Source organism: Pseudoalteromonas sp. DL-6 (genome assembly GCF_004328665.1).
Taxonomy (GTDB): domain Bacteria; phylum Pseudomonadota; class Gammaproteobacteria; order Enterobacterales; family Alteromonadaceae; genus Pseudoalteromonas.
The window spans coordinates 403,699-519,041 of sequence record NZ_CP019771.1 but is presented as its reverse complement, the minus strand read 5'-3'; the positions used below and the strand labels follow the sequence as shown (position 1 = coordinate 519,041).

Below are 115,343 nucleotides of genomic sequence, written 5' to 3'. Positions count from 1 at the left end.
AATAGTGTTCTTGGATTTTAATAAGCATAATTTTTGTCAAAATATAACCTGTTTCTCGACATTTTTTGAAACCAGTAACTCAAAAAGGAGTTTAAAAAGTGGATAGCTTGTTTAAAGGATTAACCCTTGATAAGGGTATTGTTAATGCATTAAAAGAGAATAAAATAACTAATATTTCACGACCTCAGTCAGAATTTGGGTTGAGAAAATACAGAGCAAGAGTAGATCTTGCAGATAATGAGGTCTTTACCTATTTGGGAAGCTTAATTTACATTCACTTGGAATGCGGTGATATTGTTGCTTTCCGAGCTAATGATGTTAAAAACTCTATTGTTACTTGGTTCGATGTGAAAGACGGTGTCAAAGAACACGTTCATGGTCAAAGTACAGGTGACGAAATGCAATACGATGACCCTAAGTACTCTGATAAAGAGCGTTTTCAAGGTATAATTAACGAGAAAATACTCTCTATAAAAGTGTTCACGCGAAAACAGCCAGAAAATATAAAAAATTTTATAGACTCCGACGAGATAGCAATTCTTTTTGAATCTGCTAAATCAAACATGTTATTGGCATTTCGTGGAAACTTTAAATATAAAACTGTCATGCCGGTATTAAAATTGGAAGAAGCCCCTGAAGGGTTTTTCGATGGTACTGAGATTATTGAGTTATAAAAAACGTATAAGCTGAGAGTTAAGTTAGTAATGTCTAATAACAAAGAGGTGTTTTTATTATTTCCCCCATGGAAGCTTTTACGTAGGTTTTTATTAGTAACAATTATCTTACTTTTGGGAACGGTTTATTCCGGAATGACATTGTTAACACAGTACTTTAATACAAGTCCTGAGTGGCTGTTGGGCATTTTGTTTTCCGTTGGAATTATGTTTTGCCTTTTAAACTTTAAAGTTAGTCAAGGCTCTTTTCTATGTGCAAAGATATTGAAATACTATGCTCTATTTTTAGCTTTGATTTGCTTACCATCATTTATAATTTTAGAGGGAAGTGGTTATCATATAGCTACGGTTACTAATATAGCCTTTATGCTGCTGTCTTTTTATCTAATTAAAGGAAATAAATACCAAGGCTTAATTAAATATCAATATAACTTTTTTAAGGATATAAAAGACGCTCGGGCCGCTGTTGAAAAAGAGATGGCTAAAGGAAATAAAAGGAAGAAAAAGTAAGGCAGTATAGCTTTGCTTACTTAATTGAAATAAAAAGGAGCTATAAACGCCAAAGTTAAGGCGCTATAGAATTATTATGGAACAACAACACCAACAAACACTAACCAACCTTGTATACGATATTTACGAGGATCCAACCAAAATTGAAGAGCATCAAGAGCTTATTCAACCACTATTGAGCGATTTAGTTGCAACTGCCCCTGCGGGTTTTGAAGGCATGGCGACGATGATCAATACTCATATTTCAAACGGGTTTAAGTTTAAAAACCCTAAAATACAAAAGTTTGAGCTTGAGTCGGGCTTATTAAAGCTTAAAACCTACCTTCAAAAAATAAACCTTTAATTAGTTTCGAAATTGCCAATACTCTAGGCGCAGTGTGTTGGCTGTAATCAAGGATGATAAATGACTCTTATAAACACCTGCATTTTAATGCTGTTTTTACAGCCATTATTTGTTTATTTAGCACTTTTTAAACAGTCAAAATACAGCGTTGAGCCCAAAAGTTCGTTAGATAATGAAGATTCAATGTTTTTATTTATTGCCCCTGGCTTATCGGTTTTTTATCTTGATCAGTTTTGGGTCGCGCTGCTTTATTTAGGTAGTGTGTGCTTGTTGGGTGTATTGCTAGCTAAAATTGTAGAAAGTAAGGCAAACAAGCAATTGACCAGAGACGATTCAATAGGGTTTATGGTCGCCAGTTTTATCTTTTTTGGAATGATAAAGTTAATTATTGTTGCGGCTGCGTATTTTTTTACCGATGACGCTTCAAGCGCGATAACAGAAGATTTAAGCCCAGCTAAAGAGCCCTCATTGACGATTAGCCAAATGTTTAGTGTGGATTATTTTTATAGCCAGTTTAAACCTACGGTTTATTTTTTAGCATTAATGGTAGTGACCTTAGTACTCAAGATTATTGAGTACAAGTTTTCTTTGAAGGAGGCGCTTTCAGGCATACTTATTATGCTAAGCGCTATATTAGTCGGTATTTCACCACTATTTGGAGAAGCTTATATATTAGGCTTAATTGCTAACTTTTTTATTTTTTTTATAGTGTGCTCTACATGTATTGAAATAGACAAAATAGGGGATGCATCGGGTGGCGCTATTGCTATTTTATATGGCTATATATTAATGATGGGACTTGGGTTTAGCATTATATGTAAGCTGGTTTATGAATTGTTTTTTTAGGGAATGATTTATTGCTTGTTTTTTGCTCTAAATGCTTGCAGTGCGCTTTGTACCCAATTAGAATAAATTTTAGTTGAAATGGGCAATTTCATTAACGCTGATAGTTAAGAGTTTAAAACGTCATTAAATAGCAATACGACACGTGTATTTTGAGTTTAATAGTTGGGAGCTTGTATATTCTGTTATCACGTTTTAAAGCTCACATTTTGGTAATTATATCTATTGCTATTATTTTTACTACAACACAGGCTTATGCAGATATATTTGGTTTTTTTAATAAGCAGGATTTTGTTTTATCGGCTCCGATGAAGGGGCAATTATTAGATAAAGGGCAGCCTGTTGTAAATACTAAGGTTGTACGTGCTCTTACTTATGGTGATGAATATAAAGATGAAGCAATAACCGATCATAATGGTTTTTTTACCTTCACAGAAAAATCTATAAAAACGAGTAAGCCTGCAAACATGTTTGATAATGAATCACTGGTTCAGCATGTTTATTTAGAAAATGGTACACCTGAGGGCGTTGTTCTTTGGTATACAGCTGTGTCTATGCATGAGGGGAGTGATACCCTAAAAAACTTACTCGCTGACTTAGAGTGTAATATTGCCAAAGACCCACAAACATACGACATACCTATAGAAGAAGCGCCAGAGCACTTCTTTACGATATATGGTGCATGCATCTGATTTATTGGAGATTATATTTTTGATGGAGCGGTTTAAGTTACCATTACTCATTGCAGTTGTGGCTATTCTAATTTTATTTACTACAACACAGGTTTTTGCAAATATGTTTGGTTTTTTTAGTAAGGAAGATTTCGTGTTATCAGCTCCAGTTGAAGGGCGTTTGCTTTTTGATGAGCAACCTGTTGCTGGTAAAAAGGTATTTCGTAGACTAAATTATGGCGATGAATATATTGATGAAGTAACAACAAGTAGTGATGGTCGTTTTTCTTTCCTTAAAAAAGTTATCAAAACATCAAAGCCATCAAACATGTTCGACAACGAATCTGTTATACAACACATATACACATTAGATGAGAATGCAAAGGAAGTTACTATTTGGGCAGTTAGGCTATTTCCTTACGAGCATAAAGATACGCTAACCGAATACTTAAGTAATTTGGTTTGTGATATCGCAAATGAGCCAGAAACATTTGATATAGCTGCTAAAAATGATAAACAGCATACATTTGCAGTTTTTACCACCTGTAAGCTCTAACGTTTAAAGCCAATAAAAGGATTTAAAATGAATACGTTAACACCTACTCAGGCAGTCCAATTAGCATCACTTGCTTATGATGCTATAGAATTAAAAAATACAAAACTATTAAATGGGCTATTGCATGCATCCTTAAGAGATCAGTTTGATTTTTCTATCAATAATAGATCCATACAAGGTGTGTCAGGCGGGTTTTTCTCTCATTTATTTGGTTTAAGTACTGGGTTTGGCCTTGTTGCACACGGTAAAAATTCATTTCAAGGTGATTCAGTTATCACTATTCGCGGCACGGCTTCACTTAGAGATGGTCTAACAGATGCACACTTTGGTTTAAGCGGTGGCTCTAACGGCAGTATGGTACATGCTGGGTTTAATAAAACCTTTTATAGTATGAAACCTGCACTTCAAGTATTTGTAGCAGCTAACATTCGAGACAAAATAACCGGCTGTGTGCATATTGTTGGCCACAGTTTAGGCGGGGCACTGGCTACGCTTTCAGCCGATTGGATAAAAGCAGAGTATTCGTTACCCGTTAAATTATATACTTTTGGCTCGCCAAGAGTGGGGCTTGATAATTTTTCACGCGCTGCTACATCACGTATTGATAAAATATACCGCTGTACACACAGCGCTGATCCGGTTACAAAAGTGCCTTTATGGCCATTTTCACATGCGCCCTACAATGGCCAAGAAATTCGCCTTGATAACGGTCAGGGTCTTAAAGGCGCAGCTCACAAGTTAAGTGGTACGCCAGGCTATGTTAATACCGCAAACAGTAATGACTGGGGCAATTTAACTGTAAAAGCAAACCACTTCTTAAGCACACCGGTACGTTTAAAGTTTGAAGACAGAAACCAAGCTTCATTTAGTTCACACTGGGCAGATAAACTGGGCGCTGCGTTAGTTACCTTATTAAAAGATTCGGGTTATTACAGTGCAGTTGCAGCACAAGCTGCTACAGGTACAGGTTTAACTTTTTACGATATGCTCGCGCGAACGCTGGATAAAATAGCCAAAGCGTCAGCTTCATTTGCAACACAAACCTTAGGTTTACTCGGGCACATGTTAGTGTTTGCTGGCAAAGTTATTAGTAAAGCCGTAGAGCTGACTTACAGTTTTATTAAATCGGTATTTGACTCAACTCTAGGGGCATTATATCGCGCTGCCCGAGAAGGCTTAAATGGTCTAGATTAAGGTTTTATAAGCCTTAATCTCGCTCTAACAAAATGGCACCACTTTGGGTTCCACCTAAGTGGTCGTCTTTGTTATAAATAGGGCACTTACTCATTGATAAACACCCACAGCCAATACAGCCATCAACCCGTTCACGTAAACGTTGCATATAAGCAATACGCTCATCAAGTTTCTCTTGCCATTGCTTTGAAAGTGCAGACCAGTCTTTTTGTGTTGGTGTACGCTGCTCTGGTAACGTTGCCAGAGTTTGTTTAATTTCTTCTAGCGTGATCCCCATCGCTTGTGCTGCTTTTATAACTGCTACTCGCCTTAGTACATCTGGTTTAAAGCGTCGTTGATTGCCACTGTTTCGCCAACTGCGTATTAGTCCTTTATTTTCGTAAAAGTGCAGTGTAGATACCTTAACGCCACTGCGCTTAGCGACAAAGCCCACGGTTAAGTTGGCTTCAGTGAGCTTTTTTTGTTGTACGGTCATCGGTATGCGTCCTGTTTGCAAAAATATGGTTATTGCTTATTGACCTTAACTTAACTTGAGGTTTTAAACTTTGCTCCATCATAAAAAAAGGAGTGATACAAATGCAAGGTAAATCAACGAAAACCACAGCTGTAATTTTTTCAAGTGCGCGTAAATCAGGTAACACCAGTACACAAGTCAACAATTATATAGCTAAGGAAAGCGGGCAAGGCTTTTGCATAGATGACTTTGTTATCACGCCTTATCGCTATGACAAAAACTACCCTGAAGATGATTTTTACACTCTGTTTGAACAGTTACTTACCTTTGAGCATTGGGTAATTGCGTCACTTATTTATTGGTATAACACCACGCCACAAATGAAAGCGTTTATGGATAGAGTTACTGATTACATGGATGATGAGGCGTTACAACCGAAGCTTAGAACTTTACGACAAAAACAGTTTTCACTGCTGTCTAATGCTAGGTCTGCTTCTGCGCCGGATGCATTTATCGATATGTTTAAACATACATTCAATTATTTAGGGATGACGTTTATAGCGCACTCACATGTTCAGGCTAGTTAATTGCTTTAAATAGCGTTAGGGTAGGCTAAGCCAACAATAAAATGGAAACTTATGAAAACATCACTTTTAGGTCTTAGCCTTCTTTTAACTAGCTTTAGTAGTTTGGCAGCAGAGCCTGTGCCTGTTATTAAAGACTTTGGTTATTTTTATAATGTGCCCGAGCATAAATCTGATTTAAGCCAAGCGCAGTTTAAAATTGCCTTTGATTTAGGAGATGGCGCTGAAAAAGGCGCGCAAAATAATCATATTAATTCGTTAGCGCGCTTTATCAATATGCATGTGGCTCACGGCGTAAAACCAGAAAACATCCAGCTGGCGCTAGTGGTACACGGTGGAGCCAGTGTTGATGTACTGCAAAACAGCGTTTATAAAGCACGGTTTGAAAAAGATAATAAAACCGAATCTTTAATTAAACAGCTACTTGCTAATAACACCCAGGTATATGTGTGCGGGCAGTCGGCAACTCATATGAAAGTTTCAGCTGAGCAGCTTATTCCTGGAGTGAAAATGGCGCTTTCAGCGATGACCGCGCATGCCCAGTTACAGCAAAAAGGCTATACGCTGAACCCATTTTAAACATGAATATTCTTTGTTTTGGCGACTCCAATACCTTTGGTACATCACCCGTTGATGGGAAAAGGCTTGCTGAGTGTGAGCGATGGCCAAGTATGCTGGCAGAGCTCTTGGGTTCAGATCGCCTTGTAATTGAAGCGGGGCAACCGAATAGAACCCTAGTGAACAATCCGCCTTTTGATGGTGATAAGTCAGGGATTAAATATTTAAAACCTTATCTTGAAGTGCACACCGTTGATATTGTTATTATTCAACTCGGTACTAATGATTTAAAAGCACGTTTTGCACTGTCTGCTATCGATATTGGCAAAGCGCTTGAGAAGTTGGTTTTAGCCATTAAAGCGTTTTATCACGACAAAGCACAGCCAAAAATAATCATATTGAGCCCGCCCAAGGTTTATGAAGTGGGAAGTTATAAAAGCATTTACGCAGGTGCAGGTAAAAAAGCTGAACAATTATCTCTTGAGTTCAAAGCCATGGCTTATCGTCACAAGTGTGAATTTTTAGATTGTTATCCGCTGATACAACCTTGCAAGAAAGAGGGCATACACTTACCTGTTAGTGAGCATAGAGAGCTTGCTAATAGTCTTAAAGATGTAGTAAGAACCAGTATTTAGCCGTATTTTGCTAATATGAATTAGTAATATGGAGTATTGTATTTTGTGTCTAATTTAGGTAATGTGACATAAACGTTTCAGGGATGAAATTTATGTTAAATAAGAAATTTGCTTTTATTAAAACAACGTTTAAATCTTCTGCTTATGCAGCTAGCTACACTACTGTTTTAAGTACTTTAAACGCATTATTTAATGATATTAAAATGGATGACGCGCTTCCTAAAGCTGGGCAACGTGACAATGTTGAGTTGTTCCTCATTGATGGTGCTGATAAAGATTGGCATTCATTGCTTCCTGCCGAATTAATTTGTTTAGCTAAGCAACATAAGGTGATTTTATTTAACGTTGAGCCAAATGCTGTATGTGAGAAAAACTTATTATTGAATCACTTTAATGGTGTTTTTTATAGCTCAGATGTTGCAGAGGATATTTTTAAAGCGCTTGTAAGAGTAACTGCTGGTGAACTATGGTTTACTCGTAAGGTGATTTCTAACGCGTTCAAAGAGATATTAAATGCAGCTTCATCTAATAATTTATTGCACGATGACATAGTACTCAGTAAAGCGGATTACGAAAACCTAACCAAGCGTGAAAAGACAGTGATTCATTTAATTGCTCAAGGTGCGAGTAACGATAAAATAGCGAATAAACTCAATATTAGTGATCATACAGTGAAAACCCATCTTTATAGTGCGTTTAAAAAGACTCAATCGCGTAATCGTATAGAGCTTGCAAATTGGGCGCAGCGCTATATTTCGGTATTACTTCCATTAGAAAGTTAAATAAAAAGGCTATATGTATAGCCTTTTATTTTTAAGCTTGTTTTTTAGCCCAAAGGCCTCGGTCTATGCCTTTAGTAATTAAATCAGTAAGCGCTTTTTCTATGGCTTGTGTTACGCAAATACTCATCGGCTCGTTATCACTAAACCCTGCTTCAGCTTCGGCTAAACGTTTATAACTCACATATCTAAAAAAACCTGCTCGCATTTCTTGGCTCAATACTTTTTTGCTAGTGGCTACTGACAATAGTACTTGGCCAGTTCTTACATCAACTGCACGCAAATAAATTGAAATTGCATCTTCTCTATATAGTTCTGAGGCACCAATACCAAAGTATTCCATCCCTAATCCGCCAGTTTTTACATTGGTATCGTAGCTAATAATGCCACCTTCTAAAATAATCTTAGCGGTGGTTAATGGCGGTAGCTCGCCTTGACTAGGATTAGTTGCTTGTGCCGCTCTAATAATTTTTCGCTCAGTCAAAATATTTTGCAAACCCTCACGTTCAACCGGCGTAAACCAGTCAGACTCATGTAATGCTTGCACTAGAATAGAGTTTGCACCTTGAGTGACGGCCGTTGAAAACGAGCTAACATTAGTCTGTGGTTTATATTGACCGGTTTGATCGCGAAATGAATAAACCGAAACTGGAATGCTACCCGCAGGTTTAGGTAAGCTTTTTAAATCAGAAAAAACATCTGTTGGCTCTAACGCTACCGCACTTTGTTTTGAGGGTGGAATTAAGTTACCCATAGTCGAGCAGCCACTAAGGCATAGAGCGATTGTTATTATTATAAATTTATACATTATCCAAACCTCGGAACTTCAATGATCACCACAGAGTCATCAATTATGTTTGTTATTTTTACAGTGATTGTGTCGGTTGTGCTGGTGATTACTTCTATTTGGTAATCGCCACTCATAAATATTGAATCTTGGTTAAAAATACTGTCTTCAATATTTTCGCCAAAGGCCATATCGGTTATTTCTCTAACCATACGGTTTAAATATGTTCGCTCTAACGAGTCTTGAAATTGCTCTGCATATCCTTTTTCGACAACCGGTGCTCTATGTTTATTTTGTGCTTGTGCTTTACTAAGTAACATATTGGCATTGAGTGGATTGCCGCCAAAGCTTGGGTTAATAGGGGTGTAAATAATTTCGGTTGCGGAGACCGAAAAGCTTAAAATTGTTATTATTATTAATGCTATTTTTTTCATTATTACCATCCATTTAATGCCATATCAGGAGAGGAGACTTTCATATTGGAGCGCGCCATGGCGTCTATAACGGTATAAACAGCTTGTTCTACACGTTCATCAAGTGGCTCTAGTCTTCGTCCTAAGTATGTTGCATAAACAATTTGATTATTCATTATTAAGGTTAATTTAGTGCCTGCTTTTGGAATAACGGTTTCTTTAATCTCTATATTAAACCCAGCGGTAGAGGGGAGATCTCGCCAGTAATTAGAAAATTCATAATAAAACTGATGACCAAAGCGACTAATACTACGATCGAGTAATAAACCATCTATCTCTAGGTCATCAGCAGCCGTTACCACTGGTGAACAAAAGAGTAAAAGGGCAAGTAAGTAGGTGTGTTTTGTTTTTATCATAAAGAAAAAAGGGAGAATTAACCTCCCTCTCATTTATCAATTACATTTGTGTAATTGTTGTTGTGTTGCCATCACCCAATTGAGTAACAGAAACAGTGCTATTAAAACCAATAACAGCGCCTTCAACAATATTATCATTACCAGTTTGAGTAACATTAAATGCTACATTTTCACCACCGAGTAAAAATGCTGAATCATCAGTCCCAATAACCCAGTTTCCAATACCTTCTTGCGAAATATCAATGCTATGACCATTTCCTTCAACCATCATATCCACAAGGTTGATGTCGCCATTTTGAGCAATATCAATTTGGTTTGAGTTACTGTCTAAAATACCAGCAAGAGTAACGATGGCCTCGTTTTGATTACCAGTTTGGTTAATATCGATATCATTATTGTTAGACGTTAATGCCATATTAGGGTAAGAAGACTGAACTAAAATTGCATTCTCATCACCGGCTTGAGTTAAGTTAACGTCATTGTCTGAGCCATTAAAGTTAGCTAAATGCGCTGAATTTAAGTTTCCTATTTGGTTAATATCAAACTCGTTATTTGAGCCTAATACACCCATATATGCTTCGTTAGATGCACCATTTTGGTTTGCTTTTAACTCATTATTGTCACCAATAAGCTCGGCTGTAACCAGGTTCTCAGTATCAACTTGAGTAATTTCAACTTCATTACCTTGACCTTCGAACAACGCAGAATCGGCAACGTTATCAGTACCTTCTTGGTCAATATCAATGGTGTTTTCACTGCCGACTACATCAGTGAAGGCAACCGCATTCGTATCGCCTTCTTGCTCAATTAGTATTTCATTAACATCACCTGAAATACTATTAAAAGCGACCGCATTTCTGTCACCTTCCTGCACAACATCAATTTCGTTATCATTGCCTTGTAGCGAAGTGACTTTAAATGTGTTCCAGAAGCCTGTTTGACCAAGGTATATTAAATTATCATCACCGGTTAGCATTGATACTTCGGCTTCATTCCACTCACCGCTTTGAAAAGCAGTAATTTCATTGGCGTTACCGCGCATATCCATGTTGTAGAACCAGTGTCCACCAGCGCCTTGCTCTACTTCAACGTAGTTATCATCGCCAGTTATAATATTAATGGCTTCGTTGTTAACCAAAAAGCCTTGACCGCTTTGACTCACAAACACAGTGTTATTATCGCCTGTAACCTCTGTTAGCGCTCCATTTGCAACGCCATCTTGGAAATAGACTTGCTCGTTATTATCGCCAACGGTTGTTACTTTAGTGTAATTGCCAAACTGTAATTGGGTGACTTCATTTGTATTGTTTTCACCAACAGTTTCTATAATCATGGTATTACTGTCACCGTCTTGCTTAAGCGCTGCGGTATTATTATTCAGTACTTGCTCTAAGGTAATTGAGTTTGAATCGCTTTGGATTGAAACTTGTGCGCTTAATGGTGAGGTCGATACATTTTTATCTGCTGTGTTTGCGTGAACTGCAAAGCTTGATCCCATTGCGATTGCAATAGCACAGCTCAGAATTGACTTATTTAGTCTCATTATTATTCTCCTTGAAATACAAAATTAAACACCTTGATTATTTATTGAGTTTTAATAAGGTGCTTCTCGTTACAGCATGCCGTGCTGTGATAATGTGTGATTAACTTTTTTGTTCTTAAACGTAAGGTGCGGTTTTAATCATGAATGTAGATTCAGGCTTTTTATGCTTAATAAGTAAATTTACCGTTACCTAATTCATAACTGCTCAATCACTGTATTCTTCAATGAACTTATTTTGAATCACCTTTTTTAATGGTATTTAAACTTCTTTAATTTCAAGTGCTTGAATTATTTTTTGAGATCTAAATTAAATTCACGCTAAAATCCAGTAAAAAATAATGAGTTAATGGTCTGTTAAAAATAATGATTTTCACTCATTAAAATAGATGTATTTAATGTTTTTATTACTGTATTTCTAGTTAAAAATAATGATTTTGTACCTTATTTTGTTTTTTTACTTGAGTTAGTCGCTGTTTAACCGTTTTCTAAATGCTTGCCACGTGATTTTTTAAATTCTTAGACGTAAATTTTCCACTTAGTAAAGCTAAGTTAACTTAATTACGGATAACATGATGAAAACAAAATTATCTATTATTACACTCGCACTTTTACCTTGTTTAGCTGCGGCTAAATTACCTGATGTTAATAGTACAACTCAAAAAGTTACCGCGAGCAATGACTCGATTATTGTTAAATACAAAAAGAATGCTTCGCCAGAAATGCGTAAGCAAGCTCGCTCATTAGTAAGAGCTAAGATCTCTGATTTAAACAGCGATGAAGTTGATGATAACTTCACCTCTTTGTTTTCAGGTCGTCTTGCTAAATTTAAAGTATCTGGAATGAGTGCCAAAGAAGCTATTGAGCGCTTAAAATCTCATCAAGCCATTGAGTATGTTGAGCCTGACTATCGTGTGAGCATTGCAGCAACACCAAACGATCCTCGCTTTGAAGATTTATGGGGCTTAAATAATGAAGGCCAAACTGGTGGCACTGCTGATGCAGATATTGATGCACCAGAAGCATGGTCAATTTCAACTGGTAGCCGTGATGTTGTTGTAGGTGTTATTGATACCGGTGTAGATTATAGTCATCCTGATTTAGCTGCGAATGTGTGGGTAAATAGCGGTGAAATTGCTGGCGATGGTATCGATAATGATGGTAACGGTTATGTTGATGACGTGCACGGTATTAACGCGATTACCGATGCTGGCGACCCAATGGATGACGAAGGCCACGGTACACATGTATCAGGTACAATTGGTGCCAGTGGTAACAATGGTGTGGGAATTGTAGGTGTAAACCATGATGTATCTATTGCAGGTTGTAAGTTTTTAGCTGCAGATGGTACAGGTTCTACATCTGGCGCTATTAAATGTATTGACTACATGGTAGGCCTTAAAAACTCAGGTGTTAACCTTCGTGTATTAAACAATAGCTGGGGCGGTGGTGGTTATAGCCAAGCACTTGCTGATGCCATTACTGCCAGTGAAGAAGCTGATATTTTATTTGTAGCTGCTGCTGGTAATGATGCGGTAGACAACGATGTAAACCCTCATTACCCATCTAATTATGAAAATGATAATGTATTATCTATTGCAAGCACAGATAGTCGCGACAATATGTCTGGTTTTTCACAATGGGGTTTAACCAGTGTTGATATGGGCGCGCCAGGTAGTGCGATTTTATCAACCATTCCTGGTGGCGGCTATGCAAGTTACTCTGGTACATCAATGGCAACGCCACATGTAGCCGGTGCTGCTGCACTTGTACTGTCAGTTAATCCTGATTTAACAACACTAGAGCTTAAAGAATTACTAATGTCTAGTGGTGATGCTAATGCGGCATTAAATGGTAAAACGGTTGCAGGTACACGCCTAAATGTAAACCAAGCACTGATTGATGCTGATCCAACTCCTGGGTTTAAATTATCTGTATCGCCTGTTTCTCAGCAAGCAACTGTAGGTGATACAGTCACTTATACCTTTACGATTGGTTCAATTGCACAATGGGATGGCGACGTTTCACTGGCTTTGGCTGCTGATCTTGCTGATGCATCACTAAGCGCAACTACTGCTCGTCCAGGCGATGAAGTTGTACTTACAGTGGCAACTAATAGCGAAACTCAGTGGGGGAATTATGACTTTACTGTAACCGCGACAACAGACGAGCAAGTTAAAGAGCAAACAGTAAGCTTAATGTTGCAACCTGCTGGTTTGAATGACTTTACTTACACTAGTGATGAAAGTGTTGCGATTCCAGATAATTCTCCGGAAGGTGCAAGCTCTGTCATAACAGTAGCCGATGATTTAACTATTTTTGGTACCACTGCTGATGTAGACATTTCGCATACTTGGTCAGGTGATTTAGTACTTACACTTATTTCAGCGCAAGGTAATGAAGTGACACTGCAAAGCAATGAAGGCGGCAGTGCAGACGATATTGTTAAAGCATTTACCTCAAGTGCATTTAACGGGGAAGTTGCAACAGGTGATTGGACACTTCATGTTGAAGATACTGCAGGCTCAGATACCGGCACAATAAATGGTTGGTCACTTACATTTAGTGCTATTGGTGAAGTAAGCCCACAACCGCCTCGCGCTGGTTTTGATGTTGATACGCAAGGCCTTACAGCCACATTTGTAGATACAAGTCGTGATGCAAATGATGATATTTCACAGTGGAGCTGGGACTTTGGTGACGGTGCAACTTCAACTGATGCAAACCCTGTTCATGCCTACGCTGAATCAGGTAGTTATGAAGTTGAACTAACTGTAACAGATAGTGAAAACAACTCAGATACATTCACACAAACAGTGGTTGTAAGTGATGTTGAAATTGAGTTGAGTCTAAAACGCGCTAATAAGTCACGTCTTGATACTATGCGTGTAGAGTTAAACTGGGAAGAAGTGGGTGCTGAGTCACTTAGCTTATACCGAAATGGTGAACTAGTAGACACCGTATCAGACAATGGTCGTTACCGTGATTACGTTCGTAACGCAACATTACCTGCATACGACTATCAGTTATGTGTATCTGAAAACGTATGTTCGAATATTATTACGGTTTCATTTAATTAAACAGAACATACATTCCTAATGTAAACCAAGCCCAGTTTTACTGGGCTTTTTTTGTGCTTAATTGGGAGGTGTCATTCATTTGAGCTTGGTTTGTGAATGGATTTTTGTAAGCATAAATAACTAGTCTTATATTATTAATTAGTCAATTAATACTTTTTTTGTTCATTAATTGCACTTTATTTACTTGATATTTACTTTGTTCATGCTAGTTTCATAAATAGAAACTGACAATAGCATTTCTTAACACACTAAGCGGAGGAGCAAATGAGCTCACGGAAAATAATAAAAAATGCCTTCAAATTAAGTGCCTTACCTCTAAGTGCATTTAGTTTAAATGTATACGCATCAACTGATTGCAGTACATTAACGGCATGGGAGTTAGGGCAAACTCATACAGCAGGAAGCCAAGTTAAGGCACAAAATAATGCCTATGAAGCCAAGTGGTGGACACAAGCCAATCCTTTGGAGAATGCAGGTCAATATCAAGATTGGTTACTTTTGGGTGTGTGTGACAGCGCTGTCAATGATAATCAATCACCTATAATTACCGAGTTTACACCTGAAAATGGTTCTTTATTTAGCGATAAAGACAGCGTTGTCATTTTTGCGCAAGCAACTGATTCAGATGGCTCGGTTGCAAGTGTAGAGTTTTTTATCGACGGCATTTCCATCGCGGTTGATAACACTGCGCCGTTTAGTGTTAACTGGCAAGCTATTGCGGGCGAACATCAAATTAGTGCTGTAGCAACAGACGATAAAGGTGCGAACTCTGCTGAAGTTGTTAATACGCTAAGCGTTAGTGATTCAGTGGTTGTTGATCCAACTAATCAAGCACCTGTGGCATCTATTTCATTTAGCATACTGCCTGAGCAACTTATTGTTGGGTCACAAGTGGAGTTTATACTTTCAGGTACCGACAGTGATGGCCAAGTAACAGCGCTAAGCTTTGCTGAAAATGGGGTAGATATTCACCAATCAAGCTCATCAGCGAGCAGTTTTGCATGGCAAGCAACGGCACTCGGTCAGACAACTTTCACTCTAACGGTGACAGATAACGAGGGAGCGACCTCTCAAACAACAAAAGTATTAACGGTTGTTGAAGAAAATACCGGCCCTGTTACTAGCACCGATTGTCGTCCACAAGGTTTATATCAAACACCCGGTGTAAATACACCTTACTGCACGATTTATGATGCAGAGGGTCGTGAGATAATGGGAGCTGACCACCCGCGTCGTGTTATTGGTTACTTTACTAGCTGGCGCAATGGCGCAAATGGTCAACCTAGCTATTTAGTGAACGATATTCCGTGGGATAAAATCACCCACATCAACTATGCATTTGCCCATGTTGATGCAAACAACAAAGTATCTATTGGCGATCCTACTTCAGTAAATAACCCTGCCACTAATATGGAATGGCCGGGCGTAGTTGGCGCTGAAATGGACCCTGAGTTTAACTACAAAGGCCACTTTAATCTGTTAAACAAATACAAAAAACAACACCCAGATGTAAAAACACTCATATCTGTAGGTGGTTGGGCTGAAACAGGCGGTTATTTTGATGAAACGGGCCGTGTTGCAAGCGGTGGTTTTTACACTATGACTACCAATGCTGATGGTTCAATCAACCATGCTGGTATTAATGCATTTGCAAAAAGTACCGTTGAGTTTATTGAAAAATATGGATTTGACGGCGTTGATATTGATTACGAATACCCATCTTCAATGAACGACTCAGGTCACCCCGATGATTTTCCTATATCCAACGCGCGCCGTGCAGGATTGAATGCCTCATACCAAGTGCTAATGAAAAAAGTACGTGAAGAGCTAGATCGTGCAGGTGAAGCCGCGGGTAAGCACTATTTACTCACTATTGCGTCTCCATCTTCTGGTTATTTATTACGAGGTATGGAAACCTTTCAAGCGGTTCAATACCTTGATTATGTGAATATCATGTCTTATGACTTGCATGGCGCATGGAACTCGCACGTAGGTCACAACGCTGCATTGTTTGATACTGGTCTTGATTCAGAGCTTACGCAGTGGAATGTATATGGCACCAAAGAGTTTGAAGGCATTGGGTACTTAAATACCGATTGGGCAGTGCGCTATTTCCGTGGTGCGATGTCAGCGGGTCGAATCAATATTGGTTTACCTTATTACACCCGTGGTTTTAAAGATGTATCAGGCGGAACAAATGGTTTATGGGGCCAAGCGGCATTGCCTAACCAAGCTGATTGCGCAACGGGTACCGGTGTGGGTGAAAAAAACAAGTGTGGTAATGGTGCATTAGGTATTGATAACCTTTGGCATGATAAGAACGACGCAGGCCAAGAAATGCCTGCGGGTTCAAACCCATTATGGCATGTTAAAAATCTTGAAAACGGCATTGTTGGCTCGTATTTAGGCGTGTATGGCTTAACACCTGATACAGACGCTGATGATCGCTTAACCGGAACTTATACCCGTCATTATGACAGCGTTGCCGTTGCACCTTGGTTATGGAACGCAGATAAAAAAGTATTCCTATCGATAGAAGATGAAGAGTCGATGGCAACTAAAGTTGATTACGTTATCAACAATGGCCTTGGCGGTATAATGTTCTGGGAGCTGGCTGGTGACTTTGATTACGATGCAGCGAAAGGCGAATACTTCATGGGGTCAACGCTTACTTCACTTGCATACAATAAGTTTAATCAAAGTGGCGTTGCATATGATGTTCACGGTGGTAATCCCAACTTTAACACTCCTGCAGAAGCGGTTGATGTGGTTTTTGAGGCAAAAGACTTCCCTGTTGGTGATGAAAACTATCCAATCAGTCCTACATTTGCGTTTACTAATAATTCAAACCTTGATTTAAGTGGTGCAAAGATCTCATTTGATGTGCCTGTATCCACTTCCGCTATTTTTAAATCTAACTGGAATGCACAAGAAAAACTGGGCATGGCAGTAGAAGTAAATGGCTCGAACGCAGCGGGTAATAATATTGGCGGTTTTGAGAACGAGTTCCACCGTTTCTCAATCACATTAAACAATGAGTGGGGTGGTCAACCAAAAGACTTTAGCGCTGGTGCAACTGTGAATGCACAAGTGATGTACTACATGCCAATCACTGGGCCTAGCAACTTTACCATTGAAAAAGATGGAAAAACTTATGCATTCAAAGCTGAATACTCAATGCTACCAGATGCAACACCGGGTGATGGCACGGGCAATCCAGATAACGGTGGCGGTGACCCTGTAGGTACGTGTGAAGGAGTTGATATAGCCACGATTCCTGTTTATCCAAACTTCCCTCAAACAGACTGGGCGGGCAACCCAAGTCATGCTGCTGGCGGCGATCTAATGGTGCATAACAACGCAGTTTATAAAGCCAAGTGGTGGACAACCTCTGAGCCGGGTGTAACAGCAGATTGGACCTTAAGTTGTAGCCTGTAATTTACAAAACAATGAGGGGTAGGCCTGAGCTTGCCCCATGTATTGAGTCTAATAAAGGATAAAATAATGGCATCAATTAAATTTAACACGATTACGCTATCTGCAATTACTAGTGGTTTACTACTCAGTACACTAGCACCGCAAGTGCAAGCACATGGTTATATGGATAGCCCTAAAGCGCGCCAAGCAATTTGTCAAGTTGATGGCGGATACTGGTGGCCTGAAGACGGCACAAATATTCCTAACCTTGCGTGTCGAGCCGCATATTTAGAATCGGGCACGGTGCAGTTTGTACAAGCGATTGAATTTTCCGTTAATACTCCTGACTATTTAAATCAAACCGCAGTTGAGGCCAGTGTACCAAACGGCACTTTATGTGCTGGTGGCGATACAGCCAAACGGGGTATGGATTTACCATCACCACATTGGCAGCGCGGTGATGTAATGCCTAACTCTAATGGTGATATACAAATCCGTTATTTAGCTGCAACACCACATAATCCCAGCTTTTGGCAGTTTTATTTAACTAAGCCAACTTTTAATACCGCTACAGATATATTGACCTGGCAAGACTTAGAGCTAGTTCAAGAGCATCAAAATGTTGAAGTAGTAAAAGACACCGATGGTGAACGTTATTATCAAATGAGTGTGGCTATTCCACAAGGGCGCAACGGCGATGCAATTTTGTATAGCCGCTGGCAACGAAACGATGTCGTGGGAGAAGGATTTTATAACTGTAGTGACATTAACATTGTAAACGACGCTGCACCAACCGATCCTAATGCGTGGGCAAGCCTTGGTTACTTTGTACGCCAAGGGCAAAATGCCATTGCTGGTGACACTGTATGGGCTCGTTTATTTGACGAAACAGGTCAAGAGGTGATTAATCAACAGCTTAAAATTAATGCTGACAATCAAGCAAATTGGCAACAAGCATTGGCTGAACAGCTTAACCTTGATTACGCGCATTTAGTGCAAATTGGTGTGCAAAATCAAGAGGGAGATGTTGTATTTAACAACGCAGATGTACTAACTAACCAAGTATATGGCAACAACCCAAATTACACCTATACATTAAGCGTGCAGGGCGCTCCCAGTAATACAGCGCCTATTGTGAGTAAGCCAGAAAACCTAGTAGTTGATGAAAACACCATCACGTCTGTGCATTTACATGCGTTTGATGATGAGCAAAGTGCGTTAATTTATACTTGGTCAGTACCGGCACCACTGAGTTTTACCGGTGGCGATGCCAATATCAACTTACTCTCACCTGAAGTTTCAACACCTACAGATTATACCGTTTCGGTCTCTGTTTCTGATGGCCAATTAACGACCCAAACCGAATTTATTGTCACCGTTAATGACAGCGTTATCAATGATCCTGTTATCGCTCCATGGAGCTCAACAGAGGTTTATCAAGCAACAGATAAAGCGAGCTTTCAAGGCCGTATTTACTTAGCTAAATGGTGGAATCAAGGTCAGCAGCCAGATAGTTCAAGTGCGTGGCAGCCTGTTGACGAGCCTAATACGCCAGCAGCATGGAATATTAATAAAGCCTATCAAGCGGGCGCAAAAATAACCTATCAAGGACAGCGCTATAGCGCCAAGTGGTGGACTCAAGGCGATACGCCAGGACAAGCCAATGTATGGAAAAAACTGTAACTAAAAGCCTAAGTTTTGTAGTTCAAACTTACTAAACCAAAATAATCACATTAAAAATAGATAAGAGAGAAATATGAATATTAAAAAATTAACCGCAGCTATGGGTGTTGCACTATTTGCCGGTTCTGTATCGGCAGCGCCTTCTACACCAAGCATTAATTGGGAACCGCAGCAATATTCGTTTGTTGAGGTAGATCTTGAGGGAAACGGCTCTTATAAGCAGCTAGTTACCCGTGTTGAGCAAGTTAATATCAACATTGAGTGGAGTGCATGGAGTGGTGATGGTGGCGATAGCTACAAAGTGTACTTTGATGACATGCTAGTCAATGAAGGCACGCTTGCTGCTGGTTCTAAAAGTGGCACTATCACATTCCCTTATGATAAAGCGGGCCGCCATACAATGTATGTTGAGCTATGTGAAGGTGGCACAACGTGTGCTCGCAGTGCAGGCAAACCAATTGTAATTGCTGACACCGACGGCGGACACCTAGCACCATTACCTATGGATGTTGACCCAAATAACCGTGACATTGGTATCAAACAAGGTTTAGTTACAGGCGCTTACTTTGTTGAGTGGGGAATTTATGGCCGTGATTATGATGTAACGAATATGCCAGCACAAAATCTGAGTCATATTTTGTATGGCTTTATTCCAATTTGTGGTGAAAACGCATCGTTATCGGGTGGTCCTAAGCGTGCGCTTGATACTGCCTGCGCCGGCTCTGCAGATTACGAAGTGGTTATTCACGACCCATGGGCAGCAGTACAAAAAGCACTGCCAGGGGTTGATGCAAAAGATCCTATCCGTGGTACTTACTCTCAGCTAATGGCGCTTAAACAGCGTTACCCAGATATTAAAATTTTACCATCTGTAGGTGGTTGGACGTTATCAGACCCATTCGGTGGCTTTACCAATAAAGCTAACCGCGACACCTTTGTTGCCTCAATGGAAGAATTTTTAAGAACATGGAAATTCTATGATGGTGTAGATATTGACTGGGAATTCCCAGGTGGTGACGGCCCCAACCCAGACATTGGCGATCCAATCAACGATGGCCCAGCCTATGTGGCGCTAATGCAAGAGCTACGCGCTATGCTTGATAAACTTGAAGCAGAAACGGGCCGTACTTACGAGTTAACCTCAGCCATTGGTGCAGGTTACGATAAAATTGAAGATGTAGATTACCAAGCCGCAAGCCAGTATATGGATTACATTTTTGCCATGACCTATGACTTTTATGGCGCATGGAGTAACGTAACCGGACACCAAACAGCACTTTACTGTGGCGAACATATGAGTGTTGGTCAATGTAATGGTACCGGGCTTGATGAAAATGGCGAACCTCGTAAAGGCCCTGCTTATACCACCGATAATGCAGTGCAGCTGTTACTTGCGCAAAATGTACCATCGAAAAAAATCGTCGTGGGCACAGCTATGTATGGCCGTGGTTGGGAAGGTGTTTACCCGCAAAATGCAGCAATTGATGGTAACCCAATGACCGCCCCTGGTAATGGCCCGTTAAAAGGCTCTACGGCACAAGGCGTATGGGAAGATGGGGTTATTGATTACAAAGGCGTTAAAGCAAATATGATTGGTGCGGCGGGCACCGGTATTAATGGTTTTGAAGTGGGTTATGATGAGCAAGCGCAAGCCGCTTATGTATGGAATCGTGCAACCGGTAAACTAATTACTTATGATAGCCGTAAGTCAGTACTGGCTAAGGGCGCGTATGTTAATCAGTATAATTTAGGTGGTTTATTTGCATGGGAAATAGATGCTGATAATGGTGATATTCTAAATGCTATGCATGATGGTTTAGGAGGGGTAGTTGCTCCGCCAACAAATAAAAAGCCAGTTGTTTCTGTGTCTTCATCAGTGTCTGTTAATTCAGGTGAGAGTATCACAGTAACAGCTTCTGCAACCGATGCCGATAACGATCCACTTAGCTTTAGCTGGAGTGCTGATAACGCACTTGTAGTATCTGGACAAAATAGCGCATCATTAGTCATTACAGCGCCAACAGTGACTGCAGATACACAGTATGTGGCAACCGTTGCGGTATCAGATGGTGAGGCAACCGTTAATCGTGATGTTGTTGTTAATGTTATTGCGCCAACATCAGGTGGTGAAAACACAGCTCCTAGCGTTGATGCTATCGCTAATATCAGCGTTGAAGAAGGCGCATCAACATCAGTTGCTGTTGTGGCAAGCGATGCTCAAAACGATGCAGTTACATATACGTGGACAGTACCAGCTGGTTTAACGTTAGTGGGTAGTGGTTCAAATGTAACTATTGAGGCTGGCGCAGTTGATGCAGATACAGATTTCACAGTGTCTGTTGCAGTTAGTGATGGCGCATTAACCACAACGCAAAGCTTTAGCGTAACAGTTACAAACGTTGATACTACAAATCCACCTACAGGAAGCTGGGATGCGAGTGTTGCATACGTTGGTGGTGATGTCGTTACTTATAACGGCGTTGAATATAAAGCAAAGTGGTGGACTCAAGGCGAGCGTCCTGATTTAGGTGGTGCATGGGAAGCAACAACACAACCTACAGATGGTACGGGTGTCGCAGTTTGGCAGCCAACGGCTATTTATAACAGTGGTGATGAAGTTTCTTATCAAGGTAATAAGTACCAAGCTAAATGGTGGACTCAAGGGAACGAACCTGGTTCAACCGATGTATGGTTAGCACTTTAATTTTAACCTGAGAATTTGGGTTTTAAAAAACCATATAAATTAAAAAAGCAGCTTTCGAGCTGCTTTTTTGTTAACGACTATTACGAGGGATTAAAACAACGCTTTAGAGCTAATTATTAAGCCGTTTACATCAGCATATACCCAATCACCAGTATTAATTGTGGTGTTTAACATATTAACCGGGTGATCTTTAGCGCCTAAGCCGCGCTTAGTGGTGCAGCGCGGGGTTGCGCCTAGCGCCATTACAGGTAAATCAAGTGTGGCAAGAATTTCAATATCGCGACAGCAACCATTAATAACTATGCCCTGCCAGCCATTTTTTAATGCGCGCTCTGCAATCATATCGCCAATAAAGGCAAAACGCTTACTGGCAAAACCATCAACAACTAACACTTTGCCGTCACCATTTTCATGCAATATGTTACCAGCAAACGAGTTATCGTCAGGGCAGGTGACGGTCACTACTTGACCATAAAAGTGAGTTTTATTACCAAAGTGCTGCAAGCCACTATCAGCAACTTGCACATTATCGCGATGTTCATCATATAAATCGGGCGTAGTAAACGGTGTCATTGAGGGCATCCTTGTTTTTGGCAAGCCATGTAGGGCAAAGACCGTAAGTTTTAAAGTAGTAATAATGTTTATCGTAGGCTAATTAACAACTCAGGTGTAGCTAATGTTGTCGATTAGCGTATAGATTTTAGTCGCAATATAAGCATTTTTAGTGTTTTTTAATCCTGTTTTTATGAGTAACTAATGCTGTTACCTAGTTTTATCTTTTCGAAAGAATTTAATTTGGCGATCGCATTAGCCAAACGTCTCATTGTTGGCTACTTTTTCATATGCTACGTTCAATTGTTATTTTAAAAAGTGGGGCGGCAAAATAGCCCTCTATAAACACATACAAAAAGAGAAGCGTGCTTTATGATCATCTTTTTTATCTGCCTGACTATTTTAATATTAGGCTATAAGTTTTATAGCCCGTTTGTTGCAAAACAAGCGGGTTTAGATTCAACCGTTGACACACCGCAAAAGCGTTTTAGCGAAGGTGTTGACTACGTTGCTATTCACCCCGTTCGTGCATTTTTAATTCAGTTTTTGAATATTGCAGGAGTAGGCCCCATATTTGGCCCTATTTTGGGCGCGTTATATGGCCCCGTAGCGTTAGTGTGGATTGTACTGGGTAACGTTTTAGGCGGTGCAGTACATGACTTCTTTTCTGGCGTTATGAGCATTAAAGAAGATGGTAAAAGTTTACCTGAAATTGCAGGCCATTATTACAACGTTGTATTTAAAGGCTTTATGCTTATATTTACCGCTATGTTGTTATTTTTTGTTGGCGTCGTATTTATTATGAGCCCTGCGGGCTTATTGAGTAACTTAGATGCATTTGAAGGCACCATTTTTGCTAGCAATACATTTTGGGTTCTGGCTATTTTAGCGTATTACTTTTTAGCCACGTTATTACCAATCGATAAAATCATCACTAAGTTTTACCCTATTTTTGGTTTGTTAATGATTGTAATGACAGTAGCTATTGCGATATCACTGTTAATTAATGCACCCCATTTACCTGTGGCTGGCGACTTTTTAGCATACTTTGAGGCCGATCATGCTCACGACTTTTTAGCACCAAATCCTGATGGACTGCCCACTTGGCCGTTGCTATTTATAACCATTACCTGTGGTGCTATTAGTGGTTTTCACTCTACGCAGGCACCTATTATTGCCCGTTGTTTAACTAATGAAAAATATGTACGCCCAGTTTATTACGGCGCGATGATGTGTGAAGGTATTGTAGGTTGTGTTTGGGCACTTGCTGGTATTGCAGCCTTCCCAGAAGGGTACGCGGGTTTAAAATCGATGCTTGATTTAGGCGGTCCTGGCTTAGTGGTTAACCATATCGCAAATAGCTACTTAGGTGTATTTGGCGGTATCATGGCTATTATTGCTGTTGCTGTTTTCCCTATCACGTCAGGTGATACGGCGTTCCGCTCTCTGCGCTTAACGGTGGTTGATGCGTTTAGTATTCCGCAAAGTTTACGCAATCGTTTGTTGTTAGCACTGCCAATTTTAACCATTGCTTACTTTATGACTAAGCTCGACTTCTCTGTTATTTGGCGTTATTTTGCGTTTTCAAATATGCTGCTTTCTACCAGTGTGTTGTGGCTTGCAACCAAGTACCTATTTGACCGTGGTACATTCCACTGGATCACGAGTATACCCGCCGTGATCGCAACCGCAGTGACCTTATCTTACATTATGACTGCGGCAATTGGGTTAAACTTATCAAGTGATTTAGGTAAGCCAATTGGAGTAGTAGTGGCGGTTATAGGTTTTATTGTATTAGCCTTTGTGCATTCAAAACATAAAGTGCGTCCAGCTTAAACCACATAGCTACTAATGTAAAAAGCGAGCTTTATTTAAGCTCGCTTTTTTTATATAAGCATTTAAAAAGTGGCTTGTTCGAAGTAGCTAATATCATCTAGGGTTTTACTAATAATCATCGCACCCTCTAATAAGCTCACTGTTTGTATTGCCGCGCGAGCAGGGTTTTCTTCACCATTCGCAGCGTGTGCTTGGGTTAACCACGCTAGATTTTTATTAAAAAACCGCTGAACTTCAACCCGCACTTTATCAGGGAGACTGTCGCTTTCTGCGCCGAGCAAGCCACATAAGCACATTTTTTTGTCTATCACGAGAGCATTTCTAAATAACTGAGTATAAATATCAATAGGATTTTTACCATTGGCTTTTAGGGCGTCAGGATCGCCAAGTACCAACATAAAAGCGTTGGTGTATTGATGCGCAAGCTCTGCACCTAAATCAGCTTTGGTTGGAAAGTGATAATGTACACTGGCACTTTTTATACCTATTTCAGTAGCAAGTTCTCTAAAGCTAAAGTTGCTATATCCACCCAGTCGCACTTTATTTTCTGCGGCTTGTAGCAGGGCTGCTTTTTTACTCATTTTGATATTTCCTTGCTGTTATCTGAAAAAATTATCAACCAGTAGGTAGTTATTTTCAAGCTCTTTTATTTTTAGTTTGCAAACACTAAGCGCTTGCTATAAATTACCTATCAGTAGGTAGGCTTGATTTGCTTATATTAACTTAAAATATAAGAGATAATTATGAAAATTTATGACGTAGAAAATTTCCCTAACCCATTACGGGTTCGTATTGCACTTGCTGAAAAAAATGCGACTGATAAAGTAGAGTTTGTTGCTGTTGATTTATTAAATGGGGAGCACCGCAGTGAGGCTTTCTTGGCAAAGAATCCGTTGGCAGGTGTACCTGTACTAGAGCTTGATGATGGTACTTTTATTGCCGAGTGCACTGCAATTACACAATACATTGATACCGCTTTTGCAGGCCCTTCATTAACTGGTGTTGAGGCAAAAGAACGCGCGGTAATTAATATGATGCAAAAACGTGCTGAGTCGATGGTACTTGATGCAATTGCCACTTACTTTCATCATGCTACTGATGGATTAGGACCTGAACTTGAAACCTATCAAAATGTTGCATGGGGTGAAAAGCAAGCTGAAAAAGCACAGCAAGGCTTGGTTTATTTTAATAGCGTATTAGCAAATTCAACTTATGTGGCAGGTGAACAATTTAGTGTTGCAGATATTACCTTATACGCAGGACTTGTGTTTGCAGGCTTTGCACAAATTGCTATTCCTACTGAACTCACGCACTTAATTGCATGGCAACAAAAGGTCGCTCAGCGTCCAAGTATTGCTGCTAAAAATTAATAATTTGGAGCCAACTATGAAAATTGCTGCCGACTTTAGTCAACGTGTCGTAGTACATAGCGAGTCACTTGAATGGATAGCTTCGCCCATGGCAGGTGTTGATAGACGTCCACTTGACAGAGTGGGCGACGAAGTTGCTCGTGCCACTAGTATTGTACGCTATGCGCCAAACAGCCACTTTAGCCCACATACACATACCGGCGGTGAAGAGTTTTTAGTACTTGATGGGGTATTTCAAGATGAACATGGTGACTTCCCACAAGGTACCTATATTCGTAATCCTCCACAATCAAAGCATACTCCTGGCTCAAAAGACGGTTGTATTATATTTGTAAAACTATGGCAGTTTCAGCCTGAAGATCGCCAGCACGTGCGCATTCACACACAGCAGATGCAAGGGCATAAAAGCCCCGAGTTTAATGACCTAAATGTCATTCCGTTATATCAAGATACGTATGAAACAGTGAGTATTGTACAGTTTAACGCAAATCAATCTTTAACGCTCACGGTGAGTGGTGGCGCTGAGTTGTTGGTTTTGGATGGCACTTTACAAGAGCATAACGACACACTTGAAAAACACAGCTGGCTTAGAGTTCCTGTTAATAGCCAAATAAACGCCACCGCGGGTAACAATGGCGCAAGAGTATGGATAAAAACCGGCTATTTAAACGATGTAAAAAACCAAGTTAATCGGCTAAAAAAACATAATTAGCTCAAAAAATAAATCTGCATTAAGTGACTTTTTTGATCTGCTTCAAGTAAAAGCTTTTAACTATTGCCTATAATTTAAGCTCTTTTCATTCAAGGGTTGAGTTATGGTTAATTTAACACATGGTTTGTCGATTGGTATTGAGCGCTCAGGCAGTGAGTTTTTCTTAACACTTAAGGCAATTGGTACCTTAACTCACAAAGACTATGAAGTGATCACCCCGATGATCGATTCAGCGTTAGGCGAAGTTAAACATCCTATTGTTAATGTACTCATAGATGGCACCGAGTTAGATGGTTGGGAGCTTCGTGCTGCTTGGGACGATTTAAAACTTGGCTTAAAGCACAACAAAGAGTTTAAAAAAATAGCGATTTACGGCAATAAAGAGTGGCAATCAACCATAGCTAAGTTAGGCAGTTGGTTTATGTCGGGTGAAATACAATACTTTGAAAATGCTACTGCCGCTTTAGAATGGCTAAAAACCAGTAATTTAGACGCTTAGTAAAAAAAGGCCAACAGAGGCCTTTTTTGTAAGTACCTTAGTTTATTTTGACAGTGTTTGCTGCGTGGGTAGCGCAGGAAAAGCGCCTTTAGCTAAACATGCTTTTGAGCCACAGCGAAGACCAAAGTGAAGCGCCTGTTTTACTATTGACTCATCATTTAGCTTATCGGTGAGTGGCATTGCATTATCGCTGTGGTTTAGGTAATACAGTACGCCTGCAATAAAAGCATCACCGGCGCTGGTGGTATCTACAGCGGTAATTGTTGGGGCTGCTTCACTGAGTGTAAAAGCGCTATGGTAAGCAGTCGCTGGTGCTGGACCATCGGTTAAAAACACCAGCGTGACGCCTAAATCAAGCAGGGATTTTAAGTAGATATCAGCTGATTGTTGGCGTTGCGTTGCTAAAAAGTTTAACTCATCACGTGAGAGCTTAACAATATCGCAATAGGCGAAACACGCCTGAACGCTTTGCTCAATCTCATTGCTACTTTGCCATAAGCTGTAGCGTAAATTCACATCAAAGCTGACGAGTTTGTGGTTGTTTTTAGCCAGCTTTAAAGCGTACTCAGTGGTTTGTGCAATTGCCGAATTAGTAAGGGTGTTTGAACAAAAGTGTAGGGTACTCAATTCATCCCAATTAATACGATTTAAATGCTCACTCGTTAACAGTAAATCGGCTGTTTGATGACGATAAAAGTTAAAGCTGCGTTCGCCGCTTTCATCTAAGCTGACAATAACCATAGCCGTTTGCGCGCCTTCTATGGTAAATAAATACTCAGTACCTACGTTATATTGCTCAAGCGCATTAGTTAATTGTTTAGCAAAATAGTCATCTCCCATACCGCCACAAAACGCAGCATTGCCGCCGAGTTTTGCGTAACCTACTGCCACATTAGCTGGAGCACCTCCTGCAATGGGTAAATAAGCACTGTTTTGAGAGTCTTGAGGCAGCATATCAATAAGCAGCTCACCAAGGCTAAGTAATTTGGTCATAGTGTAAATCCTAAAAAACCTAGCATGGCTAGGTCACAATTCGAGGGAGAATTATTAAAACTAATTAGTGTAACAATCGCTGAACAAACAAAGCTTCAGCAATTGTTACACTAAAAATGGTTAGTTAAACGCGTATTTAAACGTCAATGACGTTGTACGGCCATTAATAGCACGTGCGCGTATGATGTTGTTATCAGGTATTGAGCCTTCTTCTGCTTCAGTAATACCTACTGTATCGAATAGGTTATTTACGTTTAGTGCAATATTAAGGTTTTCTGATAAATCGTAGCTTACAAAGCCATTTACTTGAGTGTAACCATCAAATTTAAGATCGTTATTATCTTGAGCATAGGCATCAGTAGTACCAATAAAGCTAAGGCCTGCAGAGCCTTTTTCATAAGTGTAACGTGCCATTAATGAGTAAATTAAATCAGCTTGGCGACGAGGCGTATTACCAACCACTTCAGGGGTAAGTGCATCTTTTGCAATTTCAGCGTCTGTCCACGTTAAATTACCACGAAAATCCCATGCATCAATAAAGTAGGTTGATTCAACCTCAATCCCTTTTGCTTCATATTCGCGGTCAAAAAAGGTTTGTGATGTCGCTTCAAAGTTTTGCTCTTCAGTTTCAGCATAAAATGCCGTGGCAAAAACTGACAGTGAATCAAAGCGCTTTTTAATACCAAACTCATACTGGTTTACTTCATCAACGGCATCTTCATCGGCTACTGAGCCATCGGCGCGAACTTTACCAAATAAAAGTCGGTCAGCATTGGCGCGACCGCCTTTACTCAATCGTGCAAACGTTGCAAGGCTTGAGTCAATTTGGTAATTGGCACCAATTGAATATGATGCGTAATCCCAGTCGTAATTAACAGGGCTGGCATTTGCAAGGTCAATACCTGCAACATTTTGTTCAGGAACAGAAATCACACCGTCGCGATTCATATCAACGGTTGAGGTAACCGCGCCTGCATAGTTACCACGCGCTTCACCGCTGTCATAACGAGCACTAGCATCGATACTTACGTCACCCACCTTAGTTGAAAATGCAATATAGGGTGCACGAGTGTCGTATTCTGTGTCGTAATCACGTTGACAACAGTTACCCCAAAAAGGCGTGCCATAAGCGTATAAGCCATTTTCAGAGAATTCAGTCCCATCGGCGGCTGTTACATTTAATAGCGCAGCGTTATCACCTTTAAGCTCCATTAGGTAGGAATTCCATAACCACGACATGGCAATATTTTGGGTTGACGCATAATAGCCAAAAGTAACGCTAGTATCATCGCTTAGCGATTTAGTCAGTTTGAAGTCGTTAACAATCGAGTCAAAGTCGTTCATGGTTACATCAAACGTATGAATGCGCATGGCTAAATCATCGTTAAATGCAGCACCAGTGGTTGCATTACTAAGCGTTGCACCCACACCACCAATGCTTTGCGCTATAGCTGATGCATCACCAACTTCAGCGGGGATCAACGAATTAAAATTACCGCTTACAGATGATTTACGAAAACGGTTTTCAATACGCCAATCGTTGTCTAAATCAAATGCAGCCTCAAAACCGATTGAGTCAACTTGCGGATTCATACCATCGCGAATATCGCCATTGCTTATTTGATTTTCGCCGTTTAAGCGCACTGTTTTAGTAAATAATGCCGAATGTGGGGTATCTGATTGTGCGTCAAACCCAGGGATTGAGTCACCATTTGCATACATTGGCATAGGTAAGTAACCCACACTTTTATCATCTAAATGTTTGTAATAAAGGCGCACGTAACCATTTTCAAAATCTTTGGTTAGATTGGCTTTAATTTGCCCACCTTTATTTGAGGTATAGCCTGTTTCGCGCGGGCCTTCACCTTGACGCACAAAACCACCAACATGAAAGCGTACAGTGTCATTTAAATATGTGCCATATTCAAAGTCAGTTCGAATAGTATCGTAATCTAGACCAAGTGTAGTTGATACGCTGCCCGATTCGTTTTCGCCATTTTTTGAAATGAAATTAATTATGCCACCCGGTGCATTACTGGCTGCGGTAGAGGCTGAACCACCGCGAATAGATTCAATAGTTTGCACTGTATTATCTAAGCGCATAAAAATATCAGCATTACCAAATGCAATGTCGCCATATTGTAAAACAGGCAAGCCATCTTCTTGGAGCTGTAAAAATTTAGCACCACCAGAGGCAACTGGTAAACCACGTACTGCAATGTTGGCGTTACCTTCACCGCCGGTTGATTCTGAACGAACCCCGGGAATAATTCTAAATGCCTCTGCAGTAGAGCGAGGCGTAGACACCTCAACTTGCTCAAGCGACACACTGCTCACAGAAGAACTTGACGCCATTATCGTTGTGCGGCGGGGTACACCGGTAACAACAATTGTTTCTAGTCCTTTGTTGGCTTGCGCTTGTGTATTTTGCTCTTGTTGTTGTGCATTAACGCCTTGGCTAACGGCGAGCGCTAAAGCACTGATCAGATATAAAGGTGTGTTGTGTGTTGTCATGTGAACGCCTCGTTTTAAACCCGAAGGAAAGTTGTTATTTTTACTTAATCGATTAAGTAAAAATAACAAAGTTTTTACAATAAGCAAATTGTTTTGTTAATTATTTGCTGTTTTTTTATTCAAGCATTGATTTTTATAATGTTTTTTATAGCATTAGCGTTGTTTGTTTATTCAGCGACTAAGTTACTTTGCTCTAATGCAGTTGCTGATGGGTCACGGAAGTAATTAAATAACATAGCCAAAAATAATATGACTGCAAAACCCGTTGCTAAATAAAACCCGTAGCGCACGTGTCCAAAGTAATCGCTGATCATACCCATAAATAAAGGTGCTAAGGCGGCTGACAGTGCAGTAAAAAATAATATAACACCGGCTACTGCGCCGTGTTGATGAACAGGAAAACACGATATTCCTTTAGAATTTAAAGTAGGGTAAACCATCGACATAAATAAACCTGAAAGAGGTAATAAAGCCACTGCCCAGTCAACGCCGCCATAAAGAGTGCCAACGTAACACAGCGCAATACCAAAGCTTAAGTAAGCCATAACCCCTTGCCAACTAAACCTATTAAGTAACCATACCGCAATAAAACGCCCTGCAGCACGCAACACAAAAAAGATTGTTAGTGCGTAAGTGGCGAGCAGCGGCCATGAGCCGGTGTAATCTTTTAGTAGGGTAGGCATCCACACGTATATGGCGACTTCGGTGGCAACATATAAAGCAATTGCAAGAGAAAAACCCAGTGCATAAGGGTTTTTAACCATTTTCATGGTCGTTTTTAGTGAGGCTGGTTTGCCTGTACTTTTTACTACCGCAGGATAATCGGCACGCCAAGCAAGCAATGCCAAAATTAAACACATAATGCCAGCAATAATATAAAGGTAAGTCCAACTTACATTTTGAACCAGCAGCACGCCAACTAAAGCAGGGCCAACAATAGCACCAATGCCAAAAAAACCTTCTACTTTATTCATGGTTTTGGTGTGTTCTTCGTTGCTATTAGAAATATCGCCTAAAAGCGCCAGTGCACCGGTTTTAAATAAACCAATGGCCAGGCCAATACAGCACAGTAAAAAAACAAAAAATATAAAGCTGCTGCTAATAGCAAACAAAAAACAACTTGCAGAGAATATTAATAAACCAAGCATAATCGTTTTTTTACGGCCAAGGCTATCGGCTAAAAAGCCTAGAAATAATCCACTTATTGCAATCATGGCCATAGGCGCATAATGAAACGCACTGGCTTGGGTCATGCTTAAACCAAAATCGCTTATGAGTTCGGGAATAATCATGCCAACGGCGTCAGAGGTCATGGCAAACATAAAAAACATCATGTATGTGAGCCAACGAATTTGTTGCAACGGATCGCTGCTTACGTGTGTGTGTGATTTTGTCATTTGCTTTTCCTCGTTAAATGCTTGGTAACACACATTAAGTTGTCAGTAACTTATTGTAGTATTAATCGAGCCACGATATTTGTATGTAAAATATTTAAAAATTACTTGTAAATTCTTACTTGCTAGTTAAAGATATATCTTAATCGATTAAGTTTCAACTTGGTAATCACACATGATGAAGAATAAAGTTCAATTGATCACATACGCTGATCGAATCACCGGTAAAGATATAAACGCATTAACAGCACTTCTAAAGGGTCCACTTAAAGACGTTTTTGCAGGGGTACACTTATTACCATTTTATAACCCAATAGATGGTAGCGATGCAGGTTTTGACCCAATTGATCATAGTGAAGTTGATGCCCGAATAGGAACTTGGTCAGATATTCAAGCACTTGGAAAAGATCATGATTTAATGGCCGACTTAATAGTAAACCATGTATCGGCGCAATCGTTTCAATTTCAAGATGTGCTTGCCAAAGGCAAAGGGTCTGAATTTTGGGATTTATTTTTAACTAAAGAAGATGTATTCCCTAATGGCATGAGCGACCAAGAACAACAAGCCATTTACCGTCCGCGTCCTGGAAGCTGTTTTACACCAATGAAATGCGGTGATGGTCAAACGTATGATTTTTGGACTACCTTTACCGACAATCAAATTGATATAAACGTAAAAGTAGAAGCTGGTATTGCTTATTTAAATAACGTACTTACTAAATTTTCTGCTAACAACGTAAACATTATTCGTTTAGATGCAGCGGGTTACGCCATTAAGCAAGCAGGTACAAACTGTTTTATGCTGGATGAAACCTTTGCGTATTTAGATAAACTCTCAAAGCAGGCAAATGATTTAGGCATGGAGACCATTGCTGAAATTCATAGCCATTATCAAACTCAAGTTGCCGTAGCTAAGCGCGTAAACATGGTGTACGACTTTGCCCTGCCTCCGCTTATTTTACATAGCTTATTTAATAATGACGTAGACGCACTGCTTAAATGGTTACAAATTTCACCGCGTAACTGTTTAACTGTACTAGACACCCATGATGGCATTGGCATTATTGATGCGGGTCCAATGGGCGATAAGCCAGGGCTGTTAAACGCATCTCAAATAGATAACCTAGTAGAAACCATGCATGCCAATAGCAATAACCAGAGCCGTAAAGCAACAGGTGCTGCTGCAAGTAACGTCGACCTATATCAAGTTAATTGTACGTATTACGATGCACTGGGCGCAAATGATTTTGATTACTTGTTATCTCGCGCCATTCAATTTTTTGCACCGGGTGTACCACAAGTGTATTACGGTGGTTTATTTGCTTGCAAAAATGATATGGAGCTTTTGGCGAGCACGAACGTTGGTCGTGATATTAATCGCCCTTATTTAGATGCCGCTAAAATAGATGAAGCGCTAAATAAGCCGGTTGTAAAAGGGTTAATAGCGTTAATTAATATACGTAATGAGCATCCTGCATTTGCTGGTGAATTTACTGCTCAAGGTGGCGGGAGTGTATGTTGTTTAATGTGGAAGCTTGAGCAACAATCAATTTCTCTAAGCGTTGACTTTGCTAGCCGTACTGCACTTATTACGCAGGTTAATGGCGCTCAAGAAGACACTTTAAACTTACAAAGCTTATTAGTTTAAATAGCTTTATTTGTTGAAAAGCAAAAAGCCAAGCAATTTAAGCTTGGCTTTTTTATCTGCGTTACTAACAGCGCTCAGCTACTTGCACCAATATTTAGTGTATAACCTACTTCGTGTTGTTTTTCTTCTTTAGAAATAAATAAGTTTGCGGCTATAACGCCCTTTTCTTGGCTATTTTGATGAATCGTTGTAAGGCGAGGCACAAAACGGGCGGCTTCTTCTATGCCATCAAATCCAACAATACGTAATTGTTCTGGTATTTTTATGTCTTGTTCTATGGCTTCTCGCATGGTGGCGAGTGCTATTAAATCACTCATACATATAATCACATCAGGACGTGGAGAGGCGTTTAATACTTCTTTTGCGGCTATGCTGGCAAAGCGTTCGCTACTTTCAGGAATATTCCAAATGCGGTCGTCGGCTACCGTTACATTCGCTTCATTTAACGCACGCTGATAACCCCGTAAGCGTTGGTGAGAAATAGATTGACCCGTTTCAAACTCATGATGTTCGTATACTCGGCACAATACATTTTCATCGAGTAATCTCAAGCCTAATATTGCCACATTATCAGTTTTACTGTGCAGAACATGTTTGGCTATTTCGTAACTGGCTTGTTCGTTGTTTATATTAATTGAGGCGTTGCGGGCAATATCAAAATCCACAGTGACCACATGTTTTTGTACCGTTTTTAGTTGCTCTACTAGTGCTTTATTGCGCGGGCGTCCATAACAAATAAAGCCATCAACAAAATCAACAACATTATTAAGGTTGTCGCTATTGCCTGAAAACAATAAAACATTAATGTTATTTTTTTCAAGCACTGAGGTTACACCACGCATAAAGCTACTCGCGACAGGGTCTGATACCATATATTCCACGCTATCTGGCAGCACTAAAGCAACAATATTAAATGTGCCACTTCGCAAAGATTGCGCTGCTTTATTAGGGCCATAATAACCGAGCTCTTTACAAGCTTTAAGTATGGCTTCGCGGCGTTTAGCAGAGAGTTGATCTGGGCGATTAAACGCATTTGATACCGTAGCATTAGACACACCTAATTCTTTGGCAATACTCTTTAATGTCCAGCGGGTGGGTTTACTCATCGGCGACTCTTAACTACTTAGCAGGGAATTAGTAAATTAACATATTAGGCTGTTTAATATAACAAAAACTGTTGTGTTGCGTTAATGTCGACACGCTTTAGGGGCAATACCAAAGGTTTGCTTAAACAAGCGGCTAAAATGGCTGGCGCTATTAAAACCAAGGTCATAGCACACTTTACTTATAGCTTGGCCTTCTAATAAAAGCGTACGGGCTTTTTTAAGCCTAAGCTGTTGCTGCCAAAGCGCAGGGCTCGTACCAAAAGCAAGTTTAAATTGCTGGTAAAACTTACTACGGCTCATACAGGTTATTTTGCACAAGGTGTCTATGTCGAGTGAGTCATTTAAATGCTCTTCGATATAATGCAGTGCATCACTCACGTTACTTTTTAGGCGCAGTTTATCGCAGTTTGCCAGTAATAAATCACGGCTTTGTTGTTGCAGTAAACGGGTGACCAACTCGTTTAACGATAAATCAATTAAGTAGTGCCGCTCAGCGCCTTGCTCACTAAATAAATGTACCATGCGCTCTAATAACTGCTGTGTTTGCGTATTATGTTGGGTGTGCACTAAATTAGGGCTGTATTCAAACAAGGTATCACTAGCAAAGTTTTGCTGCATATTAAGTGCATTAGCCACATTGGTTATTTTATCTGTGCTAATTTCAATCGCTAAACAGGTGGTAGGTGAGTTGATAGTTGCCTGTGGAAAATCAATCAGCACCCCTTGCTCAGGCGCTAACACAAACGATTCGTGGGGCAAAAACGCTTTATGATACTGACTACTCTCAACATGCATAATTTTTTTGCCACTGAGCATGGCACAAAACAGTAATTCGTTTGAATGCAGCGCCACTTTTTGCGCGCTTTTATAAGTATCGTAAATACTCAGTTCGGAGTTATCGGCAGCAAAGCTCACTTTGTTTTCAATAAGCACATCAAGTTGTTGGCGTTTTTTATTTAACTGCGACGAATACATAATCAGCCTTTTTAATGATTAAATCGTTTGGACTCACAGGCAATTTTTTTGGACTGCTAATCAAGTTTTTAAGCGCTTAATAGTCTAATGTCAATCAATACCGATTAAATATAAAGCAACTTGCTACATTACTCTAACAAGTTGCTGATATTTCGGCTTAGACTTTTAGCTAACAACAACAAGAGAACACACATATGATTTACGCAAATCCAGGCTCAGCAGATGCACTCATCACATTTAAACAGCAGTATGGTAACTATATTGGCGGCGAATGGGTTGAACCCGTTAATGGCCAATACTTTGAGAATATTAGCCCTGTAAATGGCAAAGTGTTTTGTAAAATTCCTCGCTCTGATAAAGACGATATTAATTTAGCACTTGATAAAGCGCATGCCGTAAAAACGCAGTGGGGCACCACCTCAGTTACCGAGCGTAGCAATATTTTATTAAAAATTGCCGATCGCATTGAACAAAACCTAGAGCTACTCGCAGTGGCCGAAACATGGGATAACGGTAAAGCAATTCGCGAAACCCTCGCGGCGGATATTCCACTTGCTGCGGATCACTTTCGTTACTTTGCCGGTTGCTTGCGTGCTCAAGAGGGCAGCATTGGTGAGATAGACGAAACCACGGTGGCGTATCATTTTCATGAGCCATTAGGGGTTGTAGGGCAAATCATTCCGTGGAACTTTCCAATTTTAATGGCTGCATGGAAACTAGCGCCTGCACTTGCAGCAGGTAACTGTGTGGTACTTAAACCTGCTGAGCAAACACCCGCATCAATATTAGTGTTAATGGAAATTATTGGTGATTTACTGCCCGGCGGCGTGCTAAACGTAGTAAATGGCTTTGGTAAAGAAGCTGGCGAAGCACTGGCAACCAATACGCGTATAGCTAAAATTGCCTTTACAGGCTCAACCCCTGTGGGCTCACATATTTTAAAATGTGCAGCCGATAACATTATTCCTTCAACGGTAGAGCTTGGCGGGAAATCACCTAATATCTTCTTTAGCGATGTTATGGAAAAAGACGACTCGTACCTAGATAAAGCAATTGAGGGCGCCATTCTTGCCTACTTTAACCAAGGTGAAGTATGTACTTGTCCATCACGCTTGTTCATTCAAGAAGATATTTATGAGCAATTTATAGAACGTATTTTACAACGTACTAAGCAAATTAAACGCGGTAACCCGCTAGACAGCGAAACCATGGTAGGCGCGCAAGCCTCTAAAGCACAGTTTGATAAGATTTTAAGTTACATTGATATTGGCAAACAAGAGGGTGCTGAAGTACTTAGTGGTGGCCATGTTGAGCAACTTAGCGATGAGCTAAATGGTGGCTATTACATTCAACCTACTTTATTAAAAGGCACTAACGATATGCGCGTGTTCCAAGAAGAAATTTTTGGCCCCGTTATTTCAATGTCGACCTTTAAAGATGAAGCCGAAGCACTCGAATTGGCTAACAGCTCTGAATTTGGTTTAGGCGCAGGGGTATGGAGCCGTAATATGAACCGCGCTTATCACTTTGGTCGCAAAATAGAAGCCGGCCGTGTATGGACCAACTGTTACCATATGTACCCAGCACACGCTGCGTTTGGCGGTTATAAAAAGTCTGGTATAGGTCGCGAAACGCACAAACTCGCGCTCGATCATTACCAACAAACTAAAAACTTATTAGTAAGTTACAGCGAAGATCCCCTTGGCTTCTTTTAATAACGCGTTTTAGTTTAAACAAACAACCTATAAGTAATGAAAGCGCTGCGTTATTGCAGCGCTTTGTTTATAGAAATTTAATTTAGAAATTTGTCGACTCTAATGTCCTTATCGATTGTACCAAGATGAAAACTCAGTTACTGTTCCTGTTATAGTTACTTTTTATTATCTTTCTGCTATGGCTAAAGCGTTTATTCTAACTCATTATTTGGGCTTATAAATCAAGGAAGGCTCATGAATATAAACCACACTAAATTCCGTTTTATTTTACTAAAAGGTGTTCTAGGCTGGGGAGTTCCTACAGCTTTTTTATTTCAATTAATTATGTACTTTACAGGTGAGCAAGATTTTTTTGATGGAATCATTTCATCTTTAATAATATTTCCTTTAGTAGGCATATTATTTGGATACTTTTTGTGGCATTCGAAATATAAAAAAGAGCGAAATAACTGAGATAACAACCTTAATCACTTGGTTTGTTGAAATTTTTTAGCTGTGATAACAAGAAGGTTTGAGTGAAAATTTGTGAAACCCAAAGGTTGCTTATTCGGCCATTTTCAATTGATGATGTGCCGGCATTAAGTAAAATTCTTAGTGACGATGAGGTGATGAGATACTCAATTCGTGGTGTGTGCGATGAAGCTGCAACTGGTGAGTTTATAAAGTGGTGTATACAATGTTACGATTCATATGGTTTGGGGCCATGGGCATTAATAGATAAAAGCAGCGATTTATTGATTGGATTTTGTGGTATTTCCCCACAAAGTATCGCGGGTAACGAAGAGCCTAATTTAGGATATCGATTAGCGGTCGATTTTTGGAATAAAGGCTTAGCCTGCGAAGCGGCTAAAGGTGTTTTAAAGTATGTGTTTACGCAAACTACTCATCAATCCGTCGTTGTTATTATTGAACCTGAGCATATTGCGTCATTAAAAGTAGCAAAGAAAATTGGCTTTACAGACTACAGTAATCATGAATTTCACGGTCGTGCCGTACAGTTATACCGATTAACTAAGGCGCAGTGGAGTAACTCATTTTTTTAAATAATGCTATGTAGGTAGTAAAGCTCAAAATAGTTAACGTTTACTTGTCAAAAAGAAAATTTTTAATGCATATAGATTCTCATCTAGTACAACTTGAAAAAAACAACCGAAAGTTATTTAGTGGATTTCATTATTTGGGACTTACGTTAGCGATGGCTGTAATTGTTTTATTGTTAATGTTTTATTTCAGCCCATTGATAGGGCTTGCTTGCTCAGGTTTTGCTGCTTTCTTTTTAAACTTTTTCTATTCACAGTATACCTTTAGAAAACTCAACGCCCGCATAACACTACTGCAAACCAAAATTGAACAAACCTCTAAGTAAGCTGTTGCTCTAAATTTAAAGCCAGTTCATTTTAAATCTTGCTCATTGCTAGCTGCTTTTAATGTTGCTAAGTTACTGCTGTAAAAATAATTTGCTAATACCTATTTGATTTAATGTATTTTTAGTTCTACCAAATGAGTTTACAGTAATTATATAGCCTAATTTAAAATGGATTTTCATGAACATAAAAACAAAAATAGTTAGCCGTACTTTATTGAGCGCTTTATTGATTACGCCTACCTTGAGCATGGCCAAATTATCGGCTTCTCCTCAAACCCCAGAGCAATGGCGCATTGTTACTGAGCGTGATATTGAAGCTGCTTACAGCATATCGGCAAAAAATCACCCTGGCATGTTTGATGTTAACAACCCAGCCTTTCCTGAGCTATTAAAGCAAGCAAAAGCAGAAGCATTTGCACTGTCTGCTAAAGCGAGCGGGCCACAGGTTCATGTTGCGGCAATAGCGCGTTTTAGTACTGTGCTACAAGATGGTCATGCTGGTGTGTTTTCACGTGTTGAACGACCTGCTCGTCGCTGGCCTGGTTTTCGTGCAGTTTGGCGGGGTGATGCACTAAAAGTGTATTACAGTGAAACAGATAATATAAATAAAGGCGACGTGATAACTGGCTGCGATGGGCAAAGTACAGAGACGTTAATGCGACAAAGAGTGTTTAAGTTTCATGGACAGGTTACACAGCCTGGGCATTGGTGGCAGCAAGGTTGGCGGTTACTTGTTGATGAGGGCAACCCATTTTTAACACCTCTAAAAGAATGTCAATTTGTTAAAGCCAATGGACAATCCTACAGTAAAACCCTTGATTGGTCTGTTCAGCCACAGAGCGTAACTAAGCATTTAACACATGCCTATAATGGGGATGAGCTTGCAACCGACTTAACATGGCCTGCGCAAAACATAGCTTGGATTGCTATGCCTAGTTTTGCAAATAACGATAAGCAAACTAAGGATTACAATAACCTGTATAAAAAAGTGACTGTTCAACGTTCTAAGTTACTCAGTGCAAAAACGGTGGTTTTAGATCTTCGTCATAACCAAGGTGGCTCGTCGTATTGGAGCTTAACGCTTGCAAAAGCGTTGTGGGGTGAGCAAGTTGTTGAACAAAAAATGGATAGCTACTCACAAAATAGCCGGGTTTGGTGGAGAGCGTCAAAAGACAATACTAACTATGTAAAATCGTTAATTGATGTGGTAAAAGATCAACCTGAAGTTCATGAATTGATTAAAGAAATAGCAGCAGGTATGGCGCAGTCACTTGAAAACAATAAGCCATTTTACATCGAAGAAAAGCAAAGTAAATCAAACCTAAGCGAAAGTACGGTACCAGTGAGTGACTTTAAAACACAGGTTCTTGTTATTGTACCGCCACAGTGTGCAAGTGCGTGTCTTGATGCCATTGATGTATTTAAGCAATTTACAAATACTCAGTTATTTGGCGCGCCAAGTAGTGCTGACTCATTGTATATGGATGTTCGATTAGCCGAGTTACCCTCAGGGTTAGGTAAAGTGATCATCCCTAACAAAGTATATGTTAATAGAGCAAGAGGAAAGGGCGATTACTACAAACCCAACATTGCCTATAACGATATTGATTGGACAACCGACAAGTTATTAGAAAAAATTAAACATTTATAAAAAAAGCCGCTCAATGAGCGGCTTTGAATTTTCAATTATAGGGGGTAATCAAAACTGTGTTTGGGCAATGCATTAATTGCCCATAGAGTATCTAACGCCAAAGGCATAACGAGGACCGTATTGAGCCGCGCTTAAGAACTGGCTTTCGAAACGGCTAAATGAACGCTCGGTTTCGTTAGTTAAGTTCACACCTTCAAAGAATACCGTTGTGCTTTCGTTAACTTCGTAGTTAACACTAATATCCCACTGCAAGTACTCTTCAGCATATTGTGGCGGAGCCGTAGCACCTGAATCTGGTAAGCCTTGTGCAATTAAGTACTCATCACGCCATGCACCGGTAATTTTTACCGATAAGCCATCTTTTTCATAGAAGCCTTGTAGGTTTGCAGAGTCACTTAAACCAGCTAATACCGCTTGAGAGGCAAGGTAATAGTTATCGTACTCTACATCGCCATCAACAACGGTGGCATTAAAGCCCGCACCAAAGCCTGAGTCACCAAACAAGTGTTGAACAGCAAACTCCATTCCGTTTACTTTACGTGAACCCACATTCTCAGGTGAATTAATCGTCCATTCAATCAGCGGATCGGTTGCTGGGTCTGGTAATATACGGTTGTTTTCACCAATGCCTACGCCATTAGCTACAATTTCATTGTAAATTGCAGTGTCAGTTGCTTGATCGCCACGGCCTTCTATGGCGGCTACTGCGTTGTTCCAACGCTGACCTAAATACACATCATGTAAACCTTCGAAGGTGGTTTTAACCTGGGTGTTGTCAATCCAGTTATCCACGTCTTTCCAGAATAAACCAACTGCAGCGTAACTGCCTTCGCTGTAATAGTACTCAAGACTTAAGTCAAAGTTTGTTGACTTAAATGGTTCTAGGTTTGGATTACCACGGCTACCACTTCTTGAGTTTAATTTAGGAGATGGAGTTAAAGCTAAGTTACCTAACATATCGCCAAGAGTTGGTCTGGTGATTGTTTGACCCCATGATGCGCGGGTTACTAAGTCATCAGTAAGATCCACTTTAATATCAATCATAGGCAGTAGTAAGTCGTACTGACCTTCATAGTCTACTTCAACTAATTCGCCACCAGCGGCAAATTGAGTTAACCACTCTGCACCGCCAGCCCAATAAACTTGTTCAGCTACCCGGCTTTTAGCTGGGCTGACGATATCGGTTTCTTCATAACGAAGACCTAAATTAACAAAAACTTCGTAGTCGCTAACGTCAAATACCCAGTTGCTAGAGAGATACACACTAATGGTTTCTTCTTCAACTTCGTTAGTTGGGAAGCGGTCAAAGCTACCAATGCGGTAGTAGTCACTGCCAATAACGTCTTCGGTTAAATAAGCACTTTGACGAGCAAATGCTTCATCAAGGTCATAAGTATAAGCATAACCTGGCGCTACGCCGTTAGGGCCAAATGAAAACTCGTCAAGGAATCCACTTAAATCAACTCTTTCGAACATCGCATCCGGGAAAATTTCAGCGAATGTACCGTTGTTAAAGCCAGGTGCATTGGCATTATTAGAACCACCCCAACCACTAAGTGTTTGTTTGGTATAAGCTGCGCCAAATTTTACAGTTTCAAGGCCAATATCTGTGTAAGTAAATAATTTACCATCTAATTGAACTTGAGATACTTCTGACTCACCCGGCGTTCGAGTGAAAATGCTAAAGTTAGAGCCAATTTGATTAGGATTCACTTCTTGTGTGCCGTTGTTCCAATTTATATTGAAACCGGGCACATCGCCTTCGCGGAAAAAGTATTCTTTAGTCGAGAGATCGGCTGAGCCCAAAATAATACGGGCATTAGAGTTTAAGCCTGGATCTTTACCGTTATCTGTAGTGGTTTTTGAAGTATGCGCATCAAAATTAAAACTTAGGTTTTCTGTTGCTAACCACTCAACATTAATACCGGTTGCTTTTGAGTCTACTTCTGAAGTTTCACGAAAAGCTGTGAATGACGCGTCATCACCTGCTGAATTATAATAAATAGCGGTGCCGTTTTCATCTAGCTCATAGGCATTACCATTGCCGCCAAATGAGCCGTTCCAAATACCCCACGATAACGAATTATTACCTGTTGTAGCATTTGATATCGTGTGGTCTAAGGTAAACGTTAAGTTGTCTGTTGGTGCAAACTGAAAAGTGGCTTGAGCATTTAAACGTTCACGCTGAATGTCATCTTTTGCAAAGCTGACTTCTTGCGGGAAGAAGGCTGCTGATACATATTCACCACTCTCCCCAGCATTAGGATCAAAAAACTGTTTAGCTGGATTGCCATCGGCATCCATTGGGCGGTTGTCGATTATGTTTTCAGCATCCACTGATAAATCAGGATTGACTAACCAAGAGCGAACATTTGCAGCTTGGCGCTGAAAATCACGACGGTGGTATGAAAAGTTTGCTGAAAAACCAAACATTTCGTCTGCGAAAGTATTACTGTAAATACCTGCTATTTCAGGAGTAACTTTATCACCTTCTTCTACTGAGGTGTCGTGTATGCCTTTTGCCATTACAGAAAAACGTTGACCCGGCTTTTGCAGCGGTTTAGCAGTAACAATATTAACCGTTGCGCCTAAACCACCCGTAGGGGTGTCGGCACGGGCTGTTTTCATAACTTCTAATGAACTAACACCTTCAGATGATAAGTTTTCAAAGTTAAATGAGCGGGTAAAACCGGTGCCTGCCATTTGACGGCCGTTAAGTGTTACAAGGTTAAATGATGGGCCAAAACCACGTACGGTAATTTGGCTACCTTCACCGTTTGAACGACTCACCGATACGCCGGTTATACGCTGTAGTGATTCTGCTAAGTTAGTATCTGGGAATTTACCCATTTCTTCAGCAGAAATGGCATCAACCACGCCTGATGCATCGCGTTTTACATCCATTGAACGAATGAGTGAGCCACGAATACCTTTTACTTCAATAACTTCTAGTTCAGGTTCGGCAGTATTTTCTTGCGCTGCGTATGCGAAGTTAAATGTGCTTGCAGCGATGATAAGTGACACAGAAGCCGCTAGTGGGCTTTTTTTAAACTTATTTGTGTTCATAATTGCTCTGCTTTTACTTAATTTTTTACGGTAAGTAGGTACTTATAATTTAGTACCTACCACTGAATTAGGGATTACGGATTAGCGATAACTACGTTGTCTATACGGTAAACAGCGCCTTCACCTGTGCCCCACGCTGGGAACATCATCAGTACATTAATATCACTAATATCTAAACCGGCAGCAAACAGTGACTGTAATGTAAATGTGTAGGTTTGCCATTGACCATTAACGGGTACTTCTCCCTCAACACTTTGTGCTAAAGGAAGCTCTACCGCTGTTGCTGCGCCTGTTGACTCAATTTTAAATTTCCATTCAGCGTCAGGACTATTTGGCGGCGTTACCACTTTCATTTCAAATTGTACAACGCCATTGGCTAATATTGCTGAAGCATCAAAAGAAGTACCGTCGTCCGCTAAAAAGCCCATTACCGTTGGTGCAGAGCCAATTACAAATTCTGCTACAATGCCGTGATCAGCATCGTCAGTTTCTTCAGTCGGGGTAGAGCCACCACAACAATCCCAAATCTTCCACATATCTGCGGCAGTATCTTGGAAAATCGTGATTTCATCGCCTGCTGATGCACTAGGATCGTACATCTTAGCGTTATCAACACGGTAAACCGCACCTTCACCTGTGCCCCATGCTGGGAATATCATTACTACATCAATGGCACTGACATCTAAACCTGCACTGGCTAGATCTTCAAATGTGAAGGTGTATGTTTGCCATTCACCTACTACTGGCACTTCACCAACGTCTGTCAGTGGAACTTCTACTGCAGTATCACCTTCATTAGATTCTATTTTCATTATCCAAGTTGCATCAGGGTTGTTTGGGTTTGACATTACTTTTACGTCAAACTGCAGAACACCGCTGCTTAAAATAGGCGTGGCATCGAATGGAGTGCCGCTTCCGTTTGCAGATGTACGAGTGTTGAAGCCCATAACCGTTGGTGCTTCACCTATGCTGAATTCAGCTGTTAAACCATGTTCTGCATCATCCATTACTTCTGTTGGAGTAGAGCCACCACAACAATCCCACATTGGCCAATCAAGGTTTTGCCCATCGGTAAACAAGTCTACCTGTGGAGGCTCAGGTAAATCACCTTCAATTGCTACGTTGGTAATTAAGTACTCGGCACCTTCACCGGTCTGCCATGCTGGGAATACCATTAGTACATCAATAGCACTTAAATCTAAGTCTTTTTCTTGCAGCATTGATAGTGGGAAGGTGTAAGTTTGCCATTGGCCAGTAACAGGGGCTAAGCCTTCATTGCTTTCAGTTAAGGCTACATCGCCGGTATTAGGGCCACCATCTCCAGCTTCAGCTTTCAATAGCCATGTAGTATCTGATGTTGGAGGAGTAACTACTTTCATATCAAAAGTTAAACGACCGTTATATTCAAGTAGGGGTGATGCGTCAAATGGTGATGATGTTCCTGCAAAATCATCAGGGAAGTGACCGCCACGAGTAGAGAAACCTAATACAGTGCCGTTATTGTCATTAATATTAAATTTAATAACGTCGCCTTTATCAGCGTCAGTAATTGTTTCAGGTGTTGTTCCACCACAACAATCCCAAGCAATCCAGTTAGCATTTAGACTACCATCAAACACATCCAGATTTTCTGCAGGGGCTTCACTTGGTGGCGGTGGTGGTAAAGGTGCCTCACCTTCCACAAGTGCATCGTCTAAGCTATCGTAACCAGGGCGAACTGTTTCACAGCCTTTACCGGTGGCCGGATCTGAGGCACATTCATAAACACGAACGTAATCAATTTCAAAACTTTGACCTTCTGCAAATGCAGTTTCGTCAATGCCTAAATTATTTACATTTTCTGGCCAGTCGCCGCCAACAGCATGATTTAATATAAGATAAAAATCTTTATCAAATGGGGCATTATCCCAGTGAGTAGTAAGTTCGCCACTGCCTTGTTCGAAGTATTCAGCAAACCAGCCTTTATGTTTTAGGCCAACTGCTTCATCTTTAGAATTATAACGAATTTCAGAGCGACGTTGTGTGGCGTATAAGTAGCCATCTACGTACCAGCGTATTTCGCCTTCTTGCCATTCTATTGCATAAGTATGGAAATCGTCAGCGGGGTTCATTCCCTCAGGCAGGGCATAAGCTTTGCCTGAGCTTGAGTTATTTGGCCATTCACGGCCATAGTGAAGTGTACCGTAAACATTTGCTTCAACAGTGCCATCTTCTGCGACTGTTTTTAGATTAACTGCTTCTAAAATATCAATTTCGCCAGAGCGTGGCCAGGTACCATATTCTTCATCGGTTGGCATCATCCAAAATGCAGGCCAACTTCCTTGACCAGCAGGTAGTTTGGCACGCATTTCAAAGCGGCCATAAGTAAAATCGGCGTTGTAACGGGTATTTAAACGTGCTGACGTGTATGGTTTTTCTGCGCCTTCTTCAGCAGGTAAGGCGACTATGTTTAGTACACCGTCTTTAATAAAGGCGTTTTGTTCACTGTCGGTGTAACATTGTTTTTCGTTGTTACCACCGCCAGCGCAGTTTAATTCAAAGTTCCACTTGTTAGCATCAATGCTTGTGCTGTCAAATTCATCATTCCATACCATACGCCAGTCTGAGACTGGTTCAGTAGGATTTACTTTTTCAATATCGGTGGTAGTAGTCGCTGCGTCACCACCACAACCCGCCAAAGATGCTAATGAAATAGCAGCTAAAATGCGAGTAATGCGTGTTGTTTCAATGTTCATAACTGAACCCCGTTCAACTGATTATTGTCAGAATATAGTGTATTTGTTGATTTTGTCATTTTTGTAAGCGCTTACATTTTTTCTGTGTGGTAAATGTAAGCGCTTACAAATAATATGGGGGATTTCTAATTGGGTCAAGAATTTGTTTAAATAATTTACAATTGATTTACTTTAAATGAACTGCTTTTGTTAATGTAACGGGTCAAACGCTCAGATAATGTTATAAATTAAGCTAAATTTTTTGCTTAGTTTAGCTTATTGCTACTTTTTAAATGGTAACGTTAACAAATGCCACAAGGATGCGTTTTGTTTTGGATCGGGATATTGGGCTAGGCCGATGTTTATCTCGTTGTCTGATAATGTGGCGCTGGTTTTGTAGCTGCCAAAAAGTCGATCCCACCAAGTTACACTAAAGCCAAAGTTACTGTTTGTTTCTTCGGGGTTTTGGCTGTGATGTATGCGGTGCAGCACTTGAGTGATAAGGATGAGGCGCAGTGGTTTTTCTATTGCGTTTGGCAAGCGAATATTCGCATGATTAAACAGTGCTAACCCATTGAGTGCAATTTCAAATATTAATACTGCAATAGCAGGTACACCCAAAGCGGTAACGGCAATCAATTTTATAAGTATGCTGAGTACAATTTCAATAGGATGAAATCGCAGACCGGTACTGGTATCAATATGTGCATCAGCGTGGTGTACGCGGTGCAAACGCCACAAAATAGGCACCTGATGAAAAAGCCGATGCTGCCAGTAAATAATTAAATCAAGCAAAAGTAAGCTGAGTATCACTACAATGAGTGGTGAGACATTGAGTTGATTAAATAGCCCAATTCCATGCTGCTGATAATAAACAGCAACCGCGGTTAGGCCAACCGGTACGGTTAGGCGTGAGAGCAGGGTAGAGGTAAGGGTTAATCCAAAATTAGCCAACCAACGTGACCTATTTTTAATTATTGATTGGCGTGCAGGTTTTCGCCATTCAAGCAGCATCATTATTGCCAGTACGCTGAAAAAAAAGCCGAGTCGCCAATACATTTCATGACTCATGGTTTACCTCGTGGAATGCGGTTTCTTGCTGTTTTAAGGTATAGTAACCTCCATATATACGAGTAAAAATAGTTATCGCGCAGGCAATGGCAAATAAAACAGCAAGAATTGAAAAATACTGCGGCCAAATACAAAAGGCAATAAACAAGGCAATGGTTTCAGTGCCTTCAGTTAGGCCATTTAAGTAGTAAAAACTTTTGTATTTAAATTGCGGTTTATCGAGTTTAAATTTTTCGGCGGCAATCGCAAACGCTAAAAAACTCGACCCTGTGCCTATAAAAGTCACAAGCAATAATGACCCCGCCAATGCATTTTGCTCAGGGCTACTTAAAATAAACGCAAAAGGAATAAGCGCATAAAATAAAAAATCCAGAGTAATGTCTAAATATCCCCCTGCGCTTGAACTGCTCTGAGCGTAACGCGCGAGCGCGCCATCAAGACCATCAAAAATGCGATTAATACAAATTACGATTAATGCGCCGTACCAATATTCAAAAATAATCAGTGGAACGGCTAGCAAGCCAATTAAAAAACCTATTAAGGTTAATTGATCGGCACTCACTCCTTTTTTGTGCAGCTGTTTTACGCACGGAATAAGCACCGGTTTTATAAGTGGGGTAATAAATTTATCTAACATTTATATCACTTTGTACGTTTAGATTGATGATTTTGCCATTTGTGGCTATTGCGTCACTTTCATCATGGGTGACCATAATGGCGGGTAACTGATATTCCCTAATTTGTGAAAACACCAGCTGACGGGTTTCAATACGTAATTGCTGATCAAGCTTACTAAAGGGTTCATCGAGTAAAATCGCTTTGGGTTTACTCAGTAATAGTCGTAATAAAGCAACACGGGCTTGCTGCCCACCAGAGAGAGTGTCTGGATGGCGCTTGGCCATGCCTTTTAGCCCAACGTGTGTAAGTGCTTCATCTATTTGCTGTTGGCGTTGTTTTTTATCCATTTTTGGCATGGCAAAGCTAATATTACCGCCAACAGATAGATGCGAGAATAGTAATGGGTCTTGATATAGCACAGCAACATGGCGTAAATGGCTAGGCAAGGAACTAATATTAGTATCATTTAGCCACACCTCGCCAGTTGCATTAAAACCCGGAGGTAATGCGCCAGTAAGCCAATTTAATAAGCTAGATTTACCGCTCCCTGATGGCCCCATAATAGTAAGAATTTCACCACCTTTAACCTGTTCATTCAAGCTCAGTAACAACTCGTTTTGACGATAAAGCTGACAATTTTTAATTTGTAATGATGGCTGCATTAAACGCCCTTTAGTATATTGAAATTATAGCTGCTTGTTATTAAAAACATACCGAGGTAATCCCCACGCTAGTATAAAGCCGAGTAGGGGTAAGCCCATTTGTAGTATTGCATACACAGCACTGGTGCGCCTACTCGCACCATTTGCCAGCGTTACGGCTTCGGTGGTTATGGTGGCTATTCGGCCACCACCGGCTAACAGGGTTGATAAGTACTGGCCAAAGCTTATTGCTAGCCCCAGCGCCATTGCAATTAATATAGGCGCAAATAACTGTGGCAATTTAACCTGGAAAAACACCTTCCATGGGCTGGCACCTAGGCTTGCAGCAACACGCGCAAATCTTGGGTCTAAACGCCTGTAACTATCCGCAATAGATAAAAAAACATAGGGTAAAACAAACAGCAAATGTACAAATATCACATTAAAAAAAGCATGCTGACTATTTAGCAATTGCTGTAGCCACACAATACCAAATAAAAAAGCAATACTGGGCACCAACAATGGCAGGTATATAATTATCTGTGCCCACTTCGACAAAGGTTTAGCTGTTATTTGTTCTGCTTCTAAGCATAACAGTACCAAAATAGTGGCAAAACCCGTGCTAACAAACCCAATAACAAAAGTATTAAACAAAGGAGTGTGTATGTGTGTAAAAGCATTTTCAAAGTGCAGTAATACCAAACTGGAGGGTAGGGTATCCGGAAAACGCCAATAGCCAGCCACTGACCACAGTACTAACCCAATTAACGCAGCTGCAATAAAGGCTAAAATTACGCAAGTAAAGACATAAGTAAAAGTACGAACAAGTTGGTGAGCATAATGGCGTCGGCCGTTGATGAGTGACTGACTAAAAACTATAGCAATGACTTTTTCAAGTAATAGCCAAATTAGCAGTAGCCCAACAGTGATCGCTAATTGTAACAGAGCACCCGCCGAGGCCTTTATGCGCAGGGTTAAATCAACATCATTAAACCAATGCATAATAGCAACGGCTAAAGTCGGGGGGGTATTTGGCCCAAGTATGAGTGGCATTTCAACGCTGGCACTGGCATAAGCAAGTACTGCAAAAATGGGTAAACGTAACAGTGGGTATAAATTGGGTAGCACCACCTTAAAAAAAGCCACCATAGGGTAATAACCTAAATTAACCGCAATTTGATGCTGCTTTCGTAGCTTTTTGCCAAGTTCAGGCTGCGCTAAAATACCCAATGCAATGAGCAATAAAAAAGGCAGCTCTTTAAGTACAAGCCCAATAATAATGCTCCAGCCAAAAGTATCATATGGTAATGAGCCCTCAGGTGCCAATTGCCAGCCCGTTAACCAAGGCGAAAACAAGCGAGTGAATAATCCCGATGGTGCGATTAAAAAACTGACCGCAATCGCCGCTGCAGCGTGGGGAATAACCAGTGTGGGACTCAATAGATGTTCAATTCGTTTTAGCCATACACTATTAAAAAATGCAGCCAGCATAATAATCATGAGTGCAAACGCTATTAATGTACTAATTAGTCCGGTACGTATACTCAAGCCTATCATTTGTGAAAGCCCCGGCGTATCCCATAAAGCATTAAACCCAGCCAAACTCATGTTGGTTTTATTCAAGGCAGGCGCCCAGCCAAAGGCAGGCAACATTACTCCAATTAGGCCGCCCAATACAGGTATTGTTAACAGTGCCAGCAAACAGTAAGGGGTTATTTTGACTAGGCGTGAGAATAAATCAGCTGTATGGAGTACTTTACTCATTGGCTTGTTCCATAACGAGCTTCCCAGCTAGTGTTAATCGCCTCTACCCAGCTTGGGTGTGGCTCACTGAGTGTGCGTTTAATACTATTAAGAGGTAGTGCGCTAGGATGCGGCTTCACGGCCTTAAATAATGCCTGCTGCTCTGCGGTTAAGCTCGTTTGAATTAATACCGTTTTGTCACCCCATATAGCGGGTTTTTGTTTATGCGCTTGCGCTGCGGGGCTTAATAAAAAGTTAGCCACTAATTGCGCACTTTGTGCATGGCTTGCATTATAAGGAATAGCGACAAAGTGAGTATTACTTAAGCTGCCATCTTGCATTGCGTAGCTACGTATACTTTTTGGTAAATCATAACGCTTTACCGCAGCCGGTACTTCTGGTGCCGAAAACGTAAAGCCAATACTAAGCTCTGTATCGTCTATTAAACGGCGCATTTGTACGCCGCTTTGCATAAAGTACTCGCCATTACGCCAAAGATTAGGGTGCAATTTATTTAAAAATGCCCACAAAGAGTCAAGCACTTGGGCTGTGTTTTCATCACTAACTGGTTGATTTAATTTTGCTTGTAGCATTGCATCGCTATGTTGGTGTAATACCACTAATGCATACTTTAAAAAGCTCATTCCTAAAAAGTCAGGGGGTTTGGGGTAACTAAATCGTCCTGGGTTTGCTTTACTCCAGCTTAATAACTCATTAAGGGTTTGAGGTGGAGCGCTCGTTGCTAGCGTATCGTAATAAAAAGTCAGTGAGGCTTGCCCCCAGGGGGCTTCCATTCCCTGAGTGGGTAAACCAAAATCAAACAGCACGCTGGGATTGTTTTCTGGATTGGTGTAAATAAAATTAGGCAATTTATCAGCCCAGTCTTTTAGTAAAAGCCCGTGCTTACTCATAGCAGCAAAGTTAGCCCCATTGATCCAAATTAAATCGACACTGCCTTGGGTATGATTATTTGCTGATTTTTCAGCAAGCACGCGGCTTACTGCTTCACTGGTATCACTGAGTTTTACATGTACTAAGTTAATGTTATATTTAGCTTTTACTTGCTGCGCAGCCCACTGAATATAGGCATTTATTTGCGCATCGCCGCCCCACGCATAAAAATACACCGATTGGTTTTTGCCTTGGTTTTGGATTTTTTGCCAAACAGTATTACTCGCATCATTAGCAAATACACTAAAAGCGGTGAGTAGGCACATAAAAATGGCGATACTAAAAAAACACCTTTGCAAGCACACTGTAAAAGCCTTAACGACGCGCATTTAAATCCCAGTTATAGTCTAAAAAGTCTATTTTCATGTCGCCGCTTGTTAATTTTTGTTGTTGGGCAGGCCCTAAATTGAGCGCATCAACATATAGTAATAAAAACTGTGATAATGAATTAGCCCCTCCAAACCCTTTGGTAAAATCACCTTTATACCACTTGAATATAGAAGACAGCTTTAGGATGTTGCCTTGTAGTTTATTGCGTGACGTATCAGATAAAAAACGCACTGTTTGTTGGTGTAATTGGGCCTCTAGTTTTTTTGCGGTGTAGGCTTCCTCTCGAAGAGCAGGGCAGCCAATGCTGGCGCAATTTACCGCAAAATGAATACGTGGATCGTTGTACTTACCGCTACCTCTGATTAAGTCATGCTCTATGTTATCTAAGCTACGAGTTTTACCCAGCAGAAAAATAAACTCTTTGCTCCACGGTGAGCTAAAAAAACTGCCTAAATCTTTAATTGATTTAAGATCTGGGTATTTTGTTAATATTAGCTCAACAGTAAAAGCGTTATACGCATTAATTAAAAACGCCAGCTGCTTAGGTTTTTCCCATGTATCAAACTCATTTTGCGTAACAGCCGATAACGAATCTAAATAGGTTTTAAGTCCTTTGCGCTTAGCTTTTATTGCTGTGTAATCAACCTCTGTGCTGTGGCCATGATTAATAGCTACAACATGATTGTTTAATAATGCATTCCAGCTGTCATGCATGTTTTGAGCTTTGCTTGCAAACGATGTTGCAAGCAAAGCAGAACCTAACAATAGCGCTTTTAAAGGTGTTTTAAACATATTAGCCTCTGCGCCAGGCGTGGTATTTTTCCAGCATGTTTAGTACTTTTTCAGGTGCGTGAGCGCGTTTCCACTCACCTGCTGCGTATTTATTGCCTTCGGCCCATGTTGGGTAGCTATGAATGGTGCCTAATATTTTGTTAAGCCCTAAACCGTGTTTCATTGCTAGTACAAATTCAGCAATTAAATCGCCAGCGTGCTCAGAAACCACAGTAACACCGAGTATTTTGTCTTTACCTTTAGGGGTGATCACTTTAATAAAACCATTGTTAGCGCTTTCGGTGATGGCGCGGTCTAGCTCTTCAAATTCAAAGCGGGTGATTTCATAGTCTATGCCTTTTTCAATCGCTTCTTGTTCATTTATGCCCACCCGTGCTACTTCTGGGTCAATAAATGTGGTCCAAGGAATAACACGGTAATCTACTTTAAACTTTTTAAACTGACCAAATAAGCCATTTACTGCAGCGTACCAACCCTGATGAGCGGCTACATGAGTAAACTGATACGGACCTACAATATCGCCTGCGGCAAAAATATTAGGGTAGAGTGTTTCTAAGTAGTCGTTAGTTACTATGGTGCGGCTCGTTTCTATGCCGAGCGTTTCAAGGCCATAACCTTCCAACCGTGCGCTTCGCCCTACGGCGCAAAGTAGTTCGTCGTATTCAATATCGATTTCATTGTCGTTGTGTTTTACCACAATGAATTTTTTACCGTTGCGTGCTTCACAGCGCAGTGCTTGGTGTGAGGTTAAAATGTTTACGCCGCTTTGTGTTAACGCTTCGTGAGCAAATTTAGACACCTCTAAGTCTTCTTTGATCATAATGCGTTCAGCCATTTCAATTTGCGTAACGTTTGAACCTAAACGCGCAAAGCTTTGTGCCAATTCGCTACCAATTGGCCCACCGCCAAGTACAACAAGCTTTTTAGGTGCATCGTCAAGCTTAGCAAATTTGCTCCATAACGTATCACTGGTTACATAGCCGGTTTCTTCAATCCCAGGTAGTGGCGGTACAAATGGGCGTGCGCCAGTGGCAATAACAAGCGTGCGCGCGGTAAGTGTTTGCGTGCCGCCATCATTTAATTTAATTTCCACCGTCCACGGGTCGATAAGTTTGGCGTAGCCTTTTATTACTTCTACGCCTAAGTTTGTGTAGCGCTCAACACTGTCGTGTGGGGCAATATCGGCAACCACTTGCTGCACTCGTGCCATTACTTTTTTAAACGAAAACTGCGGTGTCGTGTTTTGTAGCCCATATTTTTCAGCTTGGCGCATTTGCTGGGCTACTTTTGCACTTTTAATAATGGCTTTGCTAGGTACACAGCCAGTATTTAAGCAGTCGCCGCCCATTTCTCCGGCTTCAATTAAGGTAACTTTAGCTTTTACGGCAGCAGCAATATAGCTGGTGACTAAGCCGCCTGCGCCCGCACCAATAACAATCATGTTGCGGTCGAATGTTTTAGGTTTAGTGTAGTTTTTATAAACACGGCGCTTTTTTATTGCATTTATTAGGCTTTTTGCAATTAACGGGAATACCCCTAATAACGCAAACGACAAAATTAAATCCAGCGATAAAATACCCGATAAGCTATCTATTTGTGCTAATTGGGTACCAGCGTTCACAAATACAAAGGTACCCGCCAGCATCCCGATTTGGCTTACCCAGTAAAAAGTCCATGACTTAATAGCGGTTAAACCCATTAATAAATTAATTAAGAAGAACGGAAAAACAGGCACTAAGCGCAGCGTAAATAAGTAAAATGCGCCTTCCTTTTCAACCCCAGTATCTATAGCGGCTAAACGTTCAGGAAAGCGTTTTTTTATGGTATCGCGCAATAAATAACGTGACACTAAAAATGCCAACGTAGCACCAATGCTTGAGGCAAACGAGGCAACTAATAACCCTTGAGCCAAACCAAATAATGCACCAGCGGCTAGCGTTAAAATAGCTGCACCAGGCAGTGAAAGCGCGGTCACTAATATATAAAGTAAAAAGAACCCCCCGATCACCAAAAACGGTGATTGAGCTTTGTACTGATCAAATTGCGCCATTGACCCTTTTAACCCGTCAAGGGTAAGGAGCTGGTTTAGGTCATAAAAAAAGAATAAGCCGACACCTATCGCCGCCAGTAATAACAAACTTAGTTTTTTTAACATGTTATCTCTCAAACGGTTTAAAAGTTATGGGTAAGTGTGAGCTTAGCGTTAATTGGTAATTCTGGGAACGCAAGTGTCGCGCCAAAATAGCCACCTTCAAATACAGGACGCCAGTTTTGCTGATCGGTAATATTATTTACATCGAGTCTTAATTTAGTCGCTGAGGTAAACGCATAGCTGGTATTAACATTTAAGGTATGCTGATCGCGAATGTATACGGTAGCCAAAAAATCTAAAGGGTAGCTTTTAGTATACAGGGCAGAAAATCCAGCTTGCCACTGAGAGGTAATTGTATAGTTAGCGTTTAAACTTAATGATTGCTCTGGGATCCCTTGAACTTGACGGTTTGAGGGCGCAAAAGCAGTGTAACTTGGTGCACCTATGCTGTTACCCGCAATAATGTCGGGGCGCGAATTATCAAACGCATCGGCTATTTGCGCTGAATCTTGGCCTGTCGCAGAGTTGTCATAACGGGCATCAATGTAACTGTAGCCTGCGCTTACCCAGTAAGGGTAAGCATCATAAAATACTTGGCTTTCGAAACCAGTTGTACGAATGCCGGTATTGCTACCATCGCGATTACGTAAGCTGCGGCGTTGGCTAAATACAGCAGCATCTGCATACCAGTCGCTTTGTGTTGGCGCATATTTCACCCCAAACTCGACTAAAGTATTTTCCGTAGCAAAATTTTGTGCACTAATTGTATTATCACCACCTAACGTATTACCGCCAGCCATGCTGTTAGAGGTGGCTTCGTTATAGCTTGCTGCCGCATAAGTGGTTAAATCGTCATTTACTGAGTAATTAACGCTCAACTGCGCTGATTGCAGTGTATCGTTAATGCTATCACTAGCCGCTATTTGCCCTTGAGGCGCAATGGGGTCGTGTGCTTCTACATCATAATAATCAACACGATAACCAGCACTAGTACGTATGCTGTCAGTCCACTGTGAGTCTTGTTGAATGGCAATGCCGGTTTGCCATGAGCGTGAGTCTGTAGTGTCTGATAAATTAAAATCACCACTGCCATCATTGTTAATATCGTACTGGCCACCAGGCGATACATATACATCAGGACGCAGCTCTACCAAACGTGCCTTTTGGGCATCAGTTAATGGAATGCGGCGGTTTGAAAGTGGGCCGGTTAAATCAATAGGTGTGTCGGCTTCAGTAGTAAATTGGCTGTAACCCAATACTTTATTGTAGCGAACATCAACGGCGAATAAGGTTTGCTGCTCATTGCTCCATTGATACGTAAGTTCAGTGCGGTTTTGTGCGGTATCGGCGCCATCAATTATTTCAACAAAACTATTTTGTGCTATTTCTTCGCGCTGCAAATGCTGAAAGTAACTAATGTTTTTAATCGACATCACATCAGACAGTGCGCGCTTATAAATACTATGAACTAAATAAGTGGTCGCTTGATTGAGATTATCAGGGTCGGTAAGCACACGGCTGGTATCTATTTTGACTTGTCCTGTAGGCGATATAATAGACCCTGCGCTAGGAACTGTGCTGCCATTCGCTTGTAACCCTTGACCAGTAATATAAAGATTATGATCGATAAGCGCTTGGGTAGGGCGGTTTATACCAGCGTTATCGGTAAATTCTGTTTGGTACAGTTCAAAGTTAATGTCCCAACTGCTTTTGTCATCCGGTAAAATTTTTAATGCCGCAAACAAGCTATCACTTTGTGTGGCTGAGTAGTCATAATAACTGCCCTGATCAATATGCTCATAGCTAACACGTAAGCCAATTTTATCCTCAACAATCGGTGCGTTGTAATCTACTTGGGCGCTATACTTATCCCAACTTCCTGCAGACACTTTCACATTGCCTTTACGCTGATCAGTTGAGGCTGTTTTAGAGTGTAAGTTTACAAAGCCACCGTTACGTTGGCTTGAACCAAACAATACAGGTGGTGCACCTTTAACTACGTCTATCTGTTCTATCGCATTAAACGACAACGGCACACCAAAACCATTATTACCTGCTTGACGTCGAGTACCATCTTGAAATAACTCACCTAACTGGCCGCGGATAGTCGGTAAGCTTGGTGCACCAAAACCACTGGCCGCGTATGTATTAGGACTTACAGCGAGCACATCGTGCAATGTTGTTATGTTAAGTTGCTCAATTAAGTCTTTAGAAATAGGGGTCACTGAGCGGGCTATGTCTTGCAAGGCCAGGTTGTCGCCAAAAGGGCCATTTACTGTGGTGTTTTTAATAGAGAGGTTTTTAGATTTAAGCGCTTGCCCTGCCACCTCAATTCGCTCAATGGGGTCTGGGCTTTTTGTTACTGTAGCCTGAGCTGCTAAAGCTACATTTAATAGTGGGGCGAGGGTTAAAGCTAAATACGTGTATTTCAAATCGTGTTTCTCTATTGTTTTATGTTGATGTACACAAAAGACCAAGACAGGTACAAATATCTTTCAATCAATTGCTAATGTTTTTATTTTTTTATCTTAGCGGTTAAATAATAGTGCTTTTATTGTAAAGAGTTTAATTTATTTGAAAATAAAAAAACGATTATACGGTCTTACTTGCCAATTAGTTTATTTATATCTTTTTTAAGGAAATTTTATGACAGATTCAATCAATACTGATGTACAAACTCGTTTGCAATGGTCGCTTTTATCGCTGCGCTTAGGGGTTTTCATAGTTATGGTAATGTGGACACTGGATAAATTTGTAAATCCGGGGCATAGCGCTCGTATTTTTGAGCATTTTTACGGGATCAGTGGCTCTACCGATACGATTGCTTATATTTTAGGTACATTGCAATTATCGCTAGTGATAGCGTTTTTAGTCGGTTTTAAAAAACGTATTACTTACGGTGCTATTTTTATAATGCATGGACTATCAACGCTGTCTTCTTACAACCAGTACATTGATGGCTTTAATAATTTACTGTTTTTTGCAGCATGGCCGATGTGGGCTGCGTGTTTTGCGCTTTATTTATTACGTGATCAAGACGTAAAATTTACCGTTAAATAATAAAGCAAAAAAAATGGTTATAAGCGTTAGCCTATAACCAATAAAGTACACAGGGAGTGTAGGAAGTTCTGTTGCACACAGTAAGCGCTTAGCAAGCCATTTACTGTGTGTGACTAAAAGCACTTATTGGCGCTTTAAGTTGCTTTAACAAATACGTACAATAACAAAAGCAAAGCGAATGCCAATTTTTAAATTGTTGAATTTAAATGTTATTTTTATTTTTTGAATTATGGTTTTGCATAATGCAGGTAAATTTTTCTATATTGCAACGGTAAAAGTTACCTACTTTGCAATATGAAAAAATGGCACTGTTTTAGAATCCGATTCGACTAAAAGCAGCGCTGATTTAAAAATCAGCGGCTACTTCAAATTCTAATCGTTCATGACTAATAGGATGGGTAAAAGCTAAATACTCGGCATGCAAATGCAGTCGTTCTGCCTTTTTACCGTAGTGAGTGTCGCCCACAATGGGTGTATTTAACCCTAAGTGGTGGGCACAGTGAACACGCAACTGATGAGTACGTCCTGTTTTTGGGTAGAGTTGTAAGCGGGTGGTATTATTTTTACGTTCCAGTACCTGCCATGTTGTTAATGACGGCTTACCCGTTTTATAACACACCATTTGCCGTGGCTTATCATCAAAATCAAGCACTAAAGGTAACTCTATAGTGCCACTCTCAGCAGCAATATTGCCCGCCACTAAAGCAACATAACGTTTTTCCACACTACGCCCTATAAACTGTTTTTGCAGTGCTTTATGCACCCGTTTATTTAGCGCAATCATTAACAGCCCAGAAGTCGACATGTCTAATCGGTGCACAATAAGTGGCCCCGAAGCGTGTGGGAACTGAGTTTTAATTCGCATATATACCGAATCGTCAATATTAATGCCTGGCACAGATAAAAATTCAGCAGGTTTGTTTACTACTAACAAATCATCGTCTTGATAAACAATCGTTAGGTCCTTTCCCTGCGCGGGGTTGACCAATAGCGGGTTATCTTCAACATTTAACCCCTCCAGCATATGCCCTAAAATAGGCTGGCATTTGCTATAACACGATGGGTAATAATGTAAATGATGCCTAATCGCTGATTTTGGCGGTGCGCCCCACCAAAATTCGGCCATAGCCAGCGGCTTTAAATTATGTTTATAGGCATATTGTAATAATTTTGGTGCGGCACAATCTCCCGCGCCAGAAGGTGGTGTGTGCTCGGGCAGCTTAGCAAAAATGGCGTTTAAATCGGTCACTTCGCCGTTTGCATTTAAAAACTGGTATTGAGCGAATAGCTTTTTTTGTAAGTTTTTAGAGAGTACTTTACGGCGTTTTTTTAATCCGTTAATTTCATCATCTATTGTGAGTTGTGCTTGTTCAAGCGCTGTAATGCGTGTTTGCCACTGTTGCTTTAATGCTTGTAGTTGTTTTTTCTCAACAATGCTCTGCCCAGCTAATTGGTTCTTCAGTTTTTCAAACTCATCATTATTGAGTTGTTCGCCGGCGGCTTGCCGTTGCTGTTTTCGCTGTTTTCGAGTTACTTGCATCGCTTGCTGCTTGGCGATAAGTTGTTGCTCATAGTGTTGGCGAGCAGTCACTAACTGTTGCTCAATTTGTTGATAATTATCACTGTTTTGCAAGGCTGTAATTTGCGCATTAATATCGTTAATCACTTGGCTCTGCTGACTAAATTCTGCATCGTCTATATGTTTAAGTGCCACATTTGGCGCAAAATGCAGTTGCTCATCTATCCCCACTATTTGCCCCGAATAGGCGCTAATAAAGCCTAGCTGTTGCGACTTATCTTGAACAACCAATACGCCAAACATTTTACCGGCATCAATATCATCTGTATCTAAAATAGCCTTATCTAGCTTTTTTAATTGTTGTTGTAATTGTTTTGCAGCGGCAACGGCCAGCGGATGAGGTTTATAATAAAAGGGAAACGTAAACTGCTCAGGCAGTGCAAGGTTATCTATATTTTCATTAAAAGTGGTAAAGCAGCTAGCAGGGTTTGACATGGCAATGGTGTGATTAGCAGTTATCAGAATAATTAGTCAGAGTGTAACATAAGCAGCGCTTTGCCACTAAGCATGCCTGGCATTACAAACAAAAAGGCCAACATATTTATGTTGGCCTTTGCTATTAAGCTTATACTTATTTGTTAGCGTCTTTCACTGCTTTTAATTTAGCGGCATGGTCAATTTCAAATGCAGGCATGTCTTTTTTGCCTTCCATTAGGTAGTTGTCCATCCAGCGCATTAAACGCAAGCTGTAATCGTATTGTGCTGCTACTTTACGGTTACCATGGCCTTCGCCAGGGTAGTAAACAAGGCGAACATCTTTACCTTGCACTTTCATGTAACGGTAAAGCTCCATAGATTGTGCAGGGTGAACGCGAGGATCGTCTTTACCATGCATAATAAGCAGTGGCGTTTCAGATTGACCTGCCCAGTAAATAGGGCTGCGCTCTAAGTACCATTGCCATTTGTCCCATGGGTATGAACGCGCATGAACTAGGTTCATTTCGTTTGAAATATCAGTAGTACCAAATTTAGATAGCTGATTAGTTACACCCACAAACATAACGCTGGCAGCAAAGTGCTCGGTTAGCTTTGTTGCGCCCCACGCTGATGCATAACCGCCGTATGAGCCACCGGTAATACCAACACGTTTAGTATCAACTAATCCCATATCAACAAGGTGATTTTTAAAATCAACTAAGTCGTCAAACTCTTTACCTGCGTAATCGTTTTGACCTAGTTTAGAGTAATCTACGCCTTTACCTGTTGAACCACGGTAGTTAGGGTAAAATACCGCGTAACCACGGGCAGCACCCATTTGACCAGGGCGCGAGTAGTTAGTTACCCAGCCGTTTTTATCATGGCTTTCAGGGCCACCGTGTACCGACATAATTAGTGGGTAGCGTGTGCCTTTTTCATAATCGAGTGGGTAAACTAGTACACCATCAAGTTCTACACCGTCACGCGCTTTAAGGGTAATTGTTTCTTGTTTAGCAAAGCGTTTGTCGTTTAACCAGCTGTTTGAATCAGTTAAACGTGTTGCTTTGTTACTGCGCACGATAAAGACTTCGTTAGGGTGTTTTGCTGTGTTACCACGAAGTGCGAGTGTTTTATCTGAATCAGAAACACTTAGCTGTGAGGCAATAAATTTGCCTTCTTTTACGAGCTTCTTGTATTTGTTAGAGCCAGTTTTAATGCTCGCAACAAAACTTTCAGTGCCTACATTGGCAATAAAGTTAAGGGTGTTACGTTTGTGCGACCATTCAAAGTCGACAACGTGGCCCATAAAGTTAGGTAACCATTCTGTGATTTCTGCAGTTTTAGTATCGGCAATAAATAAACGACCTGTAGCAGGGTCGTGCTTATCTTCTGCACCTAAAATAGCAATGTATTTACCATCATGCGACAGCTCAGCATCGCCTAATTTACCTTCAGTTTTAAATGACAAGGTAACTTTATTGCTAGCAATATCAAATAAATGCCACATTGATTTTGTGTATCTGTCGTCAATTAAAGCTGTAGGTTGAGTCTTAACCAGTAGCTTTTCACCATCAGCAGCCCAATTAACGTCACTTACGTAGTTATCAACATTGAGTGCAGTTGGAGTAAGTGGCTTGTCGGCTTTAGCTAAATCTACAATAAAAAGCTGCTTGTTTTTAAGGCCTTGCTCGTACACTTCTGCTTTAAAGCCAAGCTTTTTTAGTTCTTTTTCTGACTTATCAGCAGCTGGCATTGCTAAAATGGCAACTTGCTTGTTATCAGGGCTTAACTGATAGCTTGAAATAGATGTGCCTTTTAATGACATAACCGCTTGTGCTTGGCCGCCATCAACAGGTATTTGGTAAAGCGAAGTATATTTGTCGTCTTTTAATTTCGCTAAAAAGTAAATTGTTTTGCTGTCGTTTGACCATTGTAGGCTTTTAATATTAACCGAGCCGGTAATAAAAGGACGTTCAACACCTTCATCATCAACAACGTAAAGCTCACTGTAATTACTGCCATTTTCGTCAACGTAAAGCGTGCGAGGTAACGAACGAGTAAATGCAACAGTGTCGCCATCGGGGCTAACGCTTGTTTGTATTACCGATTTTACTTTTGGAATGTCTTCAACAGTGATTGCTGATTGCGCAAATGCAAGTGAGCTTGAAAGCCCAATTGCTATCGCTAAGCTAGTTTTTAGCATTGTTATTTCCTTTGCTTTATTAGATTTCAGCCATTATAGCAAGGTGTTCCCAATATACTAAAAAATGCGATTAATCCTCAAAAGAGGGCGTTTAATGAAGGCAATAATGCTATGGCGCGGTGTGAAACCGCGCTTAATGTTATAGACTTTTTTTAGGAGGAAGTGCTACGTTAGCAAAAATAAGTCCGGCCACCAGCGACATAAAGATTAAAAACGTTTGTTGACCAATGTGCTCTGCATAAACAAAATCTTGCCCTTCAATCAGTGAGTTCAAACCAATATACGTTTTGCTACCAGGTACTAATACAATTAGGCCTTGCATAGCCACAATAGAGGCCGGGGCATTGGCAACACGATTAAATAAGTTACTAAACACACCTACAGAGAATGCGCCCACAAAGGTACCCAGTGTGTAATCTAAGTACATGGCAGAGCCAATACTAGTGCCATAGGCAATAAAGCCAGAGGCTATAGACCAGGCTGCGTGTTTAAACTTGGTTCTAAATATCACAATTAAGCTGCTACAGAGTAAGAATATGGCTAACCATGCAGTCCACTTTGGTAACGGCTCAGGTTGTACGAAATCGGTTTGACCAAATAAGGCAAAGCCAATAGCAATACCAATAAAAGCCCCAAAATAGAGCTTAAACAGCAACATAAACGAGTCCATCACGCGTGCTGTGCCCGAGACTAAATGCCGGGCTGCCAGTTCAGCTAAGCCAAGTGCAAGGGCTAAACCGGGTATAAACACAATAATGGCAGAAAGCACAATTAACCGAATATTAATGTGTGCATCTAAATGAACGCTAATAGCACAAGCAAGAATGGCCGACACTATCGCCACTAGTGGCTCAAGCATGTGAGCCACACGTTTCGAACGGGCCGACCACAATACAAATAAGTAAACAATAAAGGTTAATAAACCAGACCAAATAACATCATTCCAACTGGTGCCCATTAGCATTGCAAATGCACCGCCAGAGGTGGCAAAAGCGATACCGGTTATGATTTTGTTATAAGGGTTTGGCGCCTCAAAAATGATATCAAGTTGCTGATCAACCTCTTGCAACGTGAGTTCACCATTGAGCATTTTATTAACTAGGTCATCGGTATCCGCAAGTGAACCTAAATCGTGATCGCCTGGGTCAACCCGGGCAACATGGGTATATTCATCTTCATGACCATCCGTCCAAATAACAAAGGTAACCGACGTTGGAGACATAACAAACGAGGATTTAAGACCTAAATAAGTCGCCACTTCCATTAAGTGGGCTTCTAAGCGATAGGCAGGTGTACCGTATTTATGGAGCATCTTGCCCAATTTAACGATAAATTTGCGTTTTTCAGTAAACGTTGCGGTTTTCAAATTTGTTTTGAACCAACTATTAAATAACTAAGCTAAAAATATAGGCAATAATGCTAAAATTGCCCAAGTTTATTTGCGGCGATTTTAAACACAAATCGCCGCCTGTCTAGTGATTTTTAATGTTATTTTTTATTTTTTTCTGCTATCCACTGCGACATATATTGTGTGCTGCGCATGGTATGGTGTTTGAGCATTTGGCCTGTGAAATTTTTCATCCGGTGAGCATCTAAATTACTGCTTATTGAGTCGATTTTTTCAATTAATTGAGCACTTAACTGCACTTTGTCATACAGGGTATTAAGTAGAAGGTTTCCAGCGGCTTGCGCTTCGCTAAATTTAGCCTCGTTGTTGTATAAAGAGACGGCGGCATCTGCAAAAGCTTGCGCATCTGCTGTTACCACACCTGGCCACGGTAATGTGTTGTGCATACCTTCGCTGCCAATAGGCGTGGTGATGCTTGGGGTTTGCATGATCATGGCTTCTAATAGTTTACCTTTAATACCCGCCCCAAAACGTAAAGGGGCTAAGCAAATACGTGCGCTTTGCATTACTTCATATGCGTCATCGGCCCAGCCTTTAATTAAAAAGCCGGTTTTAGGATTATTAAGTGCGGTGGCTTTTGGTGGCGGGTATGAACCATAAATATGCAGTTCTGCCTGTGGCAGTTGTTTACGGATAAGCGGCCAAATTTTTTGTAAATAAAGCACCGCATCCCAGTTTGGGGCATGTCTGAAATTACCAATGGTCATAAAGTGTTGGCGTTGTTGATACGATTTAGTTTGCTCAGGTAAGGCGCTTAAATCAACCATAAATGGTAAATGATGCAACACACTAGGCTCAACATTAAACACTTCATTGAGTAGCTCCATCTCATAGCTTGAGATAATTAAGCTGAGATCGCAGCGTAAAATCGCGGCTATTTCACGTTTAGCTATGTCTGATAGTAAATCGCTGTGGTTAAATTCACGCTCACCTTTATGCGCTTCATGGCGAGCATTGCGAAGGCATTGTAGATCTTCGGTATCTAAAATTTTAAGCGCATTAGGGCAATGCTTATCTACGCGCCAGCCAAACTGCTCTTCCATCATAAAACGGTCAAACATCACTAAATCGGGATTGTAAGCTTTTATATAGTCATCAAAGCTATCACAGTTTAGGGCAATACTTTGGCTAGTGATACCAAAGTCGGTAAGGTTAACCATGTGATCGGTAGGTTGTGCAGGCGTGGCAAATTCAACATCCCAGTTTTGCGCTTTAAATGCATTAAGTAACGACATCATATGCGTACCTGCAGCAGACGAATTGGGCTCTGGCCATACATAGCCAATTACCAGCACTTTTTTCATTGGCTAGATTCTCTAATTATTTGATGGAAAAACAGACTCAAACACAGTGGTATATTTTTAAAAGCTGTAACGGTATTTAAAAAGCAGAGTATGATTTCGAAAAACTAAAATGCTGCAAATTAATGGACATAAACAACCAATTTTAGCGTTGAGTAAATAGGCGTGTATTTTAGCGTATTCAGGCTACTTAAGTCATTACTTAGCTTAACACTTTATGAATGGTGCAAAACGTGTTTATATATCCGGTAATATTCAAAAATAAAAAGGATAAAACATGAATGCTTTTAGGCTGTTAATTGCCTTTGTTGGCTGTATTGTTTTGCTACCTGCAAGCTATGCAGAGCAAGGATATCAAACTCCTTCCCCAGAACTGGCTGCATTAGTCGATGCTAAGTTAGCCCCTACTAGCTCTTTATCAAACGATGGCCAGTGGTTGGCTTTGTTTGAACGTAAAAGAGTGGTCTCGTTAGATGAGCTTGCAAAAGAAGAACTTAAATTAGCGGGTATTAAGTTAAACCCTGCTAACTTTTCTCGCTCACGGGTAAGTGCAAAGTACAGTGCTTTAGAGCTTAAGCATGTACAAAGTGGTACGGTGGTTAACGTAAATAACTTGCCGCAGGGTATTATTCGTTCCCCTCGTTGGTCTGCAAATAGCGAGTACTTAGCGTTTATTGTGGAACAGCCAGAAAATGCACGACTTTGGATTTACAATGTTAAAAGTAAACAAGCAAAGCAGTTAAGTGAGTATCCACTTAATTCTACTTTAACAAGTACCCCTTATGAGTGGTTACCCGATAGCACAGCGATTGTGGCTAATTTAGCGGTTAACTTAGACAAACCAAGATTAACCAATGATACTCAAAGCACAGTACCGGTTATTCAACAAAGTACCGGTGAAAAAGCCCCAGCGCGCACTTATCAAAACTTATTAACTAGTCCGTTTGATGAAGCGCAATTTAAGTTTTACGGACAAGGGCAGCTAGCCTATATCACCTTAGATGGTAAAGCGCAGAAGATTGGCGACGCCGGTTTATTTAAATCGTTTTCAATCTCTCCTGATTCTACTAATTTATTGGTTGCTACAATAGACGAGCCATTTTCGTATCAAGTACCTTACAGCCGCTTTGCAACCACATGGGAAATATGGGGGATGCGTGGTTTTGCATTAGTCGAGCTGGCAAAGCAACCCCTTGCCGACAACATTCCACAAGGGTATGACAGTGTTCGCACTGGACGGCGTAATTTTGAGTGGCGTGCCGATCAGGGCGCAGAGGTTATTTGGGCCGAAGCGCAAGATGGCGGCGATATGAAAACTGAGGTTGAGCACCATGACTACCTTTATAGTTTACGTGCACCGTTTAAACGCGAACCTAAATTATTTGCAAAGGTAGAGCGCCGTTTTGCGGGTATAGAGTGGGGTAATGACAACATTGCCATGCTAAGTGATTGGCGCTTTAGTGACAGACAAGTACGTACTTATGTTATTCAACCCCGTAATGCCGATAGCAACCGTGTGCTGTTTTCAGAGCGTAGTTACAATGATGCTTACAAAGATCCTGGCAGTACCATATATGAGCGTAACGATTTAGGTTCGCGTGTTATAAAAGTGGTAGGCGGACGTTACATTTACCTTCGTGGTGATGGTGCATCTGAGCAAGGGAATATTCCATTTTTAGATCAATACGATGTAAAAACAAACAGCACTAAACGACTATGGCAATCGGCTGCACCTTACTATGAGCGGGTGCGTGCTTTATTAGACGATGAAGGTAAACGTATTATTACTATTCGTGAATCTAAAACGCAGCAGCCTAACTTTTTTATTCGTGATTTAGATAGAGATACGTTAACGCAACTGACTCAGTTTGAGCATCCGTATCCAGCATTTAAAGGGGTGACTAAAGAGCAATTACGTTACACCCGCGATGACGGTGTTGAACTATCGGGTACGCTTTATTTACCGCCAGGGTATGATAAAACACAAGGGCCTTTACCTGTATTGATGTGGGCATACCCACTTGAATATAAAGATAAAGCGGTTGCCTCACAGGTGCGCGAATCAGAATACGAATTTACCTACATTGGTTATTGGGGGCCAATGCCTTATTTAGCTAAAGGAATTGCAGTATTTGACGATCCTAAAATGCCGATTGTAGGTGTTGATGGCAGTGAGCCAAATGATCACTTTAGAAAACAGCTGGTTTCTAGCGCCAAAGCAGCGGTTGATGTACTGGTTGAAAAGGGCATTGCCGATAAAGACAATATTGCCATTGCAGGGCACTCTTACGGTGCATTCATGGTGGCTAACTTATTAGCGCATAGCGACTTATTTAAGGCTGGTATTGCCCGCAGTGGTGCGTATAACCGCACATTAACACCGTTTGGTTTTCAGGGTGAAGAGCGTGACTTTTGGCAAGCACAAAGTGTGTATGCAAACATGTCACCGTTTTTCCATGCTGAAAAAATTAACGAACCAATGTTAATGATCCACGGTCAAGAGGACCCTAATTCGGGCACTTTCCCGATGCAAAGTGAGCGTATGTACGCAGCGCTTAAAGGCCTAGGTAAAGAAGCGCGGTTAGTGATGCTTCCTTACGAAGCCCATGGCTACCGAGCCCGTAAAAGTCTATTACATGTGCTATGGGAGCAAGAGCAGTGGCTTGATAAGTATTTGCTTTTAGATAAAGAAGCAGATACTGAAACCACCGAAACGGTTGCAGACGTAAACGTAAATTAATGTGCTAAGAGTTTCGAGCTCGAGGTTCGGGTTTCGAGGTGCGGCAGCGCGAAATACTGCGCTGCTAACTCGGGCTAAGCTCGTTGCCCTTAACCCGACCCTCGATGCTGTTATTTCTAATTTACCGATAGCTATTTTTCCTTTACCCTTTCATTCAAAATTAACACTACTTTTTTAACCTATTGCGAGCTTTAAATGATTGATGTAGCTGCACTTGCGGTATTTATTCCTACCTTCTTTTTTGTGTCTATTACGCCGGGTATGTGCATGACACTGGCCATGACTTTAGGTATGAGTATAGGTGTGCGCCGAACTTTATGGATGATGATTGGCGAGCTATTAGGTGTCGCCAGTGTTGCGGTAGCCGCAGTGTTAGGTGTTGCCAGTGTAATGCTTAATTACCCCAGCGCATTTGATATTTTAAAATGGCTAGGTGGCGCTTATTTAATCTACATTGGCATTAATATGTGGCGTGCAAAAGGAAAAATGTCGGTTGATACGCATAACACAACAGCCGTGAGCCGATATTCATTATTTTCACAGGGGTTTGTAACCGCCATTGCCAATCCAAAGGGATGGGCGTTTATGATTTCCTTATTACCTCCTTTTATTAACGTGCAATACAGTGTTGCGCCGCAATTAGCGGTGCTGGTGGCCATTATTTTACTCTCAGAGTTTATCTGTATGATGATTTATGCAACAGGTGGCAAAAGCCTGCGGCTATTTTTAACCAAAGGCAATAATATTAAGTGGATGAATCGTATTGCGGGGAGTTTAATGGTGCTAGTGGGAGTTTGGTTAGCTTTGGGTTAAAAAAGAGCCCGAGGCTCTTTTTTTATTTGGCGCATATAAAACTGCTAACCTTTTAATCTGAGTATGCGTGACTTTACAGCGCTTTTAAAAAAGGCGCAGTACGGCTTTTTGTAGATTGCGCGACCTCGTTTGGTTTACCTTGTGCAACTATTGCCCCGCCTTCATCGCCGGCTCCTGGACCAATATCAATAACCCAATCACTGTTACTAGCAACTTGCATATCGTGCTCAACCATAATGACGGTGTTGCCAGCATCAACTAAGCCATTTAACTGCGCCATTAGCATATCTACATCTTTTGGGTGTAGGCCTGTGGTTGGTTCATCTAAAATATAAAGTGTATCCCCGCGCTGAGTACGCTGTAGTTCAGTGGCAAGTTTAATACGTTGGGCTTCGCCGCCCGAAAGCTCAGTAGCAGGTTGGCCTAAACGTAAATAGCCAAGACTTACTTGTAGCAGCGCATTTAGCGCGCGCAAAATAATAGGTTCGTCGGCAAAAAATGTATGCGCTGATTCAACGGTTAAATTAAGCACATCGGCAATAGTTTTATCTTTATAGGTAATGTCGAGTGTTTTTTGGTTGTAACGCTTGGCGTTACATACAGGACAAGGCGAATACACGCTAGGCAAAAATAACAGCTCCACGCTTACAAAGCCTACGCCTTCGCAATTTTCGCATCGACCCTTTTTAACGTTAAACGAAAAGCGACCGGCATCGTACTTACGCGCTTTTGCCTCTTTGGTATTGGCAAACAGTTTACGTACGTGATCAAATAAGCCCGTGTAAGTTGCAAGGTTTGAACGAGGTGTGCGGCCAATGGCTTTTTGATCAACCGTTACCAGGCGCTTTATGTGTTCAATGCCGTGAGTTATTTGCCCGCCAGTTGTTATATCGAGCTCTTGCTCGAGTAGCTCGGCTTCATCTGTAGGTATTTGTGGCTGCGATTTTTGCCCTAGTGCATCGTAAACCAATTCAACAAGCGCTTGGCTTACTAAGCTTGATTTACCTGAGCCTGATACCCCTGTAACACTTGTAATAACCCCAAGCGGAAATTCTACATTAAGTTTTTGTAAGTTATTACGCTCAACATTTTTAAGCGTTAGCCATGCTTTTGCTGGGCGTTGTTTACTTTGTATTTGAGCTTGCTGAGATTCGTCATTTTTAAATAAATACTGGCTCGTGTGTGAGTTACTAATTTGCTTTAAGCCTGCAACAGGGCCGCTATAAACAATATTACCGCCACGGGAGCCCGCATTTGGTCCTACATCAACCACCCAATCGGCATGGCGAATAACACTTACGTCGTGCTCAACCACAAACACTGAGTTACCAGCGGCAATTAGCTCATCTAGTGCGGCTAATAAGGCTTGTGTATCGGCAGGGTGTAAGCCTGCTGAGGGTTCGTCTAGCACATACACTACACCAAATAATTTTGATCGAATTTGCGTTGCAAGCCTTAAGCGTTGTAATTCACCAGGCGATAACGATGGGGTGGTTCGTTCAAGCGATAAATACCCTAAACCAAGTTTGGTGAGTGCTTCAACGCGTTTAAGAATGTCGCCTGCTATACGCTTTGCAACTATGGCTTTTTCGGGGTTTGCAGCGTTACTTTTAGCGGGATTATTAGCAGCAAACCTTAGCTTATCTGCCAGCTCATTGAGTGTTAGCTGCGAAATTTCGCCTATATCAAGACCAGCTACTTTAACCGATAACGACTCTTTTTTGAGTTTTTTTCCTTCGCACTGCGGGCACTGTGATATTTGCATATACTGCGATACGCGCTTTTTAGTACGTGGGCTTTGAGTGCTCGTAAAAGACTGTAAAACAAAACGTTTAGCACTTGTAAATGTACCCATGTAGCTAGGGCTTTCTTCATTTTTAATTGCCTCTTGTGTTTGCTCAAGTGTGTACTCAGGAAACACGGGCACTGTAGGTGTTTCGTCGGTAAATAAAATCCAATCACGGGCTTTTTTAGGCAGGGTATTCCACGGTTTATTAATATCGTAGCCTAAAGAAGTAAGAATACGGCTTAGGTTTTTACCTTGCCAAGCCGGCGGCCATGCTGCAATGGCGCGCTCTTTAATTGATTTAGTGGGATCGGGCACTAGCAGCTCTTCGGTTACGTTAAAAACGCGGCCAATACCATGGCACTCTGTGCAGGCGCCTTGAGGCGTATTGGGCGAAAACGCATCGGCGTACAGTATGCCTTGCCCTTTGGGGTATTCGCCTGCGCGTGAGTAAAGCATTCGCAGCGCGTTAGATATAGTGGTTACACTACCCACCGATGAACGTACCGAGGGTGCACCACGCTGTTGTTGTAATGCTACCGCTGGTGGCAGTCCTTCAATTGAATCTACATCAGGCTCGTCTACCTGATCAATTAATCTGCGTGCATAAGGTGAAACCGAGTCAAGATAACGATGTTGCGATTCGGCAAATAATGTTCCAAAGGCGAGCGATGATTTACCCGAGCCCGATATACCGGTAAACACCACAAGTGAATTACGAGGCAGGTTTACATCCACATCTTTTAAGTTATGAACACGTGCGCCTCTTACTTGAATGCTGTGCTCTGGGTTTAATAAGGCCGATTGTACATTATTAACCTCATGTGACTTTTTAGGTGTGGTTGCCATGTAATATATACTCCTGTGTAATAATCCTGTGTTTATTAATGTTCTATAAAGTATTAATAATAATGCAGTCTTACTGAATGAGCGCTTAGCTATATGCTAGTTTTGCGTTTACATAACAGAAAAACTGCTAGTATAAACTTTAACCAAAGACAATAATATTAATTGACTGAAGCGTATTGCGGGGAGTTAAATGATGTAGGTAGAAGTTTGGTTAGGTTGGAATAAGTTAACAATTTTAGTTATGTATTTATTGTTTTTTTTATTTGTTAGCATTTTTATGCTGTTTTAATTAAATATGGGCTCAATAATACTTAAAAAGCAAAAAAGGCGGTTGGCTTTTTCTGTGTAGTCGCTTATTCTAGCTGCGTAATTTAGTCATTAAATGTAACTTTAAAGTTTACTAATAATTTATAATTTTCTTCAATCCCCAAAGGTATGCCTCGTTTGAACCACATAGCAAAACAAAAAGCCAACCCTGTATTTTTAGTAGGTGTTGTTTGAAAATACCTAAACGCTTACAGCCATTAGTTGATGATGGTTTTATTGATGAAGTGATCAGCCGTTTAATGAGCGGTAAAGAGGCCGATGTGTTTGTAGTCGCCTGTGGCGATGAGATTCGCTGCGCTAAGGTTTACAAAGAGGCCAGTAAGCGCAGTTTTAAAAAGGCAGCACAGTACCAAGAAGGGCGAAAAGTACGTGGTGGCCGCCAAGCCCGTGCTATGGGTAAACGTTCAAGCTATGGCCGCCAATTAGAAGAAGAAATTTGGCAAAATGCCGAGGTTGACGCACTCTCGCGTTTATCCTCAGCAGGTGTTCGCGTACCGCAAACTTACGGCTGCATTGACGGTGTTTTGTTAATGGAACTTGTAAGTGATGATGAAGGCGATGTTGCACCACAACTTGGCGCGGTTGATTTAACTGAGCAACAAGCCATTGAGCAACATACATCAATGATGCACTACATTAAACTCATGCTGTGCGCTGGGATTATTCACGGTGATTTATCGGAGTTTAATGTACTTGTAGATAGTAACGGCCCGGTAATTATTGATTTACCTCAAGCGGTTAACGCCTCTGCTAATAATAGCGCCGAAGCCATGTTTACCCGCGATGTAAATAACATGCGCCGCTATTATGGCCAATTTGCACCGGCGTTATTACACACGCAATACGCCAAAGAAATGTGGGCATTGTTTGCAGATGCTAACTTAACCCCGCACTCAAAACTCAGTGGCGAATTTGAAGACGACAGCGAAGCTGCAGATGTAGACTCAGTACTTGACGAAATTCAAGCCGCCTTTGATGAAGAGCAAGAACGTAAAGAACGCATTCGCGACGCCGATGAGCAATAACCATTAATTTACATGCTGAGTTTTGACTATTAGATCAAAACCTAGAAGGCAAGTAAGGGCGAGGAGAGGTCAGTTAAGAGTTTTAATGTCTGAAGTCAAAATTTGACCCTATCAGCTCATCACTATAGTACCGCGGTTACTTACCAGATACTGGCCCTTTGGCAGAATGCAATATTTCATATCACAACAACGTAATGATTACACTTTGGGGGAAAGTAAATCTTCAGATGTCTAGTTTGTGCATCGATATAAATTGTCGGCAAAGGAGAGTCAAGTTATGTATAGAGAACTAAAAAACAAAACTAAAGAAAAATGGATAATTATCTGAACGATCTATAATCCTATTTAATAGAGTTAGTTGGGGATATATCAAAATCAAAGATCGGCTCCAAATTTTGAAATTCTTTAGAATTGGAAACTACCTAATTTGTTGACTATTATATAGATTCAATTTAATGTAGAGTCTCTCGAGAATTTATATAAATTTAAATTAAGGGTTCTGTTCGATGAGTGTTTCATACAAGGTTAGAGATACTAATTTTTCTGTAGTGTTGATTGGAAAATTTAACAATTTACATCATCTGCCTGACAACCTACTTCAAATGGGGCTCATTAATGAAAATGATAAAGAAAATACTGACGTAGAATATGTATCACCAGCTGAATTACAGATTTCTCTTCCTTGGGGTAACTTAAGAACAGAACCTACACGTAATACACAAAATAGACTTTCAATTTTTTTAACTGATTTAAGCTCAATAACTTTATTTAGAGATTTTGTTTTTTCATTACTGGACTATAACGATACCGCTAACCCTACCATTATGGGAATAAATTATAAATCTTGGATTACTCATCAAACACAAGAAGAATGGAACAATTTTGGTGATGCTTTAACACCTAAATCACAATGGTTAGATCTATTTGGTAAAGAAGATTCTCGGGCAGGAATGACAAATATTTCTATGCGTATTGAATCAGCACTCGAGCCTGTAATTGAAAATGTCGAAGAACAACCACAGTTAAACATTTCTATCCTCCCGGTTAGAGGAACAAAAGATAAGGATTATGAATTTTGTACCGAGTGTATCTTAAATTATCACTTTCCTTTAGGTAAAAGCGGTTCAATGGAAAATGCAAAAATAACTATTGAGAAATATTTTGATGAGATATTTAAATTGGGTCCTCAAAATATAAAAGGAATTGTGGAGAGCTTTTCATGAATAATCTTGCTATATGTACAGATTCTATAGATACCCCTCTAGATAAAACTTCTTTTTCATCTACAGATAATAAGCCTGTAAATGAAAAGCTATTATCCAAATCACTTAGCCCAACAATTTCATTTAAAAAATATAATAAAGATATATGTAATAATCTCACCCAAATATCTTCAAAGTTTAATTTACAATATGAATTAGGAAGCATTACTTTAGATGCTATTGATGATATTCATGAATCTAATGAAGAAACAAGTTTTGAATTAAATAAACAACAAGTTGTAGAAGATTTAGAGAGTGAATTTTTTTGTACTATCGACAGTGTTGATGAAGTCAATAAAGAGTTGTGCGCATCGGTTTATGATATTGAAGAAAATATGCAAGTTATGACAATAACCGTTCCTTTCTCAAATTTTTTAAATTCCGAAGTAAGCAAAATAATTCCAAATGCAGGTTTCTACTGGCGGATCGGAACTAGAACGACCTACAAAAACTTAAATAACAAGTTGGTACCTCATTCTGAAAACTTTTCAGATTTTAGGATGCGTTTGACTTACGTTTCGCCCAGAGCCTTAAAAGGCCGATTAGAAAATAACTTCCAAAAGTATTCAAATATTTTCGTTTAATTGCGGTGAAAAATGCCAGACATAAATGTAGTTGTATTTGGCCGTGGTAACGGAGAATCAATTTTAGTTGAATTAGAGCAAGATAATTGGATGGTCGTTGATAGTTTTATTAACGTTAAAACTAAAAAACCAGCTGCAATTAGTTATTTAGAATCAATTGGTTTAGATCCTAGCCTTGTATTGAAGAGAATCGTCATAACTCACTTTCATGAAGATCATATAAAAGGAATGTCTTCTATAATCGAGTCAGCTTCACCAGATGCAAAGGTTTATATGCCAGATGCATTAACTACAAATGAAGCATTAAATTATTATTCTTCTTTAGAAATTATTAATGGTTTTGATATTAAGTCTATGACTTCTGAGATTCAGAAAGTTTTTAAATTGATGAAAAAATCAGAACGGCTTATTATTCGTTTAAACCAAGATAAAGTCATTTTCAAAAATGAAAATCATATAATCTCAGCATTATCTCCTTCTGATTATGACTCTATTAAATCAACTGAGATGTTTACAAAAAAAATTATAAAATCTGTTGAAAATAAAAGAACCTTAGCGCAGTCCGCAAGTAAAGATTTCCCAAACCACTTTTGTATTGCAATCAATATAGAAAACCTCAATAGTAAGAAGAGCATTTTACTAGGTGCAGATTTAGAAATTACTCTTGATAAAAGAGGTGGTTGGGATTCGGCAATAAATACACACCTCGCGCCTAAAAAAAGGTCAATTGATTTATTTAAAGTTCCTCATCATGGTTCAAAGACTGCATTTCATAAAGAAACTTGGGAGTGCTATACATCTTCAAATTTCATTGCATTAATTACAACTTTTGGAAGTAGCTCACTCCCAAGAGAAGAATCTATCAAGATCTATAAAACTTATACTGAAACTGTCTTATGCGCAACTAAACCTAAATACAGTACAAAAAAAGTTTTATCCCCTAAAGCATCAAAAATAGTTAATAAGAAAACTCCTGATGTAAAAGTACTAGATGTTATGCCTTTGGAGTCTTTTGGCTTTATTCATAGTACCCACAGCTCTCAACAAGTTAAGTACCAACTTTATGGGGATGCATTAAAATTATAGAATTATACAATCAATCATTATTGTCATTGTTTTCAAAAGTACTTACCATGACAAACTGTCAAACTTGACAGTATCGTTAGGCTAGAGGGGGCAAATCTTGACTTCAGACATTACAACACCTGATCGTCTACAAATAGCACTCAACCGAACTCCGTAAAAAAGCGAAAATCGTTCATTCAGCGTAATTGGCTCTCGCTAAACAAAAGAGGTCAAATCTTGACTTCATACATCAAAGTTTACCAATGACCGCACTTTGCAGACAATCGATAATACAAAACGCTTATGTTAATTGAGACGCTCATATTCAACTTAACTTATAGTCGAAATTAGTGTGTTGATTTAACGCGCTTAATTCGGTTTAATATCAGGCAATAAATATGCTTAGTAATGCAGGGACGACTTAGGGCAGCGCATTTTATTAACGTGGCCTAATTAGGGCATTAAAACCTTCCCTTTATAAACTAAAGCCCATTGTATGAATAGTTCCCATGTAGTGGCATAGTTAATTATTATATCAACCCGCTTGATCAGAGTTCGTGAATCCATCCGGTAACTTTCAAATTAATCACACTGAACTATCCGTCCACGTAACAATTGTTGTTATTTAATTAAACCTATAACTCCTTCATTAACTAAATGAGTCTGCGCTTCATCTGTATGGGGCTTAAAATTCTTCCAGCGGCCTATGGCTTTGTTGTTAAGCGGTTGGCGCACTTGCATTTTGCTAGCGGTTGAAACCGGTGCGGTGTTTAAATGAAAATCAAGGCACTGTGGTTGCCAGTCTAAGTCGCAATAGCTCACTAACTCTTTTATCTTTTGCTCTGGTGCGGCGATGAGTTCTTCGTATTTTACTAGTTTAATATTGCTGTGCAGGGTGCTGAAGTGCTGCATCAGTTTATAAAAGCGGCTGTAAAATTTAGCTGTGTCGAGTAAGTCTAAGGAGTAAGCATAATACGGGTTGTTAATAGTAAATAGCTGGCGATAGTTACCAATACAGGTGTCCATGGGGTCGCGAAGTAGACAAATTATTTTGGCGTTTGGCAGGGCTTTGGTAATTAAATCGATATAAAAAAAGTTAAACGGTAGTTTATCAATAAAGTGTTTATGGCTGCCGGTTACAACACGCGTTGCTTCAAGGTAAGTGCTGCCAAGTTTTGCAAAATCAAGCTGGTAAGCTTGGCTTAAAGTGTCTATATCGAGTACTTGAGGCGTGGGTGTTTGGCTGAGTTTTTTTACACTTAGGCCAAAGTCTTGCAGTTCGCCTGCTGATTGTACGTCGCTGTGGCTTGATAAAATGCGCTCAACTAATGTGGTGCCAGAGCGCGGCATGCCTAATACAAAAATTGGCTCACTGCTTTGGTTGCCAGCTGTTTGTTGGTTTTTGTACTTATCACTGAGCTGTTTAATATGTGCAAATAAAGCCTCAGACGCTTGGTTATCAAACGCCTTATTAGCGAGTTTTGCTGCTTTACCATGTTGTAACGCGGCAAAGGCTGCTGAAAACTCTCCTAAGTCTTGATATTCTTTTGCGAGCGCATGACCTATATGCAGTTTAGCGTCGGGATGATTGACCTGTTCGAATACATTTTTTAATCGCGCTATGTGGTTATTATGTTCGGTGACTTTAGTTAAATCGGCTAAGGCAAAATGACTTTGATGATGAAGCGGGTTCAGTGCAATGGCATTTTCAAACGCTTGCTGTGCTTTATCAAACTGGCCTAAAAATTTAGCACACACCCCATAGTTATAATAAAACTGCGGCTGACGAGTATTACTCGCCTCAGCTAAACTTAATGCGCATATAAAGTAATCAGCTGCTTGTTGATGTAAACCCGCTTGGGTGAGCGCGACGCCTAATGTATCGGCATCAAGTGCTTTACTAATATGTTCAATCTTAACGCTGAGGGCGATGTTTTTTGCTTTTTGTAAATCGCCGGTAAGGGCGTAACACTTGGCAAGTTGCGCTGTATATTCAATAGACTTAGTAAAGCTTAATGCTTTTTCAATTAGCTTTATCGCTTTGTAAATTTGGCCAACCTTTAAATTAACCATAGCGAGTAAAAAGTAGCCATCAGCAAAGTCTGGTTTTTGTGTAACCAGCTCAACCAGTGCTTTATGCGCTTGCTGAATATTGCCTTGGTTTAAGTTGTTGATAGCGCTTTGGTGTAGTTGCTTTAAGTTTGGCTGCATGAATACTCTTATAAATAATGTGCTTACAAATAAAAAGGCTCAAAATTAATTTGAGCCTCTTGATTGTACTTAAACTTTTCGTTTAATTACATCTCAAACTTGTCGCTTAATTATATTTCAAACTTATAGTTAAATTTAATGCCAACAGTAAGTGGGCGATTAATAAAGTAACCATAGTTACGTTGTATGTCTGCGCCATTGGCTGTTGTAATATCCGCATCTGAACGACGAACAGAAGTAACCGCATATTTATTAAATAGGTTATCTACATATAAAGTAGTCGACCACGCATCGGCGGTTAATTTAGCTGAAATATTACTTAAGCTATAACCTGGGAGTGCTTCACCGTTGTCACGTAGGCCTACTTTTGAAATTACATCACTTTGTGCAGTTAAACCGTAGTTAATATCAAGGGTTTTATCATTTAAAACGTCTGTTTGGTAGTTAATCCCCATAGAGAACTGGTGCTCAGGTGAGCCCGGTAAACGGTCGCCATCTTTTGCGCCATCAGTGCCATCGGCATTAAATAAATACGGAGCGTCTGAGGTTAGCTCTGCTTTTGTATAGGCATAAGTTGCATAGGCAGTAAACGAGTCTGATAAAATTGCACGCGTGGCAATTTCAATCCCTTTCGCATTAGCGCTACCTGCATTTGACAGGTACGGTAATTGGCCTACTGTTGTTGCACCGGCAATCTGTGCGTTGTCCCAATCTACATTGAATAGCGCAGCATTAAAGTGCAGCTGGCTTCTCATCCAGGTACTTTTGAAGCCTAGCTCATAGTTGGTGGTAGTATCTGCCTCATACAACATTTCATCAGGTGTACCACAGCCTGTTTGTTGATCCTCAGGTAGAGGGGTTGGGCAAGGCACTAAGCCATTTGAGCCACCAATTCTAAAGCCTTCACTAATGGTTGCATACGCCATCACTGAATCTGTGAATTGGTATTTAGCATTAAATTTGAACAGATTACCGTTGTCACCAGCTTCGTTCTCTTCAAAGTTAACTGAAACTTCATCAGGTGCAGCACCTTCATACAAGGTATTTGCTAATGGGAAATCAAAAGCCGCTTTTGATTCTACGTCGTATTCGTAAAAACGCGCGCCAATGGTAATGTCGAGTTTATCGGTTACTTGGTAACCCACTTCACCAAAAAGTGCAGATTCAGTTACTTTGCTGCCAGTAATTTCTAAATACTCTAAAGAGTCTGGTCTTAGCTGTGCGCCACCAAAATTATCAACGGCGAACTGATCAAAGCCTGGTGTGTACTCTCGGCTTGATGCATCAGTGTCGGTTTTGTTGTAAAAACCACCAACAATCCAGCTTAGGTCGCTATCGCTTTGTGAGACCAAACGTAGCTCTTGAGTGAAGGTATCGACTTCGTCTAACTCACGGGTAAATGCTGAAAACGAAGGAAACTCCTCGTAGCCATAGTCTAAACGAATTAAAAGGTCAGTTTGGTCGCGTTGACCATCGGCTTCAAAGTGTGAAATACCGGTAGCTGATACCAGCTCGGCAAAACCTAAGTCGGCTTTAAGTTCAAGGCTCAGTAATTGATCTTCTTTTTCCCGTGGCTCTTCAAAACGGTACGCTGACTCGTATTTGCCGATGCGATCATTTAAACCATTATTTTCGTTAAGGCTATTGTGATGAACAATTGAGCGGCCTTCGGTGTCTTGCTTTTGGTAGAAGTAGTTTAATGTGCCTTCGAATGATTCATTTGCTTTGTAACGCAATGAAATACGCCCAGTTGTGGTGGTTTCACCGTTGGCGTCTTTTACATTTTTAAGATTGCTGTTTACTGCATCAAGGTTTGTCCAATCAGGGTCGGTAATCGACACACCAGGTTCACGAACGGTGTAAGCGTAGTCAATAAACCCAGGATCTTCATAAATATTTAAGCTGGTACGAACCGCCAGTTTGTCTTCAATTAATGGTAAGTTGAAGATAAAACCCGCTTCACCACCGATTGAATCACTTTCTTGAGTTTGAAAAACATCACCAAATACTTCACCTGAGGTGAAATCAAGCTCTGGCTCTTTAAGCATGTAACGAATAGCGCCACCAAGTGTGCCTGCGCCATACAATGTGCCTTGTGGCCCAATAAGCACTTCCACACGCTCTACATCAACAAGACGCATATCTACCGATACTGGAATTTCGTTAATGTAAGTGGCTACCGTGCCGCCATCTGATGAAGGGCCTGATGAATTTGTATTTAATCCACGAACTATAATAGGTGAGCCAGAGCGACCACCTTGATCAGTAATTGTTAAACCTGGCACCCAACGCGCTACATCGGCTAATTCGCTGATATTTTGGTCTTTCATTACATCGGCATCAAGCGCAGTAATATTAAGAGGCGCAGCCTGAATAGAGCCACTTCGGCGTGTTGCTGTAACCTCAATAACTTCAAGCGATTTATTTTTTTCAATAATTTGCTCTTGTGCTGTTGCATTACCGCTAAATAATACACCGCTCAGTGCGCTTGATACAGCCAAGGTTAACAGGCTTGGTTTAAACATAAAAATTGATCCCAGTTAGATTTAGTACGTTAATAAATGAGCGCTAATAATATCAGGGAGTTTTGTTGATGGAAATAAAAATATGAATTTTAATTCACTTTTTTAGAATAAAAATTAGGTTGCGGGTTTTTACTTAAATTTAAAGTTTAAATAAAACAAAGTGTTTGTATAAATAATGCACACAAAAAGTTAATGCTTATTGTTATAAGTACAATAGCTAGTTATATAAAGACGTTATAATTCAAAGTTAGGTGAGGCGTAGGCTTAAACGCAATAAGAGAGAGCTGTAAAATGCAGAGAGTGGCACTGCGCCATGATAGCTCATGACGCAATTAAAAAAGTTCAACAGACCCTAAGTCGCGGGCTGCTTTTTACCATTAGACATGGAACTGCCTACCGAGGCTATAATTACCAGCAAAATAGCCAGCCACTGCCAAATACTGAGCAGTTCTCCTAAAATAATGAGTCCGGCTAGTGCTGCAATAGCAGGTTCAAGACTCATCATAATGCTAAACCCTTGCGGCGACATATTACGCAGCGTGATCATTTCTAAAGTATAAGGTAGGGCGCTCGAAAGTACGGCGATAGCAATGCCTAATGGAATAATATCCCAAGTAAATGCGGCGCTTTGTGAAATACCACCATAAGGCACAAGCACGATGGCTGAAATGGTCATGCCCATCGCAACCGTTGCGCCACCAGAGCTTTGGCTGCCTGTTTTTTTACCAAATAAAATATAACCAGCCCAACAGGCACCCGCCGCAAGTGCGAGCACTACACCGACTGGATCAAGGCTATCTTGGCCTTTCATATCAGGTAAGAGTAATAAAATACCCGCTACCGCACAGGCTACCCAAAATAAGTCACGTTTTCTGCGAGAAGAAAACAACGCAACAGCTAATGGGCCGGTAAACTCAAGCGCAACCCCAATACCCAATGGGATACGTTCTATCGCGTAATAAAATAGAATATTCATGCCGCCTAAACTTAAGCCATAAATTAATATGGGTAAGCGTTGGCTAGCAACGGGGAAGTGTTTCCACGGTTTAAAAATCAAACACAAAATAGCGGCCGAAAATCCCAAACGTAAGGCGGTTGTGCCCTCAGGCCCAACAATAGGAAAAAGCTGTTTAGCCAGTGACGCGCCTGACTGAATCGTCATCATTGCTAGCAATATGCATAAAATAGCCAGTAATAGCTCTTTGGTTGATTTTTGCATGGATGTCCTTAAAGATTGCGATGAATTTTGGCGGCATGTTACCTGCTTTTGATCTTAGAGGTAAGTCAAATTTTGTGATCTTTTTAAGCTTAATTCAAAATAGCAGTGTTTAGTAAAGGGTGCTCAAAGGCCAAGCGATAAAATACGCTTATCGCTTAGCCGATAGTTTTTGTTTTATTAAGAGGATAAATCTGCTGGGTAAACAACACCAAGTTGTGCGCGTGCGGTGTCAAGTACTTGCATTACATCGACAGAAAGCTGATGAGTATTAACGCTAGACTCCCCCTGATTTTGCTCAATGGTATTGATAAAGTTCTCGAGTTCGTACTTCATAAAGTGCTCGTCAAATTCCGTGCTAATAAGCTCTTTATGACCATTGTTAGCAATAAACTCTACTTTTTTAAGCTGCGACACGGCTTCAATTCTAATTCGACCTAATTCCCCCTGAATTTCAGTGATATTTTCGCCTTGTGAAATTTTCGAATAGCTGATCACCGCTTGTCTGTCGGGATAATTTAAAAGCACATCGCCTGCACCATCCACACCACTTTCAAGTAATACGCCGCTGGCGTGCACAGAGCGTGGTGCTCCCCATAATGCAATAACGAGATAAAGTGGGTAAATACCCAAATCTAGTAAGGCACCATTAGCAAATTCAGGTAAAAAGGTATTAGGGCGCTCACCATTTTTATACTTGTCGTAACGTGATGAATACTGACTAAATTGACCAATAAACTTACGTGGTGTGCCTATTTTTTTTAGGGCAGCTTGTAAGTGCGCAAAATTAGGTAAGTGCGTTGTCATCATCGCTTCCATGTAAAGGCGCTGATGCTGCTTTGCCGCAGTTAAAATAGCCGCAAGTTGCCTGCTATTAGCCGCTGAGGGCTTTTCGCCTAATACGTGTTTGCCCGCTTTTAAACACTGTATTGCATATGCACTGTGCAGGCTATTGGGCGCCGCTATATAAACTACGTCTACTTGTTCATCTTGGCACACAGCATCAATAGAGGTAAAAATTTTAGCATCGGTATTTGTTGGATGATTAGCTAAAAAGCGATCACCGCTGCTTATTTGGCGAGAGCAAATACCGTATAAATTAAAATTGCTGAGAGTATTAGCCGCTGCCAATAACGTGTCGCTAATAAAATTAGTACCTACAATTACAAAATTCATGAATAGCCTTTGCTGTTTTTAAACAAGGGCGCAGTTTAACAATGTTTGGCTCTAAATGCGCGGGCAGAGCAATTAAACCAACGTTTAATGCTAGTACATAACGTAGCTTGCTCCTGATAACCTAAAAGCTCTGAAATTTGAGTCACCGACAATTGGTTTTGTAATAAATAGTGCTCACATAATGCGCGGCGAGTGGCGTCTTTGAGCTTTACAAAACTGGTATCGTGTTTTTTAAGTTCTCGGTGCAAGGTGCGAGGGTGAATATTAAGCGCAGCGGCAATAGTATTATTAGCGCTTTGAAATATCGGCAGCATAATGCGAATAAGCGCGCTTACCTGAGTGGGTAAAGATTGGCTATAAGCATTATTTTCAGCTAAAAAGTTAAGTGCTGCTTGGGTTTTATGTTGCTTAGTTATGTTAAGTGTTAAATCTAAGTCTTGTTTGGCAATTAAAACACCGGCGCTATTTCTGTGAGTAATAACCTTACACCCAAAATGCGGGTGGTAGGTCTGCTTATTTGCGCCTAGGGTATGAGGTAAAAATACACTTTGTGGCTTACAGCGGCCATTACTCATATTTTTTAAGGTAGCTATGGCCAATGCAATGGTGAGCTCTATTACCTGGTTTATTGCTGGTAATGGCCTGAGATTTATAGCGAATGATAAAAACACGTGTTTATTATCATCAAGTGGATGAGTGGTTAAATTAAGCGCTGGCGTATGCAAGTGTAAATATTTTATCACCCAATCTAGCGCCTCGGCTAAATTAGTGCCTGTTTGAGCGGCTATTGCAATATGGCCCAAAATATCAAAGCTTTGCAGACTTGCTAGTTTTAACCCAAAATTTGGACAGTTTAGTGTATTCGCGCAATGCTCTAATAGCTGTGCATACGCGCGGTAAGTAAGGGTCTCTTGCTCTAGTTTATTAAAGTCCACATTAATGGCGCACTGCTGCATTATGGCAGCGAAATCTCCCCCAAGTTCTGCAATTAAATGGTCTATTCCTTGTAAAGAGGTGGCTCTAATTAAGCGGCTCATAAAATATACTTTTGCGTGATGATGTCTAAAAATAACAAGTTTTTATTCGATGTTCCATGCAAACTGGTTTTTTAATTGGAGAATAAGTATGCATATCACTACATTTGATTACATTGTTGTTGGCGCAGGCAGTGCAGGCTGCGTTATCGCATCGCGATTATCTGAAAATAAAAATGTGAGTGTGTGCTTAATTGAAGCGGGCGGCAGTGATAAAGGTGCAATGGTTCAAATGCCTGCAGGGGTTGCTGCTAGTGTGCCTTATGGCATTAATAGCTGGCATTACAATACGGTACCTCAAAAAGAGCTTAATAACCGCTGCGGATTTATGCCTCGTGGCAAAGTGCTTGGCGGTTCAAGTTCCATTAATGCCATGGTTTATATTCGAGGTAATAAGCACGATTATAATAGTTGGGCTGCACTGGGCAATGAGGGCTGGGACTATGAGAGTTTATTGCCTTATTTTATTAAAGCTGAAAATAATAAAACCTTTACTGAAAGTGATGTACACGGGGTTGATGGTCCTTTGCATGTGCAGGATTTAAGCCAGCCAAGCCCAGTAAATCAGCTGTTTTTAAACGCCTGCGAACAACAAGGTGTACCGCACAATGCCGATATAAACGCAGGGCAGCAAGTGGGAGCAAGGTTATCGCAAGTGACTCAACATCAAGGGGAGCGTTGTAGCGCAGCAAAAGCGTATATAACCCCCCATTTAAACCGAAAAAACCTAACTGTGCTTAGCAAAGTACACGTTAATAAAGTGCTTTTTTGCGATAAAACCGCAACCGGAGTCTCTGTTTCTATAAACAATAAGGCCGTTGTATTGCATGCAAAAAAAGAGGTGGTTTTAAGTGCAGGCGCAATTAACTCTCCGCAAATTTTAATGCTATCGGGGGTTGGCCCTAAAGAGCAACTAAAGCAGCATAATATTGAAATAGTAAACGAGCTTTCTGGTGTAGGAGAGAACCTTCACGATCACTTAACCGTTGTACCATTGTATAAAGCTAAATACAGTAAAGGCACATTTGGTATAAGTGCGAGTGGTGCGCTTAATATTGCAAAAGGATGCGTTGATTGGTTTGTAAAACGTGAAGGGCAGCTTACTAGTAATTTTGCAGAATCACATGCCTTTATAAAGCTATTTTCCGATTCAAAAGTACCCGACGTACAGCTTGAATTTGTAATTGGGCTGGTGGATGACCATAGCCGTAAACTGCACCTAGGCCATGGTTATAGTATTCACTGTAGTATTATGCACCCTAAAAGCCGTGGCACGATTCGATTAGCCGATGCCAACCCTTTGAGTGCACCACTTATTGATCCTAATTATTTAAGCCACCCCGATGATTTAAACGTGATGTTAGCGGGGCTTAAAAAAACACTGCAGATTATGCAAAGTGAAGCATTTTATGTAATTAGAGGTAATATGGTTTACCCGCTAGATGTTAACAATAATGAGCAGCTTATTGAGTATATTAGGCAAACGGCCGAGACTGAATATCACCCTGTAGGCACTTGTAAAATGGGGCAAGATCCCATGGCGGTAGTGAATAGCCAACTACAAGTACATGGCGTGAAAAATTTGCGTGTGGTTGATGCCTCAATTATGCCGCATATAATTACCGGCAACACCAATGCCTGTGTGATAGCCATTGCCGAAAAAGTAGCTGACTTAATTAAGCTAGCTTGACTTATAAAACGCTGTTAACCATTGCTGCCAGTCTTGCTCTAGTTTGATCATTTGCAGGTGTTTTTTAGCAGCAAAATGCTTGCTTTTATCCTCGTAAGCTAAAAACGGCCCTACACGACATAGCGAGCAATAATTATCGGATAAGTAAGCAGGCAAAGTTAACAAGCTAGCTAGTTCAGGTAAGGGTTTTTCACTAAATACATAGGTAATGCCGCTGGTGTCTTTAACGTGTTTATCACGGTCAACATTGCGAATTTTATAACCACTAAAGTGACTAATATCAAATGGCATTTGCCCTTGATATTGTGCGTTTAAATGGGTATTTAAACTGCCTTCAATATTCCATTCTCGATAAGGTTTAACATCTTTTGAAGTGATGAAACATAGCCCTGCGCCTTGCGGGTTTAAAGCAAACTCATTAGCATATTTTATAAATTGATGCAGTAATGCGCGGTTAAGTACGTTCATGCTGGTATGGCGAGTATTGTGTTCAAATGCATCACGACCAACAAACGCAGGAATAAGCGGAAATTGAAAAATAACCACATCAAAACTATGTAAATGCTGGCCAAGCGTTTGCCAACATTGTGGGTTGGTTACATCAAAGCTATTAAGTACTTCTACCTTTTGCGACTTTAAAGCATTGAGCGCATTGTCTGGGTATTTTTGCTCAATAGTTGATTGCTCGTCGTAAGTGGATGCCACTAACTTTTTTGGCTTAATATGACGATAAAGCGCATTTGAAAACGATAAGTCGCCATCACCTACCGTGAGTATGTTCCAGTTTGGATTTAAATACATAGTTAGCGTTTAGTTGTATTTGGGTTTTCGGGCTCATCAGTTTGCTTAGGTGTTTGATGCAACCTATACATAGCTAAACGTGTTTTTAAACCCTCAATAGCAACCTGTTTTAAAATTAGGTTAAAGGTAATCAAAATAGCAAAAACAATATGGATAGGACCATGGGTAAATCCTGCGTCAGGATCAAATATAGATAAACCAAACAATACAAACAACACAACCATTAGTATTTCAATGAGTTGATTTGAATAAAAAGAAAGACGTCCTTCGCTTTTATGATCTTTTTTTATGCTTATGGCACAAAAAAAAGGGATCACTTTAATTTTAAAAGCGGCGTTTTTTTCTACAAAATTCTCACCAAGGTCAGTAAGCTGTTGGCGCAATTGGTCTATCATGGGGTGTCCTCTCAATACAGTGCGCGGATGTTACCCTATTACAGACCAATGGTTAAGTAATGGCAGACTATTTAGGGTAAATACTCATACCAATAATTAAGATATGACACACAAACACCACAGATGTGAGCACAAAGCGCATTTTTTGGTAATCTTTGTGATAACCCTGCCAATGAATCGACGCTTTTTCGAAAATCAGTACCAACCAAAAACTCGCGCCTAACCAAGCAAGCATCCACTCAATCGGCAAAAATGATAAAAACGGTATAGGAATGACCGGCAGCACAGCTTTAATTGCATCGGCAAAGCTTTGTTGCCCTGCATGCCATAAATTACCCGCCATAAAAGCTAAAATAGCGATGCTGTAAAAACTAAAAAACTCTAAATTGACACTGTTACTGCCAAACATCAATGGCCAACCCACACAGCCTAAAAACGGCAGCAAGCCCAAATAGCCTAATTGAATGTGATTAACAAATTTTTCCATGGGTAAGCGCCTCAATCGAGTAGGTAATTCAACACTGCTAGTGTAACAAGGATAGATAGAGTTATCTCAAAAAATTTATATAATGCTTAAACGACTATGTTATTTATGACGATCACTCATTATATTAAAATAGTGGTTTTTTAAGCGCTAAGTTAGTGATTTTTTTATATTATTACCTATACTCATTATTAGTATCAGTAAATGGATGATTAGTATGGCTAATAATGTCACTCGACGTAAATTTTTAAGTACATTAGCGGTCGGTGCTGCGACCTCTGCTGTCGCATTTAAAGCGCCGTATGTGTTTGCAAAAAAACCGGTTACGCTCAGAGTCATGGGCACGCATGTAACTTTACAAGAAGAGCTTAGGGTCCGTGCCATGCAAGAGCTCGGTATTAATATTGAATTTACCCCTATGGGGAGTGCGGCCGTTTTACAAAAAGCAGCCGCCAATCCCTCTTCATTTGATTTATATGAACAATGGTCTGACTCAATTAATATATTGTGGCAAGCCAATGCTATTCAACCAATTGAAGTAGAAAGACTAAAATATTGGCAGGAAATAAATCCACTAACCAAAACCGGCAAGTTAGTTCCGAAAGCAAAACTAGGCGCAGGCGATGCGCCCAATAAAATTTTATATGTTCAACAAGATGGCTCACTTGGAAGCCAGGCCACAGATCAAATAAGTTTTATGCCTTATGTTCACAATGTAGATTCATTTGGCTATAACACTAATTTTATACCTAAGGGCGTGGCTTACGAGACTGAATCCTGGGGCTGGTTACTTGAAGAGAGCAACAAAGGTCATGTAGGTTTGGTGAATGCCCCCACCATAGGCATTTTTGATGCCGCATTGGCAGCCCAGGCTCAAGGGCTGATGACATTTAATAATATTGCCAATATGAGTGTTGCAGAAATAGACAAACTGTTTGCAATTTTAATTAATAAAAAGCAAGCAGGGCATTTTTCTGGGTTTTGGACATCGGTGCCACAATCTGTTGAGTTTATGCTTAAAAAGCGCGTGCATATTCAAAGCATATTTTCACCGGGGGTGACTGCATGTAGAGCCCAAGGTTTACCAGTAGTTAATGCATCTCCTAAAGAAGGGTATCGAGCATGGCATGGGGTAATGTGTCTCTCTGCTAATACGGTAGGGCACGTAAAAGACGCCGCTTATGAATATATGAACTGGTGGTTATCGGGCTGGCCTGGTGCATTTATTTCAAAGCAGGGTTATTACATTTCTAATCCAGAACGTAGCAAAGAAATAATTACCACCCCCGAATGGGATTATTGGTACGATGGCAAAGAAGCGACTCAACCACTAGCGGGTACCGATGGCAAAAATATAATTATGCCAGGGCAAATTCGCGATGGCGGCAGCTATGAAAAGCGCTTTTCTAATATTGCGGTGTGGAATACAGTGATGGATAACTACGATTACAGTTTAGATAAATGGTTTGAACTACTAAACGCATAAGGGAATTGAATGCTAAAACAGTTAATTGGTTCTTTATCTATTAAAGTATTATCTTCGTTGGCTATTTTTATTTTAATACAAATAATAGTTTACGTTGTTATTAATGAGCGAACCGACAAAATAGAGCAAGCCAGTAAAAATGTATTGAACATTAATGGGCTGTCAGTTGTTGTATTTGAAATTAACAAAGATATTTTACAGATTCAGCGAGATATTTCTGTTTATGGTGTGTCGGGTAGCGAGGTTATTTTTGATAAAATAAAAAGCACTCATCAAAGTATTCAAGCGCGGTTAATTGAAGCACAACAGCGAATCCAGCAACCCGAGATTAAAAATTCATTAAACGCCATGCAATCATTGGTTTTAAATTATGGCAAAAGTATCGATAGTCTTAAAAAACGATATGATGAAAAGTCTAAAATTATTGAGCAACAGCTACCAAATACCTACGAATTAGCATTGACCACCTTAGCTAGCAGGGATGGAGAAACGGCCAGGCTGGACAAGGACTTATTATTTTTTCAGCTAAAGGATCATTGGCATCATCTGTACCGCAATTCAATCCTGTTTTTAACTCAACGTGATTACGCCAAACGTAGCCAAGTAAAACAGCGGCTAAAATTAATTAAACAATTAACCAACAGTGGCGCTACAAACAAAATGATTGGCCAAAACAAGGTCGAGCAACTAAATAGTTTAACAACTAAATTCGAGTCTTTATTTGCTCAGGCCATTCAAGCCAATAGAAATTATTTAACCTTAAGCAATATTGTTATTGCCGGTGATTCGGTTGAATTTTCAGCACTTGCCAAAAAATTGCAAGAAGATGCATTGTTGTTGCTTAGTGATATTTCGCAAACCAGTCAAGAGAGCATTAATGCCGCGCAAACTGTTATTCAAGTGTCGTTATTTTTGTCTGTTACCTTGTTTATTCTTTTTGCTTTATTTTTTCACTTTCATATTATTAAAGCGATTAACAGACTCACCGTTAGTTTTAGATCATTTTTAAATGGTGATTTCTCAGCAAACATAGCTGATATTAACCGTGAAGATGAAATAGGATTTTTAGCCCAAGCAGCAAATAAATTTAGAGTGCTAAACGAGCGCCTAGTTGAAGCAAAAAAAGCGGCAGAGGAAACATCCCGAATCAAATCTGAATTTTTAGCTAATATGAGCCATGAAATACGCACTCCCATGAACGGTATTTTAGGCATGGTACAGCTAGTGAGTAATACCGAACTCGATGCTAAACAAAAGCGCATGATTGAGGTTATTAGCTCTTCAGGTAAGAGTTTATTGGTTATTCTTAATGACATTCTCGATTTAAGTAAGCTCGATGCCGATAAAATGCTACTAGAAAACAGAGAGTTTAAATTAAGTGCTTTATTGTATGAGCTGGAACAAATTTTTAAATCGCAAGCCGACCATAAAAATATAGAGTTTAAAATAGTAAAAGAAAAAGTAGATTCTGTTGATTTGGTACAGGGCGACGAAACCCGTTTAAAACAAGTGCTAATGAACTTATTGGGGAATGCATTTAAGTTTACAGAGCTTGGAAAAGTAACTTTGTCTGTTGATCTAAAAGAGAAAAATAACAATGAGGTGGTGTTACTATTTAGCGTTATCGATAGTGGTATAGGTATTTCACAACACAGTATAAAAACGTTATTTGATGCTTTTACCCAAGCAGACACTTCAACAACACGTCGTTTTGGTGGTACAGGACTTGGATTAACTATTTCTAGTAAAATATTAAACTTAATGGGCAGTAATTTACAAGTAGAAAGTGAATTGGATAAGGGTTCGAGATTTTATTTTCAGCTAAGGCTTAATATTCCCATTGCAAATACAAACGTTAAACAACAAGCACAATTACCCGATGTAACTATTAAAAATAAAGATGTGCAGGTATTAATTGCCGAAGATAATCCGGTAAATCAAATCGTGCTAGAAAGCTTTTTAAAAGCAATGGGTATTAAACATATTACCGTGGCAGATAATGGTGAAATAGCGCTTGAGCTATGTACTAAACAACAATTTGATTTAATTATGATGGATATTCAAATGCCGGTAATGGGCGGGCTTTTGGCAACTAAATATATTAGGGAACTAGCCAATTACCACGATGTGCCCATTATTGCCGTTACTGCAAACATCACTGAAAAAGACGAGCCTGAGTACGTGGCAGCGGGTATAACTAACACTATAAACAAGCCTATAGAATTCAATAGTTTAAAAGTTATAATTGACCAGTATAGCGAGTAAGAATAAATATCCTATGTGCTTTTATATTTTTTGGTGGTATTGGTTAGCAATACACTCAAAAATTAAAAGCGCCTTTAGGCGCTTTTAACTTTAATTAGCAATACATATTTTCAGTGGTTTATTCATTATTACCCACAAAATACTAACTACTGGGTTGTATCTCTAAGTAGCTGTTAATGGTTGATTCGAGTTTTTTGTAGCTAGTTTGAATGAGCTCTAATTTATTCTTCATACTGCCCATGGCATTTTCACTGGCCATTACTTCTAATTCATCAAATAATTTATGCAAGTTAGCCGCACCTACATCACCCGATGAGCCTTTCAAGCCATGACTTAGTTTTGATATTTGCGATAAATTATTGTTATTTATTGCATCCTCAAGTTCTTCTAGCTTCATTGGTGTACTTTGAAGGTATAATTCGCATACTTTTATAAGCAGCTCTTCATTATTTAATAACCGAGATAGCGCGTTATCTTTATCCCAATCAGGTAAACTTTGACTATCTGAAGTATCAGGGATTGGTTTATTAAATTCGTTAAGCTGATTATTTTCCAATGGAGCTTCTTTTATAAAAGTTGAAGACAACCACTTTGTAGCTGTTGCAACTAATACCTCTGCAGAGATTGGTTTAGTGATGTAATCACTCATTCCTGCATCTAGGCATTTTTGTCTTTCACCCATCATTGCATTAGCAGTCATAGCGACTATGGGAATATCAATATTTTGAGGCGCTGCTTCACCAGCTCTTATTTGTTTTGCTGCATCATAACCATTCAATATAGGCATTTGGCAGTCCATAAATACACAGTGGTATTGATGATTATTGGCCACCGAGTTAACAAGTTTTTCTACTGCTTGTTGGCCATTTGACGCGGTATCTATCTCTAAAGATAAACATGACAATATACCCGCGGCTACTTCTATATTTATATCGTTATCATCAACGATAAGAACATGTGCCCCTTTAAAGTCAGAGTTATCAGTTTTAACTGAGTCTGATTCACGGCGTTTGTTAATATTAATATTGCTGCTACCAGCACTTATTTTATCTTCAAGGCTGCGTTCATCGGCTACTGTTTTTAAAAACTCTGAAATAAGTATTGGTTTAGAAAGTAAGCTGGTTTGCACGTGTCTTGTTTTAATTTGCGGATAACCGCGATTTGCTAATAAAATAACTTTAAGTGCATGATGATTAGCAATAGATGGCCACATTTCATCTAAACGTTTTAACAATATGTCGTCTTGTTCAATAAGTATAAAGTCAGGTAAAGGTACGTTTTTTATATCATCTGAAACAAGAGATTGTTGTAATTGTTCAGGTGAAAAACTGTTTCCAGAAAAAGCAGCTATTAAATTATTTATGCTGTCGGTTAACTCGTTATTTTTAGTCACAATAGCAAAGCTTTTGTTTTTTAATCGTGGGGTAAAACTATAATGAGTTGTATCATCATTGCTCAGTGTTAGTTTTATGTGAAAACTACTACCTAGTGACTTTTCTGACTCAAAGCTAATTTCTCCGCCTAGAAGGCTACAAAGCTGTCTGCATATAGAAAGCCCTAGCCCTGTTCCACCAAATTTAGATGCCACGCTTTTGTCTTCTTGGGAAAAGGCGGTAAATAATTTGCTCTGGTTTTCTTGTGCAATGCCCACACCGCTATCGGTAACTTTTACATGAACAGTCACAGTATCATTGCTTGTTTGCTCGCAATAAGCGGTGACCTTTATAAACCCGGTTTCAGTAAATTTAATCGCATTATTTACTAAGTTAGTTAGGATTTGTGAAAAACGATGGGGGTCAGTTTTAATCGTTTTACATTTTAAATTAACAACATCTAAAACAAATTCGAGGCCTTTTTCCTGAGCTTTAACAGCCATACTGCCACAAACGCTTTCGATTAATTTTATTAAATTAAACTCTTTAAAGTTCAACTCAAGTTTACCTGCTTCTATTTTAGATAAATCCAAAATATCATTTATTAATACAGATAAAGCACTCACACTTACTTCTGTCATTTCTAAATAGTTTTTTTGTGTTTCACTTAATGGCTCTTTTTTTATTAAGTTTAAAGTACCCACTATGCCATTAAGTGGAGTACGCATTTCATGGCTTATATTAGAAATAAACGCGCTTTTTACTTCACTGGCTTGTTTGAGCTCTTTAGTGCGAATGGCTACTTTATTTTCAAGCTCATGATTTACTTTTATTATTTCATTCTCAATGGTGCGCTCTTTGGTTACATCTCTGGCTATTATTGCAATACCAATAAACATTCCAAATTGATCGATAATGGCTGATAAAGAGAGTGAAAAGTAGCGTTTAGTAGAGCCGTTACTGATACTAGCGTCTTGCTTAAATTGACGAGTACCATCAGTGAATTTTTCAATTATCTCGTTAAAATTTAGCTGATCTATTATTTTTAAATCATTAATTGGTTTTCCAATTGCTTCTAACTCTCCAAGCTTAAACATCAGAGTTGCGGCATTATTCCAACTAGAGACAATACCGTTATTGGTAATGCCAATTACCGCATCAGATGAGCCGGTTATAATTGCCTCAGATTGTGCGCGCGCATTTGCAAGCTCTTGGCTTTTGCGAAGACTACGATTGAAAAATGCGAGAATGATAGTTAATACAATAACCAAAATAAGCAAAAAGGCGTAGAGCTTTGTTCTGCGTTCCATTTCAATATTTTTAATATGCTCAACAGGCGCTAAAACGTGGCTAGATAAAAAGTTTTGTTTTTCACCCAGCGCTAAAGTGATTTGTTTTCTTGCAGTGTAATAACTTGTTTGCGCAATGCTTTTTGGTTTTATAAGCGACAATGAGCTATTAGCAACAGGGTTGAAAGTGTAATTATTATTGATGCTAATATCACTACCTAGGTCTTTACCAAAGGTGAAATCTTTATTTGGGTGTGATAAAAAATAGCCGTTACTGTCAGTTAAAGCGAGTTGAAATGGTGTATTAATACTGTTTTTTAAAAGAGTTAATAAGTTGTTAGCATTCACGTTAATTATGATAAAGCCAAATCTATTTTGATTTTCATCAAAAATTGGCATAGACAGCCTCAACATCGGGCGATAAGGAAACTCTATTTTACCGTACTCTCTATTCAACGAAATTTCAGACAGATACATTTCGCCATCAGAGAGGTTACTACTGGCCGTAAAGTACTCTTGCGCTCCTTTATTTTGGAGCCTATTTAAATCTATAACCTCTACAGCGCCCTGAACGCGATCAACCCTTACCAGTTCTTGTCCTTTTTTGTTGGTACTGATGATTCTTAGCTGCTCGTAATCTGGGTTATTTTTTAAAAACGCTGCAAATATAATTTCAAGCCTTGTTTTCCATTGAGCATAGGTGGTGTTCTCTAGTGGGTCTACACCTTTGTTATTTGATGCCCTGGCTAAGCCTTTGATTGGAGGGGTTGCGTGTAAAAAACGAATATCTCGACGGTAGTTTTCAATAACCTCTTGTGTTTGTGAATTAATAGATTGGTTTTTGTCTATTATTTCTAGTTCTACAGAGCCAAGTACTGAGCGCGATAAACTTGCTTCATTAATAATAATGGCTAAAACAATTAAGGTAATTATGGCGGATAAAGAAATTGGGAATAAAAGGGTGTAATTACTTATCTGACGAATTATCCTTTTTTTAAGATTTATTGGCATCCATTACTCCAATTAAAGACAAGCCATTATTTAATTACAATTAAGCTTAGAGAACTATAGGTAATTTATCAAGTTTGAGCTTACCAATAAGAAAAAAGTTTTTACTATTAAGAAGGCGTTTTGGTTTTATTGGTTTATGTTTACTTCAGATGATTATAGACATCTTGTAGCTAACACAATTAATTTAATATTGTTAGTACTTATTTTAGGTAATTAATGGACGTTTAGGTTAACTCAGCTAAACTTTAGTCGCGTTTGTTTAATTTTTTATGGGACTTTATTGTGTTAACTAATGTAAATCAAAGCTTTGCGCATCGAGTTCTTATTGTTGATGATGAACCTTCTAGTTTAATGATTCTAGAGGGGGCTTTATCAGATATCGCAGAAGTTATATGCAGCGATACTGGTTTTGATGCCATAGAAAAAGCACAGCAGTTTTTACCTGAAATTATTTTATTAGATATTGAATTACCTGATATTAGCGGGTTAGAAGTGTGTAAACGCTTAAAAAACAATCCCAAAACAAGTGGTGTAACGGTAATATTTATTACCTCTCATAATGAAAGTAAGTTTGAGCATTTGTCTTTGGAGCTGGGTGGGATTGACTACATACAAAAGCCAGTCGATCTTAAGGTGTGCCGTTTACGCGTTGGCAACCATTTAAAACTAAAAACACAAGAGCAACTCTTAAAGCATTCTCAGCGGTTACTTGCTATTGAATCAGAAAGATTGCGGGTTACGCTCAACTCGATTGGCGACGCTGTTATAGCAACTGACAAAGACGAAAAAATAACGTTTATGAACCCGATTGCAGAAATGATGACCGGCTGGGTGATGCATGAAGCTGTCGGTAATTATATTTCAGAGGTTATGCAACTACGGGATGCAACCACAAAGCATAAAAGTCTTAATCCAATTTCTATTGCTTTAAAGGAGCAGCGAAGAGTAGCTATGGCGCTTAATTGCCAATTAACGAGCTTAAATGGCAGAATTCATCGGGTTGAGGATTCTGCCTCTCCTATTAGGGATGAAAAAGGTAATATTATTGGCGCGATTATAGTTTTTCATGATGTGAGCGAGTCAATTGCGATGGCCGTTAAAATGAGTCATTTAGCAAACCATGACCAATTAACCGATTTACCCAACCGAATTTTATTACATGATCGCGTTGCGCATGCCTGTCAGGTATCTGTGCGTAATGGTTTTTTTGTGGCATTAATGCTAATTGATATTGATCATTTTAAATATTTAAATGATACCGAAGGACACCATGTTGGCGACCAAATCATAAAACTGGTTGCTAAACGCCTTGAATCTATTGTTGATTTAAATACGACTTTAGCCCGAGTTGGCGGGGATGAATTTGTATTATTGCTCCCCGATATTAAATCAACGTGTCATGTCGATGCTGTTGCATCTGATATTTTGTATGCAATGCATCAACCTTTTCGTATTGATGGAAGAGAGTTTAATTTAACTATAAGCGTGGGAATTAGTATTAATCCAACGGATTCTGATTCTGCCGAATTAATGATGTCGCATGCTGATGCAGCAATGTATAAAGCCAAAGAGCACGGTAGAGATAGATTTTGTTATTTTTCAGATGACTTAGAACATGAGTTTCATCAACGTCAAAATATAGATAAGCTTTTGAGAAATGCACTTGAAAAAGACACGTTGGAAGTTCACTTTCAGCCCAAGCTTAGTTTAAAAAATAAATTAATCATAGGTGCTGAGGCGTTAGTAAGGTTAAGAGATGAGGAAGACGGTTTTATATCGCCGTTACACTTTATTCCACTAGCCGAAGAGACAGGCTTAATAAATAAGTTGGGTCATAGCGTTTTAAAACAAAGCTGCAGAGCTGCTAAACGCTGGCTAGATAAAGGTCATCCAATTAAAGTTGCTGTTAATGTGGCGGCTAAACAATTTACAGATCCTAAATTTATAGAAAGCGTAGCGCAAATACTTGAGGATACTGAGCTTCCTAGTGGTTACCTTGAGTTAGAAGTGACAGAAAGCGCTTTAATGAGTGATTTTGATGAAACAAGTAGAATATTAAACGGACTTTCAAACCTTGGTTTGAGCATAGCGATAGATGACTTTGGAACGGGCTATTCGAGTCTATCGTATTTAAAACTATTCCCTGTTGATGTATTAAAGATTGACCAGTCATTTGTTAAAGATATGGTTGATGATAAGCAAAGCCTAGATATAGTGAAAGCAATTACCCATTTAGCACACTCACTTAATTTAAAGATTGTTGGTGAAGGCATTGAAACTCAAGCACAGCTCGATACACTTATTTCGCTTGAGTGTGAAGAAGGGCAAGGATTTTTGTTTAGCAAAGCTTTACCTGAAAACGAATTTGAAAATCTCATTTTCTGATGGTGTAACTAGTATTTTTAAGTTTAAGATAGCTCACATTCAATTATTGTAACTTCTTATCTCCATCAATCTTAAAAATCGATTGTTTTAATCTAAACAATCAATTTTATTTAATTTCTCAATAGCCTTATTGTATTAATCAAGCCAACGCACAAGGCGTTAACTTTTTTAAATACACTAAACATAAATGAGGAATACTATGAGCACTTCATTGATTAACACAAAATTACAACCTTTCAATGCAACAGCTTACCACAATGGTGACTTTGTAGAACTCACTGAAAAAGACGTATTAGGTAAGTGGTCTATCTTTTTCTTTTACCCTGCAGATTTTACATTTGTATGCCCAACTGAATTAGGTGACCTTGCAGATCATTACGCACAGTTACAAGAAATGGGCGTAGAGGTTTACTCGGTATCAACAGATACACACTTTACGCACAAAGCTTGGCATGACACGTCAGACACTATCGGTAAAATCACTTACCCAATGATTGGCGACCCAACAGGACGCATTACACGTAACTTTGGTGTAATGATTGAAGATGATGGTTTAGCACTTCGCGGTACATTTGTAATGAACCCAGAGGGCGAAATCAAAGTTGTTGAAACGCATGATTTAGGTATTGGTCGTAGTGCTAAAGAACTTGTTCGTAAAGTACAAGCTGCACAATACATTGCCACTCATGACGGTGAAGTATGTCCTGCATCTTGGCAGCCAGGTGAAGACACATTAGCACCTTCACTAGACCTAGTTGGTAAGATTTAAACTTTACCTTAACTAAATTTAGAGTAGAACATGACTCTAATACCAGTGAGCCTACTTGGCTCTCTGGGCACTCTCCCACGCCATCATTCTTTTCTAAAATTCGCACATGCACTGATGGCATGGGGGTTCTGCTGTTTTATTTTTCCGTAAGGGGCTAAGCCATGTTAGACAACAACATAAAGAACCAATTAAAAAGCCATTTTGAATCGCTGACTCAGCCTGTTGAGCTGCTTATCGCCTTGGATGACAGCAAAAAGTCAACAGAAGTAGAAAGTTTAGCGAATGATTTAGCATCACTAAGCGATAAGTTTAGTGTGAGTAACAATCCAGATTCTACGGCACGCAGACCTTCAATGGTGGTGCATTCGCCACAAAAAAATACTCATATTACCTTTGCAGGGGTACCTATGGGTCATGAATTTACTAGTTTAGTACTTGCGCTATTGCACACAGGCGGACACCCAAGTAAAGCCAGCGAAGATGATATTGAGCAAATACAATCACTTGATCAGGAACTAAACTTTGAAGTGTATATTAGTTTGAGTTGCCAAACCTGTCCGCAAGTGGTTCAAGCGCTCAATACAATGGCTGCTACAAATAGCAAAATATCTGCCACTATGATTGATGGTGCTCTGTTTCAAGATGAAGTAGAGCAAAGAAATATATTGGCTGTACCCGCTGTTTATTTAAACGGAGAGCCTTTTAGCCAAGGGGCAATGAGCCTAACAGATATTCTAAATAAAGTTGATAGCAAAGGTGCACAGCGCCAAGCCAAAGCATTGAATGAAAAATCAGTGTTTGATGTTCTTGTAGTTGGCGGTGGCCCTGCGGGCGCATCAGCAGCCATTTATTCTGCCCGTAAAGGCTTAAATACGGGGGTGGTTGCCGATCGATTTGGTGGCCAAGTAGCTGACACATTGGCCATTGAAAACTTTATTTCGGTAAAAGCAACTGAAGGGCCAAAAATGGTGGCCCAGCTTGAGGAGCATGTTAAAGAATACGATGTTGATGTAATGCACAACCAACGCGCTACAAACCTGCAAAAAGGCAGTGATGGCTATGACATTACTTTAGAAAATGGCGCAGTTTTACAAGCAAAATCACTTGTGCTAGCAACCGGCGCACGCTGGCGTGAAATGAACGTACCTGGCGAGCAACAATATAAAGGTCATGGCGTTGCATATTGTCCGCATTGTGATGGCCCATTGTTTAAAGGCAAACCTGTTGCTGTAATAGGTGGCGGAAACTCAGGTATTGAAGCGGCTATTGATTTAGCTAACATTGTAGAGCATGTAACGGTGCTTGAATTTGCCGATACGTTACGTGCCGACGAAGTACTTATTCGTAAAGCTAATAGCTTAAAAAACATTACTATTATTAAAAATGCACAAACCACTGAAGTACTCGGTGATGGTAATAAAGTGACAGGCCTGAATTATACCGATCGTGTTTCTGGAGAAAGTAAGGAGCTAACTTTAGCCGGTATATTTGTACAAATTGGTTTGATACCAAACACCGAATGGTTACAAGAGAGTGACCTTGAGCTTAGTCAATTTGGTGAAATACTCATTGATGCTAAAGGTGCAACGTCGTTACCAGGTATATACGGTGCGGGCGATGCGACCAATACGCCATTTAAGCAAATTATTATTGCTATGGGCGCCGGCGCAACTGCGAGCTTAGGAGCTTTTGACTACTTAATTCGCCAAACACCCGATGCAGAGCAAAACGCTGCTTAATAGTGTTTTAGCGTAAAGACTCTTGATAAAACAGCTCTCACCCATAGCTGTTTGTTCACCCAAGCCGCCCTCTCCAAAGGCGGCTTTTTTGTGTGCTATTTAAGTCGGGTAATACCCACTAAAATACATACTGCCCCGCCAATAAAGCCTAGCCATGCTTCTACAGGGGTTTCGCCATTTAATGCGCGAGTAACTTGTGAAGCTGCAGAATCGTAAACATCATAACCCCACATACCAAGCGCTACGCCGATAACAATAAGTACAATACCAATGATTTTATTTGTCATAATGATCCTTTGTGTTTTTAGTGTAAGTTAATCTGGGAGACACTCGTTGTTATAATGTGGCTACGCCCAGTCTTTTTAGTGTATTTGTAATTGCTTCTTCTATCGCTGGAAGCTTAAACGGTTTGGCTATAAACATATCCATACCCGCTTGCTGACAGTTTAGTTTATCTTGTGAGGAAGCATTAGCAGTTAACGCTACAATATAGGTTTGTTGCGGGTCACAAATACCTTGTGCTTTTAGTTGCCTAGTGGCCTGGAAACCATCCATGATAGGCATGATGCAATCCATGAAAATAAGGTCAAAATGCTTTTGCTTGCATTTTAACAGGGCATCTTGGCCGTCTATAGCAAAGTCTGATTTTATATTAAACTTGTCCAGTGCCGCTTCTAATACAAGACGGTTTATTTCGTTATCATCTACCACTAAAACCGATAGCTTATTACTATGACTATTAATAGATTTAAGGCTAGGTGTTTGTGTTTGTTGTTTACCAAGCTCAATCGGAATAGTTAAGGTAAAACACGTGCCCACCTTAACCTCACTGGTTACCTCAATTTTGCCATTCATAAAACCAACGAGTTCTTTAACTATGGCTAAGCCTAACCCAGTGCCACCTTTGTTGTTGTTGGCATCAACCTCTTGGGTAAAAGGCTTAAATAATGAGTTTAAATACGCCTCGCTCATACCGCGACCCGTGTCGGTTATTTTAATGGTGAGTAAAGGGTGCTTTGTATCTAATGCTAATTGCGATTCAAGATAAACAGATCCATGCTCTGTAAATTTTAACGCGTTACTCAGTAAATTAGACACAATTTGGCTTAGCCGAGAGGTGTCACAATATACCCAAACATCGTTAGCAATGAGGTTAGTGGCTCGTAGTTCAATGTTTTTATTGCTAAATAATACTGAATATAAAGAAACCACATCGGTAAATACCGTTTTAAGCAACGAGTGATGAGGTTCCAGTTTTAATTCACCATGATTTATTTTTGAAAAATCGAGTACTTCATTGATAATACTTAATAATATATCAGCACTTCGTAGGGCAATTTTAATTTTTTCAGCCCGCTTGTCATAATCATGCTCATCTATGAGTGTCGCTAACATACCCGTAATACCATTGAGCGGAGTGCGTAGCTCATGACTAATTTTGGCAAATAGCATACTTCGATCTTTTAATAGCTGCTCAGCAAGTGCTTTTTTTTGTTTTAACTCTTCGCGTAGCTTAACGGCTTCAGTTATATCTTGAAAAGTACCAAATAATCGCACACATTGGCCGTTATTAAACTCGGCCTCACCAAAAGTCGACACCCAAATGCTTTGCTGTTTAGCGGTAACAATTTCCAGCTCTAAGTGCCATTTTTCCCCTTTAGATACCGCATTTTCTACCGCTTTATTAATACTATCTCGGCTTTTGCCCGCTTTATAAAATTCAATGGCTGTTTCTATATTTGGAGTATAGCCTTCTTCGGCTTGATGAATGCGTCGAGTTTGTTCACTCCAAAACAGGGTGTTATTAACAAGATCGACTTCCCATGTGCCTATATTTGCTACACTTTCAAGCTTTAGTAAAGTGTCACTATTTTTAATGAGGTTAATTTTATCCTGATTACGTGCAAATTCTGAGCCTAACCACTGCGCTAATAATTCAATATAATCATAAGCTTCATCGCTAAAAGGAGCACATTCTTGAGCTGATGAAAAGTTAACAGTGCCAAATACCTCTTGGCCTATTCGTATAGGCGCACCAATGTACGCTTCTAATTGGAAATTAATATAGCAAGGGTGATTTGCAATCCTACTTTGCGACGCATTATGAAATGCCAATGCAGAGTTGGCCGACAAGGTATGCGTGCAATAGGTGCCGTTTAACTCAAATTCAGTACCAATAGCAAGAGAATTGTCAGGGGTAATGGCATGTAAAACAGTGTAAGAATTATTTTTCACGCGGCTGATAATAGCCAAGTCGAGCTGAAAAACATCGAGCCCAAAAGCAAGTAAGTCTGCAATTTTTTGATCAAAGCTTAGCTGTTGATTAGAGACTATATTATGAAAGCATCGAAGAAAATTCACAAAAACCCTTAATTTATTTGGTGTGTAACAGAAATACTAGCAAGCACTATGCCTTAATTTAATCTATTTTTTGACAACACGACGACTAACACATCGTCCTTTATTACATTAACTCACTGATTTAACAATTAATAGGTTGAGTTGGTTTTGTATTTAGGTTTATAACATCGTCGACTTCTTCTGGATTGATTTTATCGCTCATAATAATTCCTTATATAGGCTTTAGCTTCATTAATACCCATTTGATAGCCAATATCGAGTAGAGCTCGATTTTTGGTGGTGCGACCGACTTTAAACCCTGCTGGTGGGGCAATAATATTTATTTTGCAATCCGGTGGAGCATTATGTAAAAAATCAATACTGGAATTATAGTTTTTAGAGCGCTGTAGGCTGGCCTGTGCAAGTGCAGGGGTATTTTTATAGAGTTGCTTAGTTAACCACGCTACTTTGACATCTTTTTTACGATAGCCTAAAGGTTGGGAAAGGATAACCGTTATTTCTGATGCACCCATTTCATAGGCTTTTATTACTGGAATAGAGTCGGCAACGCCACCATCGGTCATGGCAATACCATTTATTTTTGGATAATCCCGATAAGCTATGGGTATAGCGCAAGAGGCTTTTAATTGCTCTACCATTTCGCTGCCGGTTGCTTGTAAGTAATGGGCTTGCCCAGATTCGATTGCCGTTGCAACAATATAAAAATCGTGAGGAGATTGTGTAAATTCATCGGTGTTTAAAGGAATTTCACGTACTGTTTCTTGCCAAAGCCAGTCTAAATCAAATAAGTGACCGCCTTTAACAAATCGGGGCAGGTTAATAAATTCAGGCCTACACGAATAATCAGTAATCACTTTGTAGTTTCGGGTTGCTTGTTTACATAAATAAGCCGCGACATTCGTTGCTCCAGCAGATACACCAAAATAGCTGGTAAAAGGTTGATATTGCTGTGCTAAAAACTCATCAAGTACGCCTGCGGCAAAAATACCGCGCATGGCACCGCCCTCAACCACTAATGCATGTTGGCTATTGTTCATGTTAACTTCCATCCTTTGACAATACACTCATGCTAACAAGTGTACTTGAACTGTGCGAGCATCTTTTTACTTTGATTCACTACTTTTAAATTGTTTTCTGTAGGCGGTTGGCGAAATAGAAAAAGTGGCTAAAAAATGCTGGCGAAAACTCACGCTTGATGAAAAGCCTGAATCCGTTGCTACTCTATCAATAGTGTGTGAGGTTGTTTCTAACTGTTGCTGTGCTATGGCAAGTCGCTGCTCAAGTAGCCACTGTGTAAATGTTAGCCCCATGGTTTTTTTGAATAAACGAGAGAAATTGCGTCGGCTCATACTGGCTTTATTTGCCAATAAGTCAATATTAAGAGGCTGGGTTACATTATTTATTGCCCAGCTAATGGCGGGCTCCAAGCGGTTGCTATCGATATTTCGGGGTAGGGGTTTTTCAATGTATTGAACTTGTCCGCCACTACGATGTGGTGCAACGACCATTCTTCTAGCTACCCGGTTAGCAATATCAGCACCGTGATCAAGGCGTAATATATGAAGGCAGCAGTCAATTGCCGCAGCTGATCCCGCCGAGGTAAATACATTATCGACATTGATGTATAGTACATCGTTATCAAAATTGACATTGGGGTATTTTTTTGCAAATTCGTCAGCCCATACCCAATGGGTGGATGCCGTTTTACCCTCTAATATTCCCGCCTCTGCTAATACAAAAGCACCTAAACAAAGGCCAACAATTCGTGCTCCACGTGCATGTGCGTTATTAATTGCATTTAGTAATGCTGCAGGCACTACAGTATCAGGATCGCACCAAGCAGGAACAATCACTGTATCTGCATCAGCGATTATAGATAAGTCTTTGTTAATAGTTATAGGCAAACCAGAAAGCGTGTCAACTAGGCCAACGTGTTCAGTACAAACTTCAACATTATAAGGACGTGCGTCTGTACGGTCTAAATCTTCTCCAAAAATACTACACGGAATTGATAAGTGAAATAAGCTGATATTGTTATAAGCAATAATGGCAACGTTGTGCGCAGGTTTAATGTTCATACTTGGCCTAATATCATCGAATGTAGTCCTGAGAGACACTATTGGTGGCAAACTATAAAGTATATTCTGGTTGTATACAAACGTGGCAACTAGGCAGTCGTGCTGCGTTATTTGTTTTTTATTGATTATTAAAGGGTAAAAATATGACAACAACACTGCGTGAATTAAATGGCCTTAGCGATATACCTGCATCACTTTCTAACGCAACGCTTATACTCGTTGATTATCAAAACACATATACGCAAGGCGTAATGGAGTTAGAAGGCTGGCAAGATGCCCTTAATAATGCCAAGAGTTTACTTGCAGATGCGCGTGCGGCGGGGACTAATATTATTCATGTGGTCCACGATGGTGGCCAAGGTTCGCCTTATGATGTAAACGCCGAAATAGGCCAAATACACCCTAGTGTGGCGCCGATTGATGGTGAGAGCATTATTGTTAAAAAAGCGCCTGATAGCTTTGTAGGCACTGACTTAGGTAAACAAGTGGATGCAATTGGTAATAATAATGTCATTATCATTGGTTTTATGAGCCATATGTGCGTGACATTTACCGCCCAAGGTGCTTTTTTAAAAGGGAATCATGCAACTGTGGTCGCAGATGCTTGTGCAACTCGGGCATTACAAACATCAGTGAGTGAAGTCTCAGCGTTAAATTTACATTCAAGTGCGCTTGCAACTATCAATGATTTATATGCAGTGGTTGTTCCTTCTGCTGCAGAGCTAAGTGATTAAATTTATGAGTAATACATTATAATATTAATGTTGTTAAAGCACTAAACCAGAATTGATATTAAAAAGGGCAGTAATAGTGATATTACTGCCCTTATAATTTAATGTGGTGCCAGTTAGCTAAATGGCTTCAACCCACATAGTGCCCACTTCTTTTTTTACGACCTTAACATGTGTACCAGCAGGGAGTGGTTGCTTACTTTTTAACTTCCAACTAATTCCTGAATAAAGGTGCATTGTAAGTCCGCTTTCATCAACATCGTCAGCTAAAACAAAATCAAGCTCAGCGAAATCGCTTTGTACACCTTTGTTATCGACCTGGTTTTGCATGCGCTTTAGTGGTTTCCATAAAAATAGCGCAAACCCAGCTGTAATAAGCGTGTTACTCCACAATGCGGTAGTTAAAGAGTCATCTAACAAGTTAAAGTTCATCATTAAACCGCTGGCAAACAAAGACATACCTAAAAATAATAATATAAAGGTAGACATACCTAACACAGCCACTTCGATAATGAGCGCAAGCACGCCTAAAATCATCAGTGTTTCAGGTAAGTTGTTAGTAATAAGCGTCATTATTTATCCTCAACAGATTAAAGTTTTTGCTTTTGATTTAGAGAGTTAATAATCGACATGCCTTGTGCAACTAATGAGCTTGCATCAGTGGCGCTATCGGGCAATAAAACAACAGATGACTCTTTCGCGATAGCTTCTTTAGCGGCAATGGCTTTGGTTGCTAAATCGAGTTGAATCGCTTTTTGGCCTTGCTCAGTATCAGCAGCTTCACCCACTTTACGTAGTGCATCGGCTTGCGCTTCTGCAACGGCAATAATAGCTTTAGCTTCACCCTCGGCGCGCAAGATTTGTTCAGCTTTTTCACCTTCAGCACCTAGAACTTGAGCCTGTTTTTTACCCTCGGCAACATTGATGTTTGCTTGACGATCACCCTCAGATTCTAAAATTTGCGCACGTTTAACACGTTCGGCTTTCATTTGCGCTTCCATCGCTTCCATCACAGATTGTGGTGGCACAATATCTTTTATTTCGTAACGTAAAACCTGAATACCCCAAGGCTCAGCCGCTTGGTTAATAGAGGTTACGATATTAGTATTGAGAACATCACGTTCTTCAAATGTTTTATCAAGCTCCATTTTACCTAGTTCAGAACGCATCGTAGTTTGTGATAGCTGCGTTACTGCAAATACATAATCGTCGACTCCGTAAGTGGCTTTGTATGGGTCAAGTACACGAAAGTACAATACACCGTCAACAGATAGCGAAATATTGTCTTTGGTAATTGCCGATTGCGAGGGCACATCTTGAGCTTGTTCTTTTAAGCTGCGATCAGCAGCAATGCGATCAATAAAAGGTACAATGAAATTTAAGCCTGCTTCTTTAGTTGATTGGTATTTACCAAAACGCTCAATTAACCATGCGCGGTTTTGTGGTACAAATTTAACACTACTTTTTAGTAGCACTAAAACAAAAATCAGTAAAAACGCTTCAACAGTAAAAACAATATTTATAATTTCTGCGATGGGATCCATAGGGTATTTCCTTGTTAATTACATTCAGTCCAAAAACTGCATGGTGTTTATAATTTCAACAAGCTACAGATTATCATTAGTTTTTAATTTGTACTATAAAAACAGAAGTTAGGCTATTCAGAATAGATTATTCAAAGGTGCATATTTGATTTCTGCCGGCTTTTTTTGCGTTATATAATGCTATGTCAGCGCTCTTTATAATGGTTTGCGTGTTGGTGTCAGCCTTTGGATAACTGGTATAGCAGCCAAAGCTCAATGTGATATGAGGAGCAGCCGAAGAAAATTCATGGAGAATATTTAACGCGTTAATTTTTTGCTGTATCAGCAAAGCAAACTCATGGCATTGCTCTTTGTTAGAAGCGGGCAAAATAATTGTAAATTCTTCGCCCCCGTACCGAGCAGCGATATCACCTTCGCGCTTACATACGTTTTTTAAAGCACGCGCCACTTGTTTTAATGCGTCATCACCTTTTTGGTGGCCATAATTATCGTTGTAACGTTTAAAAAAATCGATATCACACATAATCAAACTAATTGGCTGATGGTGCCTGGCGCAACGTTTAATTTCACTTTTTAGTGTAGTATCAAAAAAACGGCGATTAGCAATATTAGTTAGTGCATCGGTATTCGCTAATTTATTGAGCTTAATATTGGCGCTCACTAATTGCTGTTGGGTTAACTGCAACTTTTTTTTATAGTTAATATTTTTAAGTGCATTATTGATGATTTCGCCTACAAGCTTAATTCTAATTAAATCTATTTTACTCCAATTACGTTTAGTTTTAACACAATCACAACCAATGAAGCCGACCAGCTCATCATCAAAACGCAGGCCTATGCACAAAACCGATTGAATACTTTGTTCTTTAAACTCCGCTTTTTCAGCGCCGGCTTTAGTGGGTAATTGCTCAATATCATTGACTTGAAATAGATGGCTCTGATTCATTACTTCAAAAAAATAGGGTAGTTCAACTTTTGGTACATTTTGCAGCCTATCTTTGCAGGCAATGATACCCGTGTTAACCCATTCGTGAGTGTTGGTGATGGTTTCGTTGTCGGTGTTAAATTCAAATAAATAACTGCGGTCAGCCTTTAATACGGTGCCGATGGCTTTGAGGGCAAAGTTAATTTGCTGATCTATATTGTCATTTTGTATATCAATAAGTTTGGTAGAGATTTTAGAGATAATATGATCAAAGTTATATTGCTCCGTAAATGTATGATCTTGCTCTAGAGTGATCATAGTTACAGAGTCATCAACCACAGCATGGTTAATATTTAACAGTTGTGAAGTGGGCTCAGAACCTAATAAAACGGTTGTTATATCAGAAGAAAATAATTGTCCAACACTCACAACTTCATCATTACTAAAGTCGCGCAGCACAAGATTGCTAAAAACATCTTTTTTAACAGCGCTCTCACCCTCTATGCTAAGTAACGTTTTAGCATGCTGATTTAACGTGTAGTGTTGATTTTTATTATCGTAAACAATCACTGCTAAATTAATAAGATTAAAAACCTGCCAAATTGTTTTGTCTGAGTCATGACTCACTGATTTCTCCGCACTTATACCGGCAGGATCTGCCAAATCTTTTAATTATTAATAGTATATGTCTATTTATATTTAGTACAGTTCTTTGCATTTTACTAAGTTTTTAGTGCGTTTAATTGGTCTTCGTATTACAATTGTGACTGTATATCATTACGTACTTTCTAATTTGCTTTTTTTCATGAGCTTACTTTGTTTCCAGTAAAGGCCTTTTATATTTCATGACAGAAATAACCACACATCACGCCTCTCGTCGCCGTTTGTTAATTGCACTTGCAATTACCTGTTCGTTTATGGTGATTCAGCTTATAGGTGCTTATTACGCAAACTCACTTGCAGTACTTGCTGATGCAGGCCATTTATTTGTTCATAACAGTTCATTATTTATAGCACTTATTGCTTCTAGCTTTGCTATTCATCTGGCTAAAACTTACAACGACGGCCATCAAAAAGCTGAATTAATCGGTGGTCTGATCAACGGGATTTTATATCTCGCCATTAGTTTACTTATTTTATTTGAGGGAGCTGAGCGCTTTATGCATCACAAAGGTGGGCATGAGCTGGTTATAAATAGCTATTTAATGTCGGTGATTGCTGCGATTGGTTTTTTATTTCATGGTGCAGCAGCATGGGTACTTTATAAGGGGCGTAAGGCCAGCATTAACGTGTATGCGGTTTTTTTACATTCGTTTTTTGACTTAATTTCGACTGTTTCTACTTTTGTAGCCGGTGTACTAATTTACATAACAGGTTGGAATGTGATTGATATTTTATCGAGTATGTTAATTGCATCTTTTGTCTTGTTTACCGGTATTAAGGTCATTATTAGTTGTATTAAAGGGCTACGCTTTAATAAAGCAAAACTGCCTGAAGTTCAAGATATCGAAACAGAAATAACCAGCATGGAGCACGTTGCCAATGTACACAATGTTACCGTTGTTCGTAAAAATAAAAAAGTGATAGTGGGTGCTCACGTGGTGTTGAAGCAACATTGCACTATAGAAAAGCATGATGAAGAGTGTCGTTTAAAAGTAATTAAACTACTTGCAGATAAATTTAATGTTCGCAACAGTGTACTGCAAATTGAAAGTTATGAATGCAAGCATATACATTAAGTTGTTAACCTATAAATTTAGTAATCAGGTCAACAACTCACTTTCATTACTGCGTTTTTATATCAAATCAATAATCATCTCAAAGCATTCAGGGTTCATTAAATCGTTGGCACTCATAGGGCGGGCGAAATAGTAACCTTGAAGCTTATGACAACCTATATTCGTTAAAAAGTCGAGTTGCTCCCGTGTCTCTACCCCTTCTGCGATACAATATAACTCTAAGTTTTCAGCAAGCGAGTAAATAGTCTTAATAATCGACTCGTCGCCTTTATCTATGCCAATACTATTTACAAAGCTTTGATCAATTTTTATTACGTTAATTGGAAATTGACTCAAATAAGTGAGTGATGAATAGCCGGTACCAAAATCATCAAGAAATAGCTTAAACCCAGCTGCCTGAAGGCTTTTGAGTTGTTTAGCTGCTTTGTACTTATCTTCTAGCAGCGTGTTTTCTGTGATTTCTAGGCGTATTTGCTGTGGTTTAATGTTGGCTTTTTCAAGTATAGCGCTCAGTCGCTGGGTTATGTTAGCTTTCAGAATATGTTTTGGTGATACGTTCAACGACACATAAAACTGCGGGTTAACGCTAAGAATAGGCGCAAGCTCTGTGATCGCACGTTGCAATGCTTGTTCAGTGAGCATATCAATTAGGCCTGTTTCTTCTGCCACCGGTATAAATAAAGCCGGAGAGATTAATTTTCCTTGATTTTCCCAGCGCATTAATAACTCAACACCGCTTATTGTTTTATCTTTTGTGTTAACCACTGGCTGGTAATGGTTAAAGAACTGATTATCTTTTGCGGCGTCTTTTAAGTCGTTTTCAAGAATAAGCTTTTGCTTTATTTGCTCATTCATTTTCTCATTAAAAAACTGAAATCCATTTCGACCTGCTTGTTTTGCATGCATCATGGCAATATCTGCATTACGGATCAAAGCATCGGTTGAGCTTGCATCATGAGGATACAAGGCAATACCAATACTGGCAGAAATATTGATAGAAAAGTCATCAATAATAACTTTACTTGCGAGCTCACTGCTCATTTCATTTAGCGTATGTTGTAGCGAGGACATAGAGGTAATATTTTCGATTAATACTAAAAACTCATCACCACTTTGTCGCCCGAAGGTCGCATGGTCACCTAAGTATGAGGCAACTCTTTCGGTAATGTTACACAGTAATTTGTCGCCCACAGCGTGGCCAAATGAATCATTCACGGGTTTGAATTTATCTAAATCTATAAATATCACCGCACATTGCAAGTCGTTTTTGGCGGCCTTTGTTATAGCATTTTCAATCTTTTGATTCATTAAACTACGATTTGGTAACCCGGTTAACGCATCATAGTTAGCCAGATAACGCAGCTCATTTTCAGCGCGCTTCTGTTCGGTTAAGTCTGTAATAACAACAACATAATACCCAACTTTACCTTTTTCATTAGCGACAGCTGTGGCGCTTAAATGAATAGGGTGTTGCTTTGCTTTTGTGGTATTTACATAGGCATTAGTTCGCCAATTTTCTTTTGGTTGCAGTGCTTTTAATGTGGCTGCAAATTCTTTGCATTTAGTTTGCCCAATGGCTTTTATAAATAACTCTGAGGTAACAATACCCCCTTCACCATCATCAGAAAATACATCCATAAAGCTACTATTTGCTGAGAAAGGTACTAGGTTTTCGTCTAGGATAAGTAAAAAATCATTTATTTGGCTAAATGCTTCGCCGAGTATTTTTGCTTGCTGTTCATTTGCTAACTGCTCGGTAATATTAGTAAAAATACCAGACACATACTCAGGCTTTTTACTGTCTTCATTATAAATAATTTGCCCTAGGTCATGAAACCACAACCAATGACCATCTTTGTGACGTAATCGATATGTCGCTTGCCAGTCTTGTGGATGAGTTTGTTTTATAAATGCATCCCATTTATTTTCTATTCTACGACGCTCATCAGGGTGCATAATATTAAAGAAGCTATGTATATTAATACGCTCAGGTATGTTTTCATAGCCTAATTCTACGCCTCTGGCTGTATTAACAGAGTTGTCTGCAAAGCTATAGTTCCAAACGCCACTCTTATTACTTTTTAGTGCAAGCTCTGTTTGAGTTTTAGAATGAATGGCTGCTCGATGAGCGCGTTCAATCGCTATTTTACGGCTTCGGTATTGCCAAAAAAATAAAAACAGAATTATGAACACCGCAAGGAAGTAGCATGTGTAAGCAATAGGAGACTGCCAAGGTGCATAGGCAACACTAAACTTAAGCACTACAGGGTCACTGGTAATGACTCCATTTCGCTGCTGAGTAGACACTGATAGTTTATAGTCACCGGGTTGTAATTTAGTAAAAAACACCTGATTAGATTTTAAATCGTCATAACTTAAAGATGAGGGACCACTCAATTCTACTTTGTAATAAGTTTTACTTATATTTTTATAATCAAAATTAGAAAACCGAACCGTTAACCCCATGTCATCGTGTTTTAGTATTAACGGCGCATTACGATATTTTTCAGGTGAGTAATTGAGCGCCTTTGAAAACAAGCTAATATCGGTGAACGCCAATTTGCTATCAGTGTTTTGTTGCTCACTATTAAATTTATTAGGGTCAAACTGCAGCAATCCACTGCGATTACCAAATACGAGTTCATTATTTTGTAATTTAATTGCTGCAAGTGCAGTAAAGTGGTTGTTGCTTAAGCCATCTTTAATTGTATAAGTGGTTATGTTTAACGTATTTAAATTAAGTTGATATAACCCGTTGTCAGAACTAATCCATAAAAAGTCATTGTCATCGGCAATAAGTTTATAAATGGCATTAGTATTGAGAGAGTTGTTTGCATTAAAGGTATGCACTATTTGATATGTTTTTGAATCTACGGCAATTAAACCCTCTTGTGTGGTTGCTAACCAAAGCAGTTCACGTTTAGTGTCTAAGTAATAGTTTTCTACCGTATGATAAAGGTTGTTTTTTGCCGTTTTAGATTTAAAAATAGTAATTAACGTGCCTGTTTCTTCGTTGAAACGATAAAACGTGTCAGACGTACTTAACAGTAGTTCACCAGGATAAGCTTCTGAGGGAGCATGAAATGCGTAAGCATGCAATGGTGAAACTTGCTCTTTTAATCCTTTGATAATTCTGTTTTCGCCGGTATTCGCGTTAAAAATATAAAAATTATCATTATTGATGTAAGCAAAGGTATCAGGAGCGACTTGAGCAATACCAAATATATAGTCAGTATTTAGCTTATGCTCAGTGATAAATTTGTTTTGTTCAAACTTTCCTGTTTCTTTGTTGAAAAGTTCAAGCCCAAAAAAAGTCGCTAGCCATAGATAGTTGTCGCCTTTATTATTTGCAGAAAAAATATCTCCGATAGAAGATAAGCCATAAACTGCTTTTTTATCTTTAGATTGTAGAAATAAATCACTCGTTTTAGTTTTTGAGTTGTAGCGAACAAGCCCATCGTCAGTGCCTATCCAGAGCAATTGTTGTGTGTCTTGGTAAATAACATTTACAATATTATTATCCGGTAGGCTGACTCTTTTAAATTTTTTTGTTTGTGCTGCCCACGTTAATACACCATGGGTTCTTGAACCAAGCCATAACAAACCAGATTCATCAAACATAATATCGTTGATCGTATTTTCTGTTATGTTGTAGCTACTATCTTTGAAATTTAAAATAGGGGTGAGTTTTGAGGTTGCTCTATCAAATTCAAATAGCCCACTTTCTGTAGCAATAAATTCACCATAGGGTGTGTTTACATAATCCCAAATATTATAGTCATTAATTAATGTTGATAATTCCGAGGGATTTATATTTTTATTTTCATTAAAAGCAATCCGATACATCCCCTCAACCGTACCAACTAACAATCCAAGTTCATCATCTATAGATAAAAATTTTACATTGTTACTATCATTGATAACTTCTTGGGTGTCATTGAGTACTATTTTTTGGATCTCGTTATTGTTAAAGCTATAAGCGTATAGCCCCTGATCGGCACCAACATATAATATATTTTGGTGCAGTGATAATGCTCGAATAAATATGTTTTCATCAGGCAAAGATGCAACGAGTGCTAGTTTTTTTGATTTTTTATCAAAACGGTACACGTGGGAATCAATAGAAAAATAAAAGTGTGTAGGCTGCTCAACGACTGCAGTAATGGGAGAAAACTTTTCTTCATTTTGATTCAAATGTCCTGAATATATTTGCTCAGCAGTTAAAGTATGTGGGTCAATTAAATAGCTTCCAGCAAGTTGTGTGCTAACTATTATTTTGCCGTCGTTAGCTTTGTAGATATTGATTACATAATTGTTTTTTAAACCTGTTGCGCTTTCGTAAGGGGTGGCTCGGTAACCGTCAAAACGATATAGGCCTTGGGTAGTTGCTATCCAAACGTAACCGATATCATCTTGTATTGATTTCACTATAAAGCTTTGCGACAGCTGTTCGTTGCTAGTAATACGTTGTAATTGTTCAGAATAAGTTTGTGAAGCAAAGCTCTGCTGCATGCAAACTAATAAAAATATATGAACAATAAAGAAAAACTTACTCAAAAGCACTTACCTTTTTTAACTGACAAGTTTAGTATTTAGTATTGGTGTAATATAACATGAGTTTAATTCAAAAATTACAAAAAGCATTAAATGTGAATTAATTGTTGTTTTTTTGTGTGGGCATTACACGTTATTCTAATTAAAGTAAAAGGACTACAGATGAATTTTAGAGAAAATATCAACTTAGAACATAGTGTACTTTTAGTAATCGACTTACAAAGTAAATTGGCACCCGCCATAGCTTCATTTAATAGCACCTTAGATTGTGCTTTACAGCTTGCAAATGCAAGTGCTATTCATCAAATTCCTTCAATAATTACAGAGCATTATAAAAAAGGACTAGGTGAAACTGATGAGAAAATAAAGCAAGCTTTACCAAACGCTCAGTATATTGAAAAAATAAATTTTAGTGCCTGCGCCGAAGACGGTTTTTTAGATACTCTTTCGCAATTACAACGACCTCATGTGGTGGTTATTGGCACTGAAGCGCATGTCTGTGTGTTACAAACATGTTTAGATTTACTACAACAAGGGTATGCAGTAACAGTTGCTGCTGATGCAATAGCCTCACGAAATGTAGAGCATAAAGCCATTGCGATTGAGCAGCTTCGTCAAGCAGGTGCTATAATATCTTGCGTTGAAACTATTATATTTCAATGGACAAAAAAAGCAGGGACGTCTACTTTTAAACAAATACTATCAATAGTTAAGTAGCGCACTAAAAACATTTTTAAATCAAACAGTATAATCATTCTTAGTTTGATTTAAGATAAAAAATTGCGAGTTGTTGTAGGTTATACTAACAATGAGCGTGTTTAATTATTATAAAATTAATTAAGGTTTTTATGTCTAGTGTGAGTCGATTGTTTACAATCATATTCTGTTTATTATTTGTAGAGTCTATTGGTATAGGCCTTTATTTTGATACATTAACAGAGGCATTTCTGGTCGGCTTGCCCTTATGCTTGCTTCCTATTTGGTTATTAAAAACCCAACCCGAAAGTAAAGTTACACCTCATGTAGTCGCTGCTGCAATTATGATGTTTTCATTTTTGCATATTCAGCAAGCGTATGGGCTTATTGAGGTGCATTTCGAAATATTTATTTTCTTAGCCATGCTGATAATGTTTGTTGAATGGCGGGTATTTATTACGGCCATTGTGTTTGTTGCTATTCATCATTTATCTTTTTACTACCTGCAGACTCAAAATACTGGGTTTTATGTTTTCGACCCTGATCGTTTAGCTTTTTCAACGGTACTCATTCATGCGGCCTATGCCATTGTTGAAGCGCTTGTTGCTGGCTATATTGCAGTGACATTAAAGCGTGAACGTCGTGCGGGTTTGTCGTTAAGTTATGCCACTGAACAAATAATGCAAGACCCTAATCAGATAAAACTCTCGATGCGAGCAGATGATACAGATAGCAGTGCAGTGGTAGGCTTTAACACCCTGCTGGAATACTTGTCGGATGTTATTAAACAGGTTCAAACTCAATCTGATTCATTAAAAAATAACTCCCAAGAGCTTATAAATGTGCACGATAAGTTAGCAGACAGTGCGAAACACCGAAATACACAAACAGATGATATTGCTAATTCAGGTTCACAAGTAGCCCATGGCTTTAAACTGGTTGAGCAAGAAAGCGATATTTTAAAGCAGCAAGTTAGTAGTATTACCGATTCTGCCCATGTTGCTTTGCAAGAAGTGTTACAAACAGACAGTAAAAGCAAAGAGTTGCTCACGTTATTAACCAATACAGAAGAGCAGTTAAGCCACTTAGTGGCTGCTGGTGATGTAATTACAAGTTTGTTGAATGAAATATCAGGTATAGCCGATCAAACTAACTTGTTAGCCTTAAATGCTGCAATTGAAGCCGCCAGAGCGGGCGAGCATGGTCGTGGTTTTGCTGTAGTTGCAGATGAGGTTCGTTCTTTAGCGAATAACAGCCAGCAAACAACAGCAAAAATAGCATCAACGTTAACAGATTTGGTGAATAATAGTCGTACTTCAACACAATCGATGAATCAGTGTGTTGAGTTTGTTGTAGATCTAACAAAAATTAGTGCCACCATGAAAGAAAATATTTCGTCAATGAGTGAGCAAATACAGGCCGTATCTTCAAGCTCTAACTCGGTTGCGCAAGTAGTTGCTGAACAGGCTGGAAATACCGAACAGATTGCAACTAGCACAGATCAAATGCGCCAACGCCAACATGAAGATGGAAAAATTGTTGAACAACTAACCGCCAAGGTACAAATGATTGATGTTAGTATCGACGTGTTAGAGCAAAGTATTGCAAAATTTAACTAATAAGCGCTATTTTATTTTTGCATTGATTGGTGTGTGGCTTGTCGTTGTTGTGTCGGGTTTAGTGTATTTTCAACTTGGGCAATTAAAGCCGTTTGATGAAAATAAAATGCTGGATCGACATAACTGGTTTTCGCAATTTAAACAGCAAGTGGTTTGGCAAAACAAAGATACAGCGCAACTACTTATCATCACAGAAGATAATTGTGGTTGTACCATACAAGCTAAACCACATTTATCAGCCTTACAACGTTTTGCGAAAAGTCAAGGCGTTGAGGTGCAAACATTTAAACTCAATAGCCAGCTAAAGTCAGTGGTCCCGGCAACGCCAGCTGCAGTGTTAATTGATAAAAACGGTGATTTTGTTTATGCAGGGCCTTTATCAGAAGGCTTGGCTTGTTCACAAGGTAGTGGGTTTGTAGAGACCGTGATCAGTAATCTACAAGCTGGTTTTAACTCGTCATTATTAATTGCCGATACAAAAGGGTGTTATTGTATTAACCGAGTGTAAAAGAGGCTCATTTTTATTCTACGAAAACTGCTTATACATCCTTGAACCGCTTACCTACTTTAGGTAAGCGGTTTTTTGTTGAAGGTTACTTAATCACACCATGGTTATTAAGCCATAAACACCTAGTAAT

88 protein-coding genes (2 of these 88 only partly in view) are annotated in these 115,343 nt (G+C 39.7%); 43 read left to right on the top strand and 45 right to left on the bottom strand.

Features of this window, described 5'->3' with window-relative positions:
• The 8 genes from B1F84_RS17340 to B1F84_RS17305 all read left to right on the top strand — a co-directional run.
• Nucleotides 1-21, top strand: partial view of an RHS repeat-associated core domain-containing protein gene (locus tag B1F84_RS17340; RefSeq protein WP_240702030.1) — the 3' portion only. It extends 4,485 nt beyond the left edge of the window; only the last 21 of its 4,506 coding nucleotides appear in the window; its start codon lies off the left edge, out of view; the stop codon is at nucleotides 19-21.
• A 77-nt stretch (nucleotides 22-98) separates the two neighbouring features.
• Nucleotides 99-674, top strand: a complete 576-nt coding sequence (locus B1F84_RS17335) for a hypothetical protein (protein WP_131692226.1) — start codon at nucleotides 99-101, stop codon at nucleotides 672-674.
• A 30-nt stretch (nucleotides 675-704) separates the two neighbouring features.
• Nucleotides 705-1,184, top strand: a complete 480-nt coding sequence (locus tag B1F84_RS17330; protein ID WP_131692225.1) for a hypothetical protein — start codon at nucleotides 705-707, stop codon at nucleotides 1,182-1,184.
• Between the two features lie 76 nt (nucleotides 1,185-1,260).
• Nucleotides 1,261-1,527, top strand: coding sequence for a hypothetical protein (locus B1F84_RS17325; RefSeq protein ID WP_010389341.1), 267 nt, complete (start codon nucleotides 1,261-1,263; stop codon nucleotides 1,525-1,527).
• 60 nt (nucleotides 1,528-1,587) lie between these two features.
• Nucleotides 1,588-2,373, top strand: a complete 786-nt coding sequence (locus B1F84_RS17320) for a hypothetical protein (protein WP_131692224.1) — start codon at nucleotides 1,588-1,590, stop codon at nucleotides 2,371-2,373.
• Nucleotides 2,374-2,552: 179 nt separating this feature from the next.
• Nucleotides 2,553-3,062: a DUF6795 domain-containing protein gene (locus tag B1F84_RS17315; protein ID WP_131692318.1), complete on the top strand. Its 510-nt coding sequence runs from the start codon at nucleotides 2,553-2,555 to the stop codon at nucleotides 3,060-3,062.
• Between the two features lie 22 nt (nucleotides 3,063-3,084).
• Nucleotides 3,085-3,597, top strand: coding sequence for a DUF6795 domain-containing protein (locus B1F84_RS17310; RefSeq protein ID WP_205988878.1), 513 nt, complete (start codon nucleotides 3,085-3,087; stop codon nucleotides 3,595-3,597).
• Between the two features lie 27 nt (nucleotides 3,598-3,624).
• Nucleotides 3,625-4,791, top strand: coding sequence for a lipase family protein (locus B1F84_RS17305; protein WP_131692222.1), 1,167 nt, complete (start codon nucleotides 3,625-3,627; stop codon nucleotides 4,789-4,791).
• Nucleotides 4,792-4,804: 13 nt separating this feature from the next.
• Here B1F84_RS17305 and soxR read toward each other — a convergent pair whose 3' ends face one another.
• Nucleotides 4,805-5,266 (bottom strand): redox-sensitive transcriptional activator SoxR, encoded by a 462-nt coding sequence (soxR, locus tag B1F84_RS17300; RefSeq protein ID WP_131692221.1) that lies wholly within the window; start codon nucleotides 5,264-5,266, stop codon nucleotides 4,805-4,807.
• Between the two features lie 101 nt (nucleotides 5,267-5,367).
• Between soxR and B1F84_RS17295 the strand changes: the two genes are divergently transcribed.
• The 4 genes from B1F84_RS17295 (at nucleotide 5,368) to B1F84_RS17280 (ending at nucleotide 7,804) form a co-directional block, all read left to right on the top strand.
• Nucleotides 5,368-5,832: an NAD(P)H-dependent oxidoreductase gene (locus tag B1F84_RS17295; protein WP_131692220.1), complete on the top strand. Its 465-nt coding sequence runs from the start codon at nucleotides 5,368-5,370 to the stop codon at nucleotides 5,830-5,832.
• A gap of 51 nt (nucleotides 5,833-5,883) precedes the next feature.
• A complete protein-coding gene (locus B1F84_RS17290) occupies nucleotides 5,884-6,408 on the top strand; it encodes a DsrE family protein (RefSeq protein WP_131692219.1) in 525 nt (174 codons plus the stop codon).
• A 2-nt stretch (nucleotides 6,409-6,410) separates the two neighbouring features.
• Nucleotides 6,411-7,022, top strand: a complete 612-nt coding sequence (locus tag B1F84_RS17285; protein ID WP_131692218.1) for an SGNH/GDSL hydrolase family protein — start codon at nucleotides 6,411-6,413, stop codon at nucleotides 7,020-7,022.
• Between the two features lie 92 nt (nucleotides 7,023-7,114).
• Complete coding sequence (locus B1F84_RS17280; RefSeq protein WP_131692217.1) at nucleotides 7,115-7,804, top strand: LuxR C-terminal-related transcriptional regulator; 690 nt, start codon at nucleotides 7,115-7,117, stop codon at nucleotides 7,802-7,804.
• Between the two features lie 31 nt (nucleotides 7,805-7,835).
• Here B1F84_RS17280 and B1F84_RS17275 read toward each other — a convergent pair whose 3' ends face one another.
• From B1F84_RS17275 to B1F84_RS17260, 4 genes are read right to left on the bottom strand one after another with little or no spacing between them, the layout of a single operon-like run.
• Nucleotides 7,836-8,609, bottom strand: a complete 774-nt coding sequence (locus tag B1F84_RS17275; protein ID WP_076918736.1) for a CsgG/HfaB family protein — start codon at nucleotides 8,607-8,609, stop codon at nucleotides 7,836-7,838.
• Complete coding sequence (locus B1F84_RS17270; RefSeq protein ID WP_076918735.1) at nucleotides 8,609-9,031, bottom strand: curli assembly protein CsgF; 423 nt, start codon at nucleotides 9,029-9,031, stop codon at nucleotides 8,609-8,611. The genes B1F84_RS17275 and B1F84_RS17270 overlap by 1 nt, the downstream gene beginning before the upstream one ends.
• A complete protein-coding gene (locus B1F84_RS17265) occupies nucleotides 9,025-9,417 on the bottom strand; it encodes a curli production assembly/transport protein CsgE (RefSeq protein WP_076918734.1) in 393 nt (130 codons plus the stop codon). The genes B1F84_RS17270 and B1F84_RS17265 overlap by 7 nt, the downstream gene beginning before the upstream one ends.
• 40 nt (nucleotides 9,418-9,457) lie before the next feature.
• A complete protein-coding gene (locus B1F84_RS17260) occupies nucleotides 9,458-10,960 on the bottom strand; it encodes a curlin (protein ID WP_131692216.1) in 1,503 nt (500 codons plus the stop codon).
• A 572-nt stretch (nucleotides 10,961-11,532) separates the two neighbouring features.
• Between B1F84_RS17260 and B1F84_RS17255 the strand changes: the two genes are divergently transcribed.
• The 4 genes from B1F84_RS17255 to B1F84_RS17240 all read left to right on the top strand — a co-directional run bounded on the left by B1F84_RS17255 (nucleotide 11,533) and on the right by B1F84_RS17240 (nucleotide 21,841).
• Entirely contained in the window at nucleotides 11,533-14,037 is a 2,505-nt protein-coding gene (locus B1F84_RS17255) for a S8 family serine peptidase (RefSeq protein WP_131692317.1), read from the top strand.
• 264 nt (nucleotides 14,038-14,301) lie between these two features.
• Complete coding sequence (locus B1F84_RS17250) at nucleotides 14,302-17,475, top strand: glycosyl hydrolase family 18 protein (RefSeq protein WP_131692215.1); 3,174 nt, start codon at nucleotides 14,302-14,304, stop codon at nucleotides 17,473-17,475.
• A gap of 66 nt (nucleotides 17,476-17,541) precedes the next feature.
• A complete protein-coding gene (locus B1F84_RS17245) occupies nucleotides 17,542-19,137 on the top strand; it encodes a lytic polysaccharide monooxygenase (protein ID WP_131692214.1) in 1,596 nt (531 codons plus the stop codon).
• A gap of 73 nt (nucleotides 19,138-19,210) precedes the next feature.
• Nucleotides 19,211-21,841, top strand: coding sequence for a glycosyl hydrolase family 18 protein (locus B1F84_RS17240; protein ID WP_131692213.1), 2,631 nt, complete (start codon nucleotides 19,211-19,213; stop codon nucleotides 21,839-21,841).
• Nucleotides 21,842-21,931: 90 nt separating this feature from the next.
• Here the strand turns inward: B1F84_RS17240 and B1F84_RS17235 are convergent, their stop codons facing one another.
• A complete protein-coding gene (locus tag B1F84_RS17235) occupies nucleotides 21,932-22,414 on the bottom strand; it encodes a putative 4-hydroxy-4-methyl-2-oxoglutarate aldolase (protein ID WP_131692212.1) in 483 nt (160 codons plus the stop codon).
• 351 nt (nucleotides 22,415-22,765) lie between these two features.
• Here B1F84_RS17235 and B1F84_RS17230 point away from each other — a divergent pair, with 351 nt between their 5' ends.
• Nucleotides 22,766-24,229, top strand: coding sequence for a carbon starvation CstA family protein (locus tag B1F84_RS17230; protein ID WP_008108919.1), 1,464 nt, complete (start codon nucleotides 22,766-22,768; stop codon nucleotides 24,227-24,229).
• Nucleotides 24,230-24,291: 62 nt separating this feature from the next.
• Here B1F84_RS17230 and B1F84_RS17225 read toward each other — a convergent pair whose 3' ends face one another.
• The gene (locus B1F84_RS17225) at nucleotides 24,292-24,810 is read right to left on the bottom strand and encodes a TetR/AcrR family transcriptional regulator (RefSeq protein WP_008108918.1); all 519 of its coding nucleotides are present in this window, start codon (nucleotides 24,808-24,810) and stop codon (nucleotides 24,292-24,294) included.
• Nucleotides 24,811-24,972: 162 nt separating this feature from the next.
• Here B1F84_RS17225 and B1F84_RS17220 point away from each other — a divergent pair, with 162 nt between their 5' ends.
• The 3 genes from B1F84_RS17220 to B1F84_RS17210 all read left to right on the top strand — a co-directional run bounded on the left by B1F84_RS17220 (nucleotide 24,973) and on the right by B1F84_RS17210 (nucleotide 26,810).
• The gene (locus tag B1F84_RS17220) at nucleotides 24,973-25,599 is read left to right on the top strand and encodes a glutathione S-transferase (protein ID WP_008108917.1); all 627 of its coding nucleotides are present in this window, start codon (nucleotides 24,973-24,975) and stop codon (nucleotides 25,597-25,599) included.
• Between the two features lie 16 nt (nucleotides 25,600-25,615).
• On the top strand, nucleotides 25,616-26,311 hold the full coding sequence (locus tag B1F84_RS17215) for a cupin domain-containing protein (RefSeq protein WP_131692211.1): 696 nt from the start codon (nucleotides 25,616-25,618) through the stop codon (nucleotides 26,309-26,311).
• Between the two features lie 103 nt (nucleotides 26,312-26,414).
• Complete coding sequence (locus B1F84_RS17210) at nucleotides 26,415-26,810, top strand: STAS/SEC14 domain-containing protein (protein WP_054201360.1); 396 nt, start codon at nucleotides 26,415-26,417, stop codon at nucleotides 26,808-26,810.
• Between the two features lie 42 nt (nucleotides 26,811-26,852).
• Here B1F84_RS17210 and B1F84_RS17205 read toward each other — a convergent pair whose 3' ends face one another.
• The 3 genes from B1F84_RS17205 to B1F84_RS17195 form a co-directional block, all read right to left on the bottom strand.
• On the bottom strand, nucleotides 26,853-27,803 hold the full coding sequence (locus tag B1F84_RS17205; RefSeq protein ID WP_131692210.1) for a carbohydrate kinase: 951 nt from the start codon (nucleotides 27,801-27,803) through the stop codon (nucleotides 26,853-26,855).
• A gap of 120 nt (nucleotides 27,804-27,923) precedes the next feature.
• On the bottom strand, nucleotides 27,924-30,317 hold the full coding sequence (locus B1F84_RS17200; RefSeq protein WP_131692209.1) for a TonB-dependent receptor: 2,394 nt from the start codon (nucleotides 30,315-30,317) through the stop codon (nucleotides 27,924-27,926).
• A gap of 167 nt (nucleotides 30,318-30,484) precedes the next feature.
• Nucleotides 30,485-31,714 carry an MFS transporter gene (locus B1F84_RS17195; protein WP_008468682.1) on the bottom strand — a complete coding sequence of 410 codons (1,230 nt, stop codon included), beginning with the start codon at nucleotides 31,712-31,714 and terminating at the stop codon, nucleotides 30,485-30,487.
• 172 nt (nucleotides 31,715-31,886) lie between these two features.
• On the opposite strand from B1F84_RS17195, the gene gtfA reads away from it, so the two are divergent.
• Complete coding sequence (gtfA, locus tag B1F84_RS17190; protein ID WP_076918723.1) at nucleotides 31,887-33,359, top strand: sucrose phosphorylase; 1,473 nt, start codon at nucleotides 31,887-31,889, stop codon at nucleotides 33,357-33,359.
• 74 nt (nucleotides 33,360-33,433) lie between these two features.
• On the opposite strand, the gene B1F84_RS17185 is transcribed toward gtfA, so the two are convergent.
• On the bottom strand, nucleotides 33,434-34,465 hold the full coding sequence (locus tag B1F84_RS17185; RefSeq protein WP_131692208.1) for a LacI family DNA-binding transcriptional regulator: 1,032 nt from the start codon (nucleotides 34,463-34,465) through the stop codon (nucleotides 33,434-33,436).
• 81 nt (nucleotides 34,466-34,546) lie between these two features.
• Nucleotides 34,547-35,440, bottom strand: coding sequence for an AraC family transcriptional regulator (locus tag B1F84_RS17180; RefSeq protein ID WP_131692207.1), 894 nt, complete (start codon nucleotides 35,438-35,440; stop codon nucleotides 34,547-34,549).
• A 194-nt stretch (nucleotides 35,441-35,634) separates the two neighbouring features.
• On the opposite strand from B1F84_RS17180, the gene B1F84_RS17175 reads away from it, so the two are divergent.
• The 4 genes from B1F84_RS17175 (at nucleotide 35,635) to B1F84_RS17155 (ending at nucleotide 40,172) form a co-directional block, all read left to right on the top strand.
• A complete protein-coding gene (locus B1F84_RS17175; protein WP_008108901.1) occupies nucleotides 35,635-37,155 on the top strand; it encodes an aldehyde dehydrogenase family protein in 1,521 nt (506 codons plus the stop codon).
• Between the two features lie 234 nt (nucleotides 37,156-37,389).
• Nucleotides 37,390-37,608: a hypothetical protein gene (locus B1F84_RS17170; protein WP_131692206.1), complete on the top strand. Its 219-nt coding sequence runs from the start codon at nucleotides 37,390-37,392 to the stop codon at nucleotides 37,606-37,608.
• 62 nt (nucleotides 37,609-37,670) lie between these two features.
• Nucleotides 37,671-38,198 (top strand): GNAT family N-acetyltransferase, encoded by a 528-nt coding sequence (locus B1F84_RS17165; protein WP_131692205.1) that lies wholly within the window; start codon nucleotides 37,671-37,673, stop codon nucleotides 38,196-38,198.
• Nucleotides 38,199-38,699: 501 nt separating this feature from the next.
• Nucleotides 38,700-40,172, top strand: coding sequence for a S41 family peptidase (locus B1F84_RS17155; RefSeq protein WP_131692203.1), 1,473 nt, complete (start codon nucleotides 38,700-38,702; stop codon nucleotides 40,170-40,172).
• 72 nt (nucleotides 40,173-40,244) lie between these two features.
• Here B1F84_RS17155 and B1F84_RS17150 read toward each other — a convergent pair whose 3' ends face one another.
• The 10 genes from B1F84_RS17150 to B1F84_RS17105 form a co-directional block, all read right to left on the bottom strand.
• A complete protein-coding gene (locus B1F84_RS17150) occupies nucleotides 40,245-43,238 on the bottom strand; it encodes a TonB-dependent receptor (RefSeq protein WP_131692202.1) in 2,994 nt (997 codons plus the stop codon).
• 74 nt (nucleotides 43,239-43,312) lie between these two features.
• Nucleotides 43,313-45,973, bottom strand: coding sequence for a glycoside hydrolase family 16 protein (locus B1F84_RS17145; protein ID WP_131692201.1), 2,661 nt, complete (start codon nucleotides 45,971-45,973; stop codon nucleotides 43,313-43,315).
• A 261-nt stretch (nucleotides 45,974-46,234) separates the two neighbouring features.
• Nucleotides 46,235-47,023, bottom strand: coding sequence for a sterol desaturase family protein (locus B1F84_RS17140; RefSeq protein WP_131692200.1), 789 nt, complete (start codon nucleotides 47,021-47,023; stop codon nucleotides 46,235-46,237).
• On the bottom strand, nucleotides 47,013-47,660 hold the full coding sequence (locus B1F84_RS17135; RefSeq protein WP_131692199.1) for a CDP-alcohol phosphatidyltransferase family protein: 648 nt from the start codon (nucleotides 47,658-47,660) through the stop codon (nucleotides 47,013-47,015). The genes B1F84_RS17140 and B1F84_RS17135 overlap by 11 nt, the downstream gene beginning before the upstream one ends.
• Nucleotides 47,650-48,303, bottom strand: a complete 654-nt coding sequence (locus B1F84_RS17130; protein WP_131692198.1) for an ATP-binding cassette domain-containing protein — start codon at nucleotides 48,301-48,303, stop codon at nucleotides 47,650-47,652. Before B1F84_RS17130 ends, B1F84_RS17135 begins: the two co-directional genes overlap by 11 nt.
• 24 nt (nucleotides 48,304-48,327) lie before the next feature.
• Nucleotides 48,328-50,046: an ABC transporter permease subunit gene (locus B1F84_RS17125; RefSeq protein ID WP_131692197.1), complete on the bottom strand. Its 1,719-nt coding sequence runs from the start codon at nucleotides 50,044-50,046 to the stop codon at nucleotides 48,328-48,330.
• Entirely contained in the window at nucleotides 50,043-51,242 is a 1,200-nt protein-coding gene (locus B1F84_RS17120) for an ABC transporter substrate-binding protein (RefSeq protein ID WP_131692196.1), read from the bottom strand. The genes B1F84_RS17125 and B1F84_RS17120 overlap by 4 nt, the downstream gene beginning before the upstream one ends.
• A 49-nt stretch (nucleotides 51,243-51,291) precedes the next feature.
• On the bottom strand, nucleotides 51,292-52,098 hold the full coding sequence (locus B1F84_RS17115) for a DUF547 domain-containing protein (RefSeq protein WP_131692195.1): 807 nt from the start codon (nucleotides 52,096-52,098) through the stop codon (nucleotides 51,292-51,294).
• 1 nt (nucleotide 52,099) lies between these two features.
• A complete protein-coding gene (locus B1F84_RS17110) occupies nucleotides 52,100-54,253 on the bottom strand; it encodes a bifunctional TVP38/TMEM64 family protein/FAD-dependent oxidoreductase (RefSeq protein ID WP_131692194.1) in 2,154 nt (717 codons plus the stop codon).
• A gap of 17 nt (nucleotides 54,254-54,270) precedes the next feature.
• The gene (locus B1F84_RS17105) at nucleotides 54,271-56,622 is read right to left on the bottom strand and encodes a TonB-dependent receptor (RefSeq protein WP_131692193.1); all 2,352 of its coding nucleotides are present in this window, start codon (nucleotides 56,620-56,622) and stop codon (nucleotides 54,271-54,273) included.
• Between the two features lie 214 nt (nucleotides 56,623-56,836).
• Here B1F84_RS17105 and B1F84_RS17100 point away from each other — a divergent pair, with 214 nt between their 5' ends.
• Complete coding sequence (locus B1F84_RS17100; RefSeq protein WP_008108879.1) at nucleotides 56,837-57,250, top strand: hypothetical protein; 414 nt, start codon at nucleotides 56,837-56,839, stop codon at nucleotides 57,248-57,250.
• 346 nt (nucleotides 57,251-57,596) lie between these two features.
• Here the strand turns inward: B1F84_RS17100 and B1F84_RS17095 are convergent, their stop codons facing one another.
• The 4 genes from B1F84_RS17095 to B1F84_RS17080 all read right to left on the bottom strand — a co-directional run bounded on the left by B1F84_RS17095 (nucleotide 57,597) and on the right by B1F84_RS17080 (nucleotide 64,161).
• A complete protein-coding gene (locus B1F84_RS17095; RefSeq protein ID WP_131692192.1) occupies nucleotides 57,597-59,264 on the bottom strand; it encodes an RluA family pseudouridine synthase in 1,668 nt (555 codons plus the stop codon).
• Nucleotides 59,265-59,400: 136 nt separating this feature from the next.
• Entirely contained in the window at nucleotides 59,401-61,449 is a 2,049-nt protein-coding gene (locus B1F84_RS17090) for a S9 family peptidase (protein WP_131692191.1), read from the bottom strand.
• A 139-nt stretch (nucleotides 61,450-61,588) separates the two neighbouring features.
• Nucleotides 61,589-62,815 (bottom strand): threonine/serine exporter family protein, encoded by a 1,227-nt coding sequence (locus B1F84_RS17085; protein WP_008108872.1) that lies wholly within the window; start codon nucleotides 62,813-62,815, stop codon nucleotides 61,589-61,591.
• A 122-nt stretch (nucleotides 62,816-62,937) separates the two neighbouring features.
• The gene (locus B1F84_RS17080; protein WP_008108871.1) at nucleotides 62,938-64,161 is read right to left on the bottom strand and encodes a glycosyltransferase family 4 protein; all 1,224 of its coding nucleotides are present in this window, start codon (nucleotides 64,159-64,161) and stop codon (nucleotides 62,938-62,940) included.
• A 274-nt stretch (nucleotides 64,162-64,435) separates the two neighbouring features.
• Here B1F84_RS17080 and B1F84_RS17075 point away from each other — a divergent pair, with 274 nt between their 5' ends.
• A complete protein-coding gene (locus B1F84_RS17075) occupies nucleotides 64,436-66,898 on the top strand; it encodes a prolyl oligopeptidase family serine peptidase (RefSeq protein ID WP_131692190.1) in 2,463 nt (820 codons plus the stop codon).
• A 195-nt stretch (nucleotides 66,899-67,093) separates the two neighbouring features.
• Nucleotides 67,094-67,711: a LysE family translocator gene (locus tag B1F84_RS17070; protein WP_131692189.1), complete on the top strand. Its 618-nt coding sequence runs from the start codon at nucleotides 67,094-67,096 to the stop codon at nucleotides 67,709-67,711.
• Nucleotides 67,712-67,784: 73 nt separating this feature from the next.
• On the opposite strand, the gene uvrA is transcribed toward B1F84_RS17070, so the two are convergent.
• The gene (gene uvrA, locus B1F84_RS17065; RefSeq protein ID WP_131692188.1) at nucleotides 67,785-70,346 is read right to left on the bottom strand and encodes an excinuclease ABC subunit UvrA; all 2,562 of its coding nucleotides are present in this window, start codon (nucleotides 70,344-70,346) and stop codon (nucleotides 67,785-67,787) included.
• A 497-nt stretch (nucleotides 70,347-70,843) separates the two neighbouring features.
• Between uvrA and B1F84_RS17060 the strand changes: the two genes are divergently transcribed.
• The 4 genes from B1F84_RS17060 to B1F84_RS17045 all read left to right on the top strand — a co-directional run bounded on the left by B1F84_RS17060 (nucleotide 70,844) and on the right by B1F84_RS17045 (nucleotide 74,630).
• Nucleotides 70,844-71,698: a PA4780 family RIO1-like protein kinase gene (locus tag B1F84_RS17060; protein WP_131692187.1), complete on the top strand. Its 855-nt coding sequence runs from the start codon at nucleotides 70,844-70,846 to the stop codon at nucleotides 71,696-71,698.
• 506 nt (nucleotides 71,699-72,204) lie between these two features.
• A complete protein-coding gene (locus B1F84_RS17055; RefSeq protein ID WP_131692186.1) occupies nucleotides 72,205-72,921 on the top strand; it encodes a hypothetical protein in 717 nt (238 codons plus the stop codon).
• A complete protein-coding gene (locus B1F84_RS17050; RefSeq protein ID WP_131692185.1) occupies nucleotides 72,918-73,544 on the top strand; it encodes a hypothetical protein in 627 nt (208 codons plus the stop codon). The genes B1F84_RS17055 and B1F84_RS17050 overlap by 4 nt, the downstream gene beginning before the upstream one ends.
• A 12-nt stretch (nucleotides 73,545-73,556) precedes the next feature.
• A complete protein-coding gene (locus B1F84_RS17045) occupies nucleotides 73,557-74,630 on the top strand; it encodes an MBL fold metallo-hydrolase (protein WP_131692184.1) in 1,074 nt (357 codons plus the stop codon).
• A 600-nt stretch (nucleotides 74,631-75,230) separates the two neighbouring features.
• On the opposite strand, the gene B1F84_RS17040 is transcribed toward B1F84_RS17045, so the two are convergent.
• The 5 genes from B1F84_RS17040 to B1F84_RS17020 all read right to left on the bottom strand — a co-directional run bounded on the left by B1F84_RS17040 (nucleotide 75,231) and on the right by B1F84_RS17020 (nucleotide 82,774).
• Nucleotides 75,231-76,820 carry a sulfotransferase gene (locus B1F84_RS17040; protein WP_131692183.1) on the bottom strand — a complete coding sequence of 530 codons (1,590 nt, stop codon included), beginning with the start codon at nucleotides 76,818-76,820 and terminating at the stop codon, nucleotides 75,231-75,233.
• A 110-nt stretch (nucleotides 76,821-76,930) separates the two neighbouring features.
• On the bottom strand, nucleotides 76,931-79,345 hold the full coding sequence (locus B1F84_RS17035) for a TonB-dependent receptor (protein ID WP_131692182.1): 2,415 nt from the start codon (nucleotides 79,343-79,345) through the stop codon (nucleotides 76,931-76,933).
• Nucleotides 79,346-79,697: 352 nt separating this feature from the next.
• Complete coding sequence (locus B1F84_RS17030) at nucleotides 79,698-80,564, bottom strand: DMT family transporter (protein WP_131692181.1); 867 nt, start codon at nucleotides 80,562-80,564, stop codon at nucleotides 79,698-79,700.
• Nucleotides 80,565-80,741: 177 nt separating this feature from the next.
• A complete protein-coding gene (locus B1F84_RS17025; RefSeq protein ID WP_131692180.1) occupies nucleotides 80,742-81,737 on the bottom strand; it encodes a Gfo/Idh/MocA family oxidoreductase in 996 nt (331 codons plus the stop codon).
• Nucleotides 81,738-81,772: 35 nt separating this feature from the next.
• Nucleotides 81,773-82,774, bottom strand: a complete 1,002-nt coding sequence (locus tag B1F84_RS17020) for an AraC family transcriptional regulator (protein WP_131692179.1) — start codon at nucleotides 82,772-82,774, stop codon at nucleotides 81,773-81,775.
• 88 nt (nucleotides 82,775-82,862) lie between these two features.
• On the opposite strand from B1F84_RS17020, the gene B1F84_RS17015 reads away from it, so the two are divergent.
• Nucleotides 82,863-84,461 (top strand): GMC family oxidoreductase N-terminal domain-containing protein, encoded by a 1,599-nt coding sequence (locus B1F84_RS17015; RefSeq protein WP_131692178.1) that lies wholly within the window; start codon nucleotides 82,863-82,865, stop codon nucleotides 84,459-84,461.
• Here the strand turns inward: B1F84_RS17015 and B1F84_RS17010 are convergent.
• The 3 genes from B1F84_RS17010 to B1F84_RS17000 all read right to left on the bottom strand — a co-directional run bounded on the left by B1F84_RS17010 (nucleotide 84,453) and on the right by B1F84_RS17000 (nucleotide 86,144).
• Complete coding sequence (locus B1F84_RS17010; RefSeq protein WP_131692177.1) at nucleotides 84,453-85,262, bottom strand: class I SAM-dependent methyltransferase; 810 nt, start codon at nucleotides 85,260-85,262, stop codon at nucleotides 84,453-84,455. The two genes, B1F84_RS17015 and B1F84_RS17010, sit on opposite strands and share 9 nt — an antisense overlap.
• A 2-nt stretch (nucleotides 85,263-85,264) precedes the next feature.
• Nucleotides 85,265-85,657 carry a hypothetical protein gene (locus B1F84_RS17005; protein WP_131692176.1) on the bottom strand — a complete coding sequence of 131 codons (393 nt, stop codon included), beginning with the start codon at nucleotides 85,655-85,657 and terminating at the stop codon, nucleotides 85,265-85,267.
• Nucleotides 85,658-85,724: 67 nt separating this feature from the next.
• Nucleotides 85,725-86,144 (bottom strand): DUF3429 domain-containing protein, encoded by a 420-nt coding sequence (locus B1F84_RS17000; RefSeq protein WP_010389229.1) that lies wholly within the window; start codon nucleotides 86,142-86,144, stop codon nucleotides 85,725-85,727.
• A gap of 214 nt (nucleotides 86,145-86,358) precedes the next feature.
• Between B1F84_RS17000 and B1F84_RS16995 the strand changes: the two genes are divergently transcribed.
• Both B1F84_RS16995 and B1F84_RS16990 read left to right on the top strand, forming a co-directional pair.
• Nucleotides 86,359-87,627, top strand: a complete 1,269-nt coding sequence (locus tag B1F84_RS16995; protein ID WP_131692175.1) for an extracellular solute-binding protein — start codon at nucleotides 86,359-86,361, stop codon at nucleotides 87,625-87,627.
• Nucleotides 87,628-87,636: 9 nt separating this feature from the next.
• A complete protein-coding gene (locus B1F84_RS16990; RefSeq protein WP_131692174.1) occupies nucleotides 87,637-89,892 on the top strand; it encodes an ATP-binding protein in 2,256 nt (751 codons plus the stop codon).
• Nucleotides 89,893-90,034: 142 nt separating this feature from the next.
• On the opposite strand, the gene B1F84_RS16985 is transcribed toward B1F84_RS16990, so the two are convergent.
• Nucleotides 90,035-93,565: an ATP-binding protein gene (locus tag B1F84_RS16985; protein ID WP_131692173.1), complete on the bottom strand. Its 3,531-nt coding sequence runs from the start codon at nucleotides 93,563-93,565 to the stop codon at nucleotides 90,035-90,037.
• Nucleotides 93,566-93,847: 282 nt separating this feature from the next.
• Here B1F84_RS16985 and B1F84_RS16980 point away from each other — a divergent pair, with 282 nt between their 5' ends.
• The 3 genes from B1F84_RS16980 (at nucleotide 93,848) to ahpF (ending at nucleotide 98,458) form a co-directional block, all read left to right on the top strand.
• Entirely contained in the window at nucleotides 93,848-95,950 is a 2,103-nt protein-coding gene (locus B1F84_RS16980; RefSeq protein ID WP_131692172.1) for an EAL domain-containing protein, read from the top strand.
• Between the two features lie 199 nt (nucleotides 95,951-96,149).
• Complete coding sequence (gene ahpC / locus B1F84_RS16975; RefSeq protein WP_008115650.1) at nucleotides 96,150-96,719, top strand: alkyl hydroperoxide reductase subunit C; 570 nt, start codon at nucleotides 96,150-96,152, stop codon at nucleotides 96,717-96,719.
• 161 nt (nucleotides 96,720-96,880) lie between these two features.
• Nucleotides 96,881-98,458: an alkyl hydroperoxide reductase subunit F gene (gene ahpF, locus B1F84_RS16970; RefSeq protein ID WP_131692171.1), complete on the top strand. Its 1,578-nt coding sequence runs from the start codon at nucleotides 96,881-96,883 to the stop codon at nucleotides 98,456-98,458.
• A gap of 95 nt (nucleotides 98,459-98,553) precedes the next feature.
• Here the strand turns inward: ahpF and B1F84_RS16965 are convergent, their stop codons facing one another.
• The 4 genes from B1F84_RS16965 to B1F84_RS16950 form a co-directional block, all read right to left on the bottom strand.
• Nucleotides 98,554-98,745 (bottom strand): DUF3185 family protein, encoded by a 192-nt coding sequence (locus B1F84_RS16965; protein WP_131692170.1) that lies wholly within the window; start codon nucleotides 98,743-98,745, stop codon nucleotides 98,554-98,556.
• Between the two features lie 49 nt (nucleotides 98,746-98,794).
• Nucleotides 98,795-100,819, bottom strand: coding sequence for an ATP-binding protein (locus tag B1F84_RS16960; protein WP_131692169.1), 2,025 nt, complete (start codon nucleotides 100,817-100,819; stop codon nucleotides 98,795-98,797).
• 191 nt (nucleotides 100,820-101,010) lie between these two features.
• Nucleotides 101,011-101,856, bottom strand: coding sequence for a patatin family protein (locus tag B1F84_RS16955; RefSeq protein ID WP_076920362.1), 846 nt, complete (start codon nucleotides 101,854-101,856; stop codon nucleotides 101,011-101,013).
• 66 nt (nucleotides 101,857-101,922) lie between these two features.
• A complete protein-coding gene (locus tag B1F84_RS16950; protein WP_131692168.1) occupies nucleotides 101,923-102,897 on the bottom strand; it encodes a helix-turn-helix domain-containing protein in 975 nt (324 codons plus the stop codon).
• 143 nt (nucleotides 102,898-103,040) lie between these two features.
• Between B1F84_RS16950 and B1F84_RS16945 the strand changes: the two genes are divergently transcribed.
• Nucleotides 103,041-103,631: a cysteine hydrolase family protein gene (locus B1F84_RS16945; RefSeq protein ID WP_131692167.1), complete on the top strand. Its 591-nt coding sequence runs from the start codon at nucleotides 103,041-103,043 to the stop codon at nucleotides 103,629-103,631.
• Nucleotides 103,632-103,748: 117 nt separating this feature from the next.
• On the opposite strand, the gene B1F84_RS16940 is transcribed toward B1F84_RS16945, so the two are convergent.
• The 3 genes from B1F84_RS16940 to B1F84_RS16930 form a co-directional block, all read right to left on the bottom strand.
• Complete coding sequence (locus B1F84_RS16940; RefSeq protein WP_008466976.1) at nucleotides 103,749-104,201, bottom strand: hypothetical protein; 453 nt, start codon at nucleotides 104,199-104,201, stop codon at nucleotides 103,749-103,751.
• A 17-nt stretch (nucleotides 104,202-104,218) separates the two neighbouring features.
• Entirely contained in the window at nucleotides 104,219-105,172 is a 954-nt protein-coding gene (locus tag B1F84_RS16935) for a slipin family protein (RefSeq protein ID WP_076920366.1), read from the bottom strand.
• Nucleotides 105,173-105,299: 127 nt separating this feature from the next.
• Complete coding sequence (locus B1F84_RS16930) at nucleotides 105,300-106,724, bottom strand: diguanylate cyclase (RefSeq protein ID WP_131692166.1); 1,425 nt, start codon at nucleotides 106,722-106,724, stop codon at nucleotides 105,300-105,302.
• A 218-nt stretch (nucleotides 106,725-106,942) separates the two neighbouring features.
• On the opposite strand from B1F84_RS16930, the gene B1F84_RS16925 reads away from it, so the two are divergent.
• Entirely contained in the window at nucleotides 106,943-107,836 is an 894-nt protein-coding gene (locus tag B1F84_RS16925; RefSeq protein ID WP_131692165.1) for a cation diffusion facilitator family transporter, read from the top strand.
• 57 nt (nucleotides 107,837-107,893) lie between these two features.
• Here B1F84_RS16925 and B1F84_RS16920 read toward each other — a convergent pair whose 3' ends face one another.
• Nucleotides 107,894-112,393: an EAL domain-containing protein gene (locus tag B1F84_RS16920; RefSeq protein WP_131692164.1), complete on the bottom strand. Its 4,500-nt coding sequence runs from the start codon at nucleotides 112,391-112,393 to the stop codon at nucleotides 107,894-107,896.
• A 159-nt stretch (nucleotides 112,394-112,552) separates the two neighbouring features.
• On the opposite strand from B1F84_RS16920, the gene B1F84_RS16915 reads away from it, so the two are divergent.
• The 3 genes from B1F84_RS16915 to B1F84_RS16905 all read left to right on the top strand — a co-directional run bounded on the left by B1F84_RS16915 (nucleotide 112,553) and on the right by B1F84_RS16905 (nucleotide 115,213).
• Entirely contained in the window at nucleotides 112,553-113,107 is a 555-nt protein-coding gene (locus B1F84_RS16915; RefSeq protein ID WP_131692163.1) for an isochorismatase family protein, read from the top strand.
• A 131-nt stretch (nucleotides 113,108-113,238) separates the two neighbouring features.
• Nucleotides 113,239-114,705, top strand: a complete 1,467-nt coding sequence (locus B1F84_RS16910; RefSeq protein ID WP_008110354.1) for a methyl-accepting chemotaxis protein — start codon at nucleotides 113,239-113,241, stop codon at nucleotides 114,703-114,705.
• A complete protein-coding gene (locus tag B1F84_RS16905) occupies nucleotides 114,689-115,213 on the top strand; it encodes a DUF6436 domain-containing protein (protein WP_131692162.1) in 525 nt (174 codons plus the stop codon). The genes B1F84_RS16910 and B1F84_RS16905 overlap by 17 nt, the downstream gene beginning before the upstream one ends.
• 93 nt (nucleotides 115,214-115,306) lie before the next feature.
• Here the strand turns inward: B1F84_RS16905 and B1F84_RS16900 are convergent, their stop codons facing one another.
• On the bottom strand, nucleotides 115,307-115,343 hold the final stretch of the coding sequence (locus tag B1F84_RS16900) for a TMEM165/GDT1 family protein (RefSeq protein WP_131692161.1). 524 nt of this gene lie beyond the right edge of the window; only the last 37 of its 561 coding nucleotides appear in the window; the start codon falls outside the window, past its right edge — the gene reads right to left on this strand; it ends in the stop codon at nucleotides 115,307-115,309.

Coding starts and splice junctions, on each gene's coding strand:
- B1F84_RS17185 (WP_131692208.1), bottom strand. CDS start 34,465: ATGAGTAAACCCACCCGCTGGACATTAAAGAGTATTGCCAAAGAATTA.
- B1F84_RS17125 (WP_131692197.1), bottom strand. CDS start 50,046: ATGAGTAAAGTACTCCATACAGCTGATTTATTCTCACGCCTAGTCAAA.
- B1F84_RS17245 (WP_131692214.1), top strand. CDS start 17,542: ATGGCATCAATTAAATTTAACACGATTACGCTATCTGCAATTACTAGT.
- B1F84_RS17035 (WP_131692182.1), bottom strand. CDS start 79,345: ATGTTTAAACCAAGCCTGTTAACCTTGGCTGTATCAAGCGCACTGAGC.
- B1F84_RS17220 (WP_008108917.1), top strand. CDS start 24,973: ATGAAAATTTATGACGTAGAAAATTTCCCTAACCCATTACGGGTTCGT.
- B1F84_RS17270 (WP_076918735.1), bottom strand. CDS start 9,031: ATGGTAATAATGAAAAAAATAGCATTAATAATAATAACAATTTTAAGC.
- B1F84_RS17275 (WP_076918736.1), bottom strand. CDS start 8,609: ATGTATAAATTTATAATAATAACAATCGCTCTATGCCTTAGTGGCTGC.
- B1F84_RS16940 (WP_008466976.1), bottom strand. CDS start 104,201: ATGACGCTTATTACTAACAACTTACCTGAAACACTGATGATTTTAGGC.
- B1F84_RS17050 (WP_131692185.1), top strand. CDS start 72,918: ATGAATAATCTTGCTATATGTACAGATTCTATAGATACCCCTCTAGAT.
- B1F84_RS17040 (WP_131692183.1), bottom strand. CDS start 76,820: ATGCAGCCAAACTTAAAGCAACTACACCAAAGCGCTATCAACAACTTA.
- B1F84_RS17070 (WP_131692189.1), top strand. CDS start 67,094: ATGATTGATGTAGCTGCACTTGCGGTATTTATTCCTACCTTCTTTTTT.
- B1F84_RS17135 (WP_131692199.1), bottom strand. CDS start 47,660: ATGTTAGATAAATTTATTACCCCACTTATAAAACCGGTGCTTATTCCG.
- B1F84_RS16915 (WP_131692163.1), top strand. CDS start 112,553: ATGAATTTTAGAGAAAATATCAACTTAGAACATAGTGTACTTTTAGTA.
- B1F84_RS17215 (WP_131692211.1), top strand. CDS start 25,616: ATGAAAATTGCTGCCGACTTTAGTCAACGTGTCGTAGTACATAGCGAG.
- B1F84_RS17320 (WP_131692224.1), top strand. CDS start 1,588: ATGACTCTTATAAACACCTGCATTTTAATGCTGTTTTTACAGCCATTA.
- B1F84_RS17310 (WP_205988878.1), top strand. CDS start 3,085: ATGGAGCGGTTTAAGTTACCATTACTCATTGCAGTTGTGGCTATTCTA.
- B1F84_RS16910 (WP_008110354.1), top strand. CDS start 113,239: ATGTCTAGTGTGAGTCGATTGTTTACAATCATATTCTGTTTATTATTT.
- B1F84_RS17130 (WP_131692198.1), bottom strand. CDS start 48,303: ATGCAGCCATCATTACAAATTAAAAATTGTCAGCTTTATCGTCAAAAC.
- B1F84_RS17175 (WP_008108901.1), top strand. CDS start 35,635: ATGATTTACGCAAATCCAGGCTCAGCAGATGCACTCATCACATTTAAA.
- B1F84_RS16935 (WP_076920366.1), bottom strand. CDS start 105,172: ATGGATCCCATCGCAGAAATTATAAATATTGTTTTTACTGTTGAAGCG.
- B1F84_RS17200 (WP_131692209.1), bottom strand. CDS start 30,317: ATGACAACACACAACACACCTTTATATCTGATCAGTGCTTTAGCGCTC.
- B1F84_RS17100 (WP_008108879.1), top strand. CDS start 56,837: ATGACAGATTCAATCAATACTGATGTACAAACTCGTTTGCAATGGTCG.
- B1F84_RS17020 (WP_131692179.1), bottom strand. CDS start 82,774: ATGAGCCGCTTAATTAGAGCCACCTCTTTACAAGGAATAGACCATTTA.
- B1F84_RS17025 (WP_131692180.1), bottom strand. CDS start 81,737: ATGAATTTTGTAATTGTAGGTACTAATTTTATTAGCGACACGTTATTG.
- B1F84_RS17240 (WP_131692213.1), top strand. CDS start 19,211: ATGAATATTAAAAAATTAACCGCAGCTATGGGTGTTGCACTATTTGCC.
- B1F84_RS17030 (WP_131692181.1), bottom strand. CDS start 80,564: ATGCAAAAATCAACCAAAGAGCTATTACTGGCTATTTTATGCATATTG.
- B1F84_RS17090 (WP_131692191.1), bottom strand. CDS start 61,449: ATGCTAAAAACTAGCTTAGCGATAGCAATTGGGCTTTCAAGCTCACTT.
- B1F84_RS17330 (WP_131692225.1), top strand. CDS start 705: ATGTCTAATAACAAAGAGGTGTTTTTATTATTTCCCCCATGGAAGCTT.
- B1F84_RS17075 (WP_131692190.1), top strand. CDS start 64,436: ATGAATGCTTTTAGGCTGTTAATTGCCTTTGTTGGCTGTATTGTTTTG.
- B1F84_RS17095 (WP_131692192.1), bottom strand. CDS start 59,264: ATGTCAAACCCTGCTAGCTGCTTTACCACTTTTAATGAAAATATAGAT.
- B1F84_RS17180 (WP_131692207.1), bottom strand. CDS start 35,440: ATGTATTCGTCGCAGTTAAATAAAAAACGCCAACAACTTGATGTGCTT.
- B1F84_RS17150 (WP_131692202.1), bottom strand. CDS start 43,238: ATGAACACAAATAAGTTTAAAAAAAGCCCACTAGCGGCTTCTGTGTCA.
- B1F84_RS17115 (WP_131692195.1), bottom strand. CDS start 52,098: ATGTTTAAAACACCTTTAAAAGCGCTATTGTTAGGTTCTGCTTTGCTT.
- B1F84_RS16945 (WP_131692167.1), top strand. CDS start 103,041: ATGACAACAACACTGCGTGAATTAAATGGCCTTAGCGATATACCTGCA.
- B1F84_RS17015 (WP_131692178.1), top strand. CDS start 82,863: ATGCATATCACTACATTTGATTACATTGTTGTTGGCGCAGGCAGTGCA.
- B1F84_RS17170 (WP_131692206.1), top strand. CDS start 37,390: ATGAATATAAACCACACTAAATTCCGTTTTATTTTACTAAAAGGTGTT.
- B1F84_RS17230 (WP_008108919.1), top strand. CDS start 22,766: ATGATCATCTTTTTTATCTGCCTGACTATTTTAATATTAGGCTATAAG.
- B1F84_RS17250 (WP_131692215.1), top strand. CDS start 14,302: ATGAGCTCACGGAAAATAATAAAAAATGCCTTCAAATTAAGTGCCTTA.
- B1F84_RS17235 (WP_131692212.1), bottom strand. CDS start 22,414: ATGACACCGTTTACTACGCCCGATTTATATGATGAACATCGCGATAAT.
- B1F84_RS17210 (WP_054201360.1), top strand. CDS start 26,415: ATGGTTAATTTAACACATGGTTTGTCGATTGGTATTGAGCGCTCAGGC.
- B1F84_RS16955 (WP_076920362.1), bottom strand. CDS start 101,856: ATGAACAATAGCCAACATGCATTAGTGGTTGAGGGCGGTGCCATGCGC.
- B1F84_RS17295 (WP_131692220.1), top strand. CDS start 5,368: ATGCAAGGTAAATCAACGAAAACCACAGCTGTAATTTTTTCAAGTGCG.
- B1F84_RS17305 (WP_131692222.1), top strand. CDS start 3,625: ATGAATACGTTAACACCTACTCAGGCAGTCCAATTAGCATCACTTGCT.
- B1F84_RS17265 (WP_076918734.1), bottom strand. CDS start 9,417: ATGATAAAAACAAAACACACCTACTTACTTGCCCTTTTACTCTTTTGT.
- B1F84_RS17155 (WP_131692203.1), top strand. CDS start 38,700: ATGAACATAAAAACAAAAATAGTTAGCCGTACTTTATTGAGCGCTTTA.
- B1F84_RS17055 (WP_131692186.1), top strand. CDS start 72,205: ATGAGTGTTTCATACAAGGTTAGAGATACTAATTTTTCTGTAGTGTTG.
- B1F84_RS17325 (WP_010389341.1), top strand. CDS start 1,261: ATGGAACAACAACACCAACAAACACTAACCAACCTTGTATACGATATT.
- B1F84_RS17005 (WP_131692176.1), bottom strand. CDS start 85,657: ATGATAGACCAATTGCGCCAACAGCTTACTGACCTTGGTGAGAATTTT.
- B1F84_RS17120 (WP_131692196.1), bottom strand. CDS start 51,242: ATGTGCCTACTCACCGCTTTTAGTGTATTTGCTAATGATGCGAGTAAT.
- soxR (WP_131692221.1), bottom strand. CDS start 5,266: ATGACCGTACAACAAAAAAAGCTCACTGAAGCCAACTTAACCGTGGGC.
- B1F84_RS17290 (WP_131692219.1), top strand. CDS start 5,884: ATGAAAACATCACTTTTAGGTCTTAGCCTTCTTTTAACTAGCTTTAGT.
- B1F84_RS16990 (WP_131692174.1), top strand. CDS start 87,637: ATGCTAAAACAGTTAATTGGTTCTTTATCTATTAAAGTATTATCTTCG.
- B1F84_RS17285 (WP_131692218.1), top strand. CDS start 6,411: ATGAATATTCTTTGTTTTGGCGACTCCAATACCTTTGGTACATCACCC.
- uvrA (WP_131692188.1), bottom strand. CDS start 70,346: ATGGCAACCACACCTAAAAAGTCACATGAGGTTAATAATGTACAATCG.
- B1F84_RS17280 (WP_131692217.1), top strand. CDS start 7,115: ATGTTAAATAAGAAATTTGCTTTTATTAAAACAACGTTTAAATCTTCT.
- B1F84_RS17010 (WP_131692177.1), bottom strand. CDS start 85,262: ATGTATTTAAATCCAAACTGGAACATACTCACGGTAGGTGATGGCGAC.
- ahpC (WP_008115650.1), top strand. CDS start 96,150: ATGAGCACTTCATTGATTAACACAAAATTACAACCTTTCAATGCAACA.
- B1F84_RS17255 (WP_131692317.1), top strand. CDS start 11,533: ATGAAAACAAAATTATCTATTATTACACTCGCACTTTTACCTTGTTTA.
- B1F84_RS16965 (WP_131692170.1), bottom strand. CDS start 98,745: ATGACAAATAAAATCATTGGTATTGTACTTATTGTTATCGGCGTAGCG.
- B1F84_RS17045 (WP_131692184.1), top strand. CDS start 73,557: ATGCCAGACATAAATGTAGTTGTATTTGGCCGTGGTAACGGAGAATCA.
- B1F84_RS17145 (WP_131692201.1), bottom strand. CDS start 45,973: ATGAACATTGAAACAACACGCATTACTCGCATTTTAGCTGCTATTTCA.
- B1F84_RS17080 (WP_008108871.1), bottom strand. CDS start 64,161: ATGAAAAAAGTGCTGGTAATTGGCTATGTATGGCCAGAGCCCAATTCG.
- B1F84_RS17140 (WP_131692200.1), bottom strand. CDS start 47,023: ATGAGTCATGAAATGTATTGGCGACTCGGCTTTTTTTTCAGCGTACTG.
- B1F84_RS16995 (WP_131692175.1), top strand. CDS start 86,359: ATGGCTAATAATGTCACTCGACGTAAATTTTTAAGTACATTAGCGGTC.
- B1F84_RS17195 (WP_008468682.1), bottom strand. CDS start 31,714: ATGACAAAATCACACACACACGTAAGCAGCGATCCGTTGCAACAAATT.
- B1F84_RS17110 (WP_131692194.1), bottom strand. CDS start 54,253: ATGTTAAAAAAACTAAGTTTGTTATTACTGGCGGCGATAGGTGTCGGC.
- ahpF (WP_131692171.1), top strand. CDS start 96,881: ATGTTAGACAACAACATAAAGAACCAATTAAAAAGCCATTTTGAATCG.
- B1F84_RS16985 (WP_131692173.1), bottom strand. CDS start 93,565: ATGCCAATAAATCTTAAAAAAAGGATAATTCGTCAGATAAGTAATTAC.
- B1F84_RS17205 (WP_131692210.1), bottom strand. CDS start 27,803: ATGACCAAATTACTTAGCCTTGGTGAGCTGCTTATTGATATGCTGCCT.
- B1F84_RS17000 (WP_010389229.1), bottom strand. CDS start 86,144: ATGGAAAAATTTGTTAATCACATTCAATTAGGCTATTTGGGCTTGCTG.
- B1F84_RS16925 (WP_131692165.1), top strand. CDS start 106,943: ATGACAGAAATAACCACACATCACGCCTCTCGTCGCCGTTTGTTAATT.
- B1F84_RS17260 (WP_131692216.1), bottom strand. CDS start 10,960: ATGAGACTAAATAAGTCAATTCTGAGCTGTGCTATTGCAATCGCAATG.
- B1F84_RS16950 (WP_131692168.1), bottom strand. CDS start 102,897: ATGAACATTAAACCTGCGCACAACGTTGCCATTATTGCTTATAACAAT.
- B1F84_RS17225 (WP_008108918.1), bottom strand. CDS start 24,810: ATGAGTAAAAAAGCAGCCCTGCTACAAGCCGCAGAAAATAAAGTGCGA.
- gtfA (WP_076918723.1), top strand. CDS start 31,887: ATGATGAAGAATAAAGTTCAATTGATCACATACGCTGATCGAATCACC.